Raw genomic sequence first — 112,655 nt, forward strand, 5'->3', positions numbered from 1 at the left:
TGTTCGTCGCCGTCGCACGGGAATGGAAGGCCGCCGGCAAGCTGAAGGACCGCGGCGCATGGGTCTCGGAATGCCAGGCGCGCAAGCGCACGCTGCAGCGCAAGACCCACTTCGACAACGTGCCGGTCAAGCCGCAGCGCGTGTACGAAGAGATGAACAAGGTGTTCGGCCGCGATACCTGCTACGTCAGCACGATCGGCCTGTCGCAGATCGCCGCCGCGCAGTTCCTGCACGTGTTCAAGGCACGCAACTGGATCAACTGCGGCCAGGCCGGCCCGCTCGGCTGGACGATCCCCGCCGCGCTCGGCGTGCGTGCTGCCGACCCGAGCCGCCCGATCGTCGCGCTGTCCGGCGACTACGACTTCCAGTTCATGATCGAGGAACTGGCGGCCGGCGCGCAATTCAAGCTGCCGTACGTGCACGTCGTCGTGAACAACTCGTACCTCGGGCTGATCCGCCAGGCCCAGCGCGCGTTCGACATGGACTACTGCGTGCAGCTCGCGTTCGACAACGTGAACGCGCCGGAACTGAACGGCTATGGCGTCGACCACGTGGCCGTCGCGGAAGGCCTCGGCTGCAAGGCGCTGCGCGTGTTCAAGCCGGAAGAGATCGAGCCGGCGCTGCGCCAGGCGCAAACGCTCGCGGAAGAGTTCAGCGTGCCGGTGGTCGTCGAAGTGATCCTCGAACGCGTGACGAACATCTCGATGGGCACCGAAATCGACGCGATCAACGAATTCGAGGATCTCGCCGAAAAGGCCGAGCACGCACCGACCGCGATCTCGATGCTCGACTGAACCGCACGACATTTTTGACTGACCGACCGAAGAGGCTTAGCTCATGCCGAAGTTTGCTGCAAACCTGACCATGCTGTTCAACGAAGTGCCGTTCCTCGACCGCTTCAAGGCGGCCGCGGACGCGGGCTTCGACGCCGTCGAGTTCCTGTTCCCGTACCCGTACTCGAAAGAGGAACTCGCCGAGCGGCACGAGACGCATCGCCTGCGCCTCGTGCTGCACAACCTGCCGGCCGGCAACTGGGACCAGGGCGAACGCGGCATCGCGTGCCTGCCCGATCGCGTCGGCGAATTCCAGGAAGGGGTCGGCCGTGCGATCGAGTACGCAAAGGCACTGAAGGTGCCGCAGCTGAATTGCCTCGTCGGCATCCCGTCGGCCAGCACGGCGCGCGACAAGACCTTCGTCACGATCGTCGACAACCTGCGCTTCGCGGCCGACGCGCTGAAGCGCGAAGGCATCCGCCTGCTCGTCGAGCCGTGCAACCGCTTCGACATCCCGGGCTTCGCGCTGAACCGCTCGTCGGAAGGGCTCGACGTGATCCGCGCGGTCGGCTCGGACAACCTGTTCCTGCAGTACGACATCTATCACATGCAGCGCATGGAAGGCGAACTGGCCGCGACGATCGAACGCAACCTCGCGTCGATCGGCCACGTCCAGCTCGCGGACAACCCGGGCCGCAACGAGCCGGGCACGGGCGAGATCAACTACGCGTTCCTGTTCGCGCTGCTCGACCGGCTCGGCTATGCCGGCTACGTCGGCTGCGAATACAAGCCCCGTACCACCACGACGGAAGGCCTCGGCTGGCTGCAGAGCGTTGCCGGCTGCGCACCGGGCTCGGCGCGCCGCGCCGCCTGAGAAGCGCCCTTCCCGTTTTCAGCCCTATAGGAGACTTTCACATGGCAACCATCGGTTTCATCGGCCTCGGCATCATGGGCGCGCACATGGCGCGCAACCTGCTCAAGGGCGACCACCAGCTCGTCGTGAACGGCGCGTTCCCGATTCCCGACGACCTGCGCGCGAGCGCGAAGGTCGTCGCGAACTCGACCGAAGTCGCGCAGAACGCGGACATCATCATCGCGATGGTGCCGGACACGCCGGACGTGCGTAACGTGCTGTTCGCCGACGACGGCGTCGCGAAGGGCCTGACGGCCGGCAAGCTCGTGATCGACATGAGCTCGATCTCGCCGCTCGACACGCAGGCATTCGCGAAGCAGATCAACGCGCTCGGCTGCGACTATCTCGACGCGCCGGTGTCCGGCGGCGAAGTCGGCGCACGCGAAGCATCGCTGACGATCATGGTCGGCGGCCCGGAGAAGGCCTTCGAGCGCGCGAAGCCGCTGTTCGAGAAGATGGGCAAGAACATCACGCTCGTCGGCGACAACGGTGCGGGCCAAACCTGCAAGGTCGCGAACCAGATCATCGTCGCGCTGAACATCGAGGCCGTCGGCGAAGCGCTGCTGTTCGCCGCACGCTCGGGCGCCGATCCGGAACGCGTTCGCCAGGCGCTGATGGGCGGTTTCGCCGCATCGCGCATCCTCGAAGTGCACGGCGCGCGGATGACGAAGCGCACGTTCGATCCGGGCTTCCGCATCGAGCTGCACCAGAAGGACCTGAACCTCGCGCTCGACGGCGCACGCAAGCTCGGCCTCGCGCTGCCGCACACGGCAAGCGCGCAGCAGCTGTTCAGCGTGTGCGCATCGCACGGCGGCAAGGCATGGGATCACTCGGCACTCGTGCGTGCGCTCGAGATCATGTCGAACTTCGAGATCGGCCAGACGCCGGCCGCGTAACGCGACTGCCGCAACGCGCGTTTCCGCTGCAATGGCGGAGGCGCGCGACAGACATGCGCGACCCGGCTGCGGCCGGTCGCATCGATGCGCGAAGACACGCGCATCACGGTGGGGCGCCCCGCCCCGCATCGCCAACGGCATGCGGAACGGGGCGAAAAACGCCGCTCTGGGCTGAGAGCGGCGTGGTGGGGTCCGCAGCGGCACCCGGCGGCGCCGGGGAAGCCTTGGTCGGTCAGACGTCGTCGTCGGGTGTCCGCCTGTCGGATTTCGCGTATTACATTTCTTTACGTTCGAGCGCGCGATTTTTCATGCAATCGTCGCGCTGAACGCCTACACTTTCGCCACGCCTTTCGAGAAAACCGCCGCGCTTGCGATCACTGTCGGTGATCGCGCCCAGCGCGGTGTTTTTTTCGCCACTTCACGGCGCGTTTTCTTTTCAACCACCTAGGGAGTGCAGCGATGGGTCTTCTTTCGTTTATCAAAGAGGCGGGTGAAAAACTGCTGGGTCATGCCGACGCGCAAGCGGCGGAAGATCCGAATGCCGCGAACCAGACCGCGGCCGATGCAATCAAGAATTACATCAACTCGCAAGGTCTCGACACGTCGAACCTGACCGTCGCGTTCGACGGCGCGTCGCGCACCGTCACGCTGTCGGGCAGCGTCGCCGACCTCGACACGAAGGCGAAGGTCAAGGTCGCGGCCGGCAACGTGCAGGGCGTCGCGGGCGTCAACGACGACGATCTGCAGCCGGACGATCCGGAAGTGCAGTATCACGACGTGAAATCGGGCGATACGCTGTCGGCGATCGCCAAGGAAGTCTACGGCGACGCGAACAAGTATCCGGTGATCTTCGAAGCGAACAAGCCGATGCTGTCGAGCCCGGACCGGATCTATCCGGGCCAGAAGCTCGTGATTCCGCCGCAGTCCTGAGCATTTCCGCTCCGACCGACGCAAAAAAGGCAGGCCGATATGGCCTGCCTTTTTCATTGGGCGCCGCGCGCCGCCCGATCGGTGCGGATCGGCTACAGCGTATCGAATGCGCGCTGCAGCGCGTCGCGATCGTGAATGCCGTTCGCGAGCGCGAGCATCAGCAGCACGCGTGCCTTGAACGGATTCAGCGAGCCTGCGCTGACGAAACCGAGCGCATCGTCGTTCGCGGCGCCGTTGCGCATCACATGCCCCGACCCGACGCGCGACGCACGGACCACCGCCACGCCCGCGTTTGCCGCATCGACGAGCGCCGCCTGCAGCGTCGCGTGGATCGACCCGTTGCCGGTGCCCGCGACGACGAGGCCGCGCACGCCGGCGGCAACCAGCGCGTCGACGGCCGTGCGCGTCACGCCCGCATAGCTCGTGACCACTTCGACGGGCGGCCAGGCCGCGGCGATCGCCAGTTGCGTGTCGCGCGAACGCGTGGCGCGGCGCGCGAATTCGACGCGTCCGTCCTGTACCCAGCCGAGCGCGCCGAGTTCCGGCGACTGGAACGCGTCGACCGCATAGGTGCTCGTCTTCACGATGTCGCGCGCGCCGTGGATCCGGTTGTTGAACGCAACCAGCACGCCCTGCCCGCGCGCGTCTGGATGGCCGGCCACCGTCACCGCGTTCAGCAGGTTCAGCGGGCCGTCGGACGACAGCGCGGTCGCCGGCCGCATCGCGGCCGTCAGCACGACCGGCTTGTCGCCTGTCACGACCAGATGCAGCGCGTACGCGGTTTCCTCGAGCGTGTCGGTGCCGTGCGTGATCACGATGCCGTCGATCGCCGGATCGGCCATCAGCGCGTCGATACGCGCGGCAAGCGTGTTCCACAGCGGCAGCGCGAGATCCTTGCTGTCGATGCTGGCGATCTGTTCGGCGTCGATGCGCGCGACCGACGCGAGCGCCGGCACCGCGTCGACCAGGAAACTGACGCCGAGCGCGCCGGCCTGGTAGCCGGCCGTGCTGGCCGCGTCGGGCGCGGCACCGGCGATCGTGCCGCCGGTGGCGAGCACGGCAATGCGCGGCAGCGCCGCCGCGGATGAAGATGATGCGGAGTTCGGTGTATTCATGGCCGCGATTGTAATGGCTCGCGGCCGGGTTCCGGCAGGTTCCGGCGCAGCGGCCGGTGCCGGTGGCCGCGCGTCATGGTTTGTCCCGATCGTCCGGTCGCGCGCGCCGTCAACGGCTGTGGCGTCCGCAACGTTATAGAAAGTGCCGTTTTGGTGTTTTCACATTGATTTGCCATAATCGGAACGCACGGTGCGATGCGACCCTATCCGCAGCGCGACGTGCTTCGTGACGGCGTCGATAACACGCAATTCACCCCATGGGAGTGTCGAAATGAAAATCCAATCGCTCGTAGCCGCAGTGCTTCTCGGCGGCATGCTGGCTTCCCCCGCATTCGCGGCGAACAGCCAGCAGGACAAGATGAAGGCCTGCAACACCCAGGCAGCCGGCAAGACGGGCGACGAACGCAAGGCGTTCATGAAGGACTGCCTGTCGGCGAAGCCCGCGAAGGCGATGACGCAGCAGGAAAAGATGAAGGCGTGCAACACGCAGGCCACCGGCAAGAAGGGCGACGACCGCAAGGCGTTCATGAAGAGCTGCCTGAGCAGTCAGCCGGCCGCCTGAGTTCCGGCGCTCCCGTACGAATGCCGCGCACCGCTTCGGCGGGCGCGGCATTTTCGTTTTCGTTGCACGCGCATCGACATACGCGTTTCCCGCCTGATTTCCCCCTTCCCGCCCCGCTTTTCCGGCCCGCCGCCACATGGTGCGGCAATTCGCCGCGTTTTCTTCTATGATGGCTGCAACGCGGCCCATCCAAGACCAAGAAGCGCCATCGGGCCGCCCTCGAGACGGACGCGCACGCGCGTCAAACGGAGGCCTGGATGGCATGGAGACAACACCGCTGGTTCCGCCGCTGGCTGATCGTGATCGTGTTCTGGGCCGTGCCCGTCGCGATCGTCGCCGTCCGCGAGATCCGCGAGGAAATGGCCTACAACAAGGCGGACCTGCAGCTCGCGCTGACCACCTGGCAGCTCACCGACGCGCAGCAGGCCGCCGGTGCGGCCGCGAAGTGCCACGGGGATCCTGACGAGGCACGCGCGGCCGGCTGCCCGGCCGACGTGCTCGCCGCCAACGCACCGCGCCAGCAGGCGGCCCGCGACGAATACGTGGTGCGCCGCAATACGCTCGCCGGCTATCTGTGGCACGCGTTCGTCGGCTACTGGGTCGTCCCGGCCGTGTTCCTGTTCGCGTGCGGCGTCGTGATCGCGCTGATCCGTCGCGCGCTGCGCCGCCCGCCGATCAAGCCGCCCATCCCGCCGGTCACGCACTGACGTGCACCGCCGACGCCTACCGCCCGCCCGCCCGATCGATCGTCAAGCGCCCCGCGCACCGACCGCGCGCGGGCGCGCCCCACGCGCCGGCGCCGCTTCGTCCGTTGGCGCGCCGCGACATCCCCGAGCGATTTGACGCTTTTTCACGTGCCGACGAAAAGAGGCTGTAATCCGCTGTGATATAACTGCCGACGTGATCCGCTCCCTGAGCGAGACTCACTCCGAACATCATCCGATGGAGAAGAACGATGCAAAAACGGAATCTTGTGCTGAAAGCCGCCGCGGCGCTCATCGTCGGTAGCCTCGCGCTCACCGGTTGCACCACCACTCCGGACAAGCCGGACAACGCCGCGACCAACGCGTCGAAGCGTCAGTCGATCGACGCGAGCGTCGACGCCACGCTGTCGCGCATGTACTCCACGGTCAAGGGTTCACGCGAACTCGTCGCGAAGTCGCGCGGTGTGCTGGTGTTCCCGGAAGTGATCCAGGCCGGCTTCATCGTCGGCGGCCAGTCCGGCAACGGCGCACTGCGCGTCGGCGGCAGCACGGTCGGCTACTACAACACGTCGTCGCTGTCGGTCGGCCTGCAGGCCGGTGCGCAGTCGAAGGCGATCGTGTTCCTGTTCATGACGCAGGAAGCGCTCGACGAATTCCGCGGCTCGGACGGCTGGGCAGCCGGCGCCGGCGCATCGGTCGCGCTCGTGAAGATGGGCGCGAACGGCGCGGTCGACACGACCACGGCCACCGCGCCGGTCCAGGTCGTCGTGCTGACGAACGCAGGCCTGATGGGCGACGTGTCGATCAACGGCACGAAGGTCACGAAGCTCAAGATCTGACGCTGACGCACCACCCGTGCGCGCCGCGCGCGGGCCATGCGCAAACGGCGATGTCCTTGCGGACATCGCCGTTTTTTTATCCGTCCGCGTGCTGCGTCAGGGCGTTCAGGTCGTCGAGTCGATCACCTTGAAGCGCGAGCGCTTCTGCGCACGGATCACCGACTGGTAGACGTCGACGTACTGCTGCGCCATCCGGCGCGACGTGAAGCGCTCCTCGAAGCGCTGCCGCACGCGCGCACGCGGCAGCAGGTGCAGCCGGTTCACGGCAGCGACCGCGCTGATTTCATCCTCGACGATGAATCCCGACACGCCCTCGTCCACCACTTCGGGCACCGCGCCGCGATTGAACGCGATCACCGGCGTGCCGCACGACATCGCCTCGATCATCACCAGGCCGAACGGCTCCGGCCAGTCGATCGGAAACAGCAGCGCATGCGCGCCCGACAGGAACGCTGCCTTCTGGTGATCGGCGATCTCGCCGATGTATTCGACGTGCGGCAGCGCGAAGAGCGGCTTGATCTCGCGGTCGAAGTACTCCTGGTCGGCCGCGTCGATCTTCGCGGCGATCCGGATCGGCAGCCCGCACTGGCGCGCGATGCGGATCGCGGTGTCGACGCGCTTCTCCGGCGAGATGCGGCCGAGGAACGCCAGATAGCGCGGCTCGACGGGTTGCGGCATGTACAGCGTGTCGGGCAGCCCGTGATAGACGGTCGTCAGCCATTTCGCCTGCGGCAGCGGCTGGCGCTGCGAGTTCGAAATCGAGATCACCGGCGCCGTGTTGAACGTGTCGAACACCGGCTGCTGCTCGGGCAGGTCGAGCCGGCCGTGCAGCGTCGTCACGTACGGCGTCTCCTGCCGGTTGAAGACCGAGAACGAGTAGTAGTCCATGTGGAAATGGAGCACGTCGAAATCCTTCGCGCGGCGCGCGACCGTCTCCATCAGCAGCATGTGCGGGGCGACGCGGTCGCGGATGGACGAATCGAGCCGCAGTGCGCGCGGCCAGACGGGCTCGAGCTTCGCCCGCGTCGTCGAGTCGCCGCTCGCGAACAGCGTCACGTCATGGCCGAGCTCGACGAGCGCCTCGGTGATGTAGGACACGACGCGCTCGGTGCCGCCGTACAGCTTCGGCGGCACGGATTCGGTCAGCGGGGCGATCTGCGCAATTCTCATGGTCCACGTCTCCTGTGTCCTGTCCCTCGCGGCACGGCCGGCGGGCGCTTGCGCCATGGCGCGCCCCCTCCCCATGCAGCGCTGGCCGGCAAGGCGCCGGCCGGATATCCCGTCATTATTCGCGATCCCGGTGCCCGGAACCGCCCGTCTTGCATTTTATGGGCGTTGTTACAGGCAGGATACATTCCGTTCGCCGGGCCGGGCGCCTCGCATCGGGCGCGGCCGGGCCGATCCGCCCCCTTTAACCATGCAGGCGGACGCACGTGCTGCCCGGCGCGTCAACGCGACGGCCACTTCCAGGCCGGCAGGTCGCGCGTGTCGGCATCGACGAGCGTGGTCGCGCCGAGCTGCTTGTCGAGCACCAGCGATTCGCAGCCGGCCTCGCGCTCGAGCGTCGCGATGAGACGCGCCGCGTGCGACACGACGAGCACCTGCGAACGCTGCGCCGCCTGCGCGATCAGGCGGCCGAGCGCCGGCAGCAGATCGGGATGCAGGCTCGTCTCCGGTTCGTTCAGCACCATCAGCGCGGGCGGCCGCGGCGTCAGCAGCGCGGCCGCGAGCAGCAGGTAGCGCAGCGTGCCGTCGGACAGCTCAGCCGCCGCCAGCGGCCGCAGCAGCCCCGGCTGGCGCATCAGCACGTCGAAGCGGCCACGGCCGCCCGGGTTGTCGATCTCGACCGACGCGCCGGGAAACGCGTCGTCGATCGCCGCATCGAGTGCCACCGCGTCGCCGATTTCGCGGATCGTCTGCAGCGCGGCGGCCAGGTCGGCGCCGTCGTCCGCGAGCACCGGCGTATGGGTGCCGATGTGCGACTGCCGCGCCGGCGCCTGCGCGTCGGTCCGGAAATGGTCGTAGAAGCGCCACGAGCGGATCCGCTCGCGCACCGCGATCATCTCGGGTGCGCCGGTCGGATCGGCGAACTCGGTCATCATGCTGTCGAAGCTCGCGACCGGCTGCGGAATCGTCTGCCAGTCGCCCGACGCCGTGCGTGCGCGGATCTGCGCGCCCTGCCGGTCGACCAGCAGCGTCGACGGGCGCAGCAGCGCGCCGCCCCAGATGCATTCGCGCTTGACCACCGGGTCGAGCGCGAACTGCGAACCGCTCGGGACCGGCAGGCCGAGATCGATCGAATAGCCGAAATCGTCGCACGCGAAGCCGAGCTTCAGGCTCACGGGGCCCTTGCGCACCGTGCCGGTGACCGGCGCATCGCCGACCAGCATCGCGCGCGAGAAGCGTTCGGGGCCGGCCCACAGCGTCGACGGCAACCCGCCTTCGCGGGCGAGCGACGGGATCACGCGGCCCTGCGCGGTGTCGGCGAGCAGGCGCAGCGCGCGATACACGCTCGACTTGCCGCTGCCGTTCGGCCCCGTGACGACGTTGAGCGCCGCGAGCGGCACGATCAGCTCGCGCAGCGAGCGGTAATTGGCGATGGCGAGCGTCTTCAGCGCGGTCATGGGAACGGAGAGGGGAAGGACGGGCACCGGGCCGCGTTCAGCGGCCTTCGACGGCCTGCGGATCGGCTGCGGTGTTGGCCGCGGTGCTGGCGGCTGGCGCCCGCGCGTGCGGCCGTTCGGGATTCGGCGCGTCCGGCGCCGATTCGTGCGGATACAGCTCCATCCGGCTGCGCGGCAGGCATTGCGGATAGCGGTCCTGCAGGTACGCGATCAACCCTTCGCGCACGCGGCAGCGCAGATCCCAGCACGACGACGAATCGGCCGCACTGACGAGCGCACGCAACTGCATCGTGCGCTCGGTCGCGTCGGTCACCTGCAGCACCTGCACGCGGCCGTCCCACTCGGGCGCCGCATGGACGAGCCGCGCGAGCTCCTCGCGCAGCGGCGCGAGCGGCGTGCGGTAGTCGACCGACAGGTAGACGGAGCCGATGATCTCCGAGCTGCTGCGCGTCCAGTTCGTGAACGGGTTCTCGATGATCCATTGCAGCGGCACGACGAGGCGCCGCTGGTCCCACAGCCGCACCGACACGAACGACCCGGTGATTTCCTCGATGCGCCCCCACTCGCCCTGGATCACGACCACGTCGTCGAGCCGGATCGGCTGCGTGAGCGCGATCTGCAGCCCGGCGATCAGGTTGCCGAGCACCGGCCGCGCGGCGATACCGGCAACCAGCCCCGCGACACCGGCCGACGCCAGCAGGCTCGCGCCCACCTGGCGCACGTTCGGGAACGTCATCAGCGCGGCGCCGGTGCCGATGATCACGATCAGCACCATCACGGTCCGCACGAGCACCTTGGCCTGCGTATGGATGCGTCGCGCCTGGAGATTGTCGGCCGTATCGATCGGATGGGCCTGGATGATCGCGTCGCCGACGCCGGCCGCGAGCCGCACCAGCAGCCACGTGAGCGACACGATCGAGCCGACCGCGGCCGCGGTGCGCATGCCGCCCACGAACGACATGCCGTCGTCCGCCTGGACCCACAGGAATTCGAGCGCCAGCAGCGCGAGTACGACGAGCGACGGCTTGTCGATGTAGCGCAGGATCGCGCTCATCAGCGGATACGGCTGCGCGATGCGCTTGACGATGCGTGCGCCGAGACGGTGCACGATCGTGACGACCAGTACGACGATGACCGACACGGCCAGCGTGCCGAGCCACGAATGCAGCGGCGCATCGGCGATGCGCTGCAGTTCCTCGATTGAAATCATCGTCGCCCTTGGGTGATGAGGCGAACGCGCCTCGTCCTGGATGCGTCGGCGACGTCCGGGCCGCGCACGCGGCCGGACACGGCGTCAGGTCAGTTGCCGCTCCTGCACGGAAACGCCTTGCCGAGACCGAGCGACACCGCGGTGCTCGCGTTGTAGTCGGCGAGCTTCGGATTTTCCGCGATGTACTTGCGCACCGCGTCGGTCATCTGCTGCGCCCGGATGTCGGGCGGCAGGCAGAAATACTGGCCGACACGCGGCCCCGTGGTGCCGCCGATCGCGTCGATCGTGTTGTAGACGCCGTCGGCGGCGCCTTCGATATAGGCCGCGCACGACGCCCGCGACTTGACGTCCGTCTTCGCGCACAGCCGGTCGAGATCCGCGCCCGTGAAAGCCGCCGCCGACAACGGCACGGCAAACGCCGCGGCACAAAACATTGCGCGCAACATGGTGTTCCTTATGTCAATGCGGCCCGAGACCGCCTGCTGCCTTGGCCAGCGCGGCGCCAGGCTCCCTGCTCCGGCCGGAGCCCGGCCGGGCGGGCGCACCGTGCGCCGCACCGAAAACCGTCATTTTGCACTCTTTTGCGCATCTGCCGGCGTCGCTGCACCGATGCGCGTCGTCCGCTTGCTCAGGATCCCGATCGCGTCCGGCGCGTTGTAGTGCTTCGCGAACTCGAGCGCGGTGATGCCGAGCTGGTTCTTCACCTGCGGATCGGCGCCCTGGTCGAGCAGCAGCGTGACCGTCGACGCATGGTTGCCGCGCGCGGCCATCATCAGCGGCGTCGTGCCGTTCGGCGACGCGGTATCGATATAGGCGTCGTGGTCGAGCAGCAGCTTGACGACCGCGTCCTGGCCGTTGGTCGCCGCGTAGTGCAGCGGCGCCCAGCCCTTCTTGCTGACTTCCGCGCCCTTGTCGATCAGCAGCTTCGCGAGGTCGACGTCGCCGTTCAGCGACGCGAGCATCAGCGCGTTCTCGCCGGCCTTGTCCTCCTTCTCGAGGTCGACGTTCGGCGTCGTCGCGATCGCGGCCGCGACCTTGTCCGACTTCTCTCGCGCGGCGATCACCAGGATCGGATCGCCGTTCGGCGCGAGCGTGTTCGGGTCGAGCTTGCCGCTCTTGAGCTGCTTGCCGATGTCGGCGATGTCGTCGAACTTGACGGCCTTGACGATCGCGTCGAGCGACTCGGCGTGTGCGCCGGCAGCGGCGAACAGGCCGCTCGCGACCAGCACGGCGGCGGCGAGTGCGCGTTTGGGCAGATGATTGGTCGGCTTCGTCATTGTTGTGGGCTCCTTCCCTGGGTTGTGTCGGCTGCGCGCCCGTCGTTAGCGGGCGATCTTGAACAGCCGGAAAAAGTTCTGCGTCGTCGCATCGGCGAGCGCCTCGACGGCGACACCGCGTTCGGATGCGATAAAGCGTCCGACATGGCTGACGTACGCAGGTTCATTCGGCTTGCCGCGATACGGCACCGGCGCGAGGTACGGCGAGTCGGTCTCGATCAGCAGCCGCTCGAGCGGCACGCGTCGCGCGACGTCCTGCACGTCGGTCGCGTTCTTGAACGTGACGATGCCCGACAGCGAGATATGGAAGTTCTGTGCGAGCGCCTGCTCGGCGACCGGCCACGGCTCGGTGAAGCAGTGCATCACGCCGCCCGGCACGTCCGCGCGCTCCTCGGCCATGATCCGCAGCGTGTCTTCCGACGACGAGCGCGTATGGACGATCAGCGGCTTCATCGTCGCGGTCGCCGCGCGAATGTGCGTGCGAAAGCGCTCGCGCTGCCACTCCATGTCGTCGATCGAGCGGCCTTCGAGGCGGTAGTAGTCGAGGCCCGTTTCGCCGATCGCGACGACCTTCGGGTGCGCGGCCAGCTCGACGAGCTCCGCGAGCGTCGGCTCGCGCGCGTCCTCGTGATCGGGATGCACGCCGACCGACGCGTAGACGTTGTCGTGCGCTTCGGCGATCGCGAGCACGTCGGGCAGCGTCTCGAAATCGACGGACACGCACAGCGCGTGCGTGACGTCATGCTCGCGCATGTTCTCGAGAACGGCCGGCAGGCGGTCGGCCAGGCCCTTGAAATTGATGTGGCAGTGAGAGTCGACGAACATCGTGTTTCCTGAATACGTAAGACGCGCGCTCAAGCGCTCGCCGGCAGGCGGCAGCGGGCCGCATCGCCGCGTGATCCGTTCACCGTTTCACAATCCACGGGAAGCAATGGCGGATCACGCGAACATTTCCCGATATCCGAGAAACAATTCCTCGAATACGAGCCGCGCGTTGAGCGGATGGTTCTCGACCGTCCGCTGCCGCGTCACGGCTTTCATGAAGCGGGCGAACGCGTTCGCGTCAACCGACTCCGCGCAGCGCACGAGCGCCGCCGCGTGCGTCGGGAAGTAGCGCGGCGCGCCCGCCATCCGCTGCGCGAGCAGATCGTACAGCCAGCGCTGCAGCCAGCCGAGCACCAGCGGCACCGGCAGCTTCTGCAGCGTCTCCCCGCACGCGAACGGATCGCATTGCGCACCGGCCGCGAGCTGCCCGAGCGTGTAGTCGCGCAGCGGGCGGTTCTCGTCGCTCGCGAGCGCCAGCGCGGCGAGCGGCGCGCCGCCGGCTTCGGCGAGCAGCGCGCTCGCGTGGTCGACGCCCTGCGCCGCGAGCCATGCCTCGGCCGCGCCGGGCGCCGGTACCGTCATCGGCCACTGCCGGCAGCGGCTGATGATCGTCGGCAGCAGGCGGTCGATGCGTGCCGACACGAGCAGGAACACGACGCCGGACGGCGGCTCCTCCAGCGTTTTCAGCAATGCATTCGACGCGGCGACGTTGAGCGCCTCGGCCGGATACAGCACGACGACGCGCGCGCCGCCGCGATGCGAGCCGACCCCGCAGAAGTCGAGCAGCGCACGCACCTGCTCGATCTTGATTTCCTTGCTCGGTGCACGCGTCTTCTTGCCGCCTTCGTCCGCATCGGCCGGCTTCGCGTCGTCCGCGGCGCCCGGCGCTTCGCCGGCCAGCGCCTCGGGCAGCACGATCCGGTAGTCCGGATGGTTGCCCTGCGAAAACCACGTGCAGGCCGCACAGGTGCCACACGGCTCGCCGTTCGGCTGCGGCGCTTCGCACAGGAAGCCCTGGGCGAGATGCTGCGCGAACTGCAGCTTGCCGATCCCGGCCTGGCCGTGCAGCAACAGCGCGTGCGGCCATTGCGCGCGCAGTTGCTGCAGGCGGTTCCAGTCGTCGGTCTGCCACGGATAGATCATGTGGTGCGTTCCTTGCGGGTTACAGCGCGGCGAGCACGCGTTCGAGCTGCTGGCGGATCTCGGGAATCGACTGCGTCGCGTCGACGATCGCGAAACGGTGCGGCGCCTCTTCCGCGCGCCGCAGGTATTCGACGCGCGTCCGCGAGAAGAACGCGTCCGACTCGCTTTCGAACTTGTCGGGCATGCGCGCGGCGCCGCGGCGTTCGCTCGCGACGTGCGGCGCGACGTCGAACAGCACCGTGAGGTCGGGCTGGAAACCGCCCTGCACCCAGCGCTCGAGCGTCTCGAGCTTGTCGCGCGGCAGCCCGCGGCCGCCGCCCTGGTACGCGAACGTCGCGTCGGTGAAGCGGTCGGACACGACCCAGTCGCCGCGCGCGAGCGCCGGCTCGATCACGAGCGCGAGATGCTCGCGGCGCGCGGCGAACATCAGCAGCGCTTCCGTCTCGAGATCCATAGGCTGGTTCAGCAGGATCTCGCGCAGTTTCTCGCCGAGCTGCGTGCCGCCCGGCTCGCGGGTGACGACGACCTGCCGGCCGGCCGCGGCCAGCTTGCCCTGGAGCCGTTCGCAGAACCATTGCAGGTGGGTGGTCTTCCCCGCCCCGTCGATGCCTTCGAACGTGATGAATTTACCGCTCGCCATTATTGACCTCGTATGTACTTGTCCACGGCCTTGTTGTGATCGCCCAGCGTGTCCGAGAACACGCTCGTGCCGTCGCCCTTCGCGACGAAATAGAGCGCGCTCGTCGGTGCCGGATTGATCGCCGCCTGCAGCGCGGCTACGCCCGGCAACGCGATCGGCGTCGGCGGCAGGCCGCGTCTTGTGTAGGTATTGTAAGGAGTGTCGGCCTGCAGGTCGCGCTTGCGCAGGCGGCCATCGTACGCGTCGCCGAGCCCGTAGATCACCGACGGATCGGTCTGCAGCGGCATGCCGATGCGCAGCCGGTTCGCGAACACGGCCGCGACGAACGCGCGGTCGGCCGCGTGGCCCGTTTCCTTCTCGACGATCGACGCGATCGTCAGCGCTTCGTAAGGCGACTTGTACGGCAGCCCCGGTACGCGGGCGGCCCACGCCTCGTCGAGACGCGTCTGCATCAGGTGGTACGCGCGCCGGTAGATGTTCAGGTCGCTCGTGCCCTTGTCGAACAGGTAGGTATCGGGGAAGAACAGCCCCTCCCCGCTGCCGCGCTGCACGGCGCTGTCCGGTGCGCCGATCGCGCGCAGCAGCTCGGCGTCGCTCATGCCGGCCGTCGCGTGCGCCAGGTCGGGGTTCGCATCGAGTTCCGCGCGCATCCGCTTGAAGGTCCAGCCTTCGATGACCGTCGCGACGTACTCGTTCACGTCGCCGCGCGCGATCTTCTGCAGCACCTCGTAAGGCGTGATGCCGGTCTTGAATTCGTAGTTGCCGGACTTGAGGCGGCTCGACAGCCCGAGCACGCGCGTCATCGCGACGAACCCGAACGGCTCGACCGGCACGCCGCCGCGCTTGAGCTGCTGCGCGACGCTCTTCACGGTGCTGCGCGGCTTGATCGTGACGTCGAGCGATGCCGAGCCCAGCAGCAGCGGCCGGTTCGCCCAGTAATACCCGCCGCCCGCGCCGGCAGCGGCCACAACGACGGCCAGCGCCACGATCGTCGCGGCGCATTTCTTCAGTAGGGACATGGAAACGTGACTCAGGTAAGACCCATATAATACTTGCTCGCCTTCGTCAAAGTCAGGGTTGACTGTTCCCTCATTCCATGAGCACACCGTTCGCTTCACCGGCTGCCCAGGCCGCAACTGCCTCGCTCCCCGTTTTCCCCCGCCCGTCCGCCGCCGAATTCGATGCGCCGGGCGCCTGCATGCCGCTGCCGCAGTTCGGCGTGATCGACGTGGCCGGCGATGACGCCGCGACGTTCCTGCACAGCCAGCTGACCAACGACATCGAGCATCTCGATGCCGCGAGCGCGCGGCTGTCCGGCTATTGCTCGCCGAAGGGGCGCCTCCTCGGCTCGTTCCTCGCGTGGCGCGCCGGTCACGGCGTGCGCCTGCTCGTGTCGAAGGACGTGCAGCCGGCCGTGCAGAAGCGGCTGTCGATGTTCGTGCTGCGCGCGAAGGCGAAGCTGACCGACGCGAGCGACACGCTCGCGGTGGCCGGCTTTGCGGGCGACGTGCGCGAAGCGCTGTCGGGCATCTTCGATGCGCTGCCGGACGGCGTGCACGTGAAGGTCGACGGCCCGGCCGGCGCGCTGATCCGCGTGCCCGACGCGGCCGGCCGCAAGCGCTATCTGTGGATCGGCCCGCGCGCGGAAGTCGATGCGCGCCTCGCGGCGCTCGCCGGCACGCTGCCGGTCGTGTCGCCGGCCGTGTGGGACTGGCTCGACGTGCGCGCGGGCGAGCCGCGCATCACGCAGGCGGCCGTCGAACAGTTCGTGCCGCAGATGGTCAACTTCGACGTGATCGGCGCCGTTAACTTCAGGAAAGGGTGCTACCCGGGCCAGGAAATCGTCGCACGCAGCCAGTACCGCGGCACGATCAAGCGCCGCACCGCGCTCGCGCACGTCGCCGGCGACACCGATACCGTGCATGCCGGCGTCGAGTTGTTCCACAGCGACGATCCCGGCCAGCCGTGCGGGATGATCGTCAACGCGGCAGCCGCGCCTTCGGGCGGCGTCGATGCGCTCGTCGAGATCAAGCTCGCCGCGCTCGACAGCGGCACGGTGCACCTCGGTTCGGCCGACGGCCCGGTGCTCGCGTTCGACGCGCTGCCGTACGCATGGCCGACGGAAGCGTGATGCACTGACAACCCGTTCGGGCGCCGGCTCGCGAGTCGCAGCCGGCGCCCGATGTTTCCTGCGAGAGATTCGCCCGATGTGTCTGATTGCCTTCGACTGGCAGCCTGATGCCGCCGCCGGTCCCCTCTTTACCCTCGCCGCCAACCGCGACGAGTTCTTTCGCCGGACCAGCGCGCCGCTCTCGTGGTGGGAAGACGTGCCGGGCGTCCTGGCCGGCCGCGATCTCGAAGCGGGCGGCACGTGGCTCGGCGTCTCGCGCGACGGCCGTTTCGCCGCGCTGACGAACTACCGCGCACCGTTCGACATCCGCGCGGGCGCACCGACCCGCGGCAAGCTCGTGTCCGATTTCCTCGGCGGCCCGTCCGTCGCGCCGCTCGACTATCTCGGGCGGCTGGCCGAGCATGCGGCCGTGTACAACGGCTTCAACCTGCTCGTCGGCGACTGGCGGCGGCGCGAGCTCGCGTGGTTCTGCAACCGGGCGCCCGAAGGCGAAAGCAGGGTCGCCGCGCCCGTCGCGATCACGCCCGGCGTGCATGCGCTGTCGAATGCGCGGCTCGATACGCCCTGGCCGAAAGTCGTGCGCAAGCGCGCGGAGCTCGGCACGCTGCTCACCGACAATCCGACCCCGTCGCTCGACGAGCTGATCGCGCTGATGCGCGACCCGCATGTCGCGGACGACGACGCGCTGCCGCATACCGGTATCCCGATCGAGCGCGAACGTGCGCTGTCGGCCGCGTTCATCGAGACGCCCGAATACGGCACGCGCGGCACGACCGCGCTGCGCGTCACGATGAAGGAAGGCGTGCGGCTGACGGTCGAGATCAAGGAGCGCTGCGACGACGACGGCTCGCACCGCACCGTCCGTCCGGGTTCGTTCGAGCGCGCGCTCACGTTCGACATCGACGCAACGCGGCCGCGCTGAACGCACGCATCGCGCGCTACGGCGCGCGCGCCATCTCGACGTGCGGCACGCCGGCTTCGACGAACGGCTCACCGACCGCCGTGAAGCCGTGCCTCACATAGAACGCCACGGCCGAATCCTGCGCATAGAGCCGCACGGCGGTTTCGCCGCGGTGCCGCGCGGCATCCAGCAGCGCGTTCAACACGGCTGACCCGACACCCTGCCCGCGGACATCGGCCAGCACCGCGACACGGCCGATCGTGCCGGACGGCAGCAGCCTTCCCGTCGCGACCGCCCGGCGCCTGCCCGTCGCCGCATCGATCCGGTAGGCGACCGCATGAAGCGACAGCGGATCGTCGTCGTCGAGTTCGAATTCCGGCGGAATCTGCTGCTCGCGCACGAACACCGCATCGCGGATGCGCGCCGCGTCGCCGCCCAGTACCGTCCAGTCGCCCGTTTCCACCACGCCGTCCGTCATCGCAGCTCCCTTGCGGCGCGTGCGCCGCCAAACACCCGCCGTCAAACGTCGTCGAATGCGGCCTTCAGCGCCGCGACCGCATCGGCATGGGCGGCCCTCACCTCGGGGATGTAGCCGCCCATCTTGAAGAATTCGTGGATCATCCCCGGATAGCAGACCAGCGTGACCGCGTTGCCGGCCGCGCGCAACTTGTCCGCGTACGCGGCACCCTCGTCGCTCAGCGGATCGTATTCGGCCGTCGCGATCCAAGCCGGCGCGACGCCCGCGAACGACGGCGCGCCGCGCGTGCCGTCGAGCGGCGCGAAGCGCCAGTCGTCGCGATCCGCCCGATCGCGCACGTATTGCGTGAAGAACCACTGGATCGTGTCCTGCGTCAGCAGGTAGCCGTTCGCGAGCCGTGCATGCGATTCGGTGTCCTGGTGGCCCGTCACGCCCGGGTAGATCAGCAGCTGCAATGCCAGGCGAATCCCCGCGTCGCGCGCGAGCACCGCGCAGACGGTGGCGAGCGTGCCGCCCGCGCTGTCGCCGCCGACTGCCAGGCGTGCAGCGTCGATGCCGAACGTGGCGGCCTCGCGATGCAGCCACTGCAACGCGTCGTCGGCGTCGTTCACCGCGGTCGGGAACCGGTGTTCGGGCGCAAGCCGGTAATCGACCGACAGCACCGCGCACCGCGCATCGCGCGCGAACATCCGGCACAGCGCATCGTGCGTGTCGACGCTGCCGACCGTGAAGCCGCCGCCGTGATAGTAGACGAGCGCGGGCAGCGGCTCCGCGAGGCTCGGCTCGACGGGCAGGTACAGCCGCGCACCGATCGTGCGGCCGTCGCGCGTCGGCACGACGCATGCCTCGACCGAATGCATCGCCGCCGGTGCGACGTCGAGGATCGGCGCGCTTTTCTCGTACGCGGCACGCGCCTGCTGCGCCGTCTGGTGGTGATAGGACGGACGTTTCGCGCGCTCGATCATGTCGAGCACCTGGGCGATCTTCGGATTCAGCGGCATCGGTGAAGACAGCGCCTGTGCGGCGCCGTGAGCGGACAAGCGTCACATGATGCCACGCCCGCGCCGGGCAGGCGTGGCGCGCGATGTACCGGAATCCCGTGCCGCAAAATGAAGCGGCCCCGCCTCATTACGGAGACAGGGCCGTGCGTGCAGGTGCCTACGCGTCGCTCGGACCGGGCTGGGCGTCCGGCGCCGTGCGCGAGCGTTGCCGCTTGATGTCGCGGCCCACCGCGAGCCGCCGCATGTACTTGAACGTGCCGAGCGCCTTCGCGACGAGGTTGCCGTCGCTGTCGCGCACTTCGCCTTCGCAGTAGGCCATCGTCGTCGAGCGATGCATCACGCGCCCGTAAGCGCGCAGCTCGCCGCGCCCCGGCTGCATGAAGTTCACCTTCATCTCGACCGTGACGACGCCGATACCGTCGTCGGTCAGGCTGCGCGCCGCCATCGCGAGCGCGATGTCCGCGAGCGTCATCGTCACGCCGCCGTGCGCGATGCTCCACGTGTTCATGTGACGCTCCTCGAGCGACAGCACGATCTCGCTCGCCCCGTCCTTCGCGGACACGAGCTGCACGCCGAGCATGTCGACGAACGGACTTTCGATCGACGGGCCGTCCGTCGGCGTTGCCGCGTCGCTCATCGTGCGGTGTCGACGAGGTAGTCGACGCATTCGCGCGATTCAGCCACCGCGACGACGAATTTCTTCACTTCCTGGTGGACCGGGTGCACCTGGTACGCGTCGAGCGCGGCCTTGTCCGCGAAATCGGACACGAGCACGATGTCGGCGGTCGCATCGAGGCCCGGCGTCGCCACGCCGACGTCGATCTGCAAGGTGCCCGGCACGAGGTCGCGGCAGCCTTCGAGCTTTTCCTTCAGCTTCAGCGCGTTCTGTGCGCGCGTCGCGCCTTCGGCCGATTCCTTCAACTTCCACATGACGATATGTCTGATCACTTCGGTTGCTCCAGTTCGTGTTGGTTCGTGAATTTCGCTTAAACCCTTACCGGTTGGGCGTTTCGCGCCCTTCCATCGTTCGCTTATGTTCGCCGGAAATCGTGCCCAGCCGAGAAAAAAGGGGGTATAAAAGGGGGTATCATTTCGATCAATCAGAGACGATACCCCCTTTTTCACCGTGCCACTTACCGACATCAAGATCCGACAAGCGAAGGCAAGCGACAAGCCTACCAAACTTACCGACGGCAATGGACTGCATCTGTTGGTAAAGCCGTCCGGCTCCAAGCTCTGGCGATACAAGTACCGAATTGCCGGGAAGGAGAATCTCTTTGCGATCGGTGAATATCCAACTATCAGCCTTCAAGACGCACGCGCGGCGCGTGACGATGCCCGCGAACTCGTCAAGAAGGGACTGCACCCGTCGCATGCGCGACAGGAAGTGCTATCGGCGCGTATCGACGAAGGCAAAGCAACTTTTCGCGCCGTCAGCGACGAGTGGCTTGAGAAGAAGAGGAAGACTTGGACCGAGCGGCACTTTGGCGAGATTCTGCGCATGCTCGAAGCCGATGCGTACCCGTTCATCGGGAACCGCCCCATGCGCTCTGTTACCGCCCATGACGTGCTTGCTTTGATGCGTCGGGTCGAAGAGCGCGGCTCCCCTTCCGTAGCGATCAAACTGCGCCAGTATGTGTCCAACGTGTTCCAGTATGCAGTGATCACACTGCGAGCCGATACAGATCCCGCATCGGTGCTACGTGGCTCGGTCCTGAAGCCGCCGACCGAGAATGCTCGGGCGTTGAGCCGTGAAGAACTGAAGAGGCTCTTTCGCCAGCTTCCAACCTACAAGAGCAGACGAACCGCGATTGCGATTCGATTGCTGATGATGCTGTTTCCGAGAACGATCGAGCTTTGCCGGGCGCGATGGGAAGAAATCGACCTGGGAACCGCCGAATGGAAGGTACCCCCCGAAAAAATCAAATCACGACGCCTGCACATCGTTCCCCTTCCCAAGCAAGCGCTAGGATTGCTGCGCGAGCTGCAGGACATGTATGGAAATCGCGGGTACATCCTCCCGATTCTCCATAGCAATCGAACGCGTCCACACATGAGTCGCGCTACGATCAATCGGGCAATCGACTACCTGGTACCGGACAACCCCGAACCGATAACAGGTCATGACTTTCGAGCAACTGCGTCGACCAACCTCCATGAAATGGGATGGAAGGACGAAGTGGTCGAAATGCAGTTGTCACACAAAGATAAGGACAGGACTCGCTCGACATACAACCACGCCAAGTATTTGCCGGAGCGGCGGGAGATGATGCAAGCATGGGCGGACTGGCTCGCCGACGTCGAGGAAGAGGCACGCCAACACGGGGGTATTGCAAGCGCATCCATCAATGACCGATGATGCAGCAGTATGTTTCGCTCACTTCCTGGAAGAACAGGCGAACGCACTGTCCGATAAACTGGGCAGACACGAAGGGCCGATCGGCCTTCTAGTGATATTGACAAAAAGTAAAATATGACATTACTGATAACAGTAGCCGGAAAAGGGTTTGCGCTAGCGACCTCGGACACAAGGATTTGCACCAAATCAGGATCGAAATTCCTGCCCATCGATGAAAATTTTAACAAGCACATTATTTTCCGCTCCGGCAACCTTATTGGTGATATAACTTACACAGGTGTAGCGCAGTGGCGAACCGGTGGTCAGACCATTCGTCTATATGATTTGATCTCAGACTCTGTCGCGGAAGCATCGCGAGGAGCATTGGATTTTGGTCCGCTGGTAAAAAAACTGGCAACCGATTTAAGCCAACGGCTTAAAGGAAAATCCTTAGCCGGCCCAAATGGAAAGCCACTTCTCGAGATTCATATATGCGGAAGACACGATAATGTGCCAATCCCGTTTATTGCGGTTCTGTCAGCATTTAGAACAACTCCACCTTGGAGCTTCGAACAAGAACTCCAATGGGACTATGATGTCGGGGACTTCAAGTTCTTTCTGTTGATGGCAGATCGGCCAGAAGTCGTAATTGGCGGCATGGACACGGTTGTACGGCTTGAGGAACGACAGTGGATAGCAAACGCGATCACGGGAGGCGCCGATGCGTTCAACACCTCACGGATGTGTTCACGCATTATCCAGGCAGCATCGTCGCGGCATCAATTGGTTGGGGCACGCTCGGTGGCGGTGGTTCTCCCAGAAGTCGGCATGCTTGATACCAACTTGTTCGACGGGCTCGATGACGATTTAACTGCATTTTTGCCACGTATTGCTTTCGCAAACGGCTCCTTTCTCGGACCAAGCGAATTCAAGGTTGATCTAAACTTGGTGACGGATGGACACCTTCCTCGGCACAGCATTTTCTTTAAATCTGTGATTGAGAGGCAATGGAAAAAATCAATTCGCCGTCGAATATTTCGATATCGAGGTGGAAAGAAAATTCCAAGTGTGATGGGACTGTTGGGCTTGGCAATATTCGGCAAGGTACAAGACGACTACACCGATTTCGGACTAGGTGACGAGGATGCTGAGGAACAGCAACCGTCGAATTGACGCCTCATACCCCACAGAATATGCCCGACAGTCGTGCTAGATGAGAGCCATACCTGATCGATCTGCGAGGGGCCAACGCCCCTTCCCGCCTAAGGACGCGCTCTAGCGCGCGCTCGTCAGCGTCTTCGTCATGCCCCGTATGTGCTGATGAACGTGCTGTACAGGCGATAGATATCGGTTGCGATGGCACGCCCCGTGCTGTTCCGAATTCGTGACATCGTGTGAGTCACAGCGTCCCGAAACACTTCTCCATCTTGCAACACTTCTGGGCCGTACCGGGTCAGGCGGTGCATGATGCTTTGCCAGCTATCGCGAAGTTCAGGCGGCAATTCCTCAATGGAAAGCTGCCTTAAAACCCAATGCGCGCCGCGAAGTCGGTCCCGAACGTCGCCTTCCCATGTGGCGAGTCGATAAAGAGAGTTTGTCAGCTTTTCACGAACCCGCGAATAGCGTCGCATGCTTTCGCCTTCCTGTGAGTTAACCACCAAAAATAGCCGCTTGCTACGCCAGTTTCGCCTCTTGCTGCTGCAACACCGCATTCGCGCATCCTTCAGCGTAAATCTCCACAAGATCCTCTCTCGAAAACTCCTTCAGTTTTTCGATATCTGGATGCTCCGCCATGACTTCAAGGAGACGCTCCTTCGGGATGTCTTTGAAGCCGTCCAATAAAAAGTAGAACAATTCGAGAGGCGTCTTGATACCACCGCGCGAAGCTTTAATCTCGACTCCGAAAAATGTATCAGGATGTCGTCGATAAGCAGCCAGTTCCTCTGGCGACAGAGGGGCCGTACATATGACCGACTCTCCAGTATCGAGCTGGTAGGCCCCATATACGATTGATTGTGCTTCATCAACCGTCGCCGACGTAAGCCTCCCGGGTCTCGCGACGCCCTTCGAGTCGGGGACCAAGTACGTATCCCCTATTGCGAGACGAGCCGGCCGATGGTCAGCAAACGCGAGTTCGGGAGCACTTCCGTCAAAGGTAACCGGGATTGAAGAGTGCTCGCGAATCGAGTCGAGCAATTGATGCATATCGGCATGAGCTTTGCGGCCTTGATGGGCCGCTCTTAATCCCGGGTACATCGTATCCATCTTGAAATCAGGGATCTGGAAACCCTCTGCAAGTAGAGCGGACTGGATATTGGTGCCCTCAAGGTCAAGATCATGCGGTCGATTGGTCACGAATATATAAGCGGGGGGAAGTGGCTGCCCGTTGCAGCTGCGCCCCTCGAATCCGCGCAGATCGGAAAGGGCTTTCGCAAGCAACTTTGGCATGTCGCCCCGATTCGCTTCCTGTTGATCGTCTATGAAGTCGATACCGATAAATACAATCCGCGGATGCTTCGCTGTCTTCCGTAATGCACGTTGCAGTAGCCTGCCCAACCTGAACGAGCCGGCTCCCGCCTCGACATTGCGTCTCTTGGCCTCGACTGAGTACTTTCTCCCTGATTTTCGACACGTCGCAGTAAACTCCACATGGGACGATTCCCTGTCGTCCTCGTCCTCAAATTCAATGTCAAATCCAGCGCGAATCATCGTGGCCGCCACAAACGTCTCATATCTGGCGCCTTGAAACATGTCCGGGTGCTTAATTCTGTTGAGTAGCTTCTGCTGCAGCTCAGCATTGTGCTCAAGAGAATAGAGATCGTATGCAAGTTGAAACCACGCTTCCGCCGCACCAGTCATTGGCGCACTATGAACTTTTCCGGCTTCTTTGATAGTCGCTTGCTGCAGTAGGCAAACGTAGTGATACCACTGTGCAATTGGGTGACGCTCTTCAAGTGGCTTAGCCAGCTCAGCGTTGCCCCACTCTTGCCTCAATACATCGGGCAGGTAATGGCCGAGAAAGTCGTGAACGGTTTTCCACTTATCGGAGTACATCAGCTTCCTGCCCACTGCCACGAACCTTTTTCCGTTGTAGACAATTGAAACGATCGGTCGACCAAAGCCCTGCTGCTGTTCACGCTGCTTTTCTTGAGCCTTGAAACGATCGAGCATCAGGCGACCTCGCTGCATCACCTGTTCAATCGTGGGAGCGTTCATCGCCGGCTGCACTTGACCATGGCAACGCTTGTATTTTTTGCCGCTGCCGCATGGGCAGCGCTCGTTCCTGCCGATCTTCCTGCCGTTCCTTGTCATGACGCCGCTATCTCCAACGCACTGGTTGAGTGCAGTCCGCCAATCACGGGTTTTCTGCGTTTGACAGCATTTGAGTGCCTGTTCACGTTACTTTGGCTCTGCACGCATGTCGTCTGCAGGGAGCAACTGCAACATTGCGCGCGCTGCTTCAATGTTCGTTGTATGCAGCCACTCGTCATAGTCTGCCGTGCGCATTATGACCACCGATCGCTTCTCGTCGCCCGGCTTATGCATCCGCCCCATCACGGCATGGCCGTCCGCGTTGACGGTCATCATGGTCATGCCGACAATCGTACGGCCTTCTGCATCTTCATAGCGCCGCCAGATGCCGGCAACGCAATACGGCTGCCAATCCGTTAGCCCGATCCGCTGCCAGACGTTCCGGCCCGTTTCGTAACACGGCTCGTATATCCATCGGACCGCGATCAATCAGCGCTGACCATCTCGCCACGCCTTACCGTAAAGCCGGGACTCACCGACCGTTTCCGAACGGGCATTGACCGTGTCGAGCTTTCTCCGCTTCTTCCCGTTGTCGTCGATGCGCTCAGGCTGCATGAACTTCGGCCAGAAACCGAACACGGCCTTGACGACGCCAAGACCATCACCGTCCGACCATGCGATCGGCGCGGCATAGTCCGGATACACATCCGGCTCCCACGGATCGCGGCGATACAGATCGCCGATCCCGATCCTCAGTTCGTTGATGCCCGGATCTTCGTCTGGCGCTTTGTAATTTGTACACACTGCCCGCCCCCAATTTTGAGACTTGACGGCACCATCTTACCCCGCGATAAACTGTATATCCATACAGTTCTCTTCGTGTATCATGATCCTGCCCCCCATTCGATCCGCCACAGTTCGACGCAATGTCGCAATGGTGGCGCACGTGCACGTATGCCGACGTCCACCGGCTGATTCTCGAAGTGCTACACCTGCGACTCACGCTGCGCGAAATGGGCACCCTTACCGGCGATGCTACGCACATGATCGCGTACCTCGAACAGGCCGACGAACTGAAGTACGCGGCACCGCCGCGCCGCTTGTCGCTCAAGATCGACAAGGAGATCACGCGGGCAGGCAGGATGGGGAACCCGCGCGCACACATCGCTCCGTTTTCCGACGAGTGGCGCGCACGCGAAGCCATGAAATGCCGGCTCCATGACACCCCGGACGAACCAGATCCCGGCTCAGACAAGGCAACGAAGCTGCCCGAGTTCCAACGCCTGACATGGGAGGAATTGCGCGGCGCGTGGAGCACGGCCGACTTCAAGAAAGGGCGTGCGCTGACGCTCGAACAGCGCTTCGTGCTGGAAATCGTGCACGTTCGTCGAGCGTTGCGACTCATGGAAAGGTCGGTCCGCGCGGCGGAGCTGGAATTGAAGAAGAGCGGCTATCCCGACTCATTCGCGCTTGACCAACTGCGCCGCATGATCGACAGCGCTCGTTTCGATTGACGATTGTTGACTAACCGCGAGTTAGCGAACAATCGGCGGTTCTCCCGGAAATGGTAAATTCATACGAAAACCACACCTACGAGAGAACATATGGCCCGAGCCATGATTTGCGTCGGCGATACGACGACGCATGGCGGCCGCGTGCTGGAGGGCAGCGCGACCGCGACCATTGATGGAAAGCCCATTGCTGGCGTCGGACACAAGGTGCTTTGCCCGCAATGCAAAGGCGTCTTTCCGATCCTGCCGACGGGGCGGCAATACTCGCACACGTTCGACGGACGAGAAACCGCCGTCGAGGGCATGAAAACCGCGTGTGGAGCGACGCTGATCGCATCGCAGTCGTCAGCGACGTTCGACGATGTCGGATCTGGCACAGCGGCGACTGGCGGCGCAAGTACCGCGATCGCTGCGACTGCCGCAGCACTCGCCCCCTCGCCCACGCTCTGTCTCGAATGCCTGAAAGCTGCGGCCGAGAACGTCGCGACGATGATCGCGCGCGGATAGCCCATGACCGAACACTCGATCGAGGCTTTCTTCTTCAAGCGTCAACAGCAATTGGCCATGCAGGTGCATCTGTACGCCCTTGTCGACGGCCTTCTATACGCTGACGCGGCCGGCGGTTCATCGCCCCAACGATCGCGATCGGCCATAGCTGTATTCGATGGCACGCAGGACGCGTCGCTCGCCGACGCTGGGCCGTGGCTTTTTGCGTACGAGGCGGCGGCTGGCAATGTCCGACGAATTCTCTCCACACTGGCCAGCAGCTCCACCGGCGTGTCTTGGCTGATCAGTGCATATCCGATCGAATCACTCGCTGATGAGCTGCGCAGCCGCCTCGACGTACGCTTGCCCGATGGAAGCACAGCCCTGCTCCGCTTCTACGATGCCCGCATCATGGTCGACATGGCGTCGCTGATGGAATTCACGCAGCGCATGCAGTTCTTCGTGCCGACATTCGACTGGCTCGTCGAAGTAAATGGAAAACTCAGGGGAGTACACCCGCATGCTTGAGCTGACAAGCGAACAGGTCGCCGGCCTTGCCGAGATCGACGCGCGCGGATATGTCGAACACGCTCGGCAGGATCTCGTCAAAGCGGACCCGAAGCTGGCCGAAGACGGCACGCTATCGACGCGCCTGTGGAGCGCGTACATCGCCGCTCGACGGCTCGGCATTCAGTCCGACGAGAATGTCGCCGCGTTTCTTCGTATTGAGGCATACGCTCCGAAGTTTTACGAGAGACCTGCGACGCGCGCGTGGCTGACTCGGCCCGGACGCTCGGCCGACGAACGTTTCCAAGATTACCTACGCGTCATGAAATGGCGCATCGAACATCAGGACGACAAGGGAGAGGCTAAGCATGGGGGGATTGGTGGTGCCGGCGATCGAAGCGGCGATAGTGGAACTTGGACCAGTCTTGGCTCGCGCTGGAACCGCCTTATTGGGCGGGGCCGCAGTGGCCGGGACGGCTAGTCTGCCGGGAGACACGTCGAAAGACGCAAGTAAAGCGGAGCCTACCGTCCGTGCGATACCGCGTACAGGAGAGAGCTGCAAGAAGTGCCCACCAGAAGCGGGAAGCATGCAGCGCCGCAACTGGAGCATGAGTGACAACTCCCGAGAGTATCAAGGGCGAATTACGGGGTTCCCCTATAGCGTTGAAGAGGCCTGGAGCATGGAGTGGGTCTGGCAGCGTGACTTCGACGGCTTTCGACCGGAAAGCTGTTTGTTGATAGAAGCGAAGGCAAAGTACGATCAGTTCTTGAACAAGGACAATGTACCGTACACCAAGGCCTTTGATGACATGGAGGAACAGGCTGGCGGTCAGGCCGCGGTTGTAGATGATCATCCTCCTGCGAGGTTGAAATGGTATTTTCAGACGGAGCGGACTTGGAACTACATGAGAGCGCCGCTTGCCCGTCTTCACATCCAATCAGAATGGGTGCCGTGACAAACATGGAAATAGTTACGCAATTTCGTAGCCCTGCCGACTTCGCCCAGCTTGGCGATTTTGCGGCTCATCTTGTCCGTCTATGGCCGGTGGTTGAGGCCATGTCGCGCGAGGACGAACGTTTAGGGCAGTGGTGGCTGAAGGCTGATACCGAGGAAGAAGCCCGTCTCTATCCCATGTTTGAAGCGCCCGGCATACCTTCGACAGCCGTTTTGGCAGTCTTGGCGCAACGGTATGAAAAAAAGATGGACCTTCCTAAAGTATTTGGCTTCTGGAATGGTCAGATGGACGCCGCCGACAGCGCGAGGCTGAAATTAGCCATCGATGCGAAAAGGCGGCCCAGCGAGATAGAAATCGGGCTACCGGCACAGAGCGCAGTCTCCGCGGACGAGCGCAGCTATGAGGGTGTGGCTAAGATAGTGGCCTCGATGGTTTCGGTTTATGACCCGATGTATGTCTCTGTTGCACCACGAGAGTATTTTCCCCGACAGGTGTTTGATGACAAGCCGGGCGTTGGCTGGATGCTGTATCTCCCGAAGATACTCACGACTCAGCAAATTCCGGAAGCACGCGAGTTGATTCCAGTTCCTGAAGCCGGCCGGAAGCAGACCGGGACGATCATTGTGAGCGTCCCAGATGCCGTTTTTTCAGTGGACAACTCCGAACACGTCGAAGTTGCTAACCGTATCGAGATTCGTCTCGTCGACCAAGACCTTCTGCCCGCATTCGCTGACCTGTAAGCACGGTGCCGGCGCGAGAATCCGCGCCGGCACCGTCCGTTAGAACAGCCCCACATCCGCGACGCATCCATTGCGAGCGATCGATACGAGCCAGACGGCCCGGCCGTCGATGCGCGCTCGATCCCCATCTGCGTACGCAACCGCAGCCGCTCGTCCCGCTCGTATGTGACTGGAATCGGCGAATGCTCCTCCGGATCACCGGGGTCAACGATCTCTTTCTTCAGGTTCCAAAGCGCAGCGAGATATTCGAGATGAGCGCCCGTCGCGTAGGCCAGCAACACAGCACGACCAGCATCGTTCACGCGCGCCCGAAACCGGACGTCCTCGTACGCGGCCAGCTCCAGCAGCTTGACGACCGGATCGGATTCGAGTGCCGCAGTCCAGTCCGGATAGATGCTCTTGAAGTGCTTCAGCTTGCGCTGAGGTAGGTCAACCATTGCCGGGAGATCCAAGCCGTAATCGGGGCGCTCGCGGCGGGTTCCCTTGCGTGTGCTGAGAACGTCCGCGATGCTCTGCACCAGATGATCGAGTCCGCCGATCAGTCGCCCCGTGCGGCGACACATACCGACCAGCGCGACCATCACCGCGCTTTGGTCGGAATGCGCTTGAAGCACTCGCGCGATTCGAGATACGTGACATGTTCCGGCTCCGTCACCTCGGTCTTGCCGGCCAGCACGGCAACGTGCGAGCCGTCCGGAAACACGATCACGCGGCTGCGGAACTCCGTATCGATGAACGTCACGGGCGCCGCCACCCCGCCTGGCTGTGCGTCTTTCCGCATACAACCTCCGGAAAATAAAAAACCCCGCGTTATGCGGAGTCCTAGTAGTAAGCAAACTTGTGATCAAGGTTTGTGAAGGCTTTGCAACAACCGAACCTCATCAGCGCGCGCTTTCACGCAAAAGTATCCACCTGCACGCCAGATCAAATTTTTGCTCTGCACGTCCTTGTCAGTCATGGAGCCGCCGTCAGCCTTGTTAAAGGCGAGCGGGTCTCGGCAAAGCAACAGGACACTGGCGAAATTGAAACGCACATAGCTGTCCACAAAGTAGGCAGGCAAATCCTTGCTATATGGTGATTGAGCGACCATATGGACCGTAAACCCGGCCCCCTGCATTCCGGTTACAAGGTCCGGCTTGAGAACCTGAAAGACGTATCGATTCTCGTCAATAGCGCCAATTGATCGTAGGATCGTAGATGTAACTGGACCGAGCGTCAGCGCCACAATCCACAGCACATAAAACACCATTACACCAGCGACAGTCGTCGTTTTAAAAATATCGAATGGCTTCTTGTCCGAAATTTTTTCGAGCAAATAGACCATTCCCGGAAGCACACCTATAACACTAAAAAAAACACATGCAACAAATACCCCAAAAGCTGCCCAGTCCGACATTTTTAACGACGAGAAAACACCTAGACAGATCAACAAAGATAGTGACACTGGCAACGCGGCGCATGTTGGCGCCACCACAAGCTTGAGCCAATGCGCCATGGCACTGATAAAGCCAGATTTACTCGAATCCGAAAGCGATTTTCTCCATCGATAAATTACTGCAACCTCAAACAAAACCATCACACCAATGCTTGTCAGAAACGCCCAGCCACCAGAAAAATCCGCAATCAGAGCCAGAGCCCCGGCTGTTCCCAGCCACACAACCGGAGAAAAAATGAATAAGCACGCGATCGGACCTCGAATACTGGGTACTCCTGCAGCCTTCGCCACCTTACTCTGCTCGTCATAGACGCCAGCAGCACCGACTGAAATTATTGATGGCACACAAAATTGAACCGCCAGCACGAATGTCAGCAAACATGCTGACACGATCATGACGATCAACCCCGGAACCGACACCACCGACTCCTGAAATAACTGCTGCCATCCAATTTTCTTCAGATACGACCATATCAAAACAGCAGGCATGATCAAACCGATTGGAGCGAGCTTCCAAAGGACGTCTAGCGTATCTTTGACAACCGCAATCGCAGCGACGTAGTTCTTGTAGAACCTCTTGAAATCTTCCCACCCCGCGTCAGTTGGCTGATTCCCCGCGGCCAGCTGCCCTCCGGTACCATTTTGATTTGACCCAGCGGAATTCATCGAGTTGACTCCTTTCCCCAAAGTAGCATTGTTGTATAGGGTCAATTCTAAGAGCTTGTTGTGTTTCATCGCCCTCGCAAAAGTCACAGGATCGCGACGTTAAACAGGCATGCCAACCAGCTCGCCGTCTCCTCGCTCACGATGGCGGTGCTTACTAACCGACTTACCTGCCGCTACAACGTCTTCGGTATATTCAGCACCACCCAAGATATTCATCGCGACACCGCCGCCCTCGCCCGGCTCGCCCTGCATGCCGCCGTTAAACGCCAGCCATTGCTCGGTCGTCGTGTTGCCCGTGAACATCGAATCCTGAACGTCCGCCAGCAGCTTTGCGCTACGCAGCGTCGTACCGTCCGCCTTCAGCTCGAACTCGGTCCCGCCGATACGGAACACGATCCGGCGGCCCGCCGGTACCGACAGCACGTATTCATGGCTTGCATGGTTGTACTGCTCGAACGCACCGTCTGGAAAGTCGGTCGCGGTCTCGTCAGGATTCACCCGACCGGCCCCGCCGTGCTGCTCCGTGTAGTAACCCGGCGCGACGAACGCACTCGTGAGGTCGCCGGACGGTGCCCACAGGGCGACCTCCTCGTCGACGGACGGCGGACGCCAATGTCGGACCTTACCGGCGGCACCAGCCTGCAATTTGAGCCAGTCGCTCACCCAATCGCCGACACGGACCAGATCGATGCCGGTGCCGCTCGCGCGGCCCGCAGCCATCTCCCGCAGTTGCCGGATATACGCGATGCGGATCGCGTCGAGCGTCGCCTCGCGATAGTCGAGCTGGACCTTGTCGACAAACCGTAAAACGGCCGACTGATCCATGTCGAGATGGTCGGCGATCTGTTGTTGGGTCGGCATGAATATGCCCCCTATGGAGATTCGACAGCAGAGAAAAAACGCGGGTGCGAGCCCCCGCGTCCAAGAGTCCACTCAGGGTCCCGTGGAAATCCCGAGGTGCCGTTCGCCTTGAATTCGAAATACTGATGCGCTACAACTCAATGCGCGCTACGAACAATTCAACAGCAATAACAACAACTATCGGGGTCGACCATGCCAGCATCACGTGCCGCAGTACGTGTGACGCTTTGCTGTATCAGCTCACTGCTCCTCGCTTCTTGCGCTCAGCCGGTTTCAGTTTGGGGACTTCGTTACGGACCGGACAAACCCCAATACAGCTATGTATTGAATAGCGCAGGTCCGAACGGAGACAAACAAAGCAAGGCAGGCGATCTCCTTATCTGGAACCCCAACACCAACGCGGCGTATATATCTCAATCTGGCGCAGCTTGCATCCAAGCAGCCGACGTGTATCGCGTTGCGTCTGCCGCCGCTGATGCACAGCTCAAGGCTGATGCGCTAGGCAGCAAAGTGACGAACATCGATGCCGGTGCTTCCAGCCAACGTGCTGAAGCCGCGATTCTGCTGGCCAGCCAAGACGTACGCGGCACTTTCCTGAGCATCGCACTGTTTAATCTTTGTATGTTCACGTCGAATCAACAGTTGTCGTCGGGCCAGGTGCTTTCGGCGTTCACACACATAGTCGACAAAGCTGCGTCCATGCCGACAGGTCAAGTCGCCGCAGCCACTGTCGCGGCACAACTTCTTGGTTCAGGAAAACCTCAAGCCGGAGACTCTGGTACTGGGACTAATACAACCGATACTCCTAAGCCAGCATCTGGTGCGGATACGACTGCGCCGGCGTCTGGAGCGGACGCGCCGAAACCCGCGTCTGGAACTGCCGGAAAGAAAAAGACGAATTCGTAGCTTGCGCCGGCTGAACTTCTAAGGCTAGAAAACACAAAAACCCTGACTGCTTTCGCACTCAGGGCTTCGATATTCATTTCGTACGGGTGAACGCCCTCCCAACAGGTCCCGACAGACAGTTATCGTTGTTGGTCGCGGCGCTCCCGCGATTCAGTACGCCTGTCGGGCGAAGGTTGCGACACGAGTATGTGGTCGCTCATTTATCCAGTGACGCGGTAAAGGATGTGCAAAGTTTACGCAATCCGCTCTTGAAATGGAATACGTTTCATCCTCGCAATTGTCGACGCAATGTGTCGTACACCGATCCATCTCCCGCATCCAACAGCGCGAGCATGTCGTGAAAACGCCACGACCAGTTCTTACGATACTCGTCGAGCGATACGCCGAGCGCGTGCGCCCGGCCAGAGTCGTCGACCTGTCGCTTGCCGGAACCTGAACAGTCGGGGCAAATGTGCCGGCCCTTCGCATCCGAAACCGGCGACGCAACGATCCGTCCCATCCCGCCGCAGTCGTCGCATGGTTCGTATTCCCGAAATACCAGCGAACCGTTACGCCCATGGAAAAACGGGATACGCTCCTCCGATACACAAAGCCTACCAAACTTACCGGCGACAATGGGCTGCATCTGTTGGTGAATCCGTCCGGCTCCAAGCTCTGGCGGTGCAAATACCGAATTGCCGCAAAGGCCGTCGCCTGGAGTTGTCAGCCCAATTGATCGGGTTGCGAACTGCAGGCCTGGCCGTCGGGTGGTCACCGCCCTTTGATCAGAAGCACGACAACCAGGATCGCGACCAGCGCAGCGAGCCACTTCAAGCCGGAGAACACCTTGTCGAGCCGCTCCGCCAGCGCCACGACGGGATTCCTGTCGTCCGTGCGCAGCGACATCTGCGCTGGCCGGCCATCTCCCGGCAGGCTGACCTTCGGGAGATCAATGGCGAGATACACGACATATCCGCTGGCGGTTGCCGGCGTCTCAAATGTGCTGCCATCCTCGCCGGGCTTGAGGAACGCGCGGAATCCACTCGTCAGTGCAGCACCGGACGGAATCGACGTGTAGACGTCCCGCAGGCACAGCCCGGCCTTGACGGCAGTGACCTGTCCCGCCTCGACGCCGTCGGCAAGTGCCTGCAAGCTGCTCGCCGGCACGTCGCACAATGCCCACCACTGAGCCGGTTCCAGCATCTCATCATCGGACTCGTTGTAGCCGAGCCTTGCCGTGCCGAGCGGATCGTCCGAATGGGCGATGCCCAGTGCGTCCTGCAAGTTGCGAAGGCCTTGCCGTTCAGTCTCGCCGATCTCGCGAGCCGCGAAGGTGATGTGTACCGTGCGCGTGTCGTTCTGCCCTTCCCCGATGATCGACAGACAGCAGTCGTCCAGACTCGCAGTCCCCTGGACATAGGTCGATAGCGTCGAATGCGTTGTCCCGCCGGCTGGCTCCAGTCGCCTGATGACCTGAATGTCCTGCAGAGTGAGCCACAGCGACTTCGCCGGGTAATACGTCCGCACGTTGCCATCGGCACTCGCATGCTGAAGCGTATGATCGGCGCACGCCCTGATCTCGCTACCCTTCTGCGTGTCCTCGCGTAACCGGCCACCGCTTTCATGCCGGCGCCGTTCATCGTATCCGGCAAGTTGATCGACGTCGGGACATGTCGCCGGTGTCCTGGGCACGACCCTGACGTTATCCAGAATGTCATCGTGGGTCCGGACTTTCGTAACCAGCATTTCGTCGCGTCCGCCCGATGCAGGACAAGATCGTGAGAGCCTCCCGTATTGCGTACCGGCGACGGGAAGCACGTCGCGGGCACCCTGGCCGGGTGTTGCCTCAGGTGCCTGTCGCGTGAGCGGATCGACATGCTGGGGTCGAGGCGTGTCTGAAACATTCACAGGCGACGGAAGCAGCCGGCTCAACAGGTCTGCGTATGGCACAAGCAGCGGCAGGAACAGGCAGGCCAGTGACAGATTGAACAGGGTATAAAAATCGGCCACCACCCGCCCGTTGTCCGGCTCGATTCTGACCATGACGCAGCCGATCGGCGTGAGAGCTGCAAGAACAAGCACGACACCGACCGACATGATGAGCAGATTGCCAACCGGCACGCGCCTGGACACCGGATCGTGCGTGACGGTTCCGTCCAGCACCGGGTGAATGGCAGCGCCCAGATTCGCACCCAATACCAATGCGAAAGCTGTATCGGGTGGAACCACGTTCTGCCCGCAGAGTGACACGATCAGGAGAACGGCTGCCACGTTCGAATCGGCGGCCCAAGTCAGGCCGGCCGCCAGCAGGAAATCGACCAGCGGTTCCGTCGAGGCAGCTCCCAGCAACATCCGAAGGCTCGGCGCATCCTCGTAGTCCGTCATCAGTTCCTGCAGGTGATGCAATGCGAGCAGCAACAGGCCCAGACCGATGAACATGCGCCCCAAGTCGTGCGCGCGCGTGTTGGATGCCTTGCGGAACATCAGCACCCCAACGAGGACGAGTGCGGGCGATACGGTCTCGACTGCGAACGAAAGCGCCTGCACGATCAACGTCGCACCCACGTTCGCGCCAAGCATGACGGCCAGCGAGGAAACCAGCCCGACGCGCCCTTCCGTTGCAAACTCCCGCGTCATGACTGCCGTTGTCGCACTGCCTTGCAGCACCGCCGTGACGCCGAGGCCGCCGAAGAAGGCAGGAAATCGCCCGTGAAGCATCCGCCCCAGAAGTGCCCGAAGTTCGGCGCCGAATGCACGCTGCACGCCGGTCTGGGCCATTTGCGTGCCCAGTAGGACCAGCGCAATTGAGCCCGCGAGATCAATCAGCGTAAACGTGAATGTCATAGTTCTTGCTCCCCGACGCCGACCGGTTGCTTTTGCAACGTTCTCCGTACTGCGGTTCGCTCACGCCCGTAGCCGGTTCGCAAGGAAAGGCGAACTCGAATGCGTCTTGTCACGATGGAGAAACGCACGACCGAACCGTAGATCAGGCGACGCGACCTTCCCCCGAAGACTCCGTGCGCCACGATTCGGCCACCCGCGGCGGTTTCCATGAAATCACGCGCCTGCAACCGCATTCCCCAATGCAAGTGGCATGCCACCAATGCGGGATGGGCGTGCAAGGCGACTTGAAACCAGAAATACGGAGATGGGCACGTTGGCCGAATGAATGTGTTTCAGCACTGATACAGGCCTGCATCTATCGTGCGACGGCCTATGTCAATTGCCAGTGCTGCAAGCGCCCAGTGACCATACAGCGGGCGGTATCACCGTCACGAGCCGCCCGGGCGCGCCGCTTTTCAGACGCATCGGATCGTTTCGAAATTGAAACGCGCGGTGCGACACGTGGACGAGTACAGCCAGGTAGGGGGCAGAGCGCGCGCGCCCGGGTCGGCGGCCTTCGGGAGGGCTCTCCAACGCCGATTCCGCTAGCCGGAAGGACAGAAAGGCACGTCGACGACACGTGAGGATGGCGCCTGGCGGCCGTAGCCGCCGGTCGTGACCGCCGGAAACTGCCCGGACTACACGTCGACCGTTGGAAGCTCAATCTCGTGCATCTTCCTCCAGCGGCCCGAGGCGTTCTCCAGCAAAGCGACGGAGCGACAGCACGTTCGAATTGCCTCCCGCGCAGACAGACGATGTTCGAGCTCGACGGCCGCCAAGCGGGCTGTCGCGGCATCCCCGTGCGCGACAGTCAGATGCGGAACGATGCAATCGTGTGCACCACCGTAGGGGCGAAACATGGGAAAGCGCTCGACCAGCGCAGTCGTCAACGCGACGAACGGTTCTGGCGGATCGGGAACAAGATAAGTGGTGACCGCAAACCGCTCGACCTTCCTCAACGAAAATTCGAATGGCTGCACGACACTCAGCGCGCTTTGCACTTGACGAAGGACGTCGGGCGTAATTTCGTCTGGCGGCATGAAGGGAAACAGAACCGTGACATGCGCCGGCACGCCCAGGTTGGAAGTTGCATCAAATCGACTCCGAAGGTCCGCTACAGCTGACTCGGCTGCAGGAACCTCAACGACGAATGCTGTTGTGAACATTCAGGAATCCTCTCGCGTCGATTGGCCAATGATGATGGATTTCCGTCGACAACACTCCTCATGACTGCCTGTGGCATTTCTAAACGATGATGGTCACACAGGGCCAGCGATCCTTGTATCTTTTCTGCTGGATTCGCCGTAGATAGGTATCCATGCTGACGCGCGCTGGGTTGCGTCGCACCACCATGGAAAAAAGGTCATCGAGTCCGTATGGTGCGCAGACATCAATTGTCCCGTCGTTAAGCAAAGTAAGTCCTACCGCCGTCGCGTACTCCGGCCACGACGCAATGGCTTGGGCCAGTGAAATAAATGGGGGCACTGGATGCCCAAAGGCACTCTCGAACCAGAGGTGGACAGCGGCTTGATTAGTGACCTCCCACGGAATGTCGGCACACTGCGCCATGAGGCAGCGCTGGATTTCGGCATCGCGCATCGACGACAAATCGGACGGGTCGAAGTAGGCCAAATCGACATCGGCCGGGCGCGTCGGAGTCACATATCCGTGAAGCGAGTCCCAGACCAAATTACGAATGGCCCCCGCGCCAATGCACCAGGATTTCAGGCCCATTGCACGTGCCGCCGACAGCGCAGACATACACCAAGATGACTGTCGGGCTATGTCGATTAATCTTTCGTCGAGATTCATCGCGGATCTGCATGACCTAAACGAGCAGGACGGTTGAGATTGTCACCAGATTCGGTCGCCTCGTCGAGTCATCGAAACCGGCCCACGCTTCCCCGGCAGCTTCGTTCTTTTCTCATCCGGCTGCGATACCGTGAACCGGGCTACCGACACAATGACGCGAACGCGATCCTCGGTCGATTGGCGGGAATGCGGATTGCTCGATTTCGCGCGCCGTATCGGCGCATCCTGCCCTTCACGACAACGACCGGTACCAACGCGACGCTTCCTTTCCTCTCCGGTATTAATCTCCGGAATGAAATGCTATTGCTCATCGTTTCATGACCGGATATCCGGACTACATTCTCCGAATCAATTAAATCGCATATTTTACCGACCCAGCGAGCAATAATTGCGACCTCACTTCAAATCAATTGATCGAAAATCACAAAATATTATTGACTTCGACTTTTATGCAAATCTAGAATCCCCTACAGCGGCTTACGTTTCGTTTTCTCTCGCCGCGCACGATTCGCACTCAATCCCGCGAGCGTTCCTCGCAATCGCCTTCCGTTGCTGTGCAAAGGCGCCCCCGCAGCCCAGTCATTCGTCTTTATCGGCCATTCGCGTATTTGCAGCCTGATTTATTTTTTACCAAGCGCCACACCCCGATTAATTCCAGCCATTCACCGGAAAGACCGCGACGCGAGACCAAACGGACCCAAGATCCGTCGATTCGAACATCCAGATAAAAAATCGCCATTCATCAGGAGGGACATCAACATGCATCGCCTTGCGAAGTCGCTGTGTCTCGGGCTCGTCTGCGCCGGCCTGCTCGCGGCCTGCAACGACGACGACGTCAAGTCGACCGCCCCGCCGTCGAACACCGCCGCGCTGTCGTTCCGCATGGACACCGGCGGCCAGATCAATGCGTTCTACCGGCAGGACAAGGTCGCCGCGCACCTGCTCGTGCGTTCGTCGACGAAGCCGCGGCTGCTCGTGGTCTTCCCTGCCGGCAACAGCGGCACGGGGCTGTGGTTCGACGACACCGCGCAGCCGGTGAACTGGAGCCTCGACACGCCGCCGTCCGCGCTGTCGGCCCCGGACGCGCGCGGCCGGCCGCTGTACGGCATCGGCGCCGATGTGTCAGTCGACACCAGTACGCTGACGATCCGCCAGGGCGTGCTCAGCAACGTCCGCTTCCTGCGCGACTTCAACGGCGGCGCGACGATTCCGCAGCAGATCCTCACCACGCCGACTGTCCAGGGCAGCGCCGCGCAATGGCAACGCGACCGGATCGACGGCGCGCCCGGCTATTCGCTGCGCATCACGCTGCGCGACGGCGGCAGCATCGCGCCGGCCGCCGGCGGCAAGCTCGTGCTCAATGCACCGCCCGGCTCGCATACGCTGAAGCTGCACATCGATGCGCTGTCGGGCGAAACGCCGCTGTCGCCGATCACGCGTGCCGACCTGTTCGCCCCGTCCGTGAACCCCGACCCGGTGAGCCAGAACGTGCTCGAATTCCTGAGCTTCAACGACAAGCTGCTGGCAGGCTCGTGGCAGTACGACACGTACTTCGGCCGCGACACGCTGATCTCGGTCCGCATGCTGATGCCCGTGCTCGAACCCGCGGCGATCGAGGCCGGCCTGTCGTCGGTGCTGAGCCGCCTGTCGGTCGACGGCAAGGTCGCGCACGAGGAAGGCATCGGCGAATTCGCACTGGTCGACAACCAGAAGAACGGCAAGCCGAACGATCCGACGCCGACCTACGACTACAAGATGATCGACAGCGACTACCTGCTCGCGCCGATCGCGGCCGCGTGGCTGATCGACGACACGCGCGGCCAGGCGCGTGCGGCCGCGTATCTCGCGCAGCGCGGCAGCGACGGGCAGACCAACGGCAGCCGCCTGGTCGTGAACCTGCTGCACGTCGCGACGACCGCGCAGGCGTTCGCGCAGCAGCCGTCGGTCGTGAACCTGATCCACCTGCGGCCCGGCGAGATCGTCGGCAACTGGCGCGACAGCACCGACGGCCTCGGCGGCGGCGTCTACCCGTACGACGTGAACGCAGTGCTCGTGCCGGCCGCGCTGCGCGCGGCAAACGCGTTTCTCGCACACGGCCTGCTCGATCCGTACCTCGATGCCGGTCAGCGCGCGACGCTCGCCAACACGGCGAACGAGGCCGCCACGTGGGAGACGCAGGCGCCGCCGCTGTTCCAGGTCAGCGTGCCGGCCGCGCAGGCGGCCACCGACGTGTCGGCCTATGCGCCGTCCGCCGGCGTGCCGGCCGGTCCCGCACCGAGCGCACCGCTGGCGTTCTACGCGCTGTCGCTCGATCAGCAAGGCAACCCGATTCCGGTGATGAATTCGGACGGCGGCTTCGCATTGCTGTTCGGCACGCCACCGAACGACCAGCTCCAGCGGATCGTCACCGACGTCACGCGGCCGTTCCCGACCGGGCTCGTGACCGATGCCGGGATGCTGATCGCGAACCCGGCGTATGCGAGCCAGGCGCTGTGGCCGAAATTCACGAGTTCCGCGTATCACGGCACGGTCATCTGGTCGTGGCAGCAGGCGATGTGGGTGGCCGGGCTCGACCGTCAGCTCGCGCGCCAGGACCTGTCGGCCACGACCCGCACGCTGCTCACGCAGGCGCGGCAGACGATCTGGCAGGTGATCTCGAACGGGCGCGACATGCGGACGTCGGAGATGTGGACGTGGTCCTACGTGAACGGCAAGTACCAGACCGACGCGTTCGGCACGCGCAGCGCCGATGCCACCGAAGCCAACGCGGCGCAGCTGTGGAGTACGACGTATCTCGCGATCCGCGACCCGCAGCAGCGCGCGGGCAAGTACTGGTGGCAGGCATCGCAGCAGATGCAGGACGGGCAGCCGAAGCCTGCGACGTCGGTAGCGTCGCGCTAGCGCATCACCCTGCCGATCGGCATGCAAAAGCCCCGGGGGGAATTACCGCCTTCGGGGCTTCGGCAAAAAACCGGCTTACCGCGACACGACGCGGTTGCGCCCTTCCCGCTTCGCCGCGTACAGCCGCTCGTCGACCACCCTCAGCAACGCGTCGACCGTACTTCCATCGACGCCGTATTGCGCGACACCGACGCTGACCGTCACCTGCACGCGCTTGAAATCCAGCCCGAACGGCGAACTCGCGATCGACGAGCGCACGCGCTCGGCCGTCATCCGCGCGCCTTCGAGCGGCATGTCCGGCAGCAGGGCCATGAACTCCTCGCCACCGACACGCGCGAGCCCGCCCGCCGGCCGGATCGCCTCGAGGCACTGGCGCACGACGCCGCGCAGCACTTCGTCGCCGATCTGGTGTCCGTACGCATCGTTGATGTTCTTGAAATTGTCGAGATCGAGCGCGAGCAGGCAGAACGGCGTGCCGTCGCGTTCCGCCCGCACCATCTCGCGCTCGACCTGCGTGATGAACTGCCGGCGGTTCGACGCGCCCGTCATCGGATCGGTCGCGGCCATGTACTCGAGCTTCTGGTTCGTGCGCCGCAGTTCCTGCAGCGCGCTCTCGGTCCGCGACATCGATTCCGCCAGCCGGCTCATCAGGTCTTCCTGGCTGTAGATCGCCGAGAACGAGCGCGTCGTCTGCAGCGCCTGCACGACGCCGTAGCTGAGCAGGAAGAAGCCGCCCGCGAAGATCGCATGCGCCAGCCACCACATGTGATTCCACGGCTTGCCGAGAATGAACGCGAGCGACGACAGTGCGAACGCCATGATCGACACGCCGTAGATCATCATCAGCGGCGAGCGAATCCGCCGCGCGAGCAGCAGGCAGACGTTCAACAGCGAGAACACGAGCGCGCCGCCTTCCATCGACAGCCGCGTCCCCGGCGCGCCCGCGATCGGTGAATACGCAATGTAGGCGACGACGACGTTGACGAACACGAAGAACGCGATCCACGGCAGCCACGTCCGCGCGCTCGTGCGTTTCTCGATCCGGTCGGGCGGACGCGAATACGACAGCAGGCCCGTGAGCAACAGGATCGACATCACGAGCCGCGACGCGGGCCCGTACAGCAGGAACAGCCAGATGTTGTGGTGCGCCATCCCGGTGAACGCACCGTGCAGCGCATAGATCATCGCGAAGCCGAGAAAGCCGAGCGTCAGCCAGCGCAGCAACGGCTCGCCGGACGACCGGTAGCACACCCAGGTCACGTAGGTGACGAACGCGCCTTCGAGGGTCGCGGCCGCGATCGCGATTTCATGGAATGCGTGGTCCTCGAACACGACGTGCGCGTCGCTGAAGAACCACAGGTAGGCAATCAGATAAGCAGGCAGCAACGCGAATCCGACCAGCAGGCATTTCGCGTAGAGCTTCGCGGCCGCGCTGACGACGCGCGGCGGTTCCCCGGCTGCATAAGTCGTACTCATTCGGTCCCCGGTCGGTCTGCTGCGTTGGTTCGAACCTTCGCGACACGGATCGCACGATGCACGATCCGGCCCATCGTGCCGAAAGGCAAATGTCAGAGCAAGTATAGGTGGGGCAATTTGTTTGACAAGTAAGGGGAAACGGCATTGCCAAGCGCATGCCTTTTGCTTCCCGATTGTTTCGAATCGCGGTACTGTCGTGCCGATTCACGTCGCGGCCGCGGGCACCGCCGAAACGAACCCGCGGCCGCCACCGGCCAAAGATCAGAGGATTTCGAACAGGCCGGCCGCACCCTGCCCGCCGCCGATGCACATCGTAACGACCACGTACTTCACGCCGCGCCGCTTGCCTTCGATCAGTGCATGGCCCGTCAGGCGCGCGCCCGACACGCCGTACGGGTGGCCGACCGCGATCGCGCCGCCATTCACGTTCAGCCGGTCCTCAGGAATCCCGAGCGTGTCGCGGCAGTACAGCACCTGCACCGCGAACGCCTCGTTCAACTCCCACAGGCCGATGTCGTCGACCTTCAACCCTGCCTGCTTCAGCAGCTTGGGCACGGCGAACACGGGACCGATACCCATCTCGTCCGGCTCGCAACCGGCCACCGCGAAGCCGCGGAACACGCCCAGCGGCTGCAGCCCGTCGCGCTGCGCGGCATCGGCGCTCATCACGACGCATGCCGACGCGCCGTCCGAAAACTGGCTCGCGTTGCCGGCGGTGATCACGCCGCCCGGCACGGCCGAACGAATCTTCGACACGCCTTCGAGCGTCGTATCGGGGCGAATGCCTTCGTCCGCCGATACCGTTACTTCCTGCGTGAACAGACGGCCCGTCGCCTTGTCGGCGATGCCCGCGAGCACCGTGATCGGCACGATCTCGTCGCGGAAACGACCGGCTTCCTGCGCGGCCGCGGCGCGCAGTTGCGACTGCACGCCATACGCGTCCTGCCGCTCCTTCGAGATGCCGTAGCGCTTCGCGACGTTCTCGGCCGTCTGCAGCATGTTCCAGTAGATCTCCGGCTTGTGCTGGACGAGCCAGCCTTCCTGAACCATGTGCCGGTTCATCTCGTTCTGCACGCACGAGATCGATTCGACGCCGCCGGCGACGTAGACCTCGCCTTCGCCCGCGATGATCCGCTGCGCGGCCAGCGCGATGGTCTGCAGCCCCGACGAGCAGAAGCGGTTAACCGTCATTCCCGGCACGGTCACGGGCAGCCCCGCGCGCAGCGCGATCTGCCGCGCGATGTTCGCGCCGGTCGCGCCTTCGGGGTTCGCGCAGCCCATGATCACGTCCTCGACGCGGGCGGGGTCGAGCTTCGCGCGTTCGAGCGCGGCCGCGACCACGTGGCCGCCGAGCGTCGCGCCGTGCGTCATGTTGAATGCGCCGCGCCAGGATTTCGCCAGTGGCGTGCGTGCGGTCGATACGATTACGGCTTCGGTCATGCGAGTCTCCTTCGGTCCTGCTTCGATATGTAAACAGACCCTGAATCGGATAGGGAATGCGCTACGCCGCCGGGCGCGCGCCCGCGGACGTCACATGCGCGACGCCCGCTGCCTGCATCTGCTGCCATGCGTGCGCGAGCGACCCGTTCAGGTCGATCGCGCGGCACGCATCGTTGATCACCGCGGCTTCGAAACCGGCCGCGCGCGCATCGAGCGCCGACCACGCGACGCAATAGTCGGTCGCGAGCCCGCAGCACCATACGCGCTTCGCACCGAGTTCGCGCAGGTAGCCCGCGAGCCCCGTGCGCGTCGTGCGATCGGCTTCGACGAATGCGGAATAACTGTCGACCTGCGCGTCGCCGCCCTTGCGGATCACGAGCCGCGCGTGCGGGATGTCGAGGTCGCGATGCAGCGCCGCGCCGTCGGTGTCCTGCACGCAATGCACAGGCCACAGCACCTGCTCGCCGTACGGCAGCGTGAGCATGGAAAACGGCTCGCGGCCCGGATGGTTCGCCGCGAACGACACGTGTTCGCGCGGGTGCCAGTCCTGCGTCAGCACGACCTGGTCGAAGCGCCGCGCGAGCGCGTTGATCACCGGCACGACCGCATCGCCGTCCGGCACCGCGAGCGCGCCGCCCGGCATGAAGTCGTATTGCACGTCGATCACGAGCAGGACGTCGTCGGTGCGTTTCATTGCGTGTCTCCAGACAGGATCGGTCGCGCCGCCATTCGGCGTCGTCAGCCGTTGAACCCGCGGCCGGCCTTCGCCAGTTCCGCGATCGACGGCGCGAGCTGCCATGCGTCGCCGTTCGGCGCCGCGGCGTAGCGACGAATCGCGCGCTCGACGTTGTAGAGGCCCACCACGTCCGCGTACAGCATCGGGCCGCCGCGCCACAGCGGGAAGCCATAACCGGTCAGGTAGACCATGTCGATGTCGGACGCCTTCGACGCGACCTTCTCCTCGAGGATCTTCGCGCCTTCGTTGACGAGGGCCAGCACCAGCCGCTCGACGATCTCGTCGTCGCCGATCTTGCGCCGCTCGACGCCGCGCTCCTTCGAATACGCGACGACCAGCTCGTCGACCAGCGACGACGGCTTCGCCTTGCGATCGCCCGGCACGTAGTCGTACCAGCCGGCGCCCGTCTTCTGGCCGAAGCGGCCCTGTTCGCACAGGCGGTCGGCAATCTTCGAATACTGCAGATCGGGCTTCTCGATGTAACGGCGCTTGCGGATCGCCCAGCCGATGTCGTTGCCGGCGAGGTCGCTCATCCGGAACGGCCCCATCGCGAAACCGAACTTCTCGATCGCGCGATCGACCTGCGCGGGCAGCGCGCCTTCTTCGAGCATGAACAGCGCCTGGCGGATGTACTGCTCGATCATCCGGTTGCCGATGAAGCCGTCGCACACGCCCGACACGACCGCCGTCTTGCGGATCTTCTTCGCGACGGCCATCACGGTCGCGAGCACGTCCTTCGCGGTCTGTGCGCCGCGCACGACTTCGAGCAGCTTCATCACGTTCGCCGGGCTGAAGAAGTGCATGCCGACGACGTCCTGCGGGCGCTTCGTGAACGCCGCGATCTTGTCGACGTCGAGCGTCGACGTGTTCGACGCGAGGATCGCACCCGGCTTCGCGACTTCGTCGAGCTTCCTGAACACCTGCTCCTTCACGCCGAGCTCCTCGAACACGGCTTCGACGATCAGGTCGGCGTCCTTCAGGTCGTCGTAGGACAGCGTCGGCGTGATCAGCGCCATGCGCGCGTCGAGCTTGTCCTGCGTGAGCTTGCCCTTCTTCACCTGCGCGTCGTAGTTTTTGCGGATCGTCGCGATGCCGCGCTCGAGCGCGTCCTGCTTCGTCTCGAGCAGCGTGACGGGCAGGCCCGCATTGATGAAGTTCATCGCGATCCCGCCGCCCATCGTGCCCGCGCCGATCACGCCGACACGGCGGATCTCGCGCAGCGGCGTGTCGGACGGCACGTCGGGGATCTTGCTCGCCGCACGCTCGCCGAAGAACGCGTGGCGCAGCGCGCGGCTTTCCGGCGTCATCATCAGCGCGGCGAAACCCTCGCGCTCGGCAATGCTGCCCTTGTCGAAACCGTTCAGCACGCCGGCCTCGATCGCGTCGATGCACTTGTGCGGCGCAGGGAAATTCGGCGCGGCGGCCTGCGCGGAATTGCGCGCGAACTGGATGAAGCCCGCGGCGTTTTCATGGACGATCTTGCGATCGCTCACGCGCGGATGCGGCCCCTTCTGCGCGCCGACCTTCTGCGCGAACGCGACGGCCGCGTCGAGCAGGTCGCCGTCGGCCATCGCGTCGAACAGCCCGCTCTTCGCGAGCTGCTCCGACAGCACGGGCGCACCCGACACGATCATGTTCAGCGCGGTTTCGAGCCCTACCGCGCGCGGCAGGCGCTGCGTGCCTCCCGCGCCCGGCAGCAGGCCGAGCTTCACTTCGGGCAGCGCGACCTGCGCGCCGGGCGCCGCGACGCGGTAATGCGCGCCGAGCGCGAGCTCCAGGCCGCCGCCCATCACGACGCTGTGCAGCGCGGCGACGACAGGCTTCGCGCTCGCCTCCACCGCGCGGATCACGGTGTGCAGCGTCGGCTCCTGCAGCGCCTTCGGCGTATTGAATTCGGTGATGTCCGCGCCGCCCGAGAACGCGCGGCCCGCGCCGGTCAGCACGATCGCCGTGACCGACGGATCCTGCGCGGCGCGATCGAGCGCGTCCATGACGCCCTGGCGGGTCGACAGGCCGAGCCCGTTGACCGGCGGATTGTTGAGCGTGATGACGGCCACGCCGTCGCGAGTCGAGTAATCCACTGCCATCTGCCTGCCTCCATGCATCGCGCGCCGGGGTGGCTGCGCTTCATTGTGCGCGGTCGAACGGCCGCATGTCCGAATGAACTGAGGCAGCATACAACGAAAAAGCACGGTCGTTCAATTTGAATTTTGTTCCCGATCCGGGGACGGATCGGGCGACCGGTTCGCGGGCCGTCGCCGGCCGGGTGCGACGCTTACGGCTCGCACGTCGCCGTCGGCAACACGTAGTCGCGGAACGTCTCGCGCAGCTTCAGCTTCTGCAGCTTGCCGGTCGCGGTGTGCGGCAGCGATTCGACGAACACGACGTCGTCGGGGATCCACCATTTCGCGACCTTGCCTTCGTAGAACGCGAGCAATGTGTCGCGGTTCAGGTTCGCGCCTTCGCGCGGCACCACGACGAGCAGCGGGCGCTCGGTCCATTTCGGGTGCGCACAGGCGATGCACGCGGCCTCGGCCACGCCCGGGTGGGCGATCGCGACGTTCTCGATGTCGATCGAGCTGATCCACTCGCCGCCCGACTTGATCACGTCCTTGCTGCGGTCGGTGATCTGCAGGAAGCCGTCGGGATCGATCGTCGCGACGTCGCCGGTCGGGAACCAGCCGTCCGACAGCGGTGATTCATTGCCGCGAAAGTAGTGATCGATCACCCACGGCCCGCGCACCTGGAGCTCGCCGAACGCGACGCCGTCCCACGGCAGCTCGTGGCCGTCCTCGCCGACGATGCGCATGTCGACGCCGCAAATCACGCGCCCCTGCTTCTCGAGCAGCCGGCGCTGCGCGTCGAGCGGCCGCTGCGACTGCGCCCAGTTGAGCTTCGCGAGCGTGCCGAGCGGCGACAGTTCGGTCATTCCCCACGCATGGATCACGCGCACGCCGTATTCATCCTCGAACGTGCGCAGCATGGCGGGCGGGCACGCGGAGCCGCCGATCACCGTGCGGTTCAGCGTCGAGAAACGCACGCCGGCTTCGCGCATGTAGTTCAGCAGTCCGAGCCACACGGTCGGCACGCCCGCGGAGAACGTCACGCGCTCGGCCTCCATCAGCTCGTACAGCGACTTGCCGTCGAGATCCTTGCCGGGCAGCACGAGCTTGCCGCCGGTCAGCGGCACCGCGTACGGCAGCCCCCACGCGTTGACGTGGAACATCGGCACGACGGGCAGCACGGCATCCATCGCGGACAGGTTCATCGCGTCGGGCAGCGCGGCGCCGTACGCATGCAGCACCGTCGAGCGGTGCGAATACAGCACGCCCTTCGGATTGCCGGTCGTGCCGGACGTGTAGCAGAGCCCCGATGCCTGCTGCTCGTCGAGGCGCGGCCAGTCGTAGCGGCCGTCCTCGGCTTCGACGAGCGTTTCGTAGCAGAGGAACGGCGTCGCGCCCGACGGCAGGTGCGCGGCATCGGTCATCGCGACCCAGCCCTTCACGTGCGGGCACTGCGGTGCGATGGCGTCGACGAGCGGCGCGAAATTGATGTCGAAGAAGACGTAGCGGTCTTCCGCGTGATTGACGATGTACGCGATCTGCTCGGGGAACAGGCGCGGATTGATCGTGTGGCAGACGGCGCCCATCCCGCCGATCCCGTAGTAGGCCTCCAGGTGCCGGTAGCCGTTCCACGCCAGCGTGCCGACGCGGTCGCCGGTTTCGACGCCGAGCCGCGCAAGCGCCTGCGCCAGCTGCTTCGCGCGGCGTTCGCAATCGCGGTACGTGTAGCGATGCAGATCGCCTTCCACGCGCTTCGACACGATCTCGGTGTCGCCGGCGTGCCGCGCGGCATGCGAAATCAGCGAGGACACCAGCAACGGCACGTCCATCATCTGGCCCAGCAACGGCTTACCCATCGTCTTGTTCTCCGTGAGGATGCGAATCGGTGACCAGCCTGGGGGGCGGCGTCCGTACGGAAACGCCCCCTGCGACGCGCCCGTCAGCGGCCCCGGACGGGCGTGGCGCACGGCGCGCGGGCCGCCATGCGGGCGGCGCGGCGCCGCCTTACAATATCGGCTTACCCAGAGGCGCTCAACATGTCGTTTTCCCGAAGCGCAGCCGATGCGGCTGACACCCTCCCCGACCTCGCCGCCACGCTCGGCGCGCCCGCCACAGGCGCGTTCGTCACGCTCGGCGATGCCTTTCATACGCGACTGCCGGCCGCGCCGCTCGCCGCGCCGTACGTCGTCGGCTTTTCCGACGAAGTCGCGCAGCTGCTCGACCTGCCGCCGTCGCTCGCCGCGCAGCCCGGCTTCGCCGAGCTGTTCGCCGGCAACCCGACGCGCGACTGGCCCGCGCACGCGATGCCGTACGCGTCGGTCTATTCCGGTCACCAGTTCGGCGTGTGGGCCGGCCAGCTCGGCGACGGCCGCGCGCTGACGATCGGCGAACGCACCGGCATCGACGGCCGCCGCTACGAGCTGCAGCTGAAAGGCAGCGGCCGCACGCCGTATTCGCGGATGGGCGACGGCCGCGCGGTGCTGCGCTCGTCGATCCGCGAATTCCTGTGCTCGGAAGCGATGCATCACCTCGGCATCCCGACCACGCGCGCACTGACGGTGATCGGCTCGGACCAGCCGGTGGTGCGCGAGGAAATCGAGACGTCGGCCGTCGTCACGCGCGTGTCGGAGAGCTTCGTGCGCTTCGGCCACTTCGAGCACTTCTTCTCGAACGATCGCCCCGACCTGCTGCGCCAGCTCGCCGATCACGTGATCGACCGCTTCTACCCGGCCTGCCGCGACGCGGACGATCCGTACCTCGCGCTGCTCGAAGCCGCGACGCTGCGCACGGCCGACCTCGTCGCGCAGTGGCAGGCCGTGGGCTTCTGCCATGGCGTGATGAACACCGACAACATGTCGATCCTCGGCGTGACGATCGACTACGGCCCGTTCGGCTTCGTCGACGCGTTCGATGCGAATCACATCTGCAACCACTCGGACAACGGCGGCCGCTATGCGTACCGGATGCAGCCGCGCATCGCGCACTGGAACTGCTACTGTCTCGCGCAGGCGCTGCTGCCGCTGATCGGGCTGCAGCACGGTATCGCCGACGACGATGCGCGCGCCGAGCGCGCGGTGGACGACGCACAGGCCGTGCTCGCGAAATTTCCGGAACGTTTCGGCCCCGCGCTCGAACGCGCGATGCGCGCGAAGCTCGGCCTCGAACTCGAACGCGAGAACGACGCCGAACTCGCGAACAAGCTGCTCGAGACGATGCACGCGAGCCACGCGGATTTCACGCTGACGTTCCGCCGCCTCGCGCAGATCTCGAAGCACGACGCGAGCCGCGACGCACCGGTGCGCGACCTGTTCATCGACCGCGAAGCGTTCGATGCGTGGGCGAACCTCTACCGCGCGCGGCTGTCCGAGGAAACGCGCGACGACGCGGCCCGCGCGGTTGCAATGAACCGCGCGAACCCCAAATACGTGCTTCGCAACCATCTGGCCGAAGTCGCGATCCGGCGCGCGAAGGAAAAGGATTTTTCGGAAGTCGAGCGGCTCGCGCAGATCCTGCGCCGCCCGTTCGACGAACAACCCGAACACGAAGCCTACGCGGCGTTGCCGCCCGACTGGGCCGGGTCGCTCGAAGTGAGCTGCTCGTCCTGAGCCCGCAACCCGCGCATCTCGACCGACCGATCAGGAGAACCCCACATGTCCCACGATTCCGACGACAAGACCTTCCCGTACCAGAAGGACGACGCCGACCTGCGCCGCCGGCTCACGCCGATGCAGTACGAGGTCACGCAACATGCGGCGACCGAGCGCGCGTTCACCGGCGAATACACCGATACGGAAGACGACGGCATCTACAAATGCGTCGTCTGCAGCACGCCGCTGTTCGAGTCCGGTGCCAAATTCCACTCGGGCTGCGGCTGGCCCAGCTACTTCAAGCCGCTCAACGGCGAGGTGATCGACGAGAAGGTCGACTACTCGCACGGGATGGTGCGCGTCGAGGTGCGCTGCAACCACTGCGGCGCGCATCTGGGCCACGTGTTCGAGGACGGCCCGCGCGACAAGACCGGTTTGCGGTACTGCATCAATTCGGCTGCGTTAAACTTCGAGTCCCGACCCGAAAACGACTGAGCGGCGCCGGGCGGATCGGCGAGGTCGCCCCTTGCCGGCAGGCCGGCCCCGGGCTGGCCGCCCCGATCCGCAACGGCGGTGCCTGGCGGGTCCCTACAACGGTGAAAGGCCGCGCGAGCGGCCTTTCACGCAGCTGCGAGCGCCATGAAATTCCTGTTCGATCTGTTTCCGATCATCCTGTTTTTTGTCGCCTTCAAGGTCTGGGGCATCTTTACCGCCACCGCCGTCGCGATCATCGCGACGCTGGCCCAGGTCGCGTGGGTCGCCTTCCGGCACCGGAAGGTCGACACGATGCTGTGGGTCAGCCTCGGCGTGATCGTCGTCTTCGGTGGCGCCACCCTCGTCCTGCATGACGAGAAATTCATTCAATGGAAGCCGACTGTGCTGTACTGGTTGTTTGCGATCGGGTTGCTCGCCGCGCGTTATGCGTTCAGCAAGAACCTGATCGAGAAGATGATGGGCAAGCAGCTCACGCTGCCACCGCCCGTGTGGGACAGGCTGAACGTCGCATGGGCGCTGTTCTTCGCGGTGCTCGGCGTCGCGAACCTGTACGTGGTGCACAACTTCACCGAATCGCAATGGGTGAACTTCAAGCTGTTCGGTACGACGGGCGCGATGGTCGTGTTCATCATCCTGCAGAGCCTGTGGCTCACGAAATACCTGAAGGACGAGTGACATGACGGACGCCTTTCTCCACGCCTCACCCGACGAACGCATCGCGCTGATCGAAGCGCGCCTCAACGCGGCGCTGGCGCCGCTGGCGCTTACCGTGCGCGACGACAGCGCGCAGCACGCGGGCCACGCCGGCGCGTCCGCCGGCGGCCACTTCACGGTCACGATCGTGTCGTCCGCGTTCACCGGCAAGCCGCGCGTCGCGCGGCACCGGCTGGTGTATGATGCGCTCGCTGATGCGATGCAGCGCGGCATTCACGCGCTCGCGATCGTGGCTTACACGCCCGAAGAATTCAACGAATCTTCAATCTAGTCTCATTAGGAATTCCCGATGATCCTGAAATCCCCCCGCCTGTGGGTCGCGGCGGCTGCTTTCGCAGCGGCACCGGCATTTGCCCAGAACATCGCCGTCGTCAACGGCACGCCGATTCCGAAGTCGCGCGCCGATGCGATGGTCGCGCAGCTCGTCCAGCAAGGCCAGACCGATGGCCCGCAACTGCAGCAGGCCGTGCGCCAGGAACTCGTGAACCGCGAAATCCTGATGCAGGAAGCAATCCGCGAAGGCATCCCGAACCGTCCTGACGTGAAGGCGCAGGTCGCCGTCGCGCAGCAGACCGTCGTGCTGCGTTCGATGATCGAGAGCTTCCTGAAGAAGAACCAGCCGACCGACGCCGAAGTGAAGGCGCGCTACGACGACCTCGTCAAGGGCGCTGGCGGCAACCGCGAATACCACCTGCACCACATCCTCGTCAGCGACGAGCAGCAGGCGAAGGACCTGATCGCGAAGATCAAGGCCGGCGCGAAGTTCGAGGATCTCGCGAAGCAATACTCGAAGGATCCGGGTTCGGGCAAGAACGGCGGCGATCTCGACTGGTCCGACCCGAAGGCGTACGTGCCGGAATTCGCGGCGGCCGCGCAGAAACTGCAGAAAGGCCAGATGACCGACACGCCGGTGAAGACGCAGTTCGGCTGGCACATCATCCGCGTCGACGACATCCGCGACATCGCCCCGCCGCCGCTCGAGCAGGTGAAGGCGCAGATCGCGCAGCAGCTCGTGCAGCAGAAGCTGCAAGCGTTCGAGGAAGGCCTGCGCCAGCAGGCGAAGATCCAGTAACGCCGGCGCGCGTCGCCCGTGCAACGAAAAGCCGCTCCTCGGAGCGGCTTTTTCTTTAGGTACGCCGCAATGCACGCGCGATAAAAAACCGCTCCGAGGAGCGGTTTTCTGTCAACCGGACATCACCTGCGCTACGCGGGATAAAACACGTCGTGATAGCGCACGTCGCCGGACGGCCGCGGTGCCGATTTGTCGAACGACAGCGCGAGGAAATATTCGGGCGGCACGCCCTGAAACACGATGTCGCCGGACGGTTCGAACCCGAAGCGCGCGTAGTACGCCGGCTCGCCGAGCACGACGCAGCCGCGCGCGCCGAGCCGGTGCAACGCATCGAGCCCCGTGCGCACGAGCCCCGCGCCGATGCTCTGCCGCTGGCAATCGGGCAGCACCGCGAGCGGCGCGAGCCCGTACCACGACTGGCTGCCGGTTGCCGCGCCGCCGATCGTGACCGGCGAGAACGCGACGTGACCGATGATGCGCCCGTCGCGCTCCGCGACGAGCGACACGCTCAGCGCACCGTCCGCGCGCAGCGTCTCGACGATACGCTGCTCGAACCGCCCGCCCTGCGGTTCACCCGCGAACGCCGCACGGATCACGCGGCCGATCGCGTCGGCCTCGCTCGCGCGTGCGTCGCGCAGCGTGACGACCTCGACCGGCGCGTGCGGATCGAACATCATCCGGATCAGCCGATCCAGCGGCGCGCGTTGCGGAACACGCGCATCCACGGGCTTGCCTCACCCCAGCTTTCCGGATGCCAGCTCATCGTGACCGTGCGATGCACGCGCTCCATGTGCGGCATCAGTACCGAGAAGCGGCCGTCGGCCGTCGTGACCGACGTGATGCCGGCCGGCGAGCCGTTCGGGTTGAACGGATAGCGCTCGGTCGCTTCGCCGCGGTGGTCGACGAAACGCATCGCAACCGCGACGCGATCGATGTCGCCCTGCTGCGAGAAGTCCGCATAGCCTTCGCCGTGCGCGACCGCGACCGGAATCCGCGAGCCTTCCATGCCCGCGAAGAAGATCGACGGCGACTTCTCCACCTCGACGAACGAGAAGCGCGCCTCGAACTGCTCGGACTTGTTGCGCGTGAACTTCGGCCACGCCTCCGCGCCCGGGATCATCGACGCGATGCTCGACAGCATCTGGCAGCCGTTGCAGATGCCGAGGGCAAACGTGTCCGGACGCGCGAAGAACGCCGAGAACATGTCGGCGAGGTTCGCGTTGAAGCGGATCGTCTTCGCCCAGCCTTCGCCGGCGCCCAGCACGTCGCCGTACGAGAAGCCGCCGCACGCGACCGCCCCCGCGAAATCGGCGAGCGTCGCACGGCCCGCGAGCAGGTCGCTCATGTGCACGTCGTGTGCGTCGAAGCCCGCGCGGTCGAACGCGTATGCCGTTTCCAGGTGCGAGTTCACGCCCTGCTCGCGCAGGATCGCGACGCGCGGCCGTGCGCCCGTCGCGATGAACGGCGCGGCGATGTCGTCGGCCGGATCGAAGCTCAACACCGGCGAGATGCCCGGATCGGCCGCGTCGAGCAGCGCGTCGTACTCGGCATCCGCGCAGGCGGGGTTGTCGCGCAGACGCGCGATGCGCCAGCTCACTTCGCTCCATGCGCGATGGAGTTCGGTACGCGGTGCGTCGAAGATCTTCTTCGCGTCGCGGTACACCTCGATCACGTCACGGTCGTTGACCGAGCCGATCACGTGCGAGCACGCCGACAGGCCGAATTCGCGCAGCGCGCCGAGCACCGCGTCGCGGTCGGACGCGCGCACCTGCACGACGGCGCCGAGTTCTTCCGAGAACAGCGCGCGCAGCGTGCGGTCGTCGCGACGGCCGCTCGTCTGCTTCGCCCAGTCCTTCGCGTCGCCGTAGTCGGACTCGTGGTTCGGGTCGAGCGTCAGCATGTCGACGTTCAGCGACACGCCCGCGTGGCCCGCAAACGCCATTTCGCAGACCGTCGCCCACAGGCCGCCGTCCGAACGGTCGTGGTACGCGAGCAGCTTGTCTTGCGCATTGAGCGACTGGATCGCGTTGAAGAAGCGCTTCAGGTCTTCCGCGTCGTCGACGTCCGGCGTCGTGTCGCCGACCTGCTGCGTGACCTGCGCGAAGATGCTGCCGCCCATCCGGTTCTTGCCGCGGCCGAGATCGATCGCGATCAGCACGCTGTCGCCCGCATCGGCGATGCGGCGCAATTGCGGCGTCAGGTGGCGGCGCACGTCCTCGACCGGCGCGAACGCGGAGATGATCAGCGACACCGGCGACACCACTTCCTTCGCGACGCCCTGCTCGTCCCACTTCGTCTTCATCGACAGCGAGTCCTTGCCGACCGGGATGCCGATCCCGAGTGCCGGGCACAGCTCCATGCCGATCGCCTTGACGGTGTCGAACAGCGCGGCGTCCTCGCCGGCCGTGCCGCACGCGGCCATCCAGTTCGCCGACAGCTTCAGCTTGTCGAGCGACGCGATCGGCGCGCTCGCGATGTTCGTGATCGCTTCGCCGACGGCCATGCGGCCCGACGCCGGTGCGTCGATCACCGCGAGCGGCGTGCGCTCGGCCATCGTCATCGCCTCGCCCTTGAAGCCCGCGTAGTCGAGCGCGGTGACCGCGCAGTCGGCCACCGGCACCTGCCACGGGCCGACCATCTGGTCGCGCACCGACGTGCCGCCGACCGTACGGTCGCCGATCGTGATCAGGAACGACTTGCTGCCGACCGTCGGGTGCTTCAGCACGTCGACCGCGACTTCCGACAGCGCGATGCCGGTCACGTCGACCGGTGCGCGCTCGGTCGTCACGCGCGCGACGTCGCGATGCATGCGCGGCGGCTTGCCGAGCAGCACTTCCATCGGCATGTCGACCGGGTATTCGTCGGCACCCGTCGCTTCGTCGTCGACGAGCTTCAGTTGGCGCTCGTCGGTCGCGACACCGACCACCGCGAACGGGCAGCGCTCACGCGCGCAGATCGCCTCGAAGCGCGGCAGATCGGCCGGCGCGATCGCCAGCACGTAGCGCTCCTGCGCTTCGTTCGACCAGATTTCGCGCGGTGACAGGCCCGATTCCTCGAGCGCGACCTTGCGCAGTTCGAAGCGCGCGCCCTTGCCCGCGCCGTCGACGATTTCCGGGAACGCGTTCGACAGGCCGCCCGCGCCGACGTCGTGGATGCTCAGGATTGGGTTTTCCGCGCCGAGCTGCCAGCAGCCGTTGATCACTTCCTGCGCGCGGCGCTCGATTTCCGGGTTGCCGCGCTGTACCGAGTCGAAGTCGAGCTCGGCCGTGTTCGCGCCGGTCGCCATCGAGCTCGCGGCACCGCCGCCCATCCCGATCCGCATGCCGGGGCCGCCGATCTGGATCAGCAGCGAGCCGGCCGGCACGTCGTGCTTGTGCGTGTGCTGATCCGCGATGTTGCCGAGGCCGCCCGCGATCATGATCGGCTTGTGATAGCCGTGCACCTTCCCGCCGACGTTCTGCTCGTACACGCGGAAGTAGCCGCCGAGGTTCGGGCGGCCGAATTCGTTGTTGAACGCGGCGCCGCCGAGCGGGCCGTCGATCATGATCTGCAGCGGCGATGCGATGCGGTCCGGACGGCCGTACGGGCCGTGCGCGTCGTTCGGGTTGCGCTCGGCCACCGGCTGCGCTGCGTCACGTGCGTTTTCCCACGACTGGCGGGCGTCCGGCAGGTCGAGGTTCGACACGGTGAAGCCCGTCAGGCCGGCCTTCGGACGCGCGCCGCGGCCCGTCGCGCCTTCGTCGCGGATCTCGCCGCCCGCGCCGGTCGCCGCCCCCGGGAACGGCGAGATCGCCGTCGGGTGGTTGTGCGTCTCGACCTTCATCAGCGTGTGCGTAAGCTCGGTGTGGCGGCCGTAGCGCTCACCCGGCTCGCCGGCCGCGCCCGCGTTGCGCGGGAACCAGCGCTCGGCTTCGGCGCCGACCATGATCGACGAGTTGTCCGAATACGCGACGATCGTGCCCTGCGGGTTCAGCTTTTCGGTGTTGCGGATCATCGCGAACAGCGACATGTCCTGCGCTTCGCCGTCGATCGTCCACTGCGCGTTGAAGATCTTGTGACGGCAGTGCTCGCTGTTCGCCTGCGCGAACATCATCAGTTCGACGTCGGTCGGGTTGCGTTCGAGCTTGCGGAACGCGTCGACCAGGTAGTCGATCTCGTCGTCGGCGAGCGCGAGGCCCAGCTCGACGTTCGCACGCTCCAGCGCGCCGCGGCCGACGCCCAGCACGTCGACGGTCTCGAGCGGCTTGGCCGGCAGCTCGTCGAACAGGTGCTTCGCGTCGTCGCGCGCCGCGACCACGCTTTCGGTCATCCGGTCATGCAGCGCGGCCGCGACGGCTGCGCGCGCGTCGTCCGACAGCGCCTTCTTGCCGCCGAGCAGGCCCGACTTCAGCGTGACCGTGAATTCGACGCCGCGCTCGATGCGGCGCACCTGCGTGAGGCCGCAGTGCTGCGCGATGTCGGTCGCCTTGCTCGCCCACGGCGAAACCGTGCCGAAGCGCGGCAGCACGACGAACGTCTCGGCCGCGCCCTTCTCGGCTGCCGGCTGGAACGGCTCGCCGTAGTGCATCAGCGCGTCGATGCGCGTGCTGTCGTCGGCCGACAGCGGCTCGGCCGCATTGACGAAGTGCAGGAACTGCCCGCGCACCGCGACGATGTTGGCGTCGATTTGCCTGAGCGTGTCGAGCAGACGGGTTTGACGGAAATCGGAGAGGGCCGAAGCGCCGGGAAAACACGAGAAGTGAGCCATGGGCTGGACTGACGTCGATGAGTCGCGCGAGGTGGCGACGTGGGGCGAAAGGAAGGCCGTAATTATACCCGGAAGTCGGGCGCCCAAGACTGGCCGATCGGTAGTCCGCGTGCACCGCATCGGTGCCCCGACGTGCGCCGCCCACAGCCGCCCGCCGGGCCGGGCCACTCGGGTACGGGCGCCGGCCGCCGTGGTGCGGCTGCACGGCGCATGCTCGCCCGACGCCGGTTCGCGCGATTTTGGCGCTATCATTCCGGGTTCACCGGGCCGGGGCCCTCAGCGAATCCTCACCGGGCGGCGTGCGCGCCGCCCGTCATCGAAGCAATCCATGGATGTCATCGTCATCGGCGGCGGAATCAGCGGCGTCGCCACCGCCTACCAGCTGCGCGCGGCCGGCCATCGCGTGTGCGTGGTCGAACGCCACGCGACCGTCGCGCAGGGTGCGACCTACGGCGACGGCGGCGCACTGCTGCCGAGCCCGCTCGACGTCTGGTTCGGCCCGACCTTCATGCGCCAGCGCCAGCCGCGCGACAGCGGCGTCGTCTACAAGCCGGGCTTGAACGGCGGCGTGCGCCGCTTCGTCAAGCAGCTCGGCACGCTGCGCGAGCCCGACGCGTTCGCCGCGCAGTACGCGCGGCTGCGCCCGCTGATCGACGCGTCGCGCGACACGCTCGCCGAAATCGAGGCGCGCCTCGAACTCGAATTCGAGCAGAAGCCCGGCATCCTGCACGTGGTGCGCGACCCGCGCGACTGGGACGCGCTGCAGCCCGCGCTCGACCTGCTGCGCACGCTCGACCAGCCGTACCGCACGCTCACCTCCGACGAATGCGCGGCGCTCGAACCGTCGGTGCCGGCCGAGCCCGGCTTCGCCGGCGGCGTGCTGCTCGAAACCGAACGCACCGGCAACTGCCCGCTGTTCGCGAAACTGGTCAAGCAGACGCTCGACGAGCACGGCGTGCAGTTCCGCTTCGGCGCGGACGTCGCCGCGATCCGCGTCGACAACGGCCGCGCCGCGGTCGAGCTCGTGCCGTCCGGCCACCGGACCGCGGCCAAGGCGCGCGAGGTCGACGTGATGTCCGCCGACGCGATCGTGGTCGCCGCCGGCGCCGGCAGCGTGCCGCTGCTCGACAAGCTCGGCTGGCGCCTGCCGCTGCACCCGGTGCGCGTCCACACGCTCACCGCGCCGGTCGCGTACGAAGAACACGCGCCGCACCTGAGCGTCGTCGATTCGATCAAGCGGATCTCGATCACGCGCACCCATCAGCGGCTGCGCATCGGCGGCGGCGCCGTGCTGCAGAGCCTCGCCGACACCGCGAAACCGCTCGCCGAGCCGCTGTCCGAGGCCGCGCTCGCGCTGCTCGGCCAGGCCGTCCACGACTGGGTGCCGGGCGCCGCCAAAATCTCGGCCGCGCTGTCGTGGCAGGGCATGCAGCTGCTGTCGCCGGACGGCCTGCCCGTCGTGGGTCCGACCCCGCATCCGCGCGTGTTCGTCAATTTCGGCCATGGCCCGACCGGCTGGGGGCTCGCATGCGGGTCTGCTAAAGTGGTGGCCGACTACCTGGGCGGCGACGCCCGGCAGTGGCCCGCCGACACGCTCGCCGCGCTCGGCGTCGGCCGCTTCACGACCTGACCGCCGCGGGTTCGCCCCGTGGCGGCATCCTTGCCAGCCGCCACGATCCCGCGATGACCGCTACCCGCCCGCTTCCCGATTCCGATCCGATCGCACTGCTGCGCGTCGCCGACCTGCGCGCGGCCGAAGCCGACGCTGCCGCGGCACTGCCGCCGCACGCGCTGATGACCCGCGCAGGCGCCGCCGCCGCGCACTGGGTGTCCGAGCGTGTCGCCGGCGACGACCGCCCCGTCTGGTTCGCGGTCGGCCCCGGCAACAACGGCGGCGACGCACTGGTGGCCGCCGCGCACCTCCAGCAGCTCGGCGTCGCGACGCAGGCATGGATGCCGGTACCGGTCAAACCGGACGATGCGCAATGGGCGCTCGGCCTCGCGCGCTCGGCCGGTGTGCCGCTGTCGGCCTCACCGCCCGCATCGCTGGACGAATTCGCGTGGGTCGTCGACGGGCTGTTCGGCATCGGGCTGGGCCGCGCGCTCGACGGCGCATTCGCCGAACAGGCCGAACGCATCGCCGCGCATGCACGCAACGGCGGCCGCGTACTCGCACTCGACGTGCCGAGCGGGCTCGACAGCGATACCGGCCGGATCGTCGGCGCGGGCGCCGCCGTCGTGGCCACCCACACGCTCACCTTCATCGGCGCGAAACCGGGCCTGTACACGGGCGACGGCCGCGACCTCGCCGGCGAGGTCGACGTCGCCTCGCTCGACGTCGCGCCGCCCGCCGCACCGGCCATCGTGCTGAATGCGCCCGCGCGATTCGCCGCGGCGCTGCCCGCACGCGCGTTCTCATCCCACAAGGGCACGTACGGCAGCCTTGCGGTACTCGGCGGCGATACCGGCATGTGCGGCGCGCCGATCCTAGCCGCGCGCGCCGCGCTGTTCGCGGGCGCCGGCAAGGTGCACGTCGGCTTCCTCGGCGCCGGCGCGCCGCCGTACGATCCGCCCTTCCCCGAACTGATGCTGCACCCGGCCGACAGCCTCGATCTCGACGCGATGACCGCGATTGCCGCCGGTTGCGGGCTCGGCACGCGCGAGGCCGCGGCGACGCTCGTGCGCGACGTGCTCACGCACGACGCCGCGACGCTGCTCGATGCCGACGCACTGAATCTCGTCGCGACGCATGCGGATCTCGCGGCCGCCGTCGCCGCACGCGGCGCGCGCGGCAATCCGTGCGTGCTGACGCCGCATCCGCTCGAAGCCGCGCGGCTGCTCGGCAGCGACACGGCCACCGTGCAGCGGGATCGCATCGCGGCCGCGCAAGCGCTTGCGGCACGTCATGCGGCGATCGTCGTGCTGAAAGGCTCGGGCACGGTGATTGCGGCACCCGACGGCCGCGTGACGATCAACCCGACCGGCAACGCGGCGCTGGCCACGGGCGGCACCGGCGACGTGCTCGGCGGCCTGATCGGCGCCCTGCTCGCGCAGCGCGTCGCGCCGTACGAAGCAGCGCTCGCGGGCGTCTACCTGCACGGGCTCGCGGCCGACACGCTGACCGCGAACGGCATCGGCCCGGCCGGGCTCACCGCGGGCGAACTCGCCCCGATGGTGCGCACGCTGATCAATCGCCTTTTTTATCCGTCGCCGCGCGCCGACACGTAACGCCGCTATACTGACTGCCCCGCCGCACGGCGGGCCCTCTCGTCCGCCGGCCTTCCGATCCCGATGAGCCGGCGCGGCATTCCTCCCGATTCACGCTTCACTCGAACCGCCATGACGCTGAATTCGCTCCCCGCCTGGACTGCCCTTCAATCCCACTTCGAACAGATCCGTCACGCCCGCCTGCGCGACTGGTTCGCGCCGGAACACGACCGCGCGCCGACCCGCGCCGAGCGCTTCACGATTCCGGGCGGCGGCCTCGCGGCCGATTTCTCGAAGAACCGCATCAACGACGAAACGCTGCGCCTGCTCGTGCAGCTCGCGCGCGACGCAGGTGTCGAAGCGCGCCGCGACGCGATGTTCGCGGGCGAGATCGTCAACCCGACGGAAGGCCGCGCGGCATTGCATACCGCGCTGCGCGCGACCGACCCGCAAGCGCCGTTCCACGCGCAGGTGAGCGCCGAGCGCGCGAAGATGGCGACGTTCGCGCGCGCCGTGCGCAGCGGCACGTGGACGGGCTACACGGGCAAGCGCATCCGTCACGTGATCAACATCGGCATCGGCGGCTCCGATCTCGGGCCGAAGATGGTCGTGCATGCGCTGCATCACGTCGCGACGCCGGAAATCTCGACCCACTTCGTGTCGAACGTCGACGGTGCCGATCTCGCGCGCGTGCTCGAACAGGTCGATCCCGAGGAAACGCTCGCGATCATCGTGTCGAAGACCTTCACGACGCTCGAGACGATGACGAACGCCCGCTCGCTGCGCGACTGGTTCATCGCGCGCGGCTGCCCGGAAGACGCACTGTCGAAGCACTTCGTCGGCGTGTCGGCGAACCCGGCCGAAGTCGTGAAGTTCGGCATCGCCGCGGAAAACGTGTTCGAAATGTGGGACTGGGTCGGCGGCCGCTACTCGCTGTGGTCGGCGGTCGGCCTGTCGATCATGATCGCGATCGGCCCCGAGCAGTTCGACGAGCTGCTGGCCGGCGCGAACGACATGGACCGCCATTTCCGCGAAGCGCCGCTGGAGCGCAACCTGCCGGTGCTGCTCGGCCTGATCGGCATCTGGTACCGGAATTTCTTCGGTTCGCAGAGCTATCTCGTCGCGCCGTACTCGGAAGCGCTGCACTACCTGCCGTCGTACCTGCAGCAGCTCGAAATGGAGAGCAACGGCAAATCCGCGCGCCTGGACGGCACCTTCGTCGATTACCCGACGTCGGCCGTCACGTGGGGCGAGCCGGGCACCAACGGCCAGCATGCGTTCTTCCAGATGCTGCACCAGGGGCCGACGATCGTGCCGATCGACTTCATCGCGGTGCTGACGCCCGAGCATCCGCTCGCGAGCCATCATCCGAAGCTGCTCGCGAACTGCTTCGCGCAGAGCGAGGCATTGATGCTCGGCCGCACCCTTGAAGAAGCGCGCAAGGTCGCCGGGCCCGGCAAGGAGGCGCTCGCGCCGCACCTGACGTTCCCCGGCAATCGCCCGACCACGACGCTGCTCGTCGATGCGCTGACGCCGCGCACGCTCGGCGCGCTGATCGCGCTTTACGAACACAAGGTGCTCGTGCAGGCCACGGTGTGGGACATCAATCCGTTCGACCAGTGGGGCGTCGAGCTCGGCAAGATTCTCGGCAAGGTGGTGGAAGCCGACCTGTCGGCCGAATCGGTCGATCCCGCGAAGCACGACTCGTCGACCACGGCACTGATCGAGCGCGCCCGCGCGGCGCTGAAGCGCTGACGCAACGGCGCGATGCCCGTGCCGGCCACGCAGTACGCGCTGCGTGGCCGGCAGATGAATCGCCGCGCAGCGTTATGCCGTGTGCGGCGCGACGATACGTCCGGTGTCGAGCGTGACGGTCGTCGCGCAGCGGCGCGCGAGTTCGGCATCGTGGGTGACGAGCACGAGCGTGGCGCCGTGCGTGCGGTTCAGTTCGAACATCAGGTCGATGACGGCATGGCCTGTCGCCGCGTCGAGACTGCCGGTCGGCTCGTCGGCAAACAGGATCGCCGGACGCGTAACGAACGCGCGCGCCAGCGCGACGCGTTGCTGCTCGCCGCCCGACAACAGCTTCGGATAATGCGCGGTGCGTTCGCCGAGACCGACCTGCACGAGCAGCGCGCGGGCGCGGTCGGCCGCATCGCGCGCACTGATGCCGCCCTGCAGCTCGAGCGGCAGCATCACGTTCTCGAGCGCCGTCAGGTGCGGCATCAGCTGGAACGACTGGAACACGAACCCGACCGCCCCGTTGCGCAGCGCGGCGCGGTCGTCCTCGTCGAGCTGGTCGAGCGCACGCCCGAGCAGGCGAACCGTGCCGCTCGTCGCGCTGTCCAACCCTGCGAGCAGGCCGAGCAGCGTCGATTTACCCGACCCCGACGCGCCGACGATCGCAAGGCTGCTGCCCGGCCGCACGGCAAGCGTGATGCCGTCGAGGATCGTCAGCTCGCCCGTCGCATCGGCGACCCGCTTGCACACGTCATGGACTTCGATGATCGGATCGGTAATCTTGAACATGGACACGACATTTCGCTGGAAAAGGCGCACGGCGGCTGCCGCGCTGCTGGGCACCCTGCTGGCCGTCACCGTGCCGGCACGCGCCGCGACGGCGCAGACATCGGGCCAGCCCGTGATCGTCGTGCTCGGCGACAGCCTGTCGGCCGAATACGGGCTACCGCGCGACACCGGCTGGGTGGCGTTGCTGCGGCAACGGCTCACGACCGAGCGAATCGATTATAGCGTCGCGAACGCCAGCGTCAGCGGCGACACCACGAGCGGCGGCCGTGCGCGGCTGCCCGCGGTGCTGCAGCGACTCAAGCCGTCGATCGTGGTCGTCGAGCTCGGTTCGAACGATGCGCTGCGCGGCGTGCCGCTCGCGACGACCGAGCAGAACCTGCGCGACATCATCGCCGGCGCGCGGCGCGCACAAGCCAGGGTCGTGCTGGTCGGCATGTACGTGCCACCCAATTACGGCCCCGACTACACGCAGAAGTTCCACGCCGTCTACACGCGGCTATCGAAGGATCTCGGCGTGCCGCTCGTGCCGTTCCTGCTGGCCGGCATCGAGAACAAGCCCGAGATGTTCCAGGCCGACCAGATGCATCCCGCGCAGCAGGCGCAGGGCATTCTGCTCGACAACGTGTGGCCGGCGCTGAAGCCGTTGCTCGGCAAGCCGCGCGGCTGACGCCCCCCTGCCGGAAAACAAAAAGCCCCGCTCGAAGCGGGGCTTTTCGGGTTGCTTGCGCAACGATGCTCAGTCGTCGCCGTCCTGCTTCTGGCTGGACGTCGAACCGTACAGTTTCACCTTCGAGCGATCGCGCAGCGCGCTGAGATAGGCCTCGCCTTCGCTCTGTGCGTCGACCTGAGCCATTTGCTGCTGCGCGGCCGCCAGTTGCTGCGGATCGACCGCCGAACCGGGGATCACCGCGTTCACGCGGTAGATCGCGTAGCCGTCCGCGCCGAGATCGACACCGACGTAGGCCGGCAGCGTCTTCGCATCGACCTTGTAGACGGCGCTCAGTGCAGCCGGCGTCAGGCCTTGCGACTGCGTACGCGACACCTTCTGCGCAGCCGAGAACCCGTCGGCCGACTTCGACTTCTGCAGCTCGGCAAGCTTCGCCGCGCCATCCTTCTTCGCGAGTTCCGCGGCCTGCTCGGCGACGACCTTCTGGCGCACGACGTCCTTGATCGCATCGAGCGCCGGCACGGCAGCCGGCTTGTAGTCGGTCACGCGCGCCGAGATCAGCGTGTTGTTGCCGACGTCGATCGCCTGCGTGTTGTTCTGGCTCTTCACCGAGTCGTTCGCGAACACGGCGGCCAGGAACTTCGGATTGTTCAGCGGGCTCGTCGGCGGCAGTTGCGGATTCGGCGTCGGCGTGACGGTGGCCGTCTGGATCGTCAGCTTGTACTTGTCCGCGGCCGGCTGCAGCGTCTTCGCCTTTTCATACACGGTCGACGTGAAGCCTTCCGCGTTGTCCGTGAACGCCTTCGATGCGTACTGCTGCTTCAGGCTGGCTGCGATTTCGTCCTTCACTTCCGCGAACGGCTTGACGGCTGCCGGCTTCACTTCGGTCGCCTTCAGGATGTGGAAGCCGAGATCCGATTGCACGACACCGCTCACGTCACCCTGCTTGAGTGCGAACGCGGCATCGTCGAACGCCTTGCCGCCTGCCGTCGAGCCGCGCGTGATGAAGCCGAGGTCGCCGCCCTTCGCTGCCGACGGCGCGTCCTGCGAGTTTTTCTGCGCGATCTGCGCGAACTGGTCCGGATGCGCCTTCACGTCGGCGAGCAGTTGCTCGGCCTTCGTCTTCGCCGCCGTCTTGTCGGCCGCGCTGGCGCTGCCCGGCGCCGCGATGAAGATGTGGCTCACGCGCACCTGCGCTTCGGTGCGGAAGTGCGTCGGGTTGTCGTCGTAGAACTTCTTGATGTCGGCGTCCGTCGGCTGCGCGCTTGCGGCCGCCGCGGCCGGCGAATAGACGAGGTACTGGATCGTGGCGGTCTCCGGCGTCGCGAAGCTCTGCTTGTGCGCGTCGTAGTACGCGGTGAGCTGTGCATCGGTCGGCTGGACCTTCGCCGCGAAGTCGCTCGTCTTCAGCACCAGCGCCTGCACGTCGCGCTGCTGCGCGGCGAGTTCGGACAGACGTTGCGCGAGGCTCTTCGGCGTGAATGCGCTCGACACGATGCTGGCCGGAATCTGCTGCAGCGACAGGCTGTAGCGCACGCGCTCCTGGTACTGCTCGGGCGTCATCCCCTGGAACGACAGCAGCTGCGCATAGCGCTCGACGTCGATCGAACCGTCGGGCTTCTTCAGCGCCGCGATCATCGGGTCGCTCATCAGCGCATCGCGCACGGCGTTGTCGGAGGCGGTGAGGTGGAGACGCTGCGTCTCGTCGGCCAGCACGCGTTGCTGGATCAGGCCGTCGAGCACCTGCTTGCGATGCTCGGGCGTATCGAACATCTTGATGTCGAACTGCCCGCCGAGTGCCTGGCGTGCCTGGTCGATCTGCTGGCGGAACGCGCCGTCGAATTCGACCCGCGTGATCTTGTGCCCGTTGACTGCCGCGACGTTCGCACTGTCGTCGAAGAAGCCGCGGAAGCCTTGGATCCCGACGAAACCCAGCCCCGGCAACACGATCAGGAGCAGGAGCGCCATCATCAGGCGCTGGTGATTACGGAAGAAATCGAGCATGCGTGACGGGAAAATTGGACAAAACGTCCGATATTACAACATACGGGGTGGGACGGGAGAAAAGCAGGCGTGCCGGGTGCGGGCGAAACCGGAATCACTCGACGGTACAAATGAAAAAGCCCGCACAAGGCGGGCTTTCTCATTTTTTGGCGGAGCGGACGGGACTCGCCTACATCCTGCAGGCCGCGGCTGCGCGTGCACGCGCATCCCTTCGAGTCCCGCCGGAAGCCGCGCAGGCGGCTTCCTCCGCTCCGCAGTCACGCGCCCGCCGGCGGGCGCAATCGACGACGCAAATGAAAAAGCCCGCACAAGGCAGGCTTTCTCATTTTTTGGCGGAGCGGACGGGACTCGAACCCGCGACCCCCGGCGTGACAGGCCGGTATTCTAACCGACTGAACTACCGCTCCTTGGTCTGGCTGAATCGGGAAACTGGTGGGTGCTGAGGGGTTCGAACCCCCGACCTACGCCTTGTAAGGGCGCCGCTCTACCAGCTGAGCTAAGCACCCGTTTCCGATTCGTTCTGACTGCGATCTGCGTTTCCGCATCAACAACCAGCGAGCCCGCAAGTTTAATTCATCCCCGATCATTTTGCCAAGCCCGTCCGCGAATTTTTTTAAACGCTCGCGCACGCGTTTTCAATGCGCATAAAAAAACCCGCGGACACGCCGCGGGTTTTGTGAACAACCGTCAGCAACGACGGCGCTCAGGGTCTCAGTGCTTGACGACTTCCGTCGAGCCGGCATCCTTCGCCGCCTCGCCGACCGGCGCCGCGGCCTTCGCTTCTTCTTCCGGCGGCAGCGGAGTCGGCGAACGCTCGAGCGCGAGCTCCAGCACCTTGTCGATCCAGCGGACCGGCACGATCTCGATCGCGTTCTTCACGTTGTCCGGAATGTCCGCGAGATCCTTCACGTTCTCTTCCGGAATCAGCACGAGCTTGATGCCGCCGCGATGCGCAGCCAGCAGCTTTTCCTTCAGCCCGCCGATCGGCAGCACTTCGCCACGCAACGTGATTTCGCCCGTCATCGCGACATCGGCTCGCACGGGGATACCCGTCAGCACCGACACCAGCGCGGTCGTCATCGCACCGCCTGCGGACGGACCGTCCTTCGGCGTCGCGCCTTCCGGCACGTGGATGTGGATGTCCTGCTTCTCGAACGCTTCGTCCTTGATGCCCAGACGGCGCGAACGCGAGCGCACGACCGAACGCGCCGCCTCGACCGACTCCTTCATCACGTCGCCGAGCGAACCCGTACGGATCACGTTGCCCTTGCCCGGCATCACCGCGGCTTCGATCGTCAGCAGATCGCCGCCGACTTCCGTCCACGCAAGACCCGTGACCTGACCGACCTGGTTTTCCTTCGCCGCGAGGCCGAAGTCGTACTTGCGCACGCCCAGGAACGTATCGAGGTTCTCGCCGTCGACCTTGATCGCGCCCGATGCCTTCTTCAGCAGCAGCATCTTCACGACCTTGCGGCAGATCTTCGACACTTCCCGCTCGAGCGAACGCACACCGGCTTCGCGCGTGTAGTAGCGGATGATGTCGCGGATCGCCTGTTCGGTGACATCGATCTCGCCGTCCTTCAGCCCGTTGTTCTTCTTCTGCTTCGGCAGCAGGTAACGCTGGGCGATGCTGACCTTCTCGTCTTCCGTGTAACCCGACAGACGGATCACTTCCATCCGGTCGAGCAGCGGCGGCGGGATGTTCAGCGAGTTCGACGTCGCGACGAACATCACGTCCGACAGATCGAAGTCGACTTCGATGTAATGATCGGCGAACGTGTGGTTCTGTTCCGGATCGAGCACTTCGAGCAGCGCCGACGACGGATCGCCGCGGAAATCCATACCCATCTTGTCGACTTCGTCGAGCAGGAAGAGCGGATTGCGCACGCCGACCTTAGTCAGGCTCTGCAGGATCTTGCCCGGCATCGAACCGATGTACGTACGGCGGTGACCGCGGATCTCGGCTTCGTCACGCACGCCACCGAGCGCCATCCGGACGAACTTGCGGTTCGTCGCACGGGCGATCGACTGGCCGAGCGAGGTCTTGCCGACGCCCGGAGGCCCGACGAGGCACAGGATCGGTGCCTTGACCTTGTCCACGCGCTGTTGCACCGCGAGATACTCGAGGATCCGTTCCTTGACCTTCTCGAGGCCGAAGTGATCCTCGTCGAGCACCTGCTCGGCGTTCGACAGGTCGTTGTTGACCTTGCTCTTCTTGCGCCACGGCAGGCCGATCAGCGTGTCGATGTAGTTGCGCACGACGGTCGCTTCCGCCGACATCGGCGACATCAGCTTCAGCTTCTTCAGCTCGGCGTCGGCCTTCTTCTTGGCTTCCTTCGGCATGCGCGCGGCGTTGATGCGCTTCTCGAGTTCCTCGAGATCCGCACCTTCCTCGCCTTCGCCCAGTTCCTTCTGGATCGCCTTGACCTGCTCGTTCAGGTAGTACTCGCGCTGGCTCTTTTCCATCTGGCGCTTCACGCGCCCGCGGATGCGCTTTTCGACCTGCAGGATGTCGATCTCGGCTTCGAGTTGCGCGAGCAGGTGCTCGAGGCGCTCGATGACCGGGAACATCTCGAGGATGTGCTGCTTCTGGTCGAGCTTCAGCGGCAGGCGCTCGGCGATCATGTCCGCGAGGCGGCCTGCTTCGTCGATACCCGACAGCGACGTGAGAATCTCCGGCGGGATCTTCTTGTTCAGCTTCACGTACTGGTCGAACTGCGACACGATCGCGCGGCGCAGCGCTTCCGTTTCAGCGCTGTCGGCGTGATCGGGCTCGAGCGGCATCACGTCGCAGGAGAACTGCGTCTCCTGTTCTTCGATCGACAACGCCTTCGCGCGCTGCAGGCCCTCGACGAGCACCTTCACGGTGCCGTCCGGCAGCTTCAGCATCTGCAGGATGTTGGCGATACAACCGACCTCGTACATGTCCTTTTCGGTCGGTTCGTCCTTGGCCGCGGTTTTCTGGGCGACGAGCATGATGTGCTTGCCGCCTTCCATCGCTGCTTCGAGGGCCTTGATCGATTTCGGCCGGCCCACGAAGAGCGGAATCACCATGTGCGGGAAAACGACGACATCCCGCAGCGGCAGCAGCGGGAGCGTGATGCGTTCCGGCGGGAGAAGTTGGGTGCCTGACATTTCATTTCCCCATGAGTGGAATCAATTGTTCGGTAATTGAGGCCGCCACAACGAATTGCAAGCCTTCAAGTGCGGGAAATATTCGGTAAGAAAGTAACCACCGCGTGTCGAGTCAGAGTTACCCACAAGATAAACGAAAAAAAGCCGCCCACGGTCTCATGAACGGCCTTTTTCGCAGAACATCGTCGGCAAGCCGGTCAGTTCGAACCCGCCACCTTCGGCGTGTCCTCGTAGATCAGCAAAGGCTTGCCGTCGCCATCGATGACGTTCTCGTCGATGATGACCTTGCTGACCCCTTTCATCGTCGGCAGCTCGTACATCACGTCGAGCAGCGCCTGTTCGATGATCGAACGCAAACCGCGCGCGCCAGTCTTGCGGCGGATCGCCTTGCGGGCGACTGCCTGCAACGCACCCGGCCGGATCTCGAGCTCGACGCGCTCCATCGCGAACAGCTTGTGATACTGCTTGACGAGCGCATTCTTCGGCTCGACCAGGATCTTCATCAGCGCGGCTTCGTCGAGCTTGCCGAGCGTCGCGACCACCGGCAGGCGGCCGATCAATTCGGGGATCAGACCGAATTTGATCAGGTCTTCCGGTTCCGTTTCGCGCAGCACTTCGCCCGCGTCGCGTTCCTGCTTGCTCTTGACCGTCGCGCCGAAGCCGATGCCGGTTTTCTCGGTGCGATCGGTGATCACCTTTTCGAGACCGTCGAACGCGCCGCCGCAGATGAACAGGATGTTGGTCGTGTCGACCTGGATGAAATCCTGGTTCGGGTGCTTGCGGCCGCCCTGCGGCGGCACCGATGCCATCGTGCCCTCGACGAGCTTCAGCAGCGCCTGCTGGACGCCCTCGCCCGACACGTCGCGCGTGATGGACGGGTTGTCCGACTTGCGGCTGATCTTGTCGATTTCGTCGATGTAGACGATCCCGCGCTGGGCCTTGTCGACCTCGTAGTTGCAGTTCTGCAACAGCTTCTGGATGATGTTCTCGACGTCCTCGCCGACGTAGCCGGCTTCGGTCAGCGTCGTCGCATCGGCGATCACGAACGGCACGTTCAGCAACCGCGCGAGCGTCTGCGCGAGCAGCGTCTTGCCGGAGCCCGTCGGGCCGATCAGCAGGATGTTGCTCTTTGACAGCTCGACGTCGTCCTTCTTGTCGAGATGCTTCAGGCGCTTGTAGTGGTTGTACACGGCCACCGCGAGGATTTTCTTCGCGCGCTCCTGGCCGATCACGTACTGATCGAGGATGTCGCGAATTTCCTGCGGGCTCGGCAGATCCGACCGGGACAGGCTGGCCTCGACGCCGGCGGCAGCCGCCTCGTCGCGAATGATCTCGTTGCAGAGGTCGATACATTCATCGCAGATGAACACCGACGGGCCCGCGATGAGTTTTTTCACCTCATGCTGGCTTTTCCCGCAAAACGAGCAATACAACAGCTTCTCGCTGTTCGAACCTTTTTTGTCCGCCATGAATGTAGAGCCTCCGGACAGGTAAATGACATGATACGCCGAATGCTCCGGACGCCGCGCCTAGGGCGCGACCGGAGCCGGCTGGATGTGCTTGCCGCAGATGCTCAAGGGCGTTCGGGACAGCAGGGGCCGCCGGACGAAACGGGGCGGCACCCCACTTATGCTCACGGGCGCTTCAGCAGCACCTGATCGATCAGCCCGTACGCCTTCGCGTCCTCGCTCGACATGAAGTTATCACGGTCGGTGTCGCGCGCGATGCGCTCGACGTCCTGGCCCGTGTGCTGCGCGAGCAACTGGTTCAGCCGCTCCTTCAGGTAGAGGATTTCGCGTGCCTGGATCTCGATGTCGGACGCCTGGCCGCGCGCGCCGCCGAGCGGCTGGTGAATCATCACGCGCGAGTTCGGCAGCGCAAAGCGCTTGCCCTTCGCACCCGATGCGAGCAGGAATGCGCCCATGCTGGCCGCGAGGCCCATGCACAGCGTCGACACGTCCGGCTTGATGAACTGCATCGTGTCGTAGATCGCCATGCCGGCCGACACCGAGCCGCCCGGGCTGTTGATGTAGAGGCTGATGTCCTTGTCGGGATTCTCGCTCTCCAGGAACAGCAATTGCGCGACCACGAGGTTGGCGGTCTGGTCGTTCACTTCGCCGACCATGAACACCAGGCGCTCCTTCAGGAGACGCGAGTAGATATCGTACGAACGCTCGCCGCGGCCGCTCGTTTCGACGACGATCGGCACCAGCCCCAGCGCTTGCGCCTCGAAACCCTGCGGCGCGTTCGAAGCAAGCATGTCCAGCAATTCAGCGCGAGTGATCATTCAATGAACCTTGTTCGAATGGAAAATTGAACGGAAGGAAGCCGCCCGCTCAATCGCCATATTAATGGCAACCGTGCGCTTGACGTAAAAACGGCGTGCGGGCCGTCGCTCCGACAGCCGGCACGCCGCTAGAGCAACACTTACGCTTGCGCCGATGCGCTCGCGAGTGCCTCGAAGCTCACTTCCTTGTCCGTCACCTTCGCCTTGCCCAGCACGAAATCGACGACGTTGCTTTCAACGACGAACGCTTCCATCTCGGCGAGGCGCTGCTGGTTGGAATAATACCAGCGGACCACTTCCTTCGGGTCTTCGTAGCTCTTCGCGAACTCGTCGACTTCCGCGCGGATCTGTTCCGGCTTCGCTTCCAGGCCGTTCGACTTCACGAGCTCGGCCAGCACGAGGCCCAGCTTCACGCGACGTTCTGCCTGCTCGGCGAACATTTCCGCCGGGATCGGTGCGTCCTTCGCGTTCGGCACGCCGCGCTGCGCCAGATCCTGGCGAGCCATTTCGACGAGGCGTTGCTGGTCCTGCTCGATCAGCGCCTTCGGCACGTCGAGTTCGGAGATCTTCAGCAGCGCGTCCATCACCTGGTTCTTGACGATCGACTGCGTGCGACGCTTCGCTTCGCGCTCGAGGTTTTCCTTGATCTCGGCACGCATCTTCGTGAGGTCGCCGTCTTCGATGCCGAGCGACTTCGCGAATTCAGCGTCGATTTCCGGCAGGTGCGGCCACTCGATCTTCTTCATCGTGACCGTGAATTGCGCCGTCTTGCCGGCAACGTCGGCACCGTGGTAGTCGTCCGGGAACTTCAGGTCGAACGTGCGCGCTTCACCGACCTTCAGGCCCAGCGCGGCGGTTTCGAATTCCGGCAGCATGCGGCCTTCGCCGAGCACGAACGGGAAATCTTCGGCCGTGCCGCCCTGGAACGCGACGTCGTCGATCTTGCCGACGAAGTCGACCGTCACGCGGTCGCCGTTCTTCGCTGCGGTGTCCGCGCCGCCGTCGCCGTGCTCGCCGGCTTCGCCGCGTGCGTGGAAGTGCACGCGCTGCTTGCGCAGGATGTCCAGCGTGCGGTCGATTTCGGCGTCGCCGATCGACGTCGTCGAGCGCTCGACTTCAGCCGTCGCCAGATCGCCGATCTTCACTTCCGGGTAGACCTCGAACGTCGCGTCGAACGCGTACGCGTCCTCAGCCTGTTCCTGCTTCGGCTCGAAGCTCGGCTGGCCGGCAACGCGCAGGTTTTCCGCGCGGCTGACCGTGAAGAATTCCTGGCCGATCTTGTCGCTCAGCACTTCCGCTTCGACCTGACCCGCGTATTGCTGGGCGACCATCTTCACCGGCACCTTGCCCGGGCGGAAACCCGGCATGCGCACGGTCTTCGCGAGTTTCTGGATGCGGGCGTCGATTTCCTTCTGCACGGTGTCTTTCGGCAGGGAAATCGTCACGCGGCGTTCAAGCTTGCCGAGGTTCTCAACAACGTTAGCCATGGCTTCAATCGTCCTAAAATTATTCGAGCGAATCGGGTTTTCCTTGCCGTGCCTGCCTGCAGCATGCGGTGCGTCGCACCCACACGCCACGCCGGAGCGCCACGCCATCCCTGCACGCGCCGGATGGCTAGCGCAAGCGGCTCGGAGCACGGCTTTGGCCGGAAGAATCGACTATTCTAGCAAACAATTTTCCTCGTACCGCCAGATCAGCACACCGCGCATGCCTCCCCGCCATGCCGACGGCCCCGCGCACCGCAATGCGCGCGGATCGCCGCTATGCCGAACGCCATATCCTCCGCGGGCCCGCCATCCTGTAAGCTCCGATAGACAGTGAGCCGTCATGGCGGCCTCGCCATTCCTCACACCAATCACGCCTTCCGGAGACACCATGCCGCAACACCCGTCCGCGCCTGTCGTCGTCATCGCGCCCGATTCGTTCAAAGGCTCGCTTTCCGCCGAGCAGGTCGCGGACGCGATCGCCACCGGCATCCGCCGCGCCCGGCCCGACGCGGTCGTGCGCTGCTGCCCGATGGCCGACGGCGGCGAAGGCACGCTCGACGCGATGCTGGCGGGCGGCGGCACGCGGCGCACGCTGCAGGTGGCCGGCGCGTCGCTCGCGGCGCGTGACGCGGCGGTCGGCGTGATCGACGCACGCACCGCGATCGTCGAGACGGCCGAGATCGTCGGCATTACCGACGCGGTCGGCATGAGCGTGCCGGTCGACGCGCGCAGCACGCGCGGGATGGGCGAGGCGATCCGCACGCTGCTCGACGGCGGCGTGCGCCGCTTTTTCGTCGCGCTCGGCGGCAGCAGCACCAACGACGCGGGCGCGGGGCTGCTCGCCGGTCTCGGCCTGCAGTGCTTCGACGCCGGCGGCCAGCCGGTCGAGCCCGTGCCGTCGCGGCTCGCCGACATCGCGCGCATCGACGCGTCGGCGCTCGACCCGCGCCTGAAGGAAACAGAATTCGTCGGCATGTCCGACGTCGACAACCCGCTGACGGGCGCGCACGGCGCGACCGCCGTGTTCGGCCCGCAAAAGGGCGTGACGCCCGAGCAGGTTGCGATCCTCGACGCCGCCCTCGCCCGCTTCGCCGACCTGCTCGAAGCCGCGCTCGATCGCCGGCCCACGGGCACGTCCGCTGGTCGCGCCCGCGACCTGCCGGGCGCAGGCGCCGCGGGCGGCCTCGGTTTCGCGCTGCACATGCTCGGCGCGCAGTTCGAAGCCGGCGCCGAAGTGGTCGCGCGCCAGGTCGGGCTCGATGCCGCGCTCGCCGGCGCCGACTGGCTGATCACCGGCGAAGGCCGCTCCGACGTACAGACGCTGCACGGCAAGGCGCCGTTCATCGCGTGCCGTCATGCGCAGGCCGCCGGCGTGCCCGCGTCGCTGCTGTCGGGTGCGGTCGACCCGGCCGCGCTGCCGCGCCTGTCCGAGCATTTTTCCGGCTGCTTTTCGCCGGCGCCCGGGCCGATCACGCTCGACGTCGCGATCCGCGACGCGGCGAATCTGCTCGCGAACGAAGCGGAACAATTGACGCGCCTGAAATACGGTGCACACTGACCGTTGACCCGAGCGCGCGATACAGGAACAATCGGGCCCGCCCTTTTTCTTCAGGATTCGACATGAAAGGCCGTCCAGCCGGGCTCGATCAGTTTCTGACCTATCGCCTCCACGCGCTCACGAAGCGCTCCGACCGCGGGATCGGCGAGGTGTACCGGCACAAGCTCGACATCTCGCTGCCCGAGGCGCGCGTGATCGCCGCCGTCGGTGCGTTCGGTCCGTTCTCGATCATGGATCTCGCGCGTCACACCAATCTCGACAAGAGCCAGGCCAGCCGCGCGGCCGAGGCGCTGCTGCGCCAGGGCCTGCTCGAGCGCAGCGCGAGCGAGGAAGACGGCCGGATCGTGCTGATCGCGCTGACTGCCGATGGTCGCGCGCTGCATCGCAAGATCATGCCGATCGTGCGCAAATGGAACGACGGCCTGCTCGCCTGCCTGTCCGACAGCGAACGCCAGACGTTCGAGCGGCTGCTCGACAAGGTCGTCGCGCACGCCACCGAGCGGGACGACTGAGCCGCATCGCCGGCTCCGCGCCGGCAATATTGATCCGACGAATTCGACGGGCCGTCCACGTTGCTTGACCGGCAATGCGGGCGGCCCGCTTTGCGTCATGCGCCGGGTTCGACGAACGTCCCGCGCTTCACCGCCGGCACTGCCGGCGTCGGGCCGCACCGCCGGCCGCCCGGCACGCGCTAGAGTCCGCTGTTCGCCGCACGCTGGCGCAGCAGCCCGAGCACCGCGTCGCAGTACGGGGTCGGCACGTCAAGCTTGCGGCCGAGCTCCGGAAACACGCCGAGGATCGGCCCGATCTCGAGCGAACGCCCCGCTTCGACATCCTGCAGCATCGACGTCTTGAACGCGCCGAGCTTGCGTGTAACCGCGATCCGCTCGGGCCCGCTCATCCCCGTCGACAGGCCGAGCTTCGCGCCGATCGCAGCCGCCTCCTCCATCATCCGCAGCGCGAGTTCCTGGGTGAACGGATCGTCCAGCAACTGCTCGGCCGTCGACCCCGTCAGCGCACTCAGCGGATTCATGTTCATGTTGCCCCACAGCTTCGTCCAGATTTCGGTCCGGATCGCGGGCGTCGACTCGACGTCGAAACCGCCTGCCGCGAGCGCTGCGGCAAACCGTGCCGCGGCCACGTCGAGCCGCCGATCCGGCGTGCCGACGATCAGCCGGTTGCCGCGCCCGCGGCGCACGACGCCCGGCGCATCGGTGCTCGACGACAGGTGCACGACACAGCCGATCGCCTGCGCAGGCGGCAACGCGGCCGACACCGCGCCGGCCGGATCGACCGCGTCGAGCGGCACGCCGTCGAGCGATCCTGCCAACCCGTGCGTGAACCACCACGGCAGCCCGTTCATCGCCGCGACGATCACGGTGTCCGGCCCGACCAGCGGCGCAATGCGCTCGGCCAGCGCCGGAAGCGCCTGCGCCTTCAGCGCGATTACCACGTAGTCCTGCACGCCGAGCTCGGCCGCATCGTCGCTCGCACGCACCGGCACCGACGAGGTTGCGCCCGCTTCGTCGATCACGCGCACGCCGTGCGCGTTCAGCGCGTCGAGCGTCGCGCCGCGCGCGTACGCGCTCACGGTCATGCCGGCCCGCGACAGCGCGGCCGCGAGCAATCCGCCGATCGCGCCGACCCCGACCACCGCCGCGCGCACCGACCCCGAATTCGTGTCGTTCATGATGGAATTCCGTCTCATGGGAGCTGACGAGCATAGCGCTCAATGGTTGCAGACACAACTATTCCGCGGAACTGTGCCATGCGCCCGCATCCGCAGGCTTCAGCGCGGCATGCCGTCGGCTTCAACGGGCTCGCCGTCGGCCACGCCGCCCGTCGCGCCGAGCACGCCTGCGATCTGGCTCTTGTCGTGCATGCCGAGCTTGCGGTACGCGCAGCGCAGGTAGTGACGCACGGTCGTCGGCGAAATGGCCATTTGTTGCGCGACCTCCTTGTGCGACCGCCCGGCACCGTAATAGCGGATCGCGGCCAGCTCGCGCGGGCTCAGCCGGTCGAGCAGCGAGCGCGGCCGCGCCTCGATCTGGAACAGCCCCGCGACCGGTACGCACTGGATGCGCAGCGCGTCGCCGACGAACGGCTGGCCCGACTGGCGCCGCAGGTGCGCGACGAGCGGGTCCGGCACGCGCGCGCCGGCCCAGGCCGGCCACTCGGTGCGCAGCACGTCGTCGAAACCGTTATCGGCATGGTGCAGCACCCCGAAGTTGTCGCACAGCGCGCGCGCCGCCGGCGCCACCGACTCGGGACGCTCGCGCGTGAGCTGCGCGGCGCGATTGATCGTCAGCGCGGCGGCGAGGTGCGGAATCACCTCCTCGAAACGACGCGCATCGTCGTCGCTGAACGGGCGGTTGAGGCCCTGCCGGTATATCGACATGAACGTCGTCAGGCCGAAGCGGCGATCGAGCGTGCACACGCACATCAGCTGCGCGAGCCCGTACTTCACGCACCAGTCGCGAAACCGCACGTCGAGCCCCGGCTCGACGACCGTCAGCCGCACCGCGCGGCCATGCGCGCCGTGCAACGTGCGGTGCGCCAGCGGATCGCAATCGCGCACGCGCTTCCAGTCGATGAAGAACGCATGGGGCAGACGGTACAGGAAGCTGTTGTGCATCACGGGGCCGGTCGGCGCATGGGTCGCGACGCCGGTCCACGCGGCGTCGAACGGAATGAGCGCCTGCAGCAGCGAAAAGAACCGGCATTCGAATTCGCCGATGCCGGACCGCGCGGCCACCGCGTACAGGTCGAGCAGCATCAGGCCGAGTTCGCGCTGCGCGGCGTCGCCATGCGTGACGCCGTCGAAATCGGCGCGCCGGGACGGCAGCGGCGGCCACGCGAATTCGTCGAGCACGATGGCGGCCGGCACGTCGCGCAGCGCATCGAGATCCTGCCCGATATCCGTCGTGATCCTCACCTTTCGCTCCCCTGCCCGATCGGGCTGCTGACGTGCGCAACGACACCGGCCGATTATATCGAGCGGCTTTTTTGGCGGGTCACGGTGCCGGAACGGGCGCCAGCCCCATCCATTTGAACGGTGCGCGGCACGTTGCTGCTGCTCAGCACGCCGTGCCGCGGCCTCGCACGGCGTCGACGCCGCGCACCGCGGGTTTTCCACACCGTTCATCTGTACGACTGTTCGAAGGTTTTCCCGCTGCGGACACTGCGTCCCGACTACACCAACGACAAACGATGCAGCACGGTATGGAGAACCCCACGTGACGAAATCCCGCTTCATCCGCACGGCCACGACCGCCGCGACGCTTGCCGCGTGCAGCGCCGCCGCGCATGCGCAATCCGCCCTCACGCTGTACGGCGCGCTCGACGCCGGCGTGCAATACCTGACACACGTCGACGGGCGCCATTCGCGCGTGCAGCTGCAGAACTACGGCATCCTGCCTTCGCAGGTCGGGATCAAGGGCCACGACGATCTCGGCGGCGGCTGGCGGGCACTGTTCAAGCTCGAACAGGGCCTCAACCTCAACGACGGCACCGCGACCGCACCGGGCTACGCGTTCTTCCGCGGCGCGTACGTCGGCATCGCGGGGCCGGTCGGCACCGTCACGCTCGGCCGGCAGTTCAGCGTGCTGTTCGACAAGACGCTGTTCTACGACCCGCTCTGGTACGCGTCGTACAGCGGACAAGGCGTCCTCGTGCCGATGAACGCGAACTTCATCGACCATTCGGTCAAGTACCAGTCGCCGACGTTCGCGGGCTTCGACGTCGAGGCGCTCGCCGCGACGTCCGGCGTCGCCGGCAATACGCGCGCCGGCCGTGTGCTCGAACTCGGTGGCCAGTACACGAGCAACGGCCTGTCGGTCAGCGCGGTGCTGCATCAGGCGCACGGCGAGGTGTCGCCGGCCGACGACACGTCCGCGCGACGCCGCGAACTCGGCACGCTGGCCGCGCGTTATGCGTTCGCCACGCTGCCGCTCACCGTCTATGCGGGCGTCGAACGCCTGACCGGCGATCTCGACGCGGCGCGCACGATCGTCTGGGGCGGTGCGCGCTACCAGACGTCGAGCGGGATCGGCCTGAACGTCGGCGTCTACCACACCGATTCGCCTACGCCCGCGATCGGCCACCCGACGCTGTTCATCGCGAGCACCACGTACGCGCTGTCGAAACGCACCGTCGCGTACGTGAACCTCGGCTACGCGCGCAACAGCGGCCAGAGCTCGCAGACCGTCTACGAGTACGACCCGACGCCGCTCGCCGGCGCGTCCCAGTTCGGCGCGATGGTCGGCATGTACCACCTGTTCTGACTTCCCCAACGAGATCCCGCCATGAAAACCCTGTCCCCGGACGCCGCACGCTCGCCCGACGGCCGCGCGCCGGCCTTCGCACGCTTGACGCTCGTCGCGCTCGTCGTATTCGCGGCGATCACGCCGCTGCTGCTGCTCGTTGCACCGGCCGTCGCCGGTCAGCTCGCGACGCAACTCGGGCTGTCGGCGTCGCAGATCGGCACCTACTTCTTCGTCGAACTCGGTGCGTTCAGCCTCGCGACCGTGCCGTCGTACCTGTGGCTCGGCCGGGTCGACGCGCGCCGCGTTGCCGCATTCTCCATCGCGCTGTTCGGCGCGGGCAACCTGCTGACCGCGGTGTGGATGCCGGGCTTCGCCGCGCTGCTCGCGCTGCGCGCCGTCACCGCGCTCGGCGGCGGCTCGCTGATGGTGCTCTGCATGACGAGCGCGGCGACAAGCGAGAACAGCGACCGCGTGTACGGCCTGTGGGTCGTCGGCCAGCTGATCGCGGGCGCGATCGGCCTGTTCGTGCTGCCGCATGTATTCGCCGCGTTCGGGCTGCGCGCGCTGTATGTCGCGCTCGCCGCGCTCGCGCTGCTCGCGGCACCGCTGTCGCGCGGCTTTCCGTCGACGCTCGGCGCGCGGACGACGCCTGCGCGATCCGCGCGCGGCGGCGCGATGCAGACGCCGCGACGCTTCGTCGTACTCGCCATCGGTGCAGTGCTGACGTTCTATCTCGCGATCGGCAGCGTGTGGACGTTCGCGAGCCGCGCGGCGGCCGAGGCCGGGCTCGATCCGCAGTCGACCGGCAACGTGCTCGCGATCGCAAGCGTGATGGGGATCGCCGGCGCGGCGCTCGCCTCGTGCGCGGGCGGCCGGCTCGCGCGACGCGCGATGCTGGCGGCCGGTTACGCGCTGCTCGCGGCGTCGCTCGTCGCGCTCGCCGCGATGCGCGACACCGGCGGCTACAGCGCGGCGATCTTCGCGTTCAAGTTCGCGTGGACGTTCGTACTGCCGTTCATCCTCGCGACCGTCGCGCAGATCGACACGTCGGGCCGCCTCGTCGCGACACTCAATTTCGTGATCGGCGCCGGTCTCGCGGCCGGCCCGCTGCTCGCCGGACTGATGCTCGACGCCGGCGGCACGATGCACGCGCTGTTCGCGGCCGCAACGGCCGTCGCGATCGTGTCGTTCGCCGCGCTGCGCCATATCGATCGCCGCGCACGGCCCGCCCTTTCCTCCCAACCGTGACAGGTCACACATCCATGAATCGCACTGCCTTCTTCACCGACGAACGCACTTTCTGGCACACCGGCGGCACGCACGCGCTGTTCTTTCCGGTCGGCGGCTGGGTTCAGCCGCCGTCGAGCGCGGGCTACGCGGAATCGCCCGAGTCGAAGCGCCGCTTCCTGTCGCTCGTCCAGGCGTCGGGCCTCGCTGCACATCTCGACCTGCGCGGTGCCGAGCCGGCCACGACCACCGATCTGCTGCGCATCCATCCGGCGCACTATCTCGATGCGTTCCGCGCGCTCAGCGACGCGAACGGCGGCGACCTCGGCGATCTCGCGCCGTTCGGCAAGGGCAGCTATGAGATCGCGGCGCTGTCCGCCGGCCTCGCGATCGCGGCCGTCGATGCGGTCGTCGGCGAGCGGGCGGCCAATGCGTTCTCGCTGTCGCGGCCGCCCGGCCATCACTGCCTGCGCGACCGCCCGATGGGCTTCTGCATGCTGGCGAACATTCCGATCGCGATCGAGGCCGCCCGTGCGAAACACGGCATCGAGCGCGTCGCGGTGATCGACTGGGACGTGCATCACGGCAACGGCACGCAGTCGATCTACTACGACGATCCGGACACGCTGACGATCTCGCTGCACCAGGACCGCTGCTTTCCGCCCGGCTACAGCGGCGCCAACGACCGCGGCGAAGGCGCGGGCCTGGGCGCGAACCTGAACGTGCCGCTGCTGGCAGGCAGCGGCGACGACGCGTATCGCTACGCGTTCGAGCGGATCGTGCTGCCGGCGCTGGCGCGCTTCCGGCCCGAGCTGATCGTCATTGCAAACGGCCTCGACGCGAGCGCCGTCGATCCGCTCGCGCGCATGCAGTTGCATACCGACAGCTACCGGTTCATGACGCGCGCGGCGAAGGATGCCGCGCAGCGCCATTGCGGCGGGCGGCTCGTGATCGTTCACGAAGGCGGGTATTCGGAAGCGTACGTGCCATTCTGCGGGCTCGCGATCGTCGAGGAACTGAGCGGCATTCGCACAGATGTCGCCGATCCGATGCTCGATCTCGCGATCGCGCAGCAGCCCGGTGAGCGGTTCGTCGCGTTCCAGCGCGCGCTGCTCGACGAACTGGCTGCATCGTTCGGGTTGTAACGCTCGGGAACGGATGTGACAGGGCTGGCGCGCGCCGGCCCTTGCGCGATCCGTGCGGATGGGGTTTCCTGTGCCTTTACCCCTGTTCCGGCCCGAGGCCGCACTCTTCCGATGAAATCGTCCCCGCGCGATGACAACGACAATGCCAAAACGCGCCGCCAGCCGTCGAAGCTGGTCCAGAACATTGCCGCCGTCACGGTCGGTCTCATCACGTTCGCGATCGGCGCGGCGTGGGTGATCTATAGCTGGGTCGTCGATCGCGAAGCGCAGTACTTCGCGATTCCGCTGGTGTTCTCGGTGCCGGTGATCGTCGCTGTCGCGATCCGGAGTTTCTGGGAGTAGGCGCGCCTGAAACGACGAAGCGCCGCGATCGGGCGACGCGCGGCGCTTGTGTTGTCGGCTCGTGTCAGATGAAGCGGAGAACGCCTCGACTCGCTTGCGCGCTGGTCACAGGCCGGGACGTGGGCACGGATTGGGCGCTGCGCCCTGATATCCGCCGGCGACGGCGCCGAGCGCGGCGCCAGCCAGCGACGTGCCGAGCGCTTTCAGTACGTTTTCAGTCGACAGCGTCTCGCCGCTCGACATCACGCGCCCCGAGTACGCGGAGCACGCCGACGACGATGCAACCGTCTGTACGGATTTAGCGCTCCATGCGATGTTCTCGGCAGGCGTATTGGCGAAAGCCGGCGCGGCCAGCATCAGCGCCAGGACGGAAATCGGAATGCGTACGGTGTTTTTCATCGGTGGCCCCTCGGTCTATTTGTGCTTCTCGTATTCGATCGCGAACTCGATACTACACGCGGCCCGATTTCAGTGTGCGTTCGTACGGACGCACGTCGGCGAATAAAACGGACATCAATGAAAAAAGCGCTGCGGTCGGTCGACCGGCAGCGCTTTTTCGTGAACGACCCCGACAGGGGTGCGTTCGGCTTTTGGTGCGTGAGGCCGGACTCGAACCGGCACACCCTTGCGGGCGTCAGGACCTAAACCTGGTGCGTCTACCAATTTCGCCACTCACGCGCATTTCTGTCGCCTGACCGCGCGGCACGCAAGAAGCATGCGCCACGCGCCCGGGACTTCATGCCGGCCCGAAAACCGGCACGCCCGATCAGGCGAGCGCGAGATTCTACCCGATCCGTGCGGCCTTGTCTCGCCCCGCCGGCACCCGTCGTGCCGCGATGCTAGAATGCCGCGCTCGACGTTTCGGCACCGCGCCGCCGCGCGTCCCCCGAACCCGCCCCCCACCCGATTCCGCCCGTGAACTTCGACGACTACTGTCAGCAAAAGGCCGCCCCTGCAGGCTCCAGCGTCTACTACGCACTGCGGCAGGCGCCGCTCGCCACGCAGCCGCGCCTGACGGCGCTGTTCGCGCTGCGCCGCGAACTGGAGGAAACCGTCAAGGAAACCAGCGACCCAACCGTCGGACACACGAAGCTCGCGTGGTGGCACAAGGAACTCGCCGCGCTGGCCGACGGGCAGCCGTCGCACCCCGTCACGAAGGCGCTTGCGCAGCATCATCCGGCGATCGCCGCCGAGGCCGACGCGTTGCGCACGCTCGTCAACGGCTACGGGATGGACCTCGAACAGGCGCGCTATCTCGATTTCGCCAACCTGCAGCGCTACATCACGCAAGTCGGCGGCACGTTCGCGTCACTGGTTGCGCGCGCAAGTTCCGCGAACCCGGCCGACCCGCAGCCGTGGGCCGCCGATGCCGGCCGCGCGCTGATGCTCGCGCAGTTCGTACAGGAACTCGGCAACGACGCGCGCCACGGTCGCATCTATTTGCCGATCGACGAACTGCAGCGTTACAACGTGACCGCGGCCGATCTGCTGAATGGCCGCTACAGCCCGGCCTTCACCGAATTGCTGCAATTCCAGACGGCCCGCGCGCGCGAAGCGCTCGCGGCGGCCGAAGCGGCGATTCCGTCAACCGAACGCCGCGCACAGCGCACGCTGCGCGCGCAGATCGCACTGGCCGGCGCGCTGCTCGACGAAATCGAGCGCGACGGCTACCAGGTGCTGCACCAGCGCATCGCGCTGACGCCGATCCGCAAGCTGTGGATCGCGTGGCGCGCATCGCGCCGCCGCTGACCACGCGTCACGCCTTCAACAGCGGCAGCGTATCGAAGCGCTGCTGCAGCACGCGCGTCGCATCGAGCCCCCACCACGGCCCGAGCACGGTCGCGTAGAGCTGGCGGAAATCGACCGCGACCGGCAGGTTGCCGTTGCCGTCGAGCCGGCCGAGCGCCGGCGGCGCACCGTACAGGCCGCCGGCCACACGGCCGCCCATCACGAAATGCGGCGCGGCCGTGCCGTGATCGGTGCCGTTGCTCTGGTTCTCGCGCACCCGCCGCCCGAATTCCGCATACGTCATCACGAGCGTCTGGTTCCAGCGCCCGAGTTCGATCAGCGCACCGCGCATCGCGCTCATCCCTTCCGCGAACTGCTTGAGCAACGCAGCCTGCTGCCCCGGCTGGTTCTGGTGCGTGTCGAAGCCGTTGAGCGTCAGGCGCAGCACCGCGACGCCATCCTGCGCGCCGGGCCCGGACGCCTCGCACGCGGCCAGCACCTGCATCGCGGTCTTCACCGACGTGCCGAACGCGCCGGCCGGGAAAGCCGTCCGGAACTCGCGCATGCCGCCGCGCGGGCGCAGCCGGTCGGCCGCCTTCACGATATCGTTCTCGACGTCGATGATGTGCGCAAGCGCCGGGTTCTGCTCGCGCAGCGACGACGGCTCGGCGAGCCGGGCCGCCCGGATGAACTGCGCGGGATTGACGAGCGCGATCGCACGCGCACCGTTCGACAGCGGCCCCATTTCGGCGCTGCCGAGCACGACGCCGTCCGCCGCGAAACCGGGCGGCACCGGCGCCTGCGCGAACGTGCGCGTGAGCCAGCCTTCGTGCAGGTACTGATCCGAGCGCGACGCGGTGTCCCAGATCTCGATCGAGCGGAAATGCGACAGGTTCGGCTGCGGATAGCCGACGCCCTGCACGACCGCGACCTGCCCGTCGCGCCACAGCGGCATCAGCGGCGCAAGCGACGGGTGCAGCCCCGTATGCGCATCGAGCTGCAGCACCTGCTCGCGCTTGATGCCGATGCTGCGCCGGAACTGGTAGTACAGCGGGTCCGTGTACGGCACCACGGTATTGAGCCCGTCGTTGCCGCCCTTCAGCTCGACGAGGATCAGCACGTTCGCATAGCCTGCCGCCGGCGGCCGCCCCGCCTGCGTCGCGGCCGCCGCCATCGCGGGCGCTTGCCACATCGACACGCCGGCCGCGGCGGCGGCGCCCGTCAGCGTCAGAAAATCACGTCGGTTCATCGCGCATCCTTTGGTTCGCCGTCCGGCACCTTTGCCGCGGCGGCGCCCCGCTTCGTCGTCGTTTGCTTCATTTCAGTTGATAGGCCGGATCCATCAGCAGCGCCTCGAGATACGCGCTGCCGGTCGAATCCGTGTCGATCGCCGCGACCGGCGACAGTTGCAGCACCGCGTGCTGCAGTTGCAGCTCGGTCGACAATCCCGCGATCGCCTGCGGACGCGCGCGATATTGCGCGAGCCAGCGTTCGAGGTCGAACCGCAGGCCGCCTCGCGCGGGCTTCGCCGGCGTGCCGCGCAAGCCGGCCGCGGACGCCGCGTCGACCACCGGCATCGCATGCGCCCGCGCATTCGGCGACGGCGCCATCGGATGCGCGGGCGGGTGCATGCCGGCCGTCTCCGTCGCGCGGAACAACTGCTCGACGAACTGCTTGCGCGACAGCAGCGTGGTGCTGTTGATCCACAGCGCGCCGCCCGGCCAGCCTTTCACGTTCGGTGGATAGAACAGGTTCTGCCCGAGCGTGCGCACGGTGTTCGCGAGCATCTGCGGATCGCCGTACGCGACGTCGAACAGCCGTACCGACCCGACGACGAATTCCACCGGCGACTTGACGAGCACGCCGCGGTTGCGCGGATCCCAGAACGCATCGGTCGACCACAGCGCGGCAAGCGCCGTGCGAATGTCGTAGCCGCTCGCGCGGAACCGTTCGGCCACCGTATCGAGCGCGCCCGGATCGGGCGTGTCGGACACGAACTCGCGCCACAGCTTGCCGGCGATGAAGCGCGCGGTGCCCGGCCGCTTGAGCAGGATGTCGAGAAAGCCGTCGCCGTCGAACGGCCCCGTTTCACCGAGTATCGTCTTGTCGCCGGCATCGTGCGCTTCGGGCCGCACCTCGAAGCGCAGCGTATCGGGATCGACCGTCCAGCCCGTCATCGCTCGCGCGGCCTCGGTCACGTCGTATTGCGTGTAATGGCCCTCGCCGAGCGTGAACAGCTCCATCACCTCGCGCGCGAAATTCTCGTTCGGACGCCCCTTGCGATTGCTCGCGCCGTCGAGATACTGCAGCATCGCCGGGTCCTTCGCGACCGCGTGCAGCAGCGTGCCGAAATTGCCGAGCGCCTCGCGGCGAAACAGCGCGTTCTGCGCGGCCATCGTCTGCGGGTAAGGCACCTTGTCCTGCCCCGACGTGAAGTGGCCATGCCAGAACAGCGTCATGCGCTCGGTCAGCGGCGACGGCGTGACGACCATCTCGTTGATCCAGGCCGCGCGCAACGCATCGTAGCGGACGTTGCGCTCGCGCTGCTCGTCGCGCCGCATGTCGGGCGTCAGCGCCTGGCGCTGCGCGCGCGTCGGCGGCAGCTCGGCGATCCAGTCGGGCCACGTCGTCACGGGTTCACGGCGCACGCTGCCGAGCGTGTCGGCCACGACCTGCGCGCGCGTCATGCCGACGATGCGTGCGACGTCGGCGGGTGCGGGAGAGAAACCGGTGCGGCTCAGGAAAAACAGTGCGTCGTCGGCATCGAGCGGCGACTGCATGGCAGGCGACGGCGCCGGTGCGGCAGCGTTCGCTTTCATCGTCATGGACTCCCGGAACGCACCGGCGGTGCGGATGCCGGTACAACGGCATTCGGTGGGCGAAAGTTGACGGAAAAAGTGCTACGAATTCTTTCCGAGGGGAAAGTTCACGCAGGGCGAAAGACGGCGCGTATCAGCGCTTGTACAACTCGCGAACGGCGTCTTCGATGTGCTGGCGCAGCAGGTGCCGCTCCTCGGGCGTCATGTGCCCGTCGCGGCGGTGCTGCTCGAGATCGGGAGGCACGGCGGAACGAACCGTCATCTCGGCGGTACGGTCGGACTGCGGCGCTTTGCCGCGCGGCAGCTTGCGCGACGGTGCGCCCTGCTCGGGGCGCTGCGCATACGCGAAGTTCGACGCATACGGACCGGCGAGCGCGATCGTCAGCATCAGTGCAATCCGGGCAGATCGCATGACCGTCCTCGCTTCTTTGGTCGATTTGTTCCCTTCGTCACGCGGCAACCGGCTACCTCTGGTACTTGAAAAACCCTGCGGAAATCGGGTGTACAAAGATGAATGATGGAGTGCAGGGGAGTATCTACCGAATTTCGGCTTCGAGTAAAGGAATCTCTATAGCCTGCCTTTACTCGGCGCGACACTACGGGTAAATTTTGTAACCGACTGTAACGCACGAAAATACGTGACCGTGCGTCAATTCCCATTCGCGATAAGATGCCGATCATGGAAACGAAAAACCCCTCCAAGATTCTCGTCGTCGACGACGACCCTCGCCTGCGCGACCTGCTGCGCCGCTATCTCGGCGAGCAGGGTTTCAACGTATACGTCGCGGAAAACGCGACCGCGATGAACAAGCTCTGGGTACGCGAGCGTTTCGACCTGCTCGTGCTCGACCTGATGCTGCCGGGTGAAGACGGGCTGTCGATCTGCCGCCGCCTGCGCGGCAGCAACGACCGCACGCCGATCATCATGCTCACCGCGAAGGGCGAGGATGTCGACCGCATCGTCGGCCTCGAGATGGGCGCCGACGATTACCTGCCGAAGCCGTTCAACCCGCGCGAACTCGTCGCGCGCATTCATGCGGTGCTGCGCCGCCAGGCGCCGGCCGAACTGCCGGGCGCACCGTCGGAAACCACCGAGGTGTTCGAATTCGGCGAATTCTCGCTGAACCTCGCCACGCGCACGCTGACGAAGTCGGGCCAGGAAATTCCGCTGACGACCGGCGAATTCTCGGTGCTGAAGGTGTTCGCCCGCCATCCGCGCCAGCCGCTGTCGCGCGAAAAGCTGATGGAGCTCGCGCGCGGCCGCGAATACGAAGTGTTCGACCGCAGCCTCGACGTGCAGATTTCGCGCCTGCGCAAGCTGATCGAACCGGATCCGGGCAGCCCGCGCTTCATCCAGACTGTCTGGGGCCTCGGCTACGTGTTCATCCCGGACGGCGCCGCCTGACCTTTTTCCTTTCCGGTTTCGCCCGCCCACGGCCCGTCCCATGCGTATCGACCGGCGCCTCCTGCAGCTCGCGTTCGGCGGGCTGTTCTGGCGCACCTTCCTGCTGATCGCGCTGCTGATCTCGGTCAGTCTCGCCGCGTGGTTCCAGAGCTTTCGAGTAATCGAGCGCGAGCCGCGTGCGCAGCGCGTGGCTCTCCAGCTCGTCGCGGTCGTGAAGCTCACGCGCACCGCCCTGCTCTATTCCGATCCCGATCTGCGGCGCGCGCTGCTGCAGGATCTGGAGAGCAACGAGGGCGTGCGCGTGTACCCGCGCGAGAAAACCGACAAGTTCAAGCTGCAGCCCGACGAATCGCTGAACCGCCTGATCGAACACGACATCCGCAGCCGCCTCGGCGACGATACCGTGATCGCGCAGTCGGTCAACGACATTCCCGGCGTGTGGATCAGCTTCAAGATCGACGACGACGATTACTGGGTCGCGCTCGACCGCGACCAGCTCGACAACGTCACGGGCCTGCAGTGGGCTGGCTGGGGGCTGTTCGCGCTTGCGCTGTCGCTATTCGGCTCCGCGTTCATCACGAGCCTCGTGAACCGGCCGTTCTCGCGGCTCGCGCTCGCCGCGCGGCAGATCGGCTCGGGCCAGACGCCCGAACTGCTGCCCGAGCGCGGAATGGGCGTCGCGGCCGAGACCAATCGCAGCTTCAACCAGATGGTGCGCGACCTCGAGCAGCTCGAGGCCGACCGCGCGCTGATGCTCGCGGGCATCTCGCACGACCTGCGCACGCCGCTCGCGCGGCTGCGGCTCGAAACCGAGATGAGTCCGTCCGACCAGGCGACCAAGGACGCGATGGTCGACGACATCGAGCAGATGGACCGCATCATCGCGGCCTTCATCGACTACGCGCGCCCGTCGCAGCGCAAGCCCGAGCCGGTCGACCTGTCGTCGATCGCGCATGAAGTCGCCGCGCGCGTCTCGGGCGAGGACGGCGTCGAGATCCGCACGCGACTCGCGCCGAGCGCGATCATCGAGGCCGACGAGACCGACATGCGCCGCGTGATCGGCAACCTCGTCGAGAATGCGCGCAAGTACGGCCAGAGCAAGCAGGACGGCATCTCGCGCATCACGGTCGAGACCCGCGTGTCGCATGCGCGCGTCGAGCTGTCGGTGAGCGACGAAGGCCCCGGCATCCCCGAGGATCAGCTGCCGCTCGTGATGCGGCCGTTCTACCGCGTCGACACCGCACGCACCAAGGCGGACGGCACGGGCCTCGGGATGGCGATCGTGCTGCGGCTCGTCGGCCGCTATCGCGGCGCGCTGCGCCTGCGCAACCGGAACCCCGAAGCGGGTCTCGAAGTGACGCTCGAATTCCCCGGTGCCGGCAAGGCACGTGCGACTGCGTGACGCGCTCGCGCACGCTTCTTGCACCGCACACTATCGATCCGGTTGAAAAAAGCTATGAAGATCGTTAGTCAAAATCTATTGAAGTGCTTTGCTAATAGTGTTATAGTTTTGCCCATGCTGTCACATCATCGTTGCAGCACCGAGGTAGCTTGACTCAGTCTTCTTCCCAACTCATACAGGAGTATCCGCATGAAAACCGTGGGCGATAAACTCGAAGCTTTCACCGTCGTAGCCGCGAAGCCGGGCTTCAACAATCACGAGGAAAACGGCCAGTCGGCATTCGAGACCGTCACCGAAGCGTCGTTCCCGGGCAAGTGGAAGATCATCTACTTCTATCCGAAGGATTTCACGTTCGTGTGCCCGACGGAAATCGTCGAATTCGCGAAGCTCACGAAGCAGTTCGAAGAGCGCGATGCCGTCCTGCTCGGCGGCAGCTCGGACAACGAATTCGTCAAGCTCGCATGGCGCCGTGAACACAAGGACCTCGACAAGCTGAATCACTACTCGTTCGGCGACGTCAAGGGCGAGCTGATCGACCAGCTCGGCGTGCGCGACAAGGAAGCCGGCGTGGCCCTGCGTGCAACGTTCATCGTCGATCCGGACAACACGATCCAGCACGTTTCGGTGAACAACCTGAACGTCGGCCGCAGCCCGGAAGAAGTCCTGCGCATTCTGGACGGCCTGCAAACGGACGAACTGTGCCCGTGCAACCGCGCAGTCGGCGGCGCAACGCTGTAAGCGTAGCAATGCACGAAGCCCGCGGCGCACGTCCTGCCTGCGGGCTTTTTTAACGGCCAACCCATAGGAGATATCAATGGAATTCATCGATTCGATTAAGGCACGCATCCCCGACTACGCGAAGGACATTCGCCTGAACCTCGACGGCACGATCTCGCGCTCGTCGCTCGAAGGCACCGACGCGGTGGGCGTCGCACTGGCGGCGGCCATCGCGGCGAAGAGCACGGTGCTCATCAAGACGATCCGCGAAGCCGGCGTCCTGTCGCCCGAAGAGACGAACGCCGTGCTGACGGCGGCCGCGCTGATGGGGATGAACAACACCTGGTATCCGTATGTCGAGATGGCCGACGACGCCGACCTGAAGACGCAGCGCGCCGAACTGCGGATGGGCGCCTATGCGACGCACGGCGGCGTCGACAAGCGCAAGTTCGAGATGTACGCGCTCGCCGCGTCGATCGTCGGCAAGTGCCACTTCTGCGTGAAGTCGCACTATGCGCTGCTGAAGAACGAACAAGGGATGACCGTCACGCAGCTGCGCGACGTCGGCCGCATCGCATCGGTGATCAACGCCGCCGCGCAAGTGATCGCCGCCGAAGGCGAATAAGCGGTTGCTGCACCGCTCGACCGGCAGCGATGCCGGGAGCGGCGCCCGCTTCAAACGAAAATGCCACGCTCATGCGTGGCATTTTTCATTTCCGCGAAACGGTGCACGGCGCGCATCGCTCACCGCGCGCCGCCGCCAGCCGCCGTCAGCCGCCCTGCTTCACTAGCAGCGCGGCGGCCTGCGCCTCGATGCCTTCGCCGCGGCCGAGATAGCCGAGCTTCTCGTTGGTCTTCGCCTTCACGTTGACGCGATCGAGCGGCAGCCCGAGATCGGCAGCGATGTTCGCGCGCATCCCGTCGATGTGCGGCGCGAGCTTCGGCGCCTGGGCGATCACCGTGCTGTCGACGTTCTGGATCGTGAAACCGGCCGCCTTCACGCGCTCGGCGCACGCGCGCAGCAGCACGCGGCTGTCCGCGCCCTTGAACGCCGCGTCCGTGTCGGAGAAATGGCGGCCGATGTCGCCGAGCGCCGCCGCGCCGAACAGCGCGTCGGTGATCGCGTGCAGCAGCACGTCCGCGTCCGAGTGGCCGAGCAGGCCGCGCTCGTACGGAATCGTCACGCCGCCGATGATGAGGGGGCGCCCTTCGACGAGCTGGTGCACGTCGTAGCCTTGTCCGATTCTGAAATCCATGCGTGTTCCGATTGAGATGGGGTGAAAGTCAGGAAGCGTTCGCGGGGCGCGCGAGGATCGCTTCCGCAAGCGCGAAATCTTCCGGGTACGTGACCTTGAAATTGCGCAGGCTGCCCTGCACGACGCGCGGCGTGTGGCCCGCCCATTCGATCGCGCTGGCTTCGTCGGTCAGATCGTGGCCGTCGCGCTGCGCCTGCAGGATCGCGTCGCGCAGCATGCCGATGCGGAACATCTGCGGCGTCTGCGCCTGCCACAGCGCGTCGCGCGACTCCGTGCGCGCGATCGCGTCGCCGCCGGCCGGCACGCGCTTGAGCGTATCGGCCACCGGCAGCGCGACGATGCCGCCGACCGGATCGTCCTTCAGCGTCGTGACGAGCGTGCGGATCAGCGCCGGCGTGATGCCGGGGCGCGCCGCATCGTGCACCAGCACCCAGTCCTGGTCGGTCGCGCCGAATTCGGCCAGCTCGAGCAGCCCGTTCAGCACCGACGCCTGCCGCGAGCCGCCGCCGCAACGGCGCACCGCGAAGCGCAGGCCCGCGAAGCGGCGCGCGTCGAAATGGGAATCGTCGGGCGCGAGCACGACGAGCGTCTGCGCGAACTCGCTGCACGCGTCGAACGCGGCGAGCGTGTAGTGCAGCAGCGCGCGGCCGGCCAGCGTGCGATATTGCTTCGGCACGGCCGAGCCGGAACGGCTGCCGGTGCCGGCACAGGGAATCAGGGCGAAAAGTCGGGGAGTCACGAAGGGAAACGCCGGAAAGATGAAATCGAGAAGCGGATTTTATAATAGGTCTTTCGTCTCGACCGGCGCACCGCGATGCGCCCGTGCACGCCACCCCTGTCGTCCCTATGCCAGATAACGCTTCCACCCCGTCCGCCTCGCCCGTTGCGCGCGTCAAACCCGGCCAGCGCTTCGCCTTCGACGGCACGCACGGCTCCGCCGACGCGCTCGCCATCGCCCGTTATCTCGCCGACAACCGCCAGGACGTGCCGCTTCTCGCGGTGATCTGTGCGAACGCGGTCGACGCACAACGGCTGTCGCAGGAAATCCGCTACTTTTCGCCCGATGCGCGCGTGCGCCTGCTGCCGGACTGGGAAACGCTGCCGTACGATACCTTCTCGCCGCACCAAGACCTCGTGTCCGAGCGGCTCGCCACGCTGCACGATCTCGGCGAGGGCCGTTGCGACATCCTGCTCGTGCCCGCGACCACCGCGCTGTACCGGATGCCGCCCGCCTCGTTCATGGCCGCGTACACGTTCGCGTTCGCGCAGGGCGAGCGGCTCGACGAGGCGAAGCTGAAGGCGCAGCTGACGCTGGCCGGCTACGAGCACGTGAGCCAGGTCGTGCGGCCCGGCGAATACTGCGTACGCGGCTCGCTGATCGACCTGTACCCGATGGGCTCGCCGCTGCCGTACCGGATCGACCTGTTCGACGACCAGGTCGACTCGATCCGCGCGTTCGATCCCGACACGCAGCGCAGCCTCTACCCGGTGCGCGACGTGCGCCTGCTGCCCGGCCGCGAGTTCCCGTTCGACGAAGCCGCGCGCACGGCCTTTCGCAGCCGCTGGCGCGAAACCTTCGAAGGCGACCCGAGCCGCGCGCCGATCTACAAGGACATCGGCAACGGCGTGCCGTCGGCCGGCATCGAGTACTACCTGCCGCTGTTCTTCGACGAAACGGCCACGCTGTTCCACTACCTGCCGCAAGACGCGCACCTCGTGTTCACCGGCGATCTCGAGGCGTCGATCCGGCGCTTCACCGCCGACACGAAGCAGCGTCACGCGTTCCTCGCGCACGATCGCGAGCGGCCGATCCTCGAGCCGCAGCGGCTGTTCCTGTCCGACGAGGATTTCTTCGCGTTCGCGAAGCCGTTCGCGCGCGTCGTGCTGCCCGCGCAGCCGGCCGGCGGCTGGGCGACCGCGTTACCGGAACTCACCGTCGACCGCCATGCGGACGATCCGCTCGCGTCGCTGCGCACGTTCGTCGAATCGTCGGGCAAGCGCGTGCTGCTGACGGTCGAATCGGCCGGCCGTCGCGAGACGATCCTGCAACTGCTCGCCGAACATCACCTGCGCCCCGCGTCGAACGACCACTTCGCCGGCTGGCTCGCGAGCGACGAACGCTTCGCGCTCGGCGTCGCGCCGCTCGCCAACGGCTTCGCGGTGCCGGGCGAAGGCTATGCGCTCGTCACCGAAACCGAGCTGTACGGCGCGCTCGGCCGCCGCGCGGGCCGCCGGCGGCAGGAACAGGCGAGCAACGTCGACGCGATGGTGCGCGACCTGTCGGAGCTGAAGGTCGGCGACCCGGTCGTCCATGCCCAGCACGGCATCGGCCGCTACATGGGCCTCGTGTCGATGGATCTCGGCGAAGGCGAGACCGAATTCCTGCATCTCGAATACTCAGGTGACAGCAAGCTCTACGTGCCAGTCGCGCAACTGCACGTGATCTCGCGCTACAGCGGCGCCGATCCCGACAGCGCGCCGCTGCACGCGCTCGGCTCCGGCCAGTGGGAACGCGCGAAGCGCAAGGCCGCGCAGCAGATCCGCGACACGGCCGCCGAACTGCTTAACCTGTACGCGCGCCGCGCGGCCCGCGAAGGCCACGCGTTCTCGCTCGATCCGCGCGACTACGTGAAATTCGCGGAAAGCTTCGGCTTCGAGGAAACGCCCGACCAGGCCGCGGCGATCGCGGCCGTGATCGGCGACATGACGAGCGGCAAGCCGATGGACCGCCTCGTGTGCGGCGACGTCGGCTTCGGCAAGACCGAGGTCGCGCTGCGCGCGGCGTTCATCGCGGTGCTGGGCGGCAAGCAGGTCGCGCTGCTGTCGCCGACCACGCTGCTCGCCGAGCAGCACACGCAGACCTTCGCCGACCGCTTCGCGGACTGGCCGGTGCGGATCGTCGAGCTGTCGCGCTTCAAGACCGCGAAGGAAGTGAACGCGGCGATCGCGCAGATCAACGAAGGCAGCGTCGACATCGTGATCGGCACGCACAAGCTGCTGTCGTCGGACGTGCAGTTCAAGCGGCTCGGCCTCGTGATCATCGACGAGGAGCACCGCTTCGGCGTGCGGCAGAAGGAAGCGCTGAAGGCGCTGCGTGCGGAGGTCGACGTGCTGACGCTCACCGCGACGCCGATCCCGCGCACGCTCGGAATGGCGCTCGAAGGGCTGCGCGACTTCTCGGTGATCGCGACCGCGCCGCAGAAGCGGCTCGCGATCAAGACCTTCGTGCGCCGCGAGGAAGAAAGCGTGATCCGCGAGGCGATGCTGCGCGAGCTGAAGCGCGGCGGCCAGGTGTACTTCCTGCACAACGAGGTCGAGACGATCGAGAACCGCAAGGCGATGCTCGAGGCGCTCGTGCCCGAGGCGCGCATCGTGATCGCGCACGGCCAGATGCACGAGCGCGAACTCGAACGCGTGATGCGCGATTTCGTCGCGCAGCGCGCGAACGTGCTGCTGTGCACGACCATCATCGAGACCGGCATCGACGTGCCGAGCGCGAACACGATCATCATGCACCGCGCGGACAAGTTCGGCCTCGCGCAGCTGCACCAGCTGCGCGGCCGTGTCGGCCGCTCGCACCACCAGGCCTATGCGTACCTGCTGGTCCACGATCCGCAGTCGCTCACCAAGCAGGCGCAGCGTCGGCTCGAGGCGATCCAGCAGATGGAGGAACTCGGTTCGGGCTTCTATCTCGCGATGCATGACCTCGAGATCCGCGGCACCGGCGAAGTGCTCGGCGACAAGCAGTCGGGCGAGATCCACGAGATCGGCTTCCAGCTCTACACGGACATGCTGAACGACGCGGTGAAGGCGCTGAAGAACGGCAAGGAGCCCGACCTCACCGCCCCGCTCGCCGCGACGACGGAAATCAACCTGCATGCGCCCGCGATCCTGCCGGCCGACTACTGCGCGGACGTGCAGGAGCGGCTGTCGCTGTACAAGCGGCTCGCGAACTGCGAGCACGGCGACGCGATCGACGGCATCCAGGAGGAACTGATCGACCGCTTCGGCAAGCTGCCGCCGCAGGCGCACGCACTCGTCGAGACGCACCGGCTGCGGATCGCCGCGAAGCCGCTCGGCATCGTGAAGATCGACGCGAGCGAAGTCGCGATCGGGCTGCAGTTCGAGCCGAATCCGCCGATCGATCCGATGCGGATCATCGACATGGTGCAGAAGCATCGCCACATCAAGCTCGCGGGGCAGGACAAGCTGCGCATCGAGACGCGCTCGCCCGACCTCGCGATCCGCGTGTCGACGATCAAGGAAACGCTGCGTGCGCTCGGCCCGAAACAGGGCGCGGCCGCCGCGGCGCGCTGACGCGATACCGACGGGCGCGACGTTGCTGCACCGCATCGCGCCCGACGAAGGCGGGCCGGCGCGTTTTTGAGTATGATTTTCCCATTCATCCGACGGAGTTTTGCCATGTCCACTCTCGACGCGACGGCGCCGTCCGCCGCAACCCGGGGCGACGAATCGCTCGTCAGCCTGCCGTGGGTCAAGCAACTGGTGTCGATGGACACGACGAGCCGCGTGCCGAACCTCGGCCTGATCGAAACGGTGCGCGATGCACTCGCCGCGAAAGGCATCGTGTCGACGATCACGCATGATCCGCGCGAAGGCTGGGCAAACCTGTTCGCAACCGTGCCCGCGCACGACGGCTCGACCAACGGCGGCATCGTGCTGTCGGGGCATACCGACGTCGTGCCGGTCGACGGCCAGCAATGGGACAGCAACCCGTTCGCGCCGGAGATCCGCGACGGCCGCCTGTACGGCCGCGGCACCTGCGACATGAAGGGCTTCATTGGCGCGGCGCTCGCGCTGCTGCCCGAGATGCAGGCGACGAAGCTCGCGAAGCCGATCCATTTCGCGCTGTCCTACGACGAGGAAATCGGCTGTGCGGGCGCGCCGCTGATGATCGCCGACCTCGTGAAGCGCGGCGTGCAGCCGTCCGGCTGCATCGTCGGCGAGCCGACCAGCATGCGGCCGATCATCGCGCACAAGGGCATCAACGCATACCGCTGCTGTGTGCGCGGCCACGCGGCGCATTCGTCGCTGACGCCGAAGGGGCTCAACGCGATCGAGTATGCGGCGCGCCTCATCTGCCATATCCGCGACATCGCCGATCGCTTCCGTGCCGAAGGCCCGTTCGACGAACTGTACGACGTGCCGTTCACGACCGCGCAGACGAGCACGATCCAGGGCGGCAACGCGATCAACACCGTGCCGGCCGAGTGCCGCTTCGACTTCGAATTCCGCAACCTGCCGACGCTCGATCCCGAGCAGATCTTCACGCGCATCGAAGCGTATGCGCAGGAAACGCTGTTGCCGCAGATGCTGCGCGAGCATCCGAATGCCGCGATCGAGTTCTCGAAGATCGCCGCGGCACCCGGCCTCGACGCGACCGAACAGGCCGCGATCACGCAGCTCGTGCGCGCGCTGACGGCCGACCAGGACAAGCGCAAGGTCGCGTACGGCACCGAGGCCGGGCTGTTCGCACGCGCGGGCATCCCGAGCGTCGTGTGCGGGCCCGGCAACATCGAGCAGGCGCACAAGCCGAACGAGTACGTCGAGCTCGCGCAGCTCGCCGCCTGCGAGCAGTTCCTGCGCAAGTTCATCCGCAGCATGTCGGTCGACGCGCACTGACTGCCTCCCGCCACGCCGGCCCGCGTGTGCGGGCCGGCCCACTCCGCCACCCGCCACGTCATGTCGACTGAACAACAGGGCACTGCCCATACGACGATCGACGGCGAGCCGATTCCGACGCTCGACGAAATCGCCGCGCAGCATTTCGCGTTGTCGCCGTGGGTCGCGCGCACGCCCGTGTTCGAGCGCGCCGACCTGCCGTCCCTCGAGGGCACGCACGTCAACTTCAAGTTCGAGCTGTTGCAGGCGAGCGGCAGCTTCAAGGCGCGCGGTGCGTTCACGCACCTGCTCGCACTCGACGAGGCGCGCAAGAACGCCGGTGTCACGTGCGTGTCGGCCGGCAATCACGCCGCGGCCGTCGCGTATGCGGCGATGCGGCTCGGCAGCAGCGCGAAGGTCGTGATGTTCCACACCGCGAGCCCGACGCGCATCGCGCAATGCAAGCAGTACCACGCGGAAGTCGTGCTCGCGGGCAGCGCATCGCAGGCCTTCGATCTCGTGCGACGCATCGAGGCCGAGGAAGGCCGTTTCTTCATCCATCCGTTCAACGGCTATCACACGATCCTCGGCACCGCGACGCTTGGCTACGAATGGGCGACGCAGACGCCCGACCTCGACGCGGTGATCGTGCCGATCGGCGGCGGCGGGCTCGCGGCCGGCATGGCGACCGCGCTGCGGCTCGCGAATCCGCGCGTGCACGTGTACGGCGTCGAACCGGAAGGCGCCGACGCGATGAGCCGCAGCTTCGCGGCGAACCACACGATCAAGATGAGCGCGATGCAGACCATCGCCGATTCGCTGATGGCGCCGCATACGGAGGAATACAGCTACCAGCTGTGCCGGCGCCACATCGACCGCATCGTCACCGTGTCCGACGACGCGCTGCGCGCCGCGATGCTGTTCCTGTTCTCGCACCTGAAGCTGTCGGTCGAACCAGCGTGCGCGGCCGCGCTCGCGGCACTCCTCGGCCCGCTGCGCGAAACGCTGCAGGGCAAGCGCGTCGGCGTGCTGCTGTCGGGCACGAACACCGATCCCGGCACGCTCGGCATGCATCTCGCCCACGCGAAACTCCAGCACTGACGCCACATCGGGCATCCGCACCCAACCTAGGGTTATCCCCAGATTATGTTGACAGCCCTGTTGATAACCCGCCGGACAAGCACGCAAGTGGTTGAGCGCGCAGCGTTTTGCGCGCGCGAAGGTCGATCGTCACGAAATGGGCAGATGCGGCCGCTGGTTGCATGCGCGGCGGCGCTCGCGCTGCTCGCCGGTTGCGCGACGGCGCCCTCGCCCGTCTCGCAACCGGCGTCCTGCACGCTACCGGGCGAAAGCCGCATGCTGCAGGCCGACCTGCTGTTCGGGCGCGACATCACGGGGCGCGGCCCTGTCACCGAGGCAGAACGCACGGCGTTCCTCGCCGATATCGTCACGCCGCGCTTCCCCGATGGCCTCACCTACTGGGACACCCACGGCCAGTGGCGCGACCGCACGACCGGCGGCGTCACGCGCGAAGACAGCTTCGTGATCCGTATCATCGCCGACGATACGCCCGACACGCGCACGCGGCTCGCCGCGATCCGGCAAGCGTACATGCAGCGCTTCCACCAGCAATCGGTCGGCATGACGGTCGTGCCGGCCTGCGCGTCGTTCTGATTCCCCCTGCTGCTGCCGGCCATTCGCGCAAAAAAACGGGCGCCCGAAGGCGCCCGTCGCATGTCTGACGAACAAAGTACCGCTTACTTGCTCTCGAACATGTCCATGATCTGCTGCTTCTCCTGCGGCGTGACGGGCGGCGGCGCGAGCCCGGCCGCACCGGCCGAACCGAGCGCGTCGTTCGCGCTGATCGCGTTCTCGGCCGGGTTGATGTCGACGTTCGCGACGAAGCCGTTGCCCGGCGTGCGATCGGCGTAGTACAGCTCGCCGTCGATCGAGGTCAGGCCGTCCGGCATCGGCATCTGCTGCTCGGGCACGCCGTTCAGCGCGGTGCGCATGTAGTTCACCCAGATCGGCAACGCGAGCTGCGCGCCGAATTCGCGGCTGCCGAGGCTCTTCGGCTGGTCGAAGCCCATCCACGCGACCGCGACGAGCGACTGCTGGTAGCCGGCGAACCAGCCGTCCTTCGCGTCGTTCGTCGTACCCGTCTTGCCTTGCAGGTCGCTGCGGCCCAGCGCGTTGGTGCCCGCGCCCGTGCCGGCCGTCGCGACCGAGTGCAGCAGGCTGTTCATCACGTACGCGTTGCGGCCTTCGATCGTGCGCGGCGCCGTGCCGCCCGCGATCACCGGCTGCGACTTCTGCAGCGGCTGGCCGCGTGCATCGTCGACTTCGGCGATCAGGTACGGATCGACCTTGTAGCCGCCGTTCGCGAACACGGCGTAGCCGGTCGCGAGCTGCAGCGGCGTCACGAGGCCCGCGCCGAGCGCCATCGGCAGGTACGGCGGCGTCTTCGCCGGATCGAAGCCGAAGCGCTGCGTCACGTACTCCTGCGCATACTGCGTGCCGATCGACGCGAGGATCCGGATCGACACGAGGTTCTTCGAGCGCTGCAGGCCGGTGCGCATCGTCATCGGGCCGTCCGGCTGGTCGTCGTCCTTCGGCTCCCACGCGGTGCCGCCCGGCACGCTCGGCGGGAAGTACAGCGGCGCGTCGTTGATCATCGTCGCCGGCCCGAGCCCCTTGTCGAGCGACGCCGAGTAGATGAACGGCTTGAACGACGAACCCGGCTGCCGCCATGCCTGCGTCACGTGGTTGAACTTGCTCTTGTTGAAGTCGAAGCCGCCGACGAGCGAGCGGATCGCGCCGTCCTGCGGCGCAATCGCGACGAGCGCGCCTTCGACCTGCGGCAGCTGCACGACCTGCCAGCCCGTCTTGCCGTCCTTCAGCACGCGCACGACCGAGCCTGGCTTGATGCGCAGCGCGTTGTTCGCACGCGGGCCCAATGCAGCCGACACGAAGCGCAGCCCGGCCGGCCCGATCGTCGTGGTCGCGCCGCCGACGAACTGCACCTCGACCGCGCCCGGCGACGCCGACAGCACGACCGCCGACTGCAGGTCGCCGTTGTCCGGGTGATCGGCGAGTGCGTCGTCGATCGCCTCGTCGCGCTCGTCGCCGGCCGCCGGCAGGTTGATCGACGCTTCCGGCCCACGATAGCCGTGGCGGCGCTCGTAGTCGAGAATGCCGCGGCGCACGGCCTGGTACGCCGCTTCCTGGTCGGCCGAGTTGATCGTCGTCGTGACAGTCAGCCCGCGCGTATAGGTTTCGTCCTTGTACTGCTGGTACATCATCTGCCGCACCATCTCGGCGACGTATTCGCCGTGCACCGCGTACTGGTTGCCCGGCGTGCGCACGTGGATCTCTTCCTTGATCGCTTCGTCGTACTGCGGCTGCGTGATGTAGCCGACCTCGAGCATGCGCTTCAGGATGTACTCCTGACGCACCTTCGCGCGCTTCGGATTGACGACCGGGTTATACGCGGACGGCGCCTTCGGCAGCCCCGCGAGCATCGCCGCTTCAGCCAGCGTGATGTCCTTCAGGTCCTTGCCGAAATACACCCGTGCAGCGGCTGCAAAACCGTACGAACGCTGGCCCAGATAGATCTGGTTCATGTACAGCTCGAGGATCTGGTCCTTCGTCAGGGCCTTCTCGATCTTGTACGCGAGCAGCATTTCGTAGATCTTGCGCGTGTAGGTCTTCTCGCTCGACAGGAAGAAGTTGCGCGCGACCTGCATCGTGATCGTGCTCGCGCCCTGCCGCGCGCCGCCGTGCATCAGGTCGGCCACACCGGCCCGCAGGATGCCGACGAAGTCGACGCCGCCGTGTTCGTAGAAGCGGTAGTCCTCGATCGCGAGCACGGCCTTCTTCATCACGTCGGGAATGTCCTGGAAGCGCACGAGGCTGCGGCGCTCCTCGCCGAACTCGCCGATCAGCACGTGATCGGCCGTGAACACGCGCAGCGGCACCTTCGGCTGGTAGTTGGTCAGCGCATCGAGCGACGGCAGTTGCGGCGCCATCACGACCAGCGCATAGCCGACGATCAGCGCGCCGACGATCGCCAGCGTCGCGAACAGGCCGGCGAACCACAGCGCGACGCGCGAGCCGAACGTGCGGCGGCGTCCACCGCCGCCCCCGCTGCGCTGCTGCGCGCGACGGTCGTCGTCGCGATCGTCGTCATCGGGGTAATAGGCCCCGGACGGCGAGCGGCGCAGCGAGTAGTGGGGTTCGTTCCTGTCGGAAGAAGAAGGCGGTCGTTTGATAATTGGCATGTCGGAATGGCGGGCGTACGTGGCGCCCTCGGACGCATGCGGAAATGCAAGCGGATGAATCAGAGTGGGTGCATCGAGATGCGGCTGTCACGTCGACAGACCCCGCCGCGCGGCGATCCGTTCCCGCGACGTGACAGCGCATTTTAATGAAATCGACCGGGTGGCTTCGCGATTTTTTGTAAAAATTCCCGCAATGCCGTGATTTGCGGCACGTATTGTCGGCATCCTCGGCCTATGATGGACACGCGATATCGCGCGTTGCCGGCTCTTTCTTTCAGTCGCGAAAGGTTCGGCATCCGGATACTCGAGCCGCTTGAACTCGCGCGTTTAAGCCGTATTTAAGTGAACCGGTGGTGTAATATCCGCCGGCTCACGCGGGTCGCAACCGGCCCGCGGCGGGCACTGCCGCGAATGCGCGGCGCCTTTAACCACGGAGGATTTCATGTCGCTTTTCGACTCTGTTTCGCGCACGATCAAAGGCCTGCTGAACGATGCGGCCGATTCGGTACAGGATCCGTCGCGCGACGCACGGCAGATCGTGCGGGAGCTCGACGACAGCATCGGCCGTGCCGAGAATTCGCTGATCGAGATCGAGGCACAGGTCGCGACCCAGCGCAGCAAGCGCGATGCGGCCGACGACAAGGTGAAGAAGTACGAGGACGGCGCGAAGCGCGCGCTGCAGTCCGGCGACGAAGCGCTCGCCCGCGAGGCTCTCGCCGCGCAGTCGAATGCGGAAGCCGAGCGCGATGCGCTCGCGGCCGAGCTGACAACGCTCGAGCCGTCGGTCGAGAAGCTGAAGGGGCAGATCGCCGACATGCGCCAGCGCCGCAACGACCTGAATGCGCGCTCGAACATCCTGCAGGCCAAGCAGGAAATCGCGCAGGCGAAGGACGTCGCAGCCAGCGCGCTGGGCGGCATCGGCGGCAAGAACCTGTCCGAGGATTTCCAGAAGCTCGAGGACAAGGTCGCGCTGCAGAACGCCCGCTCGGACGCCCGCCTGAATTCGGCCGATACGTCGAGCGGCAAGGCGCTCGACGACAAGCTCGCCGCGCTGAACAAGGGCCCGTCGGTCGAGGATCGCCTCGCCGCGCTGAAGAAGCAGCTCGATACGCCCGCGCAGTAACGGCCACTGCGGGCAACCGCGCCGCGGCCCGGCCCCGGGCGCGCGGCGCGAACCGATTGTCAGGAGACGGGCGCCTGCGCCCGGTTCGACCATGAAGAAATCTCTCGCCGCACTCGGCCTCTCGCTGATGTTGCTGTCGTCCGCCGCGTTTGCGGTCCCGTCGCTGCAGCAGGTCGAGCAATCGATCGCGCAGCGCAACTGGCAGCAAGCCGACACGCAGCTGTCGCAAGTCATCGACGCCCATCCGAACAACGCGCATGCGCGCTACCTGTATGCGCAGGTGCTGGACCGCGAAGGCCGCGCGTCCGACGCGCTCGCGCAACTGGAGCGCGCCAAGTCGCTCGACCCGCAACTGAAGTTCACCGACGCGTCGCGCTTCGCACAGACCGAGTCGCGCATTCGCGCCGACGCCGCACGCGTGAGCGGCAATGCGCAGACGGCCACGCAGGCCGGCACGCTGCAGCCGGGGCTCGCGCCCGCCGTACCGGCCGAAAAACACGGCCCGTCGACCGGCATGTGGATCGGCCTCGGGCTGATCGTCGCGGTCATCGCGCTGGTGCTGCGCTGGACGCTGCGGCGCGCGCGCACGGCGGACGACGGCCGCGCCGACGACGAACGCCGCACGCAGCTCAAGCGCGCGACCGACGTACTGAACGACATTCGTCCGCTGAAACTCGATGCGAAGCTGTCGACGGCACCCGGCGCCGCGGCGCTCGTCGGTGAAATCGAAGCGATCGAGACCGACGCGCGCACGCTTGTCGAGGCGCTGTCGAACGGCAAGAATCCGGTGCCGCCGTATCGCGTCGACGAACTCGAACAGCGCCATGCGAGCGTGAAGGCGCGTGTCGAGGGCCGCCCCGACCCGGCCGCGCAACCCGCGGCACCGGCGAACGGCAGCGGCTCCGTGTACGCGCAGGAAGCCGATCGCATGACGGGCGCGCAGGGCCAGCCCTACCCGCCGCAACCGTATCCGCAACAGCAGCCGCCGGTCGTGATCCAGCAAGGCGGCGGCGGTTTCGGCGGCGGGATGGGCGGGCTGCTGACCGGCGTGCTGCTCGGCGAGGCGATGTCGGGCGGCCGCGAGCGCGTGGTCGAACGCGACGTGATCGTCGACGGCGAGCGTCGCCGGCAGGAAACCGACCCGGGCGTCGACCTCGGCCGCGGCGACACGTCGAACTGGAGCGACGGCAACAGCGGCGGCGGCATGGACCTCGGCAGCAACGACGACGGCTGGACCGACGACAACTCCTGACCGTGCGCAGCGCGTCTGAACGCGCTGCCACACACGCCCCGCTCCCCTGGCTGGCCGGCCGCGCCGACGCGCGAATTTGTCAATCATTTCAAGATGGACTACCGGCAATGGGGAGCGTTCGCTATCATGCGGCCATCGGCGTGCCACCGACCCTCATTCGACGCAATGCAATCCTGCGCGTCGCGGCATGCCTCCCCACGCCCCAACCAGGAGAAAGCCGCTCATGAGCATCATCAAGGAATTCAAGGAGTTCGCCGTCAAGGGCAACGTGATGGATCTCGCCGTCGGCGTGATCATCGGCGGCGCGTTCTCGAAGATCGTCGACTCGATCGTGAAAGATCTCATCATGCCGGTCATCGGCGTGGTGACCGGCGGTCTGGATTTCTCGAACAAGTTCGTTCTGCTCGGCACCATCCCCCCGACGTTCAAGGGTAATCCCGATTCGTTCAAGGACCTGCAGGCCGCCGGCGTCGCCGCATTCGGTTACGGCTCGTTCATCACCGTGGCGATCAATTTCGTCATCCTCGCGTTCATCATCTTCATGATGGTGAAATTCATCAACAAGCTGCGCAAGCCGGAAGAAGCCGCCCCGGCCGCGACGCCGGAAGACACAGTGCTGCTGCGCGAGATCCGCGATTCGTTGAAGCAGCGCTGAGCGTCGAACGCTCCGCCCGCCAGGCCCGCCGCGTGCGGGCCTTTTTATTGCGCGCGCGGTGCACCGCCGCATGCGTCCCATCTCATTTTTTTGTGACGGGCGAATGCACGCGCGGGGAAAGCAGGTCTATGATGGAGACTAAACGACAGTACGGGCGCCAAGACGCTGGCTGTGTCGATCATGGCGAGCAGGTCGACGGGAGACATTGATCGTCGTACTGCACGAATGCAGCATTTTCGTGTGCTATAAAGGATCGACATGCGGCGTACATAGCCGGGAGTGGGTCGCATGAAAGTGCCGCATTTCTTGCAATTGTTTTTGAGGCGAGTGTTTATGTCCTTCCCGAAAAAACGTCGGCGTGCGCAACAGGATGGCCAGGAGTCGTTCCTCGCGGTCCTGCGCCACTCGAAACCGTTTGCTCAACTCGACACCAAGATTGCCCGCGCCCGTGCGCAGGACGAACCCGTCCTCTATGCGCATGTGCTGCCCGGTCTCGACGTGCTCCTGTGCAGCGTGCGCGGTGCCCAACCGCCCTATCCGGCGATCGCCGAGCTGCGCAAGCGCTGCATCGAATCGATTGCCAACGCGCTCGAGCAGCCGCTCGACGGCCTCGAAAACGGCGGCTACTGGTACGAGGCGAACGGCTTCGGCTTCCTCGTCTTCGCGAGCCGTGCGCGTGCGCGCATCCTGCCCGAGTTTGGTGCAGGCACGAAAGCGAGCCTGCGCGGCGGGCTCGGCCGCCAGAACGCCGGCGACACGACACCCCGTTCGCTCGGCTGATCAATCAGTCCTCCGATGGGCCGCCTCCGGGCGGCCCATCTGCCATTCACGCGCCCCGCTTGCCCGTCACGACGCCTGCTGACGGCCGTTGCCCGGCCGCACGATGTCGATGAATGCGGCGAAATCGGCGCCGGCGAGCCCTTGCGCGGCACCGAGCCGCAATACCTGCTGAACGGTGGCCGACACGGGCATCACCGCGCCCGTGTCGCGCGCGGCCTCGGCGATTGCATCGACATCCTTCTGGAACGTACTGAGCGCGCCGATCGCGGGATGGCCGCCCGACGTCATGCGCGGCACGAACGTCTGCAGCAGCACCGAGTCGGCCCAGCCACCGGCCAGCGCCTCGGCCAGGCGCGCGGCGTCGATGCCGCTCGCCTGCGCGAGACCGACGGCCTCGGCAATGGCCGTGACCGTCGCGGTGACGATCGCCTGGTTGCACAGCTTCGCCGTCTGGCCCGCGCCCGCGTCGCCCATATGCGTGATGCGCGACGCGTAGGTATCGATCAGCGGGCGCACCGCGTCGAGATCGGCCGCGCAGCCGCCGGCCATCACCGCGAGCGTGCCGGCCTGCGCGCCCGGCACACCGCCGGACACCGGCGCATCGACCCAGCCGACGCCGAGTGCAGCCGCGCGCGCCGCGTAGTCGCGCGTCGCCGCAGGCGGAATGCTCGAATGATCGACGATGCGCAACAGCCGGCGCGCCGCGGCGTCGCCCGAGAGCAACCCGTACTCGCCGAACACGACGTCGCCGACCGCCCGGCCGTCGAGCACGCACACGAATACCGTATCGACCCGCTCGGCCAGCTCGCGCGGCGTACCGACCACCTGCGCGCCGTCCTTGACCAGTGCCTCTGCCTTGTCGCGCGAGCGGTTCCACACGCTGACGCGATGCCCCGCCGCCAGCAAATGCCGAATCATCGGCGCGCCCATCAATCCCGGTCCGCAAAATCCGACTTCCACGATGCTCCTCGTCTCCGATATGGGTTGCACTTGCCGCCCATCATACCTATCACTCAAGAAGCCGGGCACGCACGGCACCGTAGCGGGACCGCTTCGGGACCGCGGCTTGCACCGGCAATACAGACCGATATCCCAGGGAGCGAATCATGAGCGACCACGTGTACAAGATGATCGAACTGACCGGTTCATCGCGGCAATCGAGCGACGACGCGATCCGCAACGCGATCTCGAAAGCCGGCAAGACGCTGCACAACCTGCACTGGTTCCAGGTGACCGAAACGCGCGGCCACATCGAAGGCGACCAGGTCGTGCACTGGCAGGTCACGCTGAAGGTCGGCATGCGCATCGACGACTGACGCGCCGCGCGCGGCGCCCCCTCCTGCCGGATGCGTGCAACGCGCATCCGCGCGGCGTCGCGCCCGCCTGCTTTTCGCCCCGTTCAGGCCCCTTGTCGCGGCCCGGCCGGCCGGCATCCGCGGGTATCCATCTCTTGACGCTGATTTTCGTTCATATTAAAAACGATATACCCACCCCATCCCTCGATCAGCCCAGCCATATAAACCGGAGATAACATGAGTCAGCAACGCGAGGCGATCGACACGTACCTCTTGCGCGTCTTGCACACCTTGTTGATGGAGCGCAGCGTCACGCGCGCGGCCGTCAAACTGAACCAGTCGCAACCGGCGATCAGCGCCGCGCTGCGGCGCCTGCGCGACATCACCGGCGATCCGCTGCTGGTGCGCGGCAAATCCGGCATGGTGCCGACCGAATACGGGCTGCGCCTGCTCGAGCCGGTACAGAACGCGCTGCGTGAAATCGAGCGCATCAAGTTCCAGCAGCACAACTTCGACCCGGCCACGTCGATCCGCTGCTATCGGATCGGCTGCCCCGACTACCTGAACGTGCTGTTCGTGCCGACCGTCGTCGAGCGCTTCCGCCTGGCCGCGCCGAATGCGACGCTCGAGTTCCACTCGCTCGGCCCCGCGTTCGACTACGAGCTCGCGCTGGAAGACGGCAAGCTCGACATCGTCGTCGGCAACTGGCCCGAGCCGCCCGAGCAGTTGCACCTGTCGAACCTGTTCGTCGACGAAATCGTCTGCCTGATGAGCAACACGCACCCGTTCGCAAAGCGCGGCGGGCTCACGCTCGACCAGTACCTGAACGCGCCGCATCTCGCGCCGACGCCGTACTCGGTTGGCCAGCGCGGCGCAATCGACGTGCATCTCGCGCGCGAACGGCTCAAGCGCCACGTGGTCGTCACGCTGCCGTACTTCAACCTCGCGCCGTACGTGCTCGTGAAGTCGGACCTGATCTTCACGACGACGCGCCTGTTCGCCGATCACTACGCGAAGTTCCTGCCGCTGTCGGTCGTGCCGGCGCCGCTCGACTTCCCGCCGATGCAGTACTACCAGCTGTGGCACGAGCGCTGCCATTACTCCGACGAAGTGCGCTGGCTGCGCAGCCTCGTCGCCGAAGCCACCCGCACGCTGATCGAGGCGTAGCAGACCAAGCCGCCCGCGCCGTCGTGGCGCGCGACACCTCGCGGCACGGCGACGGCCGGCGGCACGCCCTGCAAGGCGGCCGCCTGACGATGTCAGCGTTGCTCAGCGCGATGCCTCGACGAGCGCATGTGCAAGCGCGTTGTGACGCTCGATGACAGGCGGCAGATCGAGCGTCGCCAACCGCCCTTCCCGCACCACCACCTTCCCGTTCACCACCGTGTACGCCGTCTGCGACGGCGCGCAGAACACGAGCGCCGCCACCGGATCGTGGAGTGCGCCCGCGAACAGCGGCTGGCGCAGGTCGAATGCGGCGAAGTCCGCGGCCATGCCGGGCTTCAGCGCGCCGATGTCGTCGCGGTTCAGCACCTTCGCACCACCGAGCGTCGCGATCTCGAGCGCGTCGCGCGCGGTCATCGCATCGGGCCCGAAGCCGACCCGCTGCAGCAGCAGCGCCTGCCGCACTTCTGCGACCATCTGCGCGCCGTCGTTCGACGCCGAACCGTCGACGCCGAGGCCGACCGGCACGCCCGCGAGACGCATCTTCTTCACCGGTGCGATGCCCGACGCGAGCCGCATGTTCGAGCACGGACAGTGCGCGACGCCCGTACCGGTGCGCGCGAACAGGCCGATGCCCGCATCGTCGAGCTGCACGCAGTGCGCATGCCACACGTCGTGGCCGACCCAGCCGAGATCTTCCGCATATTCGGCCGGCGTCATCCCGAACTTCTCGCGGCTGTACGCGATGTCGTTGACGTTCTCCGCGAGGTGCGTATGCAGCGACACACCGTATTCGCGCGCAAGCACGGCCGCGTCGCGCATCAGCTCGCGGCTCACCGAGAACGGCGAGCACGGCGCGACCACCACGCGCAGCATCGCGTAACGGCCCTCGTCGTGATAGGTCTCGATCAGGCGCTGCGTGTCGCGCAGGATGTCGGGCTCGCGCTCGACGACGGAATCGGGCGGCAGCCCGCCGTCGCGCTGGCCGACGCTCATCGAGCCGCGGCTCGCGTGAAAGCGCATGCCGATCCGCTGCGCGGCGCCGATGCTGTCGTCGAGCCGGCTGCCGTTCGGATAGATGTACAGGTGGTCGCTCGACGTCGTGCAGCCGGACTGCAGCAGCTCGGCCATCGCGGTCAGCGTCGACACCTCGATCATCTCGGGCGTCAGGTGCGCCCAGATCCGGTACAGGTTCGTGAGCCAGCCGAACAGCTCGGCGTTCTGCGCCGCGGGCACCGCGCGCGTGAGGCTCTGGTACATGTGGTGGTGCGTGTTCACGAGCCCCGGGATCACGAGGTGGCCGCGCAGGTCGAGCACTTCGTCGGCCGTGTCGGGCAGCTCGGCGCTCGGGCCGACCGCGACGATCCGGTTGTCTTCGATGTAGAGCCCCGCGTCGCGCAGCTCGCGGCGCGTGTCGTCCATGGTCACGAGCACGTCGGCGTGCTTGACCAGCAGGGTCTTCGGGCGGGATGAGGAGGTGTTCGGCGCGCGTGCGCCAGCGTGCTGCTCGAAGTTCATGCGTTCTCCGCGTCGGTCTGCCCCCAGGGGCTGCCTGGAGGCGGTCACACTCGTTCGAACGCTGAATCGCGGCACGCCCCGGTGCCTGCGTCCGTTCGAACGCCCTGGCCCGGTTACCCGGCGTGCTCGCCGTCTTCGGGGTACGCGCGGGCCACTGGCCGACGCGCACGACGGGAGGATCGCCCAAGCGCGCGCCGCACACAATGCGCAATCCGGAATACCGTCCTTCAGGGATTCGGTATGGTACGCCGCCCGACGCCCCGCCGGGCGCCCGATACCCACGCCCGAAGCCGTGTCCGGCGTGCCGTCGACAGCCGCTCATGCGCGGCGCATTATCTTTGATATCGCGCCCGTATTTGCGCAGGGAACCTTTTTACAATGCCTGCACGGCGCTCGCTTCAATCTCGCCGACGGGTATGTAGCCACGTGACGTGGAGCCTCGATCCGCCGCATAGTCAATGGATCGAGTCGCCGCCGAACCTCGCATTCATACAAGGACACAACGAATGGGAAAGCTCACTACCCACGTACTCGATACGGCGCACGGCCGTCCCGGCGCGGCAATCAAGGTGGACCTCTACGCGCTGGACGGCGAATCGCGCCGCGCGATCAAGACCGTGCTGACCAATAGCGACGGCCGCTGCGACGAGCCCCTGCTCGAAGGCGCCGCGCTCGCCACCGGCGAATACGAACTCGTGTTCCATGCCGGCGACTACTTCGCGTCGCTCGGCGTGAAGGTACCCGAACCCCGCTTCGTCGACCGCGTCGTACTCCGCTTCGGCATCGCCGACGCCGGCTCGCACTACCACGTGCCGCTGCTCGTGTCGCCGTGGTCGTACAGCACCTATCGCGGCAGCTGACATTCGAATCAGCGCCCGCATCAAACAAACGATCTGAGTCTGGAGGAGTTTCATGGAAGGCTTCATCACCGACTGGCTGAACCTCGCGCTGCGATGGCTGCACGTCATCGTCGCCATTGCGTGGATCGGCGAGTCCTTCTATTTCGTCGCGCTCGACAACAGCCTGAAGCCGCCGACCGACCCGAACCAGCGCAAGCGCGGCGTGTTCGGCGAGCTGTGGCACGTCCACGGCGGCGGTTTCTACAACATGCAGAAGTACACGGTCGCCCCGCCGGAAATGCCGGATGACCTGCACTGGTCGAAGTGGCCGTCGTACACGACCTGGCTGTCGGGCTTCTCGCTGTTCTTCGTGCTGTACCTGCTCGCGCCGAACACGTACCTGATCGACAAGAGCGTGCTCGACATGGGCCCGGTCGTCGCCGTCGCATCCGCACTCGGCTTCCTCGCAGCCGGCTGGATCGTCTACGACTCGCTGTGCCGCATCCTCGGCACCAACGACCGCGTGCTCGGCATCTGCGTCGGCCTCTACGTCGTCGTCGCCGCGTACCTCGCATGCCACATCTTCTCGGGCCGTGCCGCCTACCTGATCGTCGGCGCGATGCTCGCGACGATCATGTCGGCGAACGTGTTCTTCGTGATCATCCCCGGCCAGCGCAAGATGGTCGACAAGATGCTCAAGGGCGAAGAACCGAACCCGATCTACGGCAAGCGCGGCAAGCAGCGCTCGGTGCACAACACGTACTTCACGCTGCCGGTCGTGTTCGCGATGCTGTCGAACCACTATGCGATGACGTACACGAACAAGTTCAACTGGGTCGTGCTCGTGCTGATCATGCTGGCCGGCGCGCTGATTCGCCAGTTCTTCGTGATGCGTCACCGCGGCAAGCAGCTGTGGTACCTGCCGATCGGCGGCGTCGCGCTGCTGTCGGGCGCGCTGGTGTGGACGATGCCGAAGCCCGTCGCACCGGAAGCGCAGGCCGCGAACGCGCCGAAGATCGTGATCAACGACATCATGCCGATCCTGCAGCAGCGTTGCGTCGAGTGCCACTCGTCGAAGCCGACGCTGATGGGCAGCGCACCCGCGGGCGTGATGTTCGACACGCCGGACGAAGTGTCGAAGAACGCGCAGCGTATCTACGAACAGGCCGTGCGCCTGAAGGCGATGCCAATCGGCAACGTCACGCACATGACCGACGACGAGCGCGTGAAGCTCGCCGCCTGGTTCGAGGGTGGCGCGGTCAAGTAAGCCGCCGGGCGCCGGAAGCATTCGCCGGCGCAATCCTCTCCGTTCGCGGGCCCGGTGACGGGCCCGTTTTTTTTGCGGGCCCGGAATGCGCTTCTTGCGCTAGCCGCGCAGCGCGTCGCGCTGCAGTGCGACGAGTGCCTCGAGTGCACGCGGGCCGTCGTCGAACGGTACGAAGATGTGATCGTGGTACGCGGCGGCCATCACGTTGCAGCTGATGCCGGCCGCGCCGAGTGCGCGGGCGAATGCGGCGGTAAGCCCGACGGCCGCGAGATCGGAATGCACGGTCAGCGTGATCCACGCGGCGCGGAACAGCACGGGCCACGCGTGACGTGCGGCCGTTTCCTCGTCGGCCACGACCGTCAACCCTTCCGCTTCGCGGAACGTCGCGATTATTTCGGATAACGATACGTCTGCACCGGACGGCAGCGACACGAAGGCAAAGGCACCAGGATGCAGTTCAGGTCGCATCGTGCGCAGCAGAGCCGCGAGGTCGTTTTCAGGTTGGCTCATCGGAGGAACATGCCCGGAAGCGGGCAAACGCGCGGTGGTGATGCGGGCACGATAGCACGCGTGCTGCCACCGCTACGCGTGCGCCATCGCCGCTTCGTCCGCGAGCCAGTCGCTCAATGCGACGATGCGCGGATCATCCTGCGTGTGCGCCGGATACACGACGTGATACGCGAGCCCCGGCGCCACCTCGACGTTCACGTCGAACAACTGCACGAGGCGCCCATCGGCAACATCGCGCGCGATCATGTGCGGCTCCGCCAGCCCGACCGTCGTACCGTCCATCACGGCCTGAACGACGTGGCTCGAATCCGGAAACGCGACACACCGGCTGTCGTCGAAACCGTCGATGCCGGCTGCGGCCATCCATGCCGACCAGCGCGGCCAGGTCACGCCGTCGACTTCGCAGTCGGCGTGGCAAAGCGTGTGGCGCAACAGGTCGCGCGGCTTGCGCAACGGCGGGCCGGCCGACAACCGCGCGGGGCTGCAGATCGCGACGACCGAGGTGCCGAACAGGCGCTGCGCGCACGCGTCGCGATAACGCCCGGTGCCGAAGCGGATCGCGACATCGACATCGTCGCCGTCGAAGTCGCGCAAGCGGTCGGTGATGTCGAACGTCAGTTCGAGTGCCGGATGCGCGGCCTTGAAGCGCGGCAGGCGCGGCAGCAGCCAGTGCGTCGCGAAGCGCGCGCCGACCGACACGCGCAGTTCCGTCTGCTCGCGCGCGATCCGTCGTGCCCGTGCGGTCGCGTGCCGCAGGCCCGCCAGCGCATCGGCAGCGGCCGCAGCCAGCACCGCGCCGGCTGGCGTCAGCCGGATGTTGCGGCTCGTCCGGACGAACAATTCCATGCCGAGCTGCGCCTCGATCTCCTTGATCTGGTGACTGACGGCTGCCGGCGTCAGCCCGACCTCGTCGGCCGCCCGCGAAAAATTCAGGTGCCGCGCCGCCGCATCGAACGTTCTCAGCGCGCGCGTACCGGGCCACATGCGTTCCATCGATCTTCAAACAGAATTTGATGACCGCTCCAAAACTACTCGCTTTTCACGACCTCATCAATCGGCAAACAATAGGTCTTCTTGAAGATGCCGCGCGCCGCCCGGCGCCCGCGGCCAACCTGGAGATTCGCCGATGACCGCAGCACCGTTCCCGTCCGTCGCCCAGATCAACGGCGTGGCCGCCACGCCCGATGCGCTCGCTGCGCTGGCATTCGCGGGCCACGCGCATTTCACCGCGATGCAGATACGCGACGGCCGCGTACGCGGGCTCGACCTGCACCTCACACGGTTGCGCGACGAGTCGAACGCGCTGTTCGGTCATGCGCTGCCCGACGAGCGGATTCGCGCGTTCCTGCGCGCCGCGCTCGATCGTGCGCCGTCGGCGCTGTCGCTGACCGCGACCGTGCACGCGACGACTGGTGAATTCGTCGCGCCGCGCGACGACGAAGCGCTCGACGTGCTGGTGCGCACCGCCGCGCCGTCGTCGGGGCCAGCCGGCCCGCTCGATCTCGCGCTGTTCGAACACGAGCGCGTGCTGCCGGACATCAAGCACGTCGGCGAAGCAGCGAAGACGCACTTCCTGCGCCGCGCGGTCGCGCAAGGTTTCGACGATGCGGCGTTCGTCGATCGTCACGGGCGCATCAGCGAAGGCTCGATCTGGAACGTCGCGTTCCGGACCGGCGACGCGGTCGTGTGGCCGGTGGCCGGCATGCTCGGCGGCGTCACGATGGGCATCCTGCGGCGGCAACTGGCGCGCCTCGGCGTCGCGCAGCACGACCGTGAAGTGACACCCGCCGACCTGCCCTCGATGGCCGGTGCCGTCGTGATGAACTCGTGGACGCCGGGCATCGCCGTGCGCCGGTTCGGCACGGCGATGCTGCCCGAGTCGTCATCGCTCGCGGCACTGCTGCATCACGCGTATGAACAGGAGCCGCCCGTCGCGCCGTGACATGCGCACGCCCTGCTCAACCGTCAACGGTCTCCGGCAGCCGCGCGATCACCTTGATCTCGAACTGGAAGCCGTACAGCCAGGTCACGCCGACGGCAGTCAGCGCCGTGCGGCGCGTCTTCGTCGACGGGGTCGCCGACCTGATGGCGCAGCATGCTCCGGTCGCGAACCGGCGCCGCGGCGGCAGTTCGCGCGACACGAGCAAAACCGTCGCAACCTGAATCGAGAGAAAGCGACCGCCCATAAAAAAACCCGCGCACCTTGCGCGGGCTTCGGCAGACAGGCAGACAGCCGGTCAGTCGCGAGTACGCCGGCGACTCAGGCCGTCAGCGCATGCAGCGCTTCGTCGGTGAGCCACAGCGATTCCTGCAGATCCTGCTCGTTCAGGTTCAGGCCGTCACCGCCGCGATCGACGACGATGAAGTCGCTGACGCCGCCGAGCGCGATCAGCGGGTGATGCCACACGCCCTTCGCATAGTTGACGCCCTGCCAGCCGCTCGTCACGAACGCGCGGATCTTCGCCGGATCGAGATCGCCCGCGGGCGCAACGACGACGAGATACGGCTGGTCGTTCAGCGGCACGAACGCCTGGCTGCCGAGCGGGTGCCGCTCCAGCATCTTCACTTCGAACGGCAGCGTACGCGGCTGGCCACGGAACAGGTTGACGAGCGTGCGGCCGTCTTCATCGGTCACGTCGACTTTC

101 protein-coding genes, 3 tRNA genes and 5 pseudogenes (2 of these 109 running past the window's edge) are annotated in these 112,655 nt (G+C 65.9%); 52 read left to right on the top strand and 57 right to left on the bottom strand.

The window, feature by feature from the left end; all coding sequences use genetic code 11:
* The 4 genes from gcl to lysM form a co-directional block, all read left to right on the top strand.
* Positions 1 to 794, top strand: partial view of a glyoxylate carboligase gene (gcl, locus tag AC5LXX_RS09615; RefSeq protein ID WP_493409328.1) — the end only. 982 nt of this gene lie to the left of the window's left edge; 794 of the gene's 1,776 nt are visible here — the last part of the coding sequence; the start codon falls outside the window, past its left edge; its stop codon occupies positions 792 to 794.
* A gap of 43 nt (positions 795 to 837) precedes the next feature.
* Positions 838 to 1,647, top strand: a complete 810-nt coding sequence (hyi, locus tag AC5LXX_RS09620; protein ID WP_493409329.1) for a hydroxypyruvate isomerase — start codon at positions 838 to 840, stop codon at positions 1,645 to 1,647.
* 41 nt (positions 1,648 to 1,688) lie between these two features.
* Positions 1,689 to 2,582, top strand: coding sequence for a 2-hydroxy-3-oxopropionate reductase (locus tag AC5LXX_RS09625; protein WP_493400890.1), 894 nt, complete (start codon positions 1,689 to 1,691; stop codon positions 2,580 to 2,582).
* A 459-nt stretch (positions 2,583 to 3,041) separates the two neighbouring features.
* Positions 3,042 to 3,512, top strand: coding sequence for a peptidoglycan-binding protein LysM (gene lysM, locus AC5LXX_RS09630; protein WP_124450352.1), 471 nt, complete (start codon positions 3,042 to 3,044; stop codon positions 3,510 to 3,512).
* A gap of 92 nt (positions 3,513 to 3,604) precedes the next feature.
* On the opposite strand, the gene AC5LXX_RS09635 is transcribed toward lysM, so the two are convergent.
* Positions 3,605 to 4,627, bottom strand: a complete 1,023-nt coding sequence (locus tag AC5LXX_RS09635) for an asparaginase (RefSeq protein ID WP_493409330.1) — start codon at positions 4,625 to 4,627, stop codon at positions 3,605 to 3,607.
* Between the two features lie 271 nt (positions 4,628 to 4,898).
* Here AC5LXX_RS09635 and AC5LXX_RS09640 point away from each other — a divergent pair, with 271 nt between their 5' ends.
* From AC5LXX_RS09640 to AC5LXX_RS09650, 3 genes are all read left to right on the top strand, one after another.
* The gene (locus tag AC5LXX_RS09640; protein WP_034181226.1) at positions 4,899 to 5,189 is read left to right on the top strand and encodes a PsiF family protein; all 291 of its coding nucleotides are present in this window, start codon (positions 4,899 to 4,901) and stop codon (positions 5,187 to 5,189) included.
* A 257-nt stretch (positions 5,190 to 5,446) separates the two neighbouring features.
* On the top strand, positions 5,447 to 5,896 hold the full coding sequence (locus AC5LXX_RS09645; RefSeq protein WP_493409331.1) for a hypothetical protein: 450 nt from the start codon (positions 5,447 to 5,449) through the stop codon (positions 5,894 to 5,896).
* A gap of 248 nt (positions 5,897 to 6,144) precedes the next feature.
* Positions 6,145 to 6,732, top strand: a complete 588-nt coding sequence (locus AC5LXX_RS09650) for a BPSL1445 family SYLF domain-containing lipoprotein (protein ID WP_059233959.1) — start codon at positions 6,145 to 6,147, stop codon at positions 6,730 to 6,732.
* Positions 6,733 to 6,837: 105 nt separating this feature from the next.
* Here the strand turns inward: AC5LXX_RS09650 and AC5LXX_RS09655 are convergent, their stop codons facing one another.
* From AC5LXX_RS09655 to mltG, 9 genes are all read right to left on the bottom strand, one after another.
* Complete coding sequence (locus AC5LXX_RS09655; protein WP_493409332.1) at positions 6,838 to 7,902, bottom strand: glycosyltransferase family 4 protein; 1,065 nt, start codon at positions 7,900 to 7,902, stop codon at positions 6,838 to 6,840.
* Positions 7,903 to 8,180: 278 nt separating this feature from the next.
* The gene (locus AC5LXX_RS09660; protein WP_493409333.1) at positions 8,181 to 9,356 is read right to left on the bottom strand and encodes an AAA family ATPase; all 1,176 of its coding nucleotides are present in this window, start codon (positions 9,354 to 9,356) and stop codon (positions 8,181 to 8,183) included.
* A 37-nt stretch (positions 9,357 to 9,393) separates the two neighbouring features.
* Positions 9,394 to 10,566: a mechanosensitive ion channel family protein gene (locus AC5LXX_RS09665; protein WP_493409334.1), complete on the bottom strand. Its 1,173-nt coding sequence runs from the start codon at positions 10,564 to 10,566 to the stop codon at positions 9,394 to 9,396.
* A gap of 89 nt (positions 10,567 to 10,655) precedes the next feature.
* Positions 10,656 to 11,012, bottom strand: a complete 357-nt coding sequence (locus tag AC5LXX_RS09670) for a Rap1a/Tai family immunity protein (RefSeq protein ID WP_006485939.1) — start codon at positions 11,010 to 11,012, stop codon at positions 10,656 to 10,658.
* A gap of 120 nt (positions 11,013 to 11,132) precedes the next feature.
* The gene (locus AC5LXX_RS09675; protein WP_493409335.1) at positions 11,133 to 11,843 is read right to left on the bottom strand and encodes an ankyrin repeat domain-containing protein; all 711 of its coding nucleotides are present in this window, start codon (positions 11,841 to 11,843) and stop codon (positions 11,133 to 11,135) included.
* Positions 11,844 to 11,888: 45 nt separating this feature from the next.
* Positions 11,889 to 12,668 (bottom strand): TatD family hydrolase, encoded by a 780-nt coding sequence (locus tag AC5LXX_RS09680; RefSeq protein ID WP_493409336.1) that lies wholly within the window; start codon positions 12,666 to 12,668, stop codon positions 11,889 to 11,891.
* A 114-nt stretch (positions 12,669 to 12,782) separates the two neighbouring features.
* A complete protein-coding gene (locus AC5LXX_RS09685; protein WP_493409337.1) occupies positions 12,783 to 13,811 on the bottom strand; it encodes a DNA polymerase III subunit delta' in 1,029 nt (342 codons plus the stop codon).
* A gap of 19 nt (positions 13,812 to 13,830) precedes the next feature.
* Positions 13,831 to 14,451 (bottom strand): dTMP kinase, encoded by a 621-nt coding sequence (gene tmk, locus AC5LXX_RS09690; RefSeq protein ID WP_322083811.1) that lies wholly within the window; start codon positions 14,449 to 14,451, stop codon positions 13,831 to 13,833.
* Positions 14,451 to 15,470, bottom strand: a complete 1,020-nt coding sequence (gene mltG / locus AC5LXX_RS09695; protein WP_493409338.1) for an endolytic transglycosylase MltG — start codon at positions 15,468 to 15,470, stop codon at positions 14,451 to 14,453. The genes tmk and mltG overlap by 1 nt, the downstream gene beginning before the upstream one ends.
* A 77-nt stretch (positions 15,471 to 15,547) precedes the next feature.
* Between mltG and ygfZ the strand changes: the two genes are divergently transcribed.
* Together ygfZ and AC5LXX_RS09705 are read left to right on the top strand one after the other, a co-directional pair.
* Positions 15,548 to 16,582 carry a CAF17-like 4Fe-4S cluster assembly/insertion protein YgfZ gene (gene ygfZ, locus AC5LXX_RS09700; protein ID WP_493409339.1) on the top strand — a complete coding sequence of 345 codons (1,035 nt, stop codon included), beginning with the start codon at positions 15,548 to 15,550 and terminating at the stop codon, positions 16,580 to 16,582.
* A gap of 76 nt (positions 16,583 to 16,658) precedes the next feature.
* Positions 16,659 to 17,504: an NRDE family protein gene (locus tag AC5LXX_RS09705; RefSeq protein ID WP_493409340.1), complete on the top strand. Its 846-nt coding sequence runs from the start codon at positions 16,659 to 16,661 to the stop codon at positions 17,502 to 17,504.
* A 16-nt stretch (positions 17,505 to 17,520) separates the two neighbouring features.
* Here the strand turns inward: AC5LXX_RS09705 and AC5LXX_RS09710 are convergent, their stop codons facing one another.
* The 4 genes from AC5LXX_RS09710 to AC5LXX_RS09725 all read right to left on the bottom strand — a co-directional run bounded on the left by AC5LXX_RS09710 (position 17,521) and on the right by AC5LXX_RS09725 (position 19,910).
* Positions 17,521 to 17,961, bottom strand: coding sequence for a GNAT family N-acetyltransferase (locus AC5LXX_RS09710; protein WP_493409341.1), 441 nt, complete (start codon positions 17,959 to 17,961; stop codon positions 17,521 to 17,523).
* A 41-nt stretch (positions 17,962 to 18,002) separates the two neighbouring features.
* A complete protein-coding gene (locus AC5LXX_RS09715) occupies positions 18,003 to 18,962 on the bottom strand; it encodes an alpha/beta hydrolase (RefSeq protein ID WP_493411113.1) in 960 nt (319 codons plus the stop codon).
* A gap of 157 nt (positions 18,963 to 19,119) precedes the next feature.
* The gene (locus tag AC5LXX_RS09720) at positions 19,120 to 19,599 is read right to left on the bottom strand and encodes a PaaI family thioesterase (protein ID WP_493409342.1); all 480 of its coding nucleotides are present in this window, start codon (positions 19,597 to 19,599) and stop codon (positions 19,120 to 19,122) included.
* On the bottom strand, positions 19,596 to 19,910 hold the full coding sequence (locus tag AC5LXX_RS09725; protein ID WP_493409343.1) for a Dabb family protein: 315 nt from the start codon (positions 19,908 to 19,910) through the stop codon (positions 19,596 to 19,598). Before AC5LXX_RS09725 ends, AC5LXX_RS09720 begins: the two co-directional genes overlap by 4 nt.
* Positions 19,911 to 20,088: 178 nt before the next feature.
* On the opposite strand from AC5LXX_RS09725, the gene AC5LXX_RS09730 reads away from it, so the two are divergent.
* Positions 20,089 to 21,321: a tyrosine-type recombinase/integrase gene (locus AC5LXX_RS09730; protein ID WP_493409344.1), complete on the top strand. Its 1,233-nt coding sequence runs from the start codon at positions 20,089 to 20,091 to the stop codon at positions 21,319 to 21,321.
* A gap of 114 nt (positions 21,322 to 21,435) precedes the next feature.
* On the top strand, positions 21,436 to 22,473 hold the full coding sequence (locus AC5LXX_RS09735) for a hypothetical protein (RefSeq protein WP_493409345.1): 1,038 nt from the start codon (positions 21,436 to 21,438) through the stop codon (positions 22,471 to 22,473).
* A gap of 128 nt (positions 22,474 to 22,601) precedes the next feature.
* On the opposite strand, the gene AC5LXX_RS09740 is transcribed toward AC5LXX_RS09735, so the two are convergent.
* From AC5LXX_RS09740 to AC5LXX_RS09750, 3 genes and pseudogenes are all read right to left on the bottom strand, one after another.
* Positions 22,602 to 22,931, bottom strand: coding sequence for a hypothetical protein (locus AC5LXX_RS09740; protein ID WP_493409346.1), 330 nt, complete (start codon positions 22,929 to 22,931; stop codon positions 22,602 to 22,604).
* A 43-nt stretch (positions 22,932 to 22,974) separates the two neighbouring features.
* A complete protein-coding gene (locus AC5LXX_RS09745) occupies positions 22,975 to 24,612 on the bottom strand; it encodes a YecA family protein (RefSeq protein ID WP_493409347.1) in 1,638 nt (545 codons plus the stop codon).
* Positions 24,613 to 24,699: 87 nt separating this feature from the next.
* Positions 24,700 to 25,356 (bottom strand): annotated as a pseudogene (locus AC5LXX_RS09750) (SOS response-associated peptidase family protein).
* Between the two features lie 122 nt (positions 25,357 to 25,478).
* On the opposite strand from AC5LXX_RS09750, the gene AC5LXX_RS09755 reads away from it, so the two are divergent.
* The 6 genes from AC5LXX_RS09755 to AC5LXX_RS09780 all read left to right on the top strand — a co-directional run bounded on the left by AC5LXX_RS09755 (position 25,479) and on the right by AC5LXX_RS09780 (position 28,752).
* Positions 25,479 to 26,066 (top strand): hypothetical protein, encoded by a 588-nt coding sequence (locus AC5LXX_RS09755; protein ID WP_493409348.1) that lies wholly within the window; start codon positions 25,479 to 25,481, stop codon positions 26,064 to 26,066.
* Between the two features lie 90 nt (positions 26,067 to 26,156).
* On the top strand, positions 26,157 to 26,570 hold the full coding sequence (locus AC5LXX_RS09760) for a PAAR domain-containing protein (protein WP_493409349.1): 414 nt from the start codon (positions 26,157 to 26,159) through the stop codon (positions 26,568 to 26,570).
* Positions 26,571 to 26,573: 3 nt separating this feature from the next.
* A complete protein-coding gene (locus tag AC5LXX_RS09765) occupies positions 26,574 to 27,077 on the top strand; it encodes a DUF4123 domain-containing protein (RefSeq protein ID WP_493409350.1) in 504 nt (167 codons plus the stop codon).
* The gene (locus AC5LXX_RS09770) at positions 27,070 to 27,537 is read left to right on the top strand and encodes a hypothetical protein (protein ID WP_493409351.1); all 468 of its coding nucleotides are present in this window, start codon (positions 27,070 to 27,072) and stop codon (positions 27,535 to 27,537) included. Before AC5LXX_RS09765 ends, AC5LXX_RS09770 begins: the two co-directional genes overlap by 8 nt.
* A 106-nt stretch (positions 27,538 to 27,643) precedes the next feature.
* Entirely contained in the window at positions 27,644 to 28,012 is a 369-nt protein-coding gene (locus AC5LXX_RS09775; RefSeq protein WP_493409352.1) for a Tox-REase-5 domain-containing protein, read from the top strand.
* Positions 28,013 to 28,017: 5 nt separating this feature from the next.
* Entirely contained in the window at positions 28,018 to 28,752 is a 735-nt protein-coding gene (locus AC5LXX_RS09780) for an immunity 52 family protein (RefSeq protein WP_493409353.1), read from the top strand.
* Positions 28,753 to 28,811: 59 nt separating this feature from the next.
* Here the strand turns inward: AC5LXX_RS09780 and AC5LXX_RS09785 are convergent.
* From AC5LXX_RS09785 to AC5LXX_RS09805, 5 genes and pseudogenes are all read right to left on the bottom strand, one after another.
* Positions 28,812 to 29,189 (bottom strand): annotated as a pseudogene (locus AC5LXX_RS09785) (baseplate assembly protein); the annotation flags it as partial.
* Positions 29,175 to 29,333 (bottom strand): annotated as a pseudogene (locus AC5LXX_RS09790) (GPW/gp25 family protein); the annotation flags it as partial. The pseudogenes AC5LXX_RS09790 and AC5LXX_RS09785, both read right to left, overlap by 15 nt.
* Positions 29,333 to 29,533 (bottom strand): hypothetical protein, encoded by a 201-nt coding sequence (locus AC5LXX_RS09795; RefSeq protein ID WP_493409354.1) that lies wholly within the window; start codon positions 29,531 to 29,533, stop codon positions 29,333 to 29,335. The pseudogene AC5LXX_RS09790 and the gene AC5LXX_RS09795, both read right to left, overlap by 1 nt.
* Positions 29,534 to 29,596: 63 nt before the next feature.
* Positions 29,597 to 30,922, bottom strand: coding sequence for a hypothetical protein (locus AC5LXX_RS09800; RefSeq protein ID WP_493409355.1), 1,326 nt, complete (start codon positions 30,920 to 30,922; stop codon positions 29,597 to 29,599).
* Positions 30,923 to 30,952: 30 nt separating this feature from the next.
* A complete protein-coding gene (locus AC5LXX_RS09805; RefSeq protein WP_493411114.1) occupies positions 30,953 to 31,573 on the bottom strand; it encodes a phage baseplate assembly protein V in 621 nt (206 codons plus the stop codon).
* A gap of 333 nt (positions 31,574 to 31,906) precedes the next feature.
* On the opposite strand from AC5LXX_RS09805, the gene AC5LXX_RS09810 reads away from it, so the two are divergent.
* Complete coding sequence (locus AC5LXX_RS09810) at positions 31,907 to 32,620, top strand: hypothetical protein (protein ID WP_493409356.1); 714 nt, start codon at positions 31,907 to 31,909, stop codon at positions 32,618 to 32,620.
* 265 nt (positions 32,621 to 32,885) lie between these two features.
* Here AC5LXX_RS09810 and AC5LXX_RS09815 read toward each other — a convergent pair.
* The 4 genes and pseudogenes from AC5LXX_RS09815 to AC5LXX_RS09830 form a co-directional block, all read right to left on the bottom strand.
* Positions 32,886 to 33,218 (bottom strand): annotated as a pseudogene (locus AC5LXX_RS09815) (hypothetical protein); the annotation flags it as partial.
* A gap of 152 nt (positions 33,219 to 33,370) precedes the next feature.
* Entirely contained in the window at positions 33,371 to 35,443 is a 2,073-nt protein-coding gene (locus AC5LXX_RS09820; RefSeq protein WP_493409357.1) for a Na/Pi cotransporter family protein, read from the bottom strand.
* Between the two features lie 677 nt (positions 35,444 to 36,120).
* On the bottom strand, positions 36,121 to 36,648 hold the full coding sequence (locus AC5LXX_RS09825; protein ID WP_493409358.1) for a 2'-5' RNA ligase family protein: 528 nt from the start codon (positions 36,646 to 36,648) through the stop codon (positions 36,121 to 36,123).
* 79 nt (positions 36,649 to 36,727) lie between these two features.
* On the bottom strand, positions 36,728 to 37,294 hold the full coding sequence (locus tag AC5LXX_RS09830) for a nucleotidyltransferase family protein (protein WP_493409359.1): 567 nt from the start codon (positions 37,292 to 37,294) through the stop codon (positions 36,728 to 36,730).
* Positions 37,295 to 38,053: 759 nt separating this feature from the next.
* Between AC5LXX_RS09830 and AC5LXX_RS09835 the strand changes: the two genes are divergently transcribed.
* Entirely contained in the window at positions 38,054 to 40,195 is a 2,142-nt protein-coding gene (locus AC5LXX_RS09835; protein ID WP_493409360.1) for a hypothetical protein, read from the top strand.
* Between the two features lie 75 nt (positions 40,196 to 40,270).
* Here the strand turns inward: AC5LXX_RS09835 and AC5LXX_RS09840 are convergent, their stop codons facing one another.
* The 5 genes from AC5LXX_RS09840 to AC5LXX_RS09860 form a co-directional block, all read right to left on the bottom strand.
* Positions 40,271 to 41,671 (bottom strand): GGDEF domain-containing protein, encoded by a 1,401-nt coding sequence (locus AC5LXX_RS09840; protein WP_493409361.1) that lies wholly within the window; start codon positions 41,669 to 41,671, stop codon positions 40,271 to 40,273.
* Positions 41,672 to 41,932: 261 nt separating this feature from the next.
* Positions 41,933 to 43,111, bottom strand: coding sequence for an acetyl-CoA C-acyltransferase (locus tag AC5LXX_RS09845; protein ID WP_493409362.1), 1,179 nt, complete (start codon positions 43,109 to 43,111; stop codon positions 41,933 to 41,935).
* Between the two features lie 61 nt (positions 43,112 to 43,172).
* Entirely contained in the window at positions 43,173 to 43,805 is a 633-nt protein-coding gene (pncA, locus tag AC5LXX_RS09850; RefSeq protein ID WP_493409363.1) for a bifunctional nicotinamidase/pyrazinamidase, read from the bottom strand.
* A gap of 44 nt (positions 43,806 to 43,849) precedes the next feature.
* On the bottom strand, positions 43,850 to 45,934 hold the full coding sequence (locus AC5LXX_RS09855) for a 3-hydroxyacyl-CoA dehydrogenase NAD-binding domain-containing protein (RefSeq protein WP_493409364.1): 2,085 nt from the start codon (positions 45,932 to 45,934) through the stop codon (positions 43,850 to 43,852).
* Between the two features lie 188 nt (positions 45,935 to 46,122).
* On the bottom strand, positions 46,123 to 47,766 hold the full coding sequence (locus AC5LXX_RS09860; protein ID WP_493409365.1) for a 3-(methylthio)propionyl-CoA ligase: 1,644 nt from the start codon (positions 47,764 to 47,766) through the stop codon (positions 46,123 to 46,125).
* A 180-nt stretch (positions 47,767 to 47,946) separates the two neighbouring features.
* Between AC5LXX_RS09860 and AC5LXX_RS09865 the strand changes: the two genes are divergently transcribed.
* The 5 genes from AC5LXX_RS09865 to AC5LXX_RS09885 all read left to right on the top strand — a co-directional run bounded on the left by AC5LXX_RS09865 (position 47,947) and on the right by AC5LXX_RS09885 (position 51,778).
* The gene (locus tag AC5LXX_RS09865) at positions 47,947 to 49,515 is read left to right on the top strand and encodes a protein adenylyltransferase SelO (protein WP_493409366.1); all 1,569 of its coding nucleotides are present in this window, start codon (positions 47,947 to 47,949) and stop codon (positions 49,513 to 49,515) included.
* Between the two features lie 45 nt (positions 49,516 to 49,560).
* Positions 49,561 to 49,992, top strand: coding sequence for a peptide-methionine (R)-S-oxide reductase MsrB (msrB, locus tag AC5LXX_RS09870; RefSeq protein ID WP_124450424.1), 432 nt, complete (start codon positions 49,561 to 49,563; stop codon positions 49,990 to 49,992).
* Between the two features lie 144 nt (positions 49,993 to 50,136).
* On the top strand, positions 50,137 to 50,667 hold the full coding sequence (locus tag AC5LXX_RS09875; protein ID WP_124450426.1) for a septation protein A: 531 nt from the start codon (positions 50,137 to 50,139) through the stop codon (positions 50,665 to 50,667).
* Position 50,668: 1 nt separating this feature from the next.
* Positions 50,669 to 50,977: a BolA family protein gene (locus AC5LXX_RS09880; RefSeq protein WP_493409367.1), complete on the top strand. Its 309-nt coding sequence runs from the start codon at positions 50,669 to 50,671 to the stop codon at positions 50,975 to 50,977.
* Positions 50,978 to 50,995: 18 nt separating this feature from the next.
* Positions 50,996 to 51,778, top strand: coding sequence for a peptidylprolyl isomerase (locus tag AC5LXX_RS09885; RefSeq protein WP_034188760.1), 783 nt, complete (start codon positions 50,996 to 50,998; stop codon positions 51,776 to 51,778).
* Positions 51,779 to 51,909: 131 nt separating this feature from the next.
* Here AC5LXX_RS09885 and AC5LXX_RS09890 read toward each other — a convergent pair whose 3' ends face one another.
* Both AC5LXX_RS09890 and purL read right to left on the bottom strand, forming a co-directional pair.
* Positions 51,910 to 52,455, bottom strand: a complete 546-nt coding sequence (locus AC5LXX_RS09890; RefSeq protein ID WP_493411115.1) for a GNAT family N-acetyltransferase — start codon at positions 52,453 to 52,455, stop codon at positions 51,910 to 51,912.
* A 5-nt stretch (positions 52,456 to 52,460) separates the two neighbouring features.
* Positions 52,461 to 56,525 (bottom strand): phosphoribosylformylglycinamidine synthase, encoded by a 4,065-nt coding sequence (gene purL, locus AC5LXX_RS09895; protein ID WP_493409368.1) that lies wholly within the window; start codon positions 56,523 to 56,525, stop codon positions 52,461 to 52,463.
* 328 nt (positions 56,526 to 56,853) lie between these two features.
* On the opposite strand from purL, the gene AC5LXX_RS09900 reads away from it, so the two are divergent.
* The 3 genes from AC5LXX_RS09900 (at position 56,854) to pgi (ending at position 61,487) form a co-directional block, all read left to right on the top strand.
* Positions 56,854 to 58,155 (top strand): FAD-dependent oxidoreductase, encoded by a 1,302-nt coding sequence (locus AC5LXX_RS09900; RefSeq protein WP_493409369.1) that lies wholly within the window; start codon positions 56,854 to 56,856, stop codon positions 58,153 to 58,155.
* Between the two features lie 53 nt (positions 58,156 to 58,208).
* Positions 58,209 to 59,753, top strand: coding sequence for an NAD(P)H-hydrate dehydratase (locus tag AC5LXX_RS09905; RefSeq protein WP_493409370.1), 1,545 nt, complete (start codon positions 58,209 to 58,211; stop codon positions 59,751 to 59,753).
* Between the two features lie 111 nt (positions 59,754 to 59,864).
* The gene (pgi, locus tag AC5LXX_RS09910; RefSeq protein ID WP_493409371.1) at positions 59,865 to 61,487 is read left to right on the top strand and encodes a glucose-6-phosphate isomerase; all 1,623 of its coding nucleotides are present in this window, start codon (positions 59,865 to 59,867) and stop codon (positions 61,485 to 61,487) included.
* 72 nt (positions 61,488 to 61,559) lie between these two features.
* On the opposite strand, the gene AC5LXX_RS09915 is transcribed toward pgi, so the two are convergent.
* Entirely contained in the window at positions 61,560 to 62,261 is a 702-nt protein-coding gene (locus tag AC5LXX_RS09915; protein ID WP_493409372.1) for an ABC transporter ATP-binding protein, read from the bottom strand.
* Between AC5LXX_RS09915 and AC5LXX_RS09920 the strand changes: the two genes are divergently transcribed.
* On the top strand, positions 62,260 to 62,928 hold the full coding sequence (locus AC5LXX_RS09920; RefSeq protein ID WP_493409373.1) for an arylesterase: 669 nt from the start codon (positions 62,260 to 62,262) through the stop codon (positions 62,926 to 62,928). The two genes, AC5LXX_RS09915 and AC5LXX_RS09920, sit on opposite strands and share 2 nt — an antisense overlap.
* A gap of 69 nt (positions 62,929 to 62,997) precedes the next feature.
* Here AC5LXX_RS09920 and AC5LXX_RS09925 read toward each other — a convergent pair whose 3' ends face one another.
* From AC5LXX_RS09925 to tig, 7 genes are all read right to left on the bottom strand, one after another.
* Positions 62,998 to 64,932 carry a SurA N-terminal domain-containing protein gene (locus AC5LXX_RS09925; protein ID WP_493409374.1) on the bottom strand — a complete coding sequence of 645 codons (1,935 nt, stop codon included), beginning with the start codon at positions 64,930 to 64,932 and terminating at the stop codon, positions 62,998 to 63,000.
* Positions 64,933 to 65,262: 330 nt separating this feature from the next.
* A tRNA-Asp gene (locus tag AC5LXX_RS09930) sits at positions 65,263 to 65,339 on the bottom strand.
* 23 nt (positions 65,340 to 65,362) lie between these two features.
* Positions 65,363 to 65,438, bottom strand: a tRNA-Val gene (locus AC5LXX_RS09935).
* Positions 65,439 to 65,643: 205 nt separating this feature from the next.
* Entirely contained in the window at positions 65,644 to 68,067 is a 2,424-nt protein-coding gene (lon, locus tag AC5LXX_RS09940) for an endopeptidase La (RefSeq protein ID WP_124450446.1), read from the bottom strand.
* 197 nt (positions 68,068 to 68,264) lie between these two features.
* Positions 68,265 to 69,536, bottom strand: a complete 1,272-nt coding sequence (gene clpX, locus AC5LXX_RS09945; protein WP_006489345.1) for an ATP-dependent Clp protease ATP-binding subunit ClpX — start codon at positions 69,534 to 69,536, stop codon at positions 68,265 to 68,267.
* A gap of 164 nt (positions 69,537 to 69,700) precedes the next feature.
* Positions 69,701 to 70,354 (bottom strand): ATP-dependent Clp endopeptidase proteolytic subunit ClpP, encoded by a 654-nt coding sequence (gene clpP, locus AC5LXX_RS09950; protein WP_010092137.1) that lies wholly within the window; start codon positions 70,352 to 70,354, stop codon positions 69,701 to 69,703.
* A 140-nt stretch (positions 70,355 to 70,494) separates the two neighbouring features.
* Positions 70,495 to 71,841, bottom strand: a complete 1,347-nt coding sequence (gene tig / locus AC5LXX_RS09955; protein ID WP_493400925.1) for a trigger factor — start codon at positions 71,839 to 71,841, stop codon at positions 70,495 to 70,497.
* A 388-nt stretch (positions 71,842 to 72,229) separates the two neighbouring features.
* On the opposite strand from tig, the gene AC5LXX_RS09960 reads away from it, so the two are divergent.
* Together AC5LXX_RS09960 and AC5LXX_RS09965 are read left to right on the top strand one after the other, a co-directional pair.
* Positions 72,230 to 73,399 carry a glycerate kinase gene (locus AC5LXX_RS09960; protein ID WP_493409375.1) on the top strand — a complete coding sequence of 390 codons (1,170 nt, stop codon included), beginning with the start codon at positions 72,230 to 72,232 and terminating at the stop codon, positions 73,397 to 73,399.
* 62 nt (positions 73,400 to 73,461) lie between these two features.
* Positions 73,462 to 73,911 (top strand): MarR family winged helix-turn-helix transcriptional regulator, encoded by a 450-nt coding sequence (locus AC5LXX_RS09965; RefSeq protein WP_069256909.1) that lies wholly within the window; start codon positions 73,462 to 73,464, stop codon positions 73,909 to 73,911.
* Positions 73,912 to 74,090: 179 nt separating this feature from the next.
* On the opposite strand, the gene AC5LXX_RS09970 is transcribed toward AC5LXX_RS09965, so the two are convergent.
* Positions 74,091 to 75,089: a 2-dehydropantoate 2-reductase gene (locus tag AC5LXX_RS09970; protein ID WP_493409376.1), complete on the bottom strand. Its 999-nt coding sequence runs from the start codon at positions 75,087 to 75,089 to the stop codon at positions 74,091 to 74,093.
* A gap of 99 nt (positions 75,090 to 75,188) precedes the next feature.
* Positions 75,189 to 76,334, bottom strand: coding sequence for a helix-turn-helix transcriptional regulator (locus AC5LXX_RS09975; RefSeq protein ID WP_493409377.1), 1,146 nt, complete (start codon positions 76,332 to 76,334; stop codon positions 75,189 to 75,191).
* 301 nt (positions 76,335 to 76,635) lie between these two features.
* Between AC5LXX_RS09975 and AC5LXX_RS09980 the strand changes: the two genes are divergently transcribed.
* The 4 genes from AC5LXX_RS09980 (at position 76,636) to AC5LXX_RS09995 (ending at position 80,378) form a co-directional block, all read left to right on the top strand.
* Positions 76,636 to 77,682, top strand: a complete 1,047-nt coding sequence (locus tag AC5LXX_RS09980) for a porin (RefSeq protein WP_493409378.1) — start codon at positions 76,636 to 76,638, stop codon at positions 77,680 to 77,682.
* Positions 77,683 to 77,703: 21 nt separating this feature from the next.
* Positions 77,704 to 78,912: an MFS transporter gene (locus AC5LXX_RS09985; RefSeq protein WP_493409379.1), complete on the top strand. Its 1,209-nt coding sequence runs from the start codon at positions 77,704 to 77,706 to the stop codon at positions 78,910 to 78,912.
* Positions 78,913 to 78,926: 14 nt separating this feature from the next.
* Positions 78,927 to 80,036, top strand: a complete 1,110-nt coding sequence (locus AC5LXX_RS09990) for a class II histone deacetylase (protein WP_493409380.1) — start codon at positions 78,927 to 78,929, stop codon at positions 80,034 to 80,036.
* Positions 80,037 to 80,147: 111 nt separating this feature from the next.
* Complete coding sequence (locus AC5LXX_RS09995; RefSeq protein ID WP_124450463.1) at positions 80,148 to 80,378, top strand: hypothetical protein; 231 nt, start codon at positions 80,148 to 80,150, stop codon at positions 80,376 to 80,378.
* A 105-nt stretch (positions 80,379 to 80,483) separates the two neighbouring features.
* On the opposite strand, the gene AC5LXX_RS10000 is transcribed toward AC5LXX_RS09995, so the two are convergent.
* Complete coding sequence (locus tag AC5LXX_RS10000) at positions 80,484 to 80,777, bottom strand: hypothetical protein (protein WP_493409381.1); 294 nt, start codon at positions 80,775 to 80,777, stop codon at positions 80,484 to 80,486.
* A 192-nt stretch (positions 80,778 to 80,969) separates the two neighbouring features.
* Positions 80,970 to 81,056, bottom strand: a tRNA-Leu gene (locus tag AC5LXX_RS10005).
* A gap of 237 nt (positions 81,057 to 81,293) precedes the next feature.
* On the opposite strand from AC5LXX_RS10005, the gene hpnD reads away from it, so the two are divergent.
* Positions 81,294 to 82,127, top strand: coding sequence for a presqualene diphosphate synthase HpnD (hpnD, locus tag AC5LXX_RS10010; protein WP_493400935.1), 834 nt, complete (start codon positions 81,294 to 81,296; stop codon positions 82,125 to 82,127).
* Between the two features lie 7 nt (positions 82,128 to 82,134).
* On the opposite strand, the gene AC5LXX_RS10015 is transcribed toward hpnD, so the two are convergent.
* The 3 genes from AC5LXX_RS10015 to AC5LXX_RS10025 form a co-directional block, all read right to left on the bottom strand.
* Entirely contained in the window at positions 82,135 to 83,355 is a 1,221-nt protein-coding gene (locus AC5LXX_RS10015; RefSeq protein WP_493409382.1) for a DUF1501 domain-containing protein, read from the bottom strand.
* A 67-nt stretch (positions 83,356 to 83,422) separates the two neighbouring features.
* The gene (locus AC5LXX_RS10020) at positions 83,423 to 84,925 is read right to left on the bottom strand and encodes a DUF1800 domain-containing protein (protein WP_493409383.1); all 1,503 of its coding nucleotides are present in this window, start codon (positions 84,923 to 84,925) and stop codon (positions 83,423 to 83,425) included.
* 133 nt (positions 84,926 to 85,058) lie between these two features.
* Positions 85,059 to 85,337, bottom strand: a complete 279-nt coding sequence (locus AC5LXX_RS10025; RefSeq protein ID WP_124450473.1) for a hypothetical protein — start codon at positions 85,335 to 85,337, stop codon at positions 85,059 to 85,061.
* A 258-nt stretch (positions 85,338 to 85,595) separates the two neighbouring features.
* Here AC5LXX_RS10025 and ompR point away from each other — a divergent pair, with 258 nt between their 5' ends.
* From ompR to AC5LXX_RS10045, 4 genes are all read left to right on the top strand, one after another.
* Complete coding sequence (gene ompR / locus AC5LXX_RS10030; protein WP_006478565.1) at positions 85,596 to 86,330, top strand: osmolarity response regulator transcription factor OmpR; 735 nt, start codon at positions 85,596 to 85,598, stop codon at positions 86,328 to 86,330.
* 40 nt (positions 86,331 to 86,370) lie between these two features.
* Positions 86,371 to 87,732, top strand: coding sequence for an ATP-binding protein (locus AC5LXX_RS10035; RefSeq protein ID WP_493409384.1), 1,362 nt, complete (start codon positions 86,371 to 86,373; stop codon positions 87,730 to 87,732).
* Between the two features lie 189 nt (positions 87,733 to 87,921).
* On the top strand, positions 87,922 to 88,470 hold the full coding sequence (locus AC5LXX_RS10040; RefSeq protein ID WP_006478563.1) for a peroxiredoxin: 549 nt from the start codon (positions 87,922 to 87,924) through the stop codon (positions 88,468 to 88,470).
* Between the two features lie 76 nt (positions 88,471 to 88,546).
* Positions 88,547 to 89,074 carry a carboxymuconolactone decarboxylase family protein gene (locus tag AC5LXX_RS10045; protein WP_011352388.1) on the top strand — a complete coding sequence of 176 codons (528 nt, stop codon included), beginning with the start codon at positions 88,547 to 88,549 and terminating at the stop codon, positions 89,072 to 89,074.
* Between the two features lie 145 nt (positions 89,075 to 89,219).
* Here AC5LXX_RS10045 and ispF read toward each other — a convergent pair whose 3' ends face one another.
* Together ispF and ispD are read right to left on the bottom strand one after the other, a co-directional pair.
* Entirely contained in the window at positions 89,220 to 89,705 is a 486-nt protein-coding gene (gene ispF, locus AC5LXX_RS10050) for a 2-C-methyl-D-erythritol 2,4-cyclodiphosphate synthase (protein WP_034188783.1), read from the bottom strand.
* Positions 89,706 to 89,733: 28 nt separating this feature from the next.
* On the bottom strand, positions 89,734 to 90,444 hold the full coding sequence (gene ispD / locus AC5LXX_RS10055) for a 2-C-methyl-D-erythritol 4-phosphate cytidylyltransferase (RefSeq protein WP_493409385.1): 711 nt from the start codon (positions 90,442 to 90,444) through the stop codon (positions 89,734 to 89,736).
* 107 nt (positions 90,445 to 90,551) lie between these two features.
* Between ispD and mfd the strand changes: the two genes are divergently transcribed.
* The 4 genes from mfd (at position 90,552) to AC5LXX_RS10075 (ending at position 97,001) form a co-directional block, all read left to right on the top strand.
* Entirely contained in the window at positions 90,552 to 94,022 is a 3,471-nt protein-coding gene (mfd, locus tag AC5LXX_RS10060; protein WP_493409386.1) for a transcription-repair coupling factor, read from the top strand.
* Between the two features lie 105 nt (positions 94,023 to 94,127).
* Positions 94,128 to 95,348: an acetylornithine deacetylase gene (gene argE, locus AC5LXX_RS10065; RefSeq protein WP_493409387.1), complete on the top strand. Its 1,221-nt coding sequence runs from the start codon at positions 94,128 to 94,130 to the stop codon at positions 95,346 to 95,348.
* A gap of 60 nt (positions 95,349 to 95,408) precedes the next feature.
* Positions 95,409 to 96,428 (top strand): threonine/serine dehydratase family protein, encoded by a 1,020-nt coding sequence (locus tag AC5LXX_RS10070; protein WP_124450482.1) that lies wholly within the window; start codon positions 95,409 to 95,411, stop codon positions 96,426 to 96,428.
* Positions 96,429 to 96,572: 144 nt separating this feature from the next.
* Entirely contained in the window at positions 96,573 to 97,001 is a 429-nt protein-coding gene (locus AC5LXX_RS10075; protein WP_493409388.1) for a DUF3574 domain-containing protein, read from the top strand.
* A gap of 83 nt (positions 97,002 to 97,084) precedes the next feature.
* On the opposite strand, the gene AC5LXX_RS10080 is transcribed toward AC5LXX_RS10075, so the two are convergent.
* Positions 97,085 to 99,607 (bottom strand): penicillin-binding protein 1A, encoded by a 2,523-nt coding sequence (locus AC5LXX_RS10080; protein ID WP_493409389.1) that lies wholly within the window; start codon positions 99,605 to 99,607, stop codon positions 97,085 to 97,087.
* Between the two features lie 442 nt (positions 99,608 to 100,049).
* Here AC5LXX_RS10080 and AC5LXX_RS10085 point away from each other — a divergent pair, with 442 nt between their 5' ends.
* From AC5LXX_RS10085 to AC5LXX_RS10100, 4 genes are all read left to right on the top strand, one after another.
* Complete coding sequence (locus AC5LXX_RS10085; RefSeq protein WP_493409390.1) at positions 100,050 to 100,730, top strand: PspA/IM30 family protein; 681 nt, start codon at positions 100,050 to 100,052, stop codon at positions 100,728 to 100,730.
* A gap of 91 nt (positions 100,731 to 100,821) precedes the next feature.
* A complete protein-coding gene (locus AC5LXX_RS10090; protein WP_493409391.1) occupies positions 100,822 to 101,982 on the top strand; it encodes a tetratricopeptide repeat protein in 1,161 nt (386 codons plus the stop codon).
* 223 nt (positions 101,983 to 102,205) lie between these two features.
* Positions 102,206 to 102,637: a large conductance mechanosensitive channel protein MscL gene (mscL, locus tag AC5LXX_RS10095; RefSeq protein WP_124450490.1), complete on the top strand. Its 432-nt coding sequence runs from the start codon at positions 102,206 to 102,208 to the stop codon at positions 102,635 to 102,637.
* 333 nt (positions 102,638 to 102,970) lie between these two features.
* The gene (locus tag AC5LXX_RS10100) at positions 102,971 to 103,417 is read left to right on the top strand and encodes a hypothetical protein (protein WP_027784713.1); all 447 of its coding nucleotides are present in this window, start codon (positions 102,971 to 102,973) and stop codon (positions 103,415 to 103,417) included.
* Between the two features lie 66 nt (positions 103,418 to 103,483).
* On the opposite strand, the gene AC5LXX_RS10105 is transcribed toward AC5LXX_RS10100, so the two are convergent.
* Positions 103,484 to 104,377, bottom strand: coding sequence for an NAD(P)-dependent oxidoreductase (locus tag AC5LXX_RS10105; RefSeq protein WP_493409392.1), 894 nt, complete (start codon positions 104,375 to 104,377; stop codon positions 103,484 to 103,486).
* 146 nt (positions 104,378 to 104,523) lie between these two features.
* On the opposite strand from AC5LXX_RS10105, the gene AC5LXX_RS10110 reads away from it, so the two are divergent.
* Both AC5LXX_RS10110 and AC5LXX_RS10115 read left to right on the top strand, forming a co-directional pair.
* The gene (locus tag AC5LXX_RS10110) at positions 104,524 to 104,733 is read left to right on the top strand and encodes a dodecin (RefSeq protein WP_006493215.1); all 210 of its coding nucleotides are present in this window, start codon (positions 104,524 to 104,526) and stop codon (positions 104,731 to 104,733) included.
* A gap of 216 nt (positions 104,734 to 104,949) precedes the next feature.
* A complete protein-coding gene (locus AC5LXX_RS10115; protein ID WP_006478550.1) occupies positions 104,950 to 105,879 on the top strand; it encodes a LysR substrate-binding domain-containing protein in 930 nt (309 codons plus the stop codon).
* Positions 105,880 to 105,981: 102 nt separating this feature from the next.
* On the opposite strand, the gene AC5LXX_RS10120 is transcribed toward AC5LXX_RS10115, so the two are convergent.
* Positions 105,982 to 107,394 (bottom strand): 8-oxoguanine deaminase, encoded by a 1,413-nt coding sequence (locus tag AC5LXX_RS10120; protein WP_493409393.1) that lies wholly within the window; start codon positions 107,392 to 107,394, stop codon positions 105,982 to 105,984.
* Positions 107,395 to 107,900: 506 nt separating this feature from the next.
* Here AC5LXX_RS10120 and uraH point away from each other — a divergent pair.
* Complete coding sequence (uraH, locus tag AC5LXX_RS10125; protein WP_175904403.1) at positions 107,901 to 108,254, top strand: hydroxyisourate hydrolase; 354 nt, start codon at positions 107,901 to 107,903, stop codon at positions 108,252 to 108,254.
* 52 nt (positions 108,255 to 108,306) lie between these two features.
* Complete coding sequence (locus AC5LXX_RS10130; RefSeq protein ID WP_124450496.1) at positions 108,307 to 109,500, top strand: urate hydroxylase PuuD; 1,194 nt, start codon at positions 108,307 to 108,309, stop codon at positions 109,498 to 109,500.
* A 99-nt stretch (positions 109,501 to 109,599) separates the two neighbouring features.
* On the opposite strand, the gene AC5LXX_RS10135 is transcribed toward AC5LXX_RS10130, so the two are convergent.
* Both AC5LXX_RS10135 and AC5LXX_RS10140 read right to left on the bottom strand, forming a co-directional pair.
* On the bottom strand, positions 109,600 to 110,010 hold the full coding sequence (locus tag AC5LXX_RS10135; RefSeq protein WP_493409394.1) for an ACT domain-containing protein: 411 nt from the start codon (positions 110,008 to 110,010) through the stop codon (positions 109,600 to 109,602).
* 72 nt (positions 110,011 to 110,082) lie between these two features.
* Positions 110,083 to 111,003: a LysR substrate-binding domain-containing protein gene (locus AC5LXX_RS10140; protein ID WP_493409395.1), complete on the bottom strand. Its 921-nt coding sequence runs from the start codon at positions 111,001 to 111,003 to the stop codon at positions 110,083 to 110,085.
* Positions 111,004 to 111,136: 133 nt separating this feature from the next.
* On the opposite strand from AC5LXX_RS10140, the gene AC5LXX_RS10145 reads away from it, so the two are divergent.
* Positions 111,137 to 111,952 carry an aminotransferase class IV family protein gene (locus AC5LXX_RS10145; RefSeq protein ID WP_493409396.1) on the top strand — a complete coding sequence of 272 codons (816 nt, stop codon included), beginning with the start codon at positions 111,137 to 111,139 and terminating at the stop codon, positions 111,950 to 111,952.
* A 16-nt stretch (positions 111,953 to 111,968) separates the two neighbouring features.
* Here the strand turns inward: AC5LXX_RS10145 and AC5LXX_RS10150 are convergent.
* A pseudogene (locus tag AC5LXX_RS10150) lies at positions 111,969 to 112,055 on the bottom strand (RidA family protein); the annotation flags it as partial.
* A gap of 215 nt (positions 112,056 to 112,270) precedes the next feature.
* A protein-coding gene (locus AC5LXX_RS10155) for an ureidoglycolate lyase (protein ID WP_124450504.1) crosses the window boundary here: on the bottom strand, positions 112,271 to 112,655 show its 3' portion. Its footprint extends 128 nt past the window's final position; the window shows 385 of its 513 coding nt (coding positions 129–513); its start codon lies off the right edge, out of view; the stop codon is at positions 112,271 to 112,273.

The organism is Burkholderia torrens (assembly GCF_984668525.1).

Excerpts from the sequence above, each read along its gene's own strand:
- AC5LXX_RS10135 (WP_493409394.1), bottom strand. The coding sequence starts at position 110,010 with ATGAGCCAACCTGAAAACGACCTCGCGGCTCTGCTGCGCACGATGCGA.
- clpX (WP_006489345.1), bottom strand. The coding sequence starts at position 69,536 with ATGGCGGACAAAAAAGGTTCGAACAGCGAGAAGCTGTTGTATTGCTCG.
- AC5LXX_RS09905 (WP_493409370.1), top strand. The coding sequence starts at position 58,209 with ATGACCGCTACCCGCCCGCTTCCCGATTCCGATCCGATCGCACTGCTG.
- AC5LXX_RS09830 (WP_493409359.1), bottom strand. The coding sequence starts at position 37,294 with ATGAATCTCGACGAAAGATTAATCGACATAGCCCGACAGTCATCTTGG.
- mltG (WP_493409338.1), bottom strand. The coding sequence starts at position 15,470 with ATGTCCCTACTGAAGAAATGCGCCGCGACGATCGTGGCGCTGGCCGTC.
- AC5LXX_RS09855 (WP_493409364.1), bottom strand. The coding sequence starts at position 45,934 with ATGGCAGTGGATTACTCGACTCGCGACGGCGTGGCCGTCATCACGCTC.
- AC5LXX_RS10090 (WP_493409391.1), top strand. The coding sequence starts at position 100,822 with ATGAAGAAATCTCTCGCCGCACTCGGCCTCTCGCTGATGTTGCTGTCG.
- AC5LXX_RS09760 (WP_493409349.1), top strand. The coding sequence starts at position 26,157 with ATGGCCCGAGCCATGATTTGCGTCGGCGATACGACGACGCATGGCGGC.
- AC5LXX_RS09970 (WP_493409376.1), bottom strand. The coding sequence starts at position 75,089 with ATGAACGACACGAATTCGGGGTCGGTGCGCGCGGCGGTGGTCGGGGTC.
- AC5LXX_RS09795 (WP_493409354.1), bottom strand. The coding sequence starts at position 29,533 with ATGCGGAAAGACGCACAGCCAGGCGGGGTGGCGGCGCCCGTGACGTTC.
- AC5LXX_RS09665 (WP_493409334.1), bottom strand. The coding sequence starts at position 10,566 with ATGATTTCAATCGAGGAACTGCAGCGCATCGCCGATGCGCCGCTGCAT.
- ygfZ (WP_493409339.1), top strand. The coding sequence starts at position 15,548 with ATGAGCACACCGTTCGCTTCACCGGCTGCCCAGGCCGCAACTGCCTCG.
- lysM (WP_124450352.1), top strand. The coding sequence starts at position 3,042 with ATGGGTCTTCTTTCGTTTATCAAAGAGGCGGGTGAAAAACTGCTGGGT.
- AC5LXX_RS09740 (WP_493409346.1), bottom strand. The coding sequence starts at position 22,931 with ATGCGACGCTATTCGCGGGTTCGTGAAAAGCTGACAAACTCTCTTTAT.
- AC5LXX_RS10040 (WP_006478563.1), top strand. The coding sequence starts at position 87,922 with ATGAAAACCGTGGGCGATAAACTCGAAGCTTTCACCGTCGTAGCCGCG.
- AC5LXX_RS09720 (WP_493409342.1), bottom strand. The coding sequence starts at position 19,599 with ATGAGCGACGCGGCAACGCCGACGGACGGCCCGTCGATCGAAAGTCCG.
- AC5LXX_RS09915 (WP_493409372.1), bottom strand. The coding sequence starts at position 62,261 with ATGTTCAAGATTACCGATCCGATCATCGAAGTCCATGACGTGTGCAAG.
- mfd (WP_493409386.1), top strand. The coding sequence starts at position 90,552 with ATGCCAGATAACGCTTCCACCCCGTCCGCCTCGCCCGTTGCGCGCGTC.
- AC5LXX_RS09985 (WP_493409379.1), top strand. The coding sequence starts at position 77,704 with ATGAAAACCCTGTCCCCGGACGCCGCACGCTCGCCCGACGGCCGCGCG.
- AC5LXX_RS09645 (WP_493409331.1), top strand. The coding sequence starts at position 5,447 with ATGGCATGGAGACAACACCGCTGGTTCCGCCGCTGGCTGATCGTGATC.
- AC5LXX_RS09715 (WP_493411113.1), bottom strand. The coding sequence starts at position 18,962 with ATGCCGCTGAATCCGAAGATCGCCCAGGTGCTCGACATGATCGAGCGC.
- AC5LXX_RS09840 (WP_493409361.1), bottom strand. The coding sequence starts at position 41,671 with ATGAGTACGACTTATGCAGCCGGGGAACCGCCGCGCGTCGTCAGCGCG.
- lon (WP_124450446.1), bottom strand. The coding sequence starts at position 68,067 with ATGTCAGGCACCCAACTTCTCCCGCCGGAACGCATCACGCTCCCGCTG.
- AC5LXX_RS09655 (WP_493409332.1), bottom strand. The coding sequence starts at position 7,902 with ATGAGAATTGCGCAGATCGCCCCGCTGACCGAATCCGTGCCGCCGAAG.
- AC5LXX_RS10080 (WP_493409389.1), bottom strand. The coding sequence starts at position 99,607 with ATGCCAATTATCAAACGACCGCCTTCTTCTTCCGACAGGAACGAACCC.
- AC5LXX_RS09900 (WP_493409369.1), top strand. The coding sequence starts at position 56,854 with ATGGATGTCATCGTCATCGGCGGCGGAATCAGCGGCGTCGCCACCGCC.
- tmk (WP_322083811.1), bottom strand. The coding sequence starts at position 14,451 with ATGGCGAGCGGTAAATTCATCACGTTCGAAGGCATCGACGGGGCGGGG.
- AC5LXX_RS09705 (WP_493409340.1), top strand. The coding sequence starts at position 16,659 with ATGTGTCTGATTGCCTTCGACTGGCAGCCTGATGCCGCCGCCGGTCCC.
- AC5LXX_RS09835 (WP_493409360.1), top strand. The coding sequence starts at position 38,054 with ATGCATCGCCTTGCGAAGTCGCTGTGTCTCGGGCTCGTCTGCGCCGGC.
- AC5LXX_RS09825 (WP_493409358.1), bottom strand. The coding sequence starts at position 36,648 with ATGTTCACAACAGCATTCGTCGTTGAGGTTCCTGCAGCCGAGTCAGCT.
- AC5LXX_RS10075 (WP_493409388.1), top strand. The coding sequence starts at position 96,573 with ATGCGGCCGCTGGTTGCATGCGCGGCGGCGCTCGCGCTGCTCGCCGGT.
- pncA (WP_493409363.1), bottom strand. The coding sequence starts at position 43,805 with ATGAAACGCACCGACGACGTCCTGCTCGTGATCGACGTGCAATACGAC.
- ompR (WP_006478565.1), top strand. The coding sequence starts at position 85,596 with ATGCCGATCATGGAAACGAAAAACCCCTCCAAGATTCTCGTCGTCGAC.
- AC5LXX_RS09635 (WP_493409330.1), bottom strand. The coding sequence starts at position 4,627 with ATGAATACACCGAACTCCGCATCATCTTCATCCGCGGCGGCGCTGCCG.
- AC5LXX_RS09890 (WP_493411115.1), bottom strand. The coding sequence starts at position 52,455 with ATGATGTTCGATCCGCACGCGCCGGTCGAGGTCGTCACGCTGCGCGAC.
- AC5LXX_RS09780 (WP_493409353.1), top strand. The coding sequence starts at position 28,018 with ATGGAAATAGTTACGCAATTTCGTAGCCCTGCCGACTTCGCCCAGCTT.
- AC5LXX_RS10015 (WP_493409382.1), bottom strand. The coding sequence starts at position 83,355 with ATGAACCGACGTGATTTTCTGACGCTGACGGGCGCCGCCGCCGCGGCC.
- AC5LXX_RS10000 (WP_493409381.1), bottom strand. The coding sequence starts at position 80,777 with ATGAAAAACACCGTACGCATTCCGATTTCCGTCCTGGCGCTGATGCTG.
- AC5LXX_RS09765 (WP_493409350.1), top strand. The coding sequence starts at position 26,574 with ATGACCGAACACTCGATCGAGGCTTTCTTCTTCAAGCGTCAACAGCAA.
- AC5LXX_RS10070 (WP_124450482.1), top strand. The coding sequence starts at position 95,409 with ATGTCGACTGAACAACAGGGCACTGCCCATACGACGATCGACGGCGAG.
- AC5LXX_RS09805 (WP_493411114.1), bottom strand. The coding sequence starts at position 31,573 with ATGGCTGCGGGCCGCGCGAGCGGCACCGGCATCGATCTGGTCCGTGTC.
- AC5LXX_RS09775 (WP_493409352.1), top strand. The coding sequence starts at position 27,644 with ATGCAGCGCCGCAACTGGAGCATGAGTGACAACTCCCGAGAGTATCAA.
- argE (WP_493409387.1), top strand. The coding sequence starts at position 94,128 with ATGTCCACTCTCGACGCGACGGCGCCGTCCGCCGCAACCCGGGGCGAC.
- AC5LXX_RS10085 (WP_493409390.1), top strand. The coding sequence starts at position 100,050 with ATGTCGCTTTTCGACTCTGTTTCGCGCACGATCAAAGGCCTGCTGAAC.
- AC5LXX_RS10100 (WP_027784713.1), top strand. The coding sequence starts at position 102,971 with ATGTCCTTCCCGAAAAAACGTCGGCGTGCGCAACAGGATGGCCAGGAG.
- AC5LXX_RS09990 (WP_493409380.1), top strand. The coding sequence starts at position 78,927 with ATGAATCGCACTGCCTTCTTCACCGACGAACGCACTTTCTGGCACACC.
- AC5LXX_RS09670 (WP_006485939.1), bottom strand. The coding sequence starts at position 11,012 with ATGTTGCGCGCAATGTTTTGTGCCGCGGCGTTTGCCGTGCCGTTGTCG.
- AC5LXX_RS09755 (WP_493409348.1), top strand. The coding sequence starts at position 25,479 with ATGTCGCAATGGTGGCGCACGTGCACGTATGCCGACGTCCACCGGCTG.
- AC5LXX_RS09880 (WP_493409367.1), top strand. The coding sequence starts at position 50,669 with ATGACGGACGCCTTTCTCCACGCCTCACCCGACGAACGCATCGCGCTG.
- AC5LXX_RS10110 (WP_006493215.1), top strand. The coding sequence starts at position 104,524 with ATGAGCGACCACGTGTACAAGATGATCGAACTGACCGGTTCATCGCGG.
- AC5LXX_RS10120 (WP_493409393.1), bottom strand. The coding sequence starts at position 107,394 with ATGAACTTCGAGCAGCACGCTGGCGCACGCGCGCCGAACACCTCCTCA.
- AC5LXX_RS09885 (WP_034188760.1), top strand. The coding sequence starts at position 50,996 with ATGATCCTGAAATCCCCCCGCCTGTGGGTCGCGGCGGCTGCTTTCGCA.
- AC5LXX_RS10115 (WP_006478550.1), top strand. The coding sequence starts at position 104,950 with ATGAGTCAGCAACGCGAGGCGATCGACACGTACCTCTTGCGCGTCTTG.
- AC5LXX_RS09860 (WP_493409365.1), bottom strand. The coding sequence starts at position 47,766 with ATGGGTAAGCCGTTGCTGGGCCAGATGATGGACGTGCCGTTGCTGGTG.
- uraH (WP_175904403.1), top strand. The coding sequence starts at position 107,901 with ATGGGAAAGCTCACTACCCACGTACTCGATACGGCGCACGGCCGTCCC.
- AC5LXX_RS09640 (WP_034181226.1), top strand. The coding sequence starts at position 4,899 with ATGAAAATCCAATCGCTCGTAGCCGCAGTGCTTCTCGGCGGCATGCTG.
- AC5LXX_RS09685 (WP_493409337.1), bottom strand. The coding sequence starts at position 13,811 with ATGATCTATCCGTGGCAGACCGACGACTGGAACCGCCTGCAGCAACTG.
- AC5LXX_RS09920 (WP_493409373.1), top strand. The coding sequence starts at position 62,260 with ATGGACACGACATTTCGCTGGAAAAGGCGCACGGCGGCTGCCGCGCTG.
- AC5LXX_RS09800 (WP_493409355.1), bottom strand. The coding sequence starts at position 30,922 with ATGAAACACAACAAGCTCTTAGAATTGACCCTATACAACAATGCTACT.
- AC5LXX_RS09735 (WP_493409345.1), top strand. The coding sequence starts at position 21,436 with ATGACATTACTGATAACAGTAGCCGGAAAAGGGTTTGCGCTAGCGACC.
- AC5LXX_RS09650 (WP_059233959.1), top strand. The coding sequence starts at position 6,145 with ATGCAAAAACGGAATCTTGTGCTGAAAGCCGCCGCGGCGCTCATCGTC.
- AC5LXX_RS09845 (WP_493409362.1), bottom strand. The coding sequence starts at position 43,111 with ATGACCGAAGCCGTAATCGTATCGACCGCACGCACGCCACTGGCGAAA.
- AC5LXX_RS09675 (WP_493409335.1), bottom strand. The coding sequence starts at position 11,843 with ATGACGAAGCCGACCAATCATCTGCCCAAACGCGCACTCGCCGCCGCC.
- AC5LXX_RS09810 (WP_493409356.1), top strand. The coding sequence starts at position 31,907 with ATGCCAGCATCACGTGCCGCAGTACGTGTGACGCTTTGCTGTATCAGC.
- AC5LXX_RS09660 (WP_493409333.1), bottom strand. The coding sequence starts at position 9,356 with ATGACCGCGCTGAAGACGCTCGCCATCGCCAATTACCGCTCGCTGCGC.
- AC5LXX_RS09960 (WP_493409375.1), top strand. The coding sequence starts at position 72,230 with ATGCCGCAACACCCGTCCGCGCCTGTCGTCGTCATCGCGCCCGATTCG.
- pgi (WP_493409371.1), top strand. The coding sequence starts at position 59,865 with ATGACGCTGAATTCGCTCCCCGCCTGGACTGCCCTTCAATCCCACTTC.
- AC5LXX_RS10025 (WP_124450473.1), bottom strand. The coding sequence starts at position 85,337 with ATGCGATCTGCCCGGATTGCACTGATGCTGACGATCGCGCTCGCCGGT.
- AC5LXX_RS09995 (WP_124450463.1), top strand. The coding sequence starts at position 80,148 with ATGAAATCGTCCCCGCGCGATGACAACGACAATGCCAAAACGCGCCGC.
- tig (WP_493400925.1), bottom strand. The coding sequence starts at position 71,841 with ATGGCTAACGTTGTTGAGAACCTCGGCAAGCTTGAACGCCGCGTGACG.
- ispF (WP_034188783.1), bottom strand. The coding sequence starts at position 89,705 with ATGGATTTCAGAATCGGACAAGGCTACGACGTGCACCAGCTCGTCGAA.
- AC5LXX_RS10140 (WP_493409395.1), bottom strand. The coding sequence starts at position 111,003 with ATGGAACGCATGTGGCCCGGTACGCGCGCGCTGAGAACGTTCGATGCG.
- msrB (WP_124450424.1), top strand. The coding sequence starts at position 49,561 with ATGTCCCACGATTCCGACGACAAGACCTTCCCGTACCAGAAGGACGAC.
- AC5LXX_RS09770 (WP_493409351.1), top strand. The coding sequence starts at position 27,070 with ATGCTTGAGCTGACAAGCGAACAGGTCGCCGGCCTTGCCGAGATCGAC.
- AC5LXX_RS10045 (WP_011352388.1), top strand. The coding sequence starts at position 88,547 with ATGGAATTCATCGATTCGATTAAGGCACGCATCCCCGACTACGCGAAG.
- AC5LXX_RS09625 (WP_493400890.1), top strand. The coding sequence starts at position 1,689 with ATGGCAACCATCGGTTTCATCGGCCTCGGCATCATGGGCGCGCACATG.
- AC5LXX_RS09680 (WP_493409336.1), bottom strand. The coding sequence starts at position 12,668 with ATGTTCGTCGACTCTCACTGCCACATCAATTTCAAGGGCCTGGCCGAC.
- AC5LXX_RS09820 (WP_493409357.1), bottom strand. The coding sequence starts at position 35,443 with ATGACATTCACGTTTACGCTGATTGATCTCGCGGGCTCAATTGCGCTG.
- purL (WP_493409368.1), bottom strand. The coding sequence starts at position 56,525 with ATGGCTCACTTCTCGTGTTTTCCCGGCGCTTCGGCCCTCTCCGATTTC.
- mscL (WP_124450490.1), top strand. The coding sequence starts at position 102,206 with ATGAGCATCATCAAGGAATTCAAGGAGTTCGCCGTCAAGGGCAACGTG.
- AC5LXX_RS09925 (WP_493409374.1), bottom strand. The coding sequence starts at position 64,932 with ATGCTCGATTTCTTCCGTAATCACCAGCGCCTGATGATGGCGCTCCTG.
- AC5LXX_RS09875 (WP_124450426.1), top strand. The coding sequence starts at position 50,137 with ATGAAATTCCTGTTCGATCTGTTTCCGATCATCCTGTTTTTTGTCGCC.
- AC5LXX_RS10145 (WP_493409396.1), top strand. The coding sequence starts at position 111,137 with ATGACCGCAGCACCGTTCCCGTCCGTCGCCCAGATCAACGGCGTGGCC.
- hyi (WP_493409329.1), top strand. The coding sequence starts at position 838 with ATGCCGAAGTTTGCTGCAAACCTGACCATGCTGTTCAACGAAGTGCCG.
- AC5LXX_RS10020 (WP_493409383.1), bottom strand. The coding sequence starts at position 84,925 with ATGAAAGCGAACGCTGCCGCACCGGCGCCGTCGCCTGCCATGCAGTCG.
- AC5LXX_RS09965 (WP_069256909.1), top strand. The coding sequence starts at position 73,462 with ATGAAAGGCCGTCCAGCCGGGCTCGATCAGTTTCTGACCTATCGCCTC.
- AC5LXX_RS09710 (WP_493409341.1), bottom strand. The coding sequence starts at position 17,961 with ATGACGGACGGCGTGGTGGAAACGGGCGACTGGACGGTACTGGGCGGC.
- AC5LXX_RS09865 (WP_493409366.1), top strand. The coding sequence starts at position 47,947 with ATGTCGTTTTCCCGAAGCGCAGCCGATGCGGCTGACACCCTCCCCGAC.
- clpP (WP_010092137.1), bottom strand. The coding sequence starts at position 70,354 with ATGATCACTCGCGCTGAATTGCTGGACATGCTTGCTTCGAACGCGCCG.
- AC5LXX_RS10035 (WP_493409384.1), top strand. The coding sequence starts at position 86,371 with ATGCGTATCGACCGGCGCCTCCTGCAGCTCGCGTTCGGCGGGCTGTTC.
- AC5LXX_RS10130 (WP_124450496.1), top strand. The coding sequence starts at position 108,307 with ATGGAAGGCTTCATCACCGACTGGCTGAACCTCGCGCTGCGATGGCTG.
- AC5LXX_RS09745 (WP_493409347.1), bottom strand. The coding sequence starts at position 24,612 with ATGACAAGGAACGGCAGGAAGATCGGCAGGAACGAGCGCTGCCCATGC.